This is a genomic window from Mesorhizobium loti (assembly GCF_013170705.1).
Lineage (GTDB): Bacteria > Pseudomonadota > Alphaproteobacteria > Rhizobiales > Rhizobiaceae > Mesorhizobium > Mesorhizobium loti_D.
This window is the reverse complement of sequence record NZ_CP033334.1, coordinates 1584581-1697948: the sequence shown is the minus strand read 5'-3', so window position 1 is coordinate 1697948 and position 113368 is coordinate 1584581. Positions and strand designations below refer to the sequence as shown.

Annotated in this window: 105 protein-coding genes and 2 pseudogenes (1 of these 107 only partly in view); 42 read left to right on the top strand and 65 right to left on the bottom strand. The window is 63.3% G+C overall.

Going from position 1 to position 113368, the window contains the following annotated elements:
• The first annotated feature begins 96 nt into the window (after positions 1–96).
• Complete coding sequence (locus EB815_RS08280) at positions 97–891, top strand: hypothetical protein (RefSeq protein WP_056575957.1); 795 nt, start codon at positions 97–99, stop codon at positions 889–891.
• 23 nt (positions 892–914) lie between these two features.
• On the opposite strand, the gene ptsP is transcribed toward EB815_RS08280, so the two are convergent.
• The 5 genes from ptsP to EB815_RS08255 all read right to left on the bottom strand — a co-directional run bounded on the left by ptsP (position 915) and on the right by EB815_RS08255 (position 5858).
• On the bottom strand, positions 915–2900 hold the full coding sequence (gene ptsP / locus EB815_RS08275) for a phosphoenolpyruvate--protein phosphotransferase (protein ID WP_056575955.1): 1986 nt from the start codon (positions 2898–2900) through the stop codon (positions 915–917).
• A 162-nt stretch (positions 2901–3062) separates the two neighbouring features.
• On the bottom strand, positions 3063–3443 hold the full coding sequence (locus EB815_RS08270; protein WP_056575953.1) for a PTS glucitol/sorbitol transporter subunit IIA: 381 nt from the start codon (positions 3441–3443) through the stop codon (positions 3063–3065).
• A 27-nt stretch (positions 3444–3470) separates the two neighbouring features.
• Positions 3471–4475, bottom strand: coding sequence for a PTS glucitol/sorbitol transporter subunit IIB (gene srlE, locus EB815_RS08265; protein WP_056575951.1), 1005 nt, complete (start codon positions 4473–4475; stop codon positions 3471–3473).
• Positions 4476–4492: 17 nt separating this feature from the next.
• Positions 4493–5254, bottom strand: coding sequence for a PTS glucitol/sorbitol transporter subunit IIC (gene srlA / locus EB815_RS08260; protein ID WP_027054143.1), 762 nt, complete (start codon positions 5252–5254; stop codon positions 4493–4495).
• 166 nt (positions 5255–5420) lie between these two features.
• Complete coding sequence (locus EB815_RS08255; protein ID WP_056575950.1) at positions 5421–5858, bottom strand: transcriptional regulator GutM; 438 nt, start codon at positions 5856–5858, stop codon at positions 5421–5423.
• A 192-nt stretch (positions 5859–6050) separates the two neighbouring features.
• On the opposite strand from EB815_RS08255, the gene EB815_RS08250 reads away from it, so the two are divergent.
• On the top strand, positions 6051–6692 hold the full coding sequence (locus EB815_RS08250) for a hypothetical protein (protein ID WP_056575948.1): 642 nt from the start codon (positions 6051–6053) through the stop codon (positions 6690–6692).
• Between the two features lie 105 nt (positions 6693–6797).
• Positions 6798–7472 (top strand): HAD family hydrolase, encoded by a 675-nt coding sequence (locus EB815_RS08245; RefSeq protein WP_056575946.1) that lies wholly within the window; start codon positions 6798–6800, stop codon positions 7470–7472.
• Between the two features lie 99 nt (positions 7473–7571).
• Here EB815_RS08245 and EB815_RS08240 read toward each other — a convergent pair whose 3' ends face one another.
• The 7 genes from EB815_RS08240 to EB815_RS08210 form a co-directional block, all read right to left on the bottom strand.
• The gene (locus tag EB815_RS08240) at positions 7572–8594 is read right to left on the bottom strand and encodes a DUF930 domain-containing protein (protein WP_056575944.1); all 1023 of its coding nucleotides are present in this window, start codon (positions 8592–8594) and stop codon (positions 7572–7574) included.
• A 256-nt stretch (positions 8595–8850) separates the two neighbouring features.
• Complete coding sequence (locus tag EB815_RS08235) at positions 8851–10017, bottom strand: DUF930 domain-containing protein (protein WP_056576556.1); 1167 nt, start codon at positions 10015–10017, stop codon at positions 8851–8853.
• 105 nt (positions 10018–10122) lie between these two features.
• Positions 10123–10866 carry a 5'/3'-nucleotidase SurE gene (locus tag EB815_RS08230; protein WP_056575942.1) on the bottom strand — a complete coding sequence of 248 codons (744 nt, stop codon included), beginning with the start codon at positions 10864–10866 and terminating at the stop codon, positions 10123–10125.
• Positions 10866–12029: an MBL fold metallo-hydrolase gene (locus tag EB815_RS08225; RefSeq protein WP_056576553.1), complete on the bottom strand. Its 1164-nt coding sequence runs from the start codon at positions 12027–12029 to the stop codon at positions 10866–10868. Before EB815_RS08225 ends, EB815_RS08230 begins: the two co-directional genes overlap by 1 nt.
• Positions 12029–13105: an ABC transporter ATP-binding protein gene (locus EB815_RS08220; protein ID WP_056575940.1), complete on the bottom strand. Its 1077-nt coding sequence runs from the start codon at positions 13103–13105 to the stop codon at positions 12029–12031. Before EB815_RS08220 ends, EB815_RS08225 begins: the two co-directional genes overlap by 1 nt.
• Entirely contained in the window at positions 13093–14796 is a 1704-nt protein-coding gene (locus tag EB815_RS08215) for an ABC transporter permease (protein WP_056575939.1), read from the bottom strand. Before EB815_RS08215 ends, EB815_RS08220 begins: the two co-directional genes overlap by 13 nt.
• A gap of 72 nt (positions 14797–14868) precedes the next feature.
• Entirely contained in the window at positions 14869–15855 is a 987-nt protein-coding gene (locus EB815_RS08210; protein WP_056575937.1) for an ABC transporter substrate-binding protein, read from the bottom strand.
• Between the two features lie 263 nt (positions 15856–16118).
• On the opposite strand from EB815_RS08210, the gene EB815_RS08205 reads away from it, so the two are divergent.
• Positions 16119–17090, top strand: a complete 972-nt coding sequence (locus tag EB815_RS08205; protein ID WP_056575935.1) for a sugar-binding transcriptional regulator — start codon at positions 16119–16121, stop codon at positions 17088–17090.
• A gap of 30 nt (positions 17091–17120) precedes the next feature.
• On the opposite strand, the gene EB815_RS08200 is transcribed toward EB815_RS08205, so the two are convergent.
• From EB815_RS08200 to EB815_RS08160, 9 genes and pseudogenes are all read right to left on the bottom strand, one after another.
• Positions 17121–17489 carry a hypothetical protein gene (locus EB815_RS08200; RefSeq protein WP_056575933.1) on the bottom strand — a complete coding sequence of 123 codons (369 nt, stop codon included), beginning with the start codon at positions 17487–17489 and terminating at the stop codon, positions 17121–17123.
• Positions 17490–17607: 118 nt separating this feature from the next.
• Positions 17608–18972 carry a pyruvate dehydrogenase complex dihydrolipoamide acetyltransferase gene (locus EB815_RS08195; protein WP_065005522.1) on the bottom strand — a complete coding sequence of 455 codons (1365 nt, stop codon included), beginning with the start codon at positions 18970–18972 and terminating at the stop codon, positions 17608–17610.
• Between the two features lie 3 nt (positions 18973–18975).
• Positions 18976–19974, bottom strand: a complete 999-nt coding sequence (locus EB815_RS08190) for an alpha-ketoacid dehydrogenase subunit beta (protein ID WP_056575931.1) — start codon at positions 19972–19974, stop codon at positions 18976–18978.
• Positions 19974–21002 carry a thiamine pyrophosphate-dependent dehydrogenase E1 component subunit alpha gene (locus EB815_RS08185; RefSeq protein WP_081295028.1) on the bottom strand — a complete coding sequence of 343 codons (1029 nt, stop codon included), beginning with the start codon at positions 21000–21002 and terminating at the stop codon, positions 19974–19976. The genes EB815_RS08190 and EB815_RS08185 overlap by 1 nt, the downstream gene beginning before the upstream one ends.
• 2 nt (positions 21003–21004) lie before the next feature.
• Positions 21005–22333, bottom strand: a complete 1329-nt coding sequence (locus EB815_RS08180; protein ID WP_065005521.1) for an NAD(P)H-dependent oxidoreductase — start codon at positions 22331–22333, stop codon at positions 21005–21007.
• Between the two features lie 255 nt (positions 22334–22588).
• A pseudogene (locus EB815_RS08175) lies at positions 22589–23436 on the bottom strand (carbohydrate ABC transporter permease).
• Positions 23433–24308 carry a carbohydrate ABC transporter permease gene (locus tag EB815_RS08170; protein WP_056575925.1) on the bottom strand — a complete coding sequence of 292 codons (876 nt, stop codon included), beginning with the start codon at positions 24306–24308 and terminating at the stop codon, positions 23433–23435. Before EB815_RS08170 ends, EB815_RS08175 begins: the two are co-directional and overlap by 4 nt.
• Before the next feature lie 51 nt (positions 24309–24359).
• A complete protein-coding gene (locus tag EB815_RS08165; protein ID WP_056575923.1) occupies positions 24360–25649 on the bottom strand; it encodes an ABC transporter substrate-binding protein in 1290 nt (429 codons plus the stop codon).
• 79 nt (positions 25650–25728) lie between these two features.
• Positions 25729–26829 carry an ABC transporter ATP-binding protein gene (locus tag EB815_RS08160; protein WP_056575921.1) on the bottom strand — a complete coding sequence of 367 codons (1101 nt, stop codon included), beginning with the start codon at positions 26827–26829 and terminating at the stop codon, positions 25729–25731.
• 184 nt (positions 26830–27013) lie between these two features.
• On the opposite strand from EB815_RS08160, the gene EB815_RS08155 reads away from it, so the two are divergent.
• On the top strand, positions 27014–27859 hold the full coding sequence (locus EB815_RS08155) for a metallophosphoesterase family protein (protein ID WP_056576543.1): 846 nt from the start codon (positions 27014–27016) through the stop codon (positions 27857–27859).
• Between the two features lie 211 nt (positions 27860–28070).
• Here EB815_RS08155 and EB815_RS08150 read toward each other — a convergent pair whose 3' ends face one another.
• Positions 28071–28838 (bottom strand): 5'/3'-nucleotidase SurE, encoded by a 768-nt coding sequence (locus tag EB815_RS08150; RefSeq protein ID WP_056575920.1) that lies wholly within the window; start codon positions 28836–28838, stop codon positions 28071–28073.
• Positions 28839–29041: 203 nt separating this feature from the next.
• Between EB815_RS08150 and EB815_RS08145 the strand changes: the two genes are divergently transcribed.
• Complete coding sequence (locus tag EB815_RS08145) at positions 29042–30037, top strand: sugar-binding transcriptional regulator (protein WP_056575918.1); 996 nt, start codon at positions 29042–29044, stop codon at positions 30035–30037.
• Positions 30038–30188: 151 nt separating this feature from the next.
• On the opposite strand, the gene EB815_RS08140 is transcribed toward EB815_RS08145, so the two are convergent.
• Entirely contained in the window at positions 30189–30977 is a 789-nt protein-coding gene (locus EB815_RS08140) for a 3-hydroxybutyrate dehydrogenase (RefSeq protein ID WP_056575916.1), read from the bottom strand.
• A gap of 242 nt (positions 30978–31219) precedes the next feature.
• Between EB815_RS08140 and EB815_RS08135 the strand changes: the two genes are divergently transcribed.
• Both EB815_RS08135 and EB815_RS08130 read left to right on the top strand, forming a co-directional pair.
• Positions 31220–32008, top strand: a complete 789-nt coding sequence (locus EB815_RS08135; RefSeq protein WP_065005520.1) for an acetoacetate decarboxylase — start codon at positions 31220–31222, stop codon at positions 32006–32008.
• Positions 32001–33161 (top strand): patatin-like phospholipase family protein, encoded by a 1161-nt coding sequence (locus EB815_RS08130; RefSeq protein WP_056575911.1) that lies wholly within the window; start codon positions 32001–32003, stop codon positions 33159–33161. Before EB815_RS08135 ends, EB815_RS08130 begins: the two co-directional genes overlap by 8 nt.
• 421 nt (positions 33162–33582) lie before the next feature.
• Here the strand turns inward: EB815_RS08130 and EB815_RS08125 are convergent, their stop codons facing one another.
• Complete coding sequence (locus EB815_RS08125) at positions 33583–35184, bottom strand: inorganic phosphate transporter (protein WP_056575909.1); 1602 nt, start codon at positions 35182–35184, stop codon at positions 33583–33585.
• A 105-nt stretch (positions 35185–35289) separates the two neighbouring features.
• Complete coding sequence (locus EB815_RS08120; protein ID WP_056575907.1) at positions 35290–36504, bottom strand: ROK family transcriptional regulator; 1215 nt, start codon at positions 36502–36504, stop codon at positions 35290–35292.
• A 219-nt stretch (positions 36505–36723) separates the two neighbouring features.
• Here EB815_RS08120 and EB815_RS08115 point away from each other — a divergent pair, with 219 nt between their 5' ends.
• From EB815_RS08115 to EB815_RS08090, 6 genes are all read left to right on the top strand, one after another.
• Positions 36724–37962, top strand: coding sequence for an extracellular solute-binding protein (locus EB815_RS08115; protein WP_056575905.1), 1239 nt, complete (start codon positions 36724–36726; stop codon positions 37960–37962).
• Positions 37963–38144: 182 nt separating this feature from the next.
• Positions 38145–39029, top strand: a complete 885-nt coding sequence (locus EB815_RS08110) for a carbohydrate ABC transporter permease (protein ID WP_056575903.1) — start codon at positions 38145–38147, stop codon at positions 39027–39029.
• A complete protein-coding gene (locus EB815_RS08105; RefSeq protein WP_056575901.1) occupies positions 39029–39874 on the top strand; it encodes a carbohydrate ABC transporter permease in 846 nt (281 codons plus the stop codon). The genes EB815_RS08110 and EB815_RS08105 overlap by 1 nt, the downstream gene beginning before the upstream one ends.
• Complete coding sequence (locus tag EB815_RS08100) at positions 39871–40893, top strand: SIS domain-containing protein (protein WP_056575899.1); 1023 nt, start codon at positions 39871–39873, stop codon at positions 40891–40893. The genes EB815_RS08105 and EB815_RS08100 overlap by 4 nt, the downstream gene beginning before the upstream one ends.
• Positions 40893–41831 carry a PfkB family carbohydrate kinase gene (locus tag EB815_RS08095; protein WP_056576539.1) on the top strand — a complete coding sequence of 313 codons (939 nt, stop codon included), beginning with the start codon at positions 40893–40895 and terminating at the stop codon, positions 41829–41831. The genes EB815_RS08100 and EB815_RS08095 overlap by 1 nt, the downstream gene beginning before the upstream one ends.
• On the top strand, positions 41818–42900 hold the full coding sequence (locus EB815_RS08090; RefSeq protein WP_056575896.1) for an ABC transporter ATP-binding protein: 1083 nt from the start codon (positions 41818–41820) through the stop codon (positions 42898–42900). The genes EB815_RS08095 and EB815_RS08090 overlap by 14 nt, the downstream gene beginning before the upstream one ends.
• A 101-nt stretch (positions 42901–43001) precedes the next feature.
• On the opposite strand, the gene EB815_RS08085 is transcribed toward EB815_RS08090, so the two are convergent.
• Positions 43002–44006 carry an amino acid ABC transporter substrate-binding protein gene (locus EB815_RS08085; RefSeq protein ID WP_056575894.1) on the bottom strand — a complete coding sequence of 335 codons (1005 nt, stop codon included), beginning with the start codon at positions 44004–44006 and terminating at the stop codon, positions 43002–43004.
• A gap of 122 nt (positions 44007–44128) precedes the next feature.
• Positions 44129–47185: an aminotransferase class III-fold pyridoxal phosphate-dependent enzyme gene (locus tag EB815_RS08080; protein ID WP_065005519.1), complete on the bottom strand. Its 3057-nt coding sequence runs from the start codon at positions 47183–47185 to the stop codon at positions 44129–44131.
• Between the two features lie 132 nt (positions 47186–47317).
• Between EB815_RS08080 and EB815_RS08075 the strand changes: the two genes are divergently transcribed.
• A complete protein-coding gene (locus tag EB815_RS08075; RefSeq protein WP_056575891.1) occupies positions 47318–47758 on the top strand; it encodes an Lrp/AsnC family transcriptional regulator in 441 nt (146 codons plus the stop codon).
• 53 nt (positions 47759–47811) lie between these two features.
• Here EB815_RS08075 and EB815_RS08070 read toward each other — a convergent pair whose 3' ends face one another.
• On the bottom strand, positions 47812–48345 hold the full coding sequence (locus EB815_RS08070) for a TetR/AcrR family transcriptional regulator (protein ID WP_056576537.1): 534 nt from the start codon (positions 48343–48345) through the stop codon (positions 47812–47814).
• A gap of 145 nt (positions 48346–48490) precedes the next feature.
• Here EB815_RS08070 and EB815_RS08065 point away from each other — a divergent pair, with 145 nt between their 5' ends.
• Positions 48491–49840, top strand: coding sequence for an efflux RND transporter periplasmic adaptor subunit (locus EB815_RS08065; RefSeq protein WP_056575889.1), 1350 nt, complete (start codon positions 48491–48493; stop codon positions 49838–49840).
• Positions 49837–52920, top strand: a complete 3084-nt coding sequence (locus EB815_RS08060) for an efflux RND transporter permease subunit (RefSeq protein ID WP_056575886.1) — start codon at positions 49837–49839, stop codon at positions 52918–52920. Before EB815_RS08065 ends, EB815_RS08060 begins: the two co-directional genes overlap by 4 nt.
• 131 nt (positions 52921–53051) lie before the next feature.
• On the opposite strand, the gene EB815_RS08055 is transcribed toward EB815_RS08060, so the two are convergent.
• Positions 53052–53507 (bottom strand): L,D-transpeptidase, encoded by a 456-nt coding sequence (locus EB815_RS08055; RefSeq protein ID WP_056575884.1) that lies wholly within the window; start codon positions 53505–53507, stop codon positions 53052–53054.
• A gap of 222 nt (positions 53508–53729) precedes the next feature.
• On the bottom strand, positions 53730–54038 hold the full coding sequence (locus tag EB815_RS08050; protein ID WP_056575882.1) for a hypothetical protein: 309 nt from the start codon (positions 54036–54038) through the stop codon (positions 53730–53732).
• Positions 54039–54239: 201 nt separating this feature from the next.
• On the opposite strand from EB815_RS08050, the gene EB815_RS08045 reads away from it, so the two are divergent.
• On the top strand, positions 54240–54407 hold the full coding sequence (locus EB815_RS08045) for a hypothetical protein (protein ID WP_081295026.1): 168 nt from the start codon (positions 54240–54242) through the stop codon (positions 54405–54407).
• A 70-nt stretch (positions 54408–54477) separates the two neighbouring features.
• Here EB815_RS08045 and EB815_RS08040 read toward each other — a convergent pair whose 3' ends face one another.
• Complete coding sequence (locus tag EB815_RS08040; RefSeq protein WP_056575880.1) at positions 54478–55179, bottom strand: response regulator transcription factor; 702 nt, start codon at positions 55177–55179, stop codon at positions 54478–54480.
• Positions 55180–55224: 45 nt separating this feature from the next.
• Between EB815_RS08040 and EB815_RS08035 the strand changes: the two genes are divergently transcribed.
• Positions 55225–55998, top strand: a complete 774-nt coding sequence (locus EB815_RS08035) for a response regulator (protein WP_171883347.1) — start codon at positions 55225–55227, stop codon at positions 55996–55998.
• A gap of 93 nt (positions 55999–56091) precedes the next feature.
• Positions 56092–58176 (top strand): ATP-binding protein, encoded by a 2085-nt coding sequence (locus EB815_RS08030; protein WP_056575876.1) that lies wholly within the window; start codon positions 56092–56094, stop codon positions 58174–58176.
• A 119-nt stretch (positions 58177–58295) separates the two neighbouring features.
• Here EB815_RS08030 and EB815_RS08025 read toward each other — a convergent pair whose 3' ends face one another.
• Positions 58296–58706: a hypothetical protein gene (locus EB815_RS08025; RefSeq protein WP_056575874.1), complete on the bottom strand. Its 411-nt coding sequence runs from the start codon at positions 58704–58706 to the stop codon at positions 58296–58298.
• Positions 58707–59203: 497 nt separating this feature from the next.
• On the opposite strand from EB815_RS08025, the gene EB815_RS08020 reads away from it, so the two are divergent.
• Positions 59204–60406: an aromatic ring-hydroxylating oxygenase subunit alpha gene (locus EB815_RS08020; RefSeq protein WP_056575872.1), complete on the top strand. Its 1203-nt coding sequence runs from the start codon at positions 59204–59206 to the stop codon at positions 60404–60406.
• A 150-nt stretch (positions 60407–60556) separates the two neighbouring features.
• On the opposite strand, the gene EB815_RS08015 is transcribed toward EB815_RS08020, so the two are convergent.
• Positions 60557–61174, bottom strand: coding sequence for a TetR/AcrR family transcriptional regulator (locus EB815_RS08015; RefSeq protein WP_244494126.1), 618 nt, complete (start codon positions 61172–61174; stop codon positions 60557–60559).
• Positions 61175–61290: 116 nt separating this feature from the next.
• Between EB815_RS08015 and EB815_RS08010 the strand changes: the two are divergent.
• A pseudogene (locus EB815_RS08010) lies at positions 61291–62320 on the top strand (aldo/keto reductase).
• A gap of 74 nt (positions 62321–62394) precedes the next feature.
• Here EB815_RS08010 and EB815_RS08005 read toward each other — a convergent pair.
• Entirely contained in the window at positions 62395–63813 is a 1419-nt protein-coding gene (locus tag EB815_RS08005) for an aminotransferase (protein ID WP_056576534.1), read from the bottom strand.
• A 268-nt stretch (positions 63814–64081) separates the two neighbouring features.
• Here EB815_RS08005 and EB815_RS08000 point away from each other — a divergent pair, with 268 nt between their 5' ends.
• From EB815_RS08000 to EB815_RS07990, 3 genes are read left to right on the top strand one after another with little or no spacing between them, the layout of a single operon-like run.
• The gene (locus EB815_RS08000; RefSeq protein ID WP_056575868.1) at positions 64082–64999 is read left to right on the top strand and encodes an ABC transporter permease; all 918 of its coding nucleotides are present in this window, start codon (positions 64082–64084) and stop codon (positions 64997–64999) included.
• A complete protein-coding gene (locus tag EB815_RS07995) occupies positions 64996–65817 on the top strand; it encodes an ABC transporter permease (RefSeq protein ID WP_056575866.1) in 822 nt (273 codons plus the stop codon). Before EB815_RS08000 ends, EB815_RS07995 begins: the two co-directional genes overlap by 4 nt.
• A 52-nt stretch (positions 65818–65869) precedes the next feature.
• Positions 65870–66943, top strand: a complete 1074-nt coding sequence (locus tag EB815_RS07990) for an ABC transporter ATP-binding protein (RefSeq protein ID WP_056575864.1) — start codon at positions 65870–65872, stop codon at positions 66941–66943.
• On the opposite strand, the gene EB815_RS07985 is transcribed toward EB815_RS07990, so the two are convergent.
• From EB815_RS07985 to EB815_RS07965, 5 genes are all read right to left on the bottom strand, one after another.
• On the bottom strand, positions 66907–68217 hold the full coding sequence (locus EB815_RS07985; RefSeq protein ID WP_056575862.1) for a flavin monoamine oxidase family protein: 1311 nt from the start codon (positions 68215–68217) through the stop codon (positions 66907–66909). The two genes, EB815_RS07990 and EB815_RS07985, sit on opposite strands and share 37 nt — an antisense overlap.
• The gene (locus EB815_RS07980) at positions 68214–69290 is read right to left on the bottom strand and encodes an extracellular solute-binding protein (protein WP_056575860.1); all 1077 of its coding nucleotides are present in this window, start codon (positions 69288–69290) and stop codon (positions 68214–68216) included. The genes EB815_RS07985 and EB815_RS07980 overlap by 4 nt, the downstream gene beginning before the upstream one ends.
• 111 nt (positions 69291–69401) lie before the next feature.
• Entirely contained in the window at positions 69402–70484 is a 1083-nt protein-coding gene (locus EB815_RS07975; protein WP_027041849.1) for an ABC transporter substrate-binding protein, read from the bottom strand.
• Positions 70485–70532: 48 nt separating this feature from the next.
• Positions 70533–71219 carry a transcriptional regulator BetI gene (betI, locus tag EB815_RS07970; RefSeq protein WP_056575858.1) on the bottom strand — a complete coding sequence of 229 codons (687 nt, stop codon included), beginning with the start codon at positions 71217–71219 and terminating at the stop codon, positions 70533–70535.
• 6 nt (positions 71220–71225) lie between these two features.
• Complete coding sequence (locus EB815_RS07965; protein ID WP_056575856.1) at positions 71226–72020, bottom strand: class I SAM-dependent methyltransferase; 795 nt, start codon at positions 72018–72020, stop codon at positions 71226–71228.
• A 278-nt stretch (positions 72021–72298) separates the two neighbouring features.
• Between EB815_RS07965 and EB815_RS07960 the strand changes: the two genes are divergently transcribed.
• Genes EB815_RS07960 through EB815_RS07945 form a run of 4 tightly spaced genes read left to right on the top strand, consistent with a single transcriptional unit; the run spans position 72299 to position 77014 of the window.
• Complete coding sequence (locus EB815_RS07960; protein ID WP_056575854.1) at positions 72299–73918, top strand: phytoene desaturase family protein; 1620 nt, start codon at positions 72299–72301, stop codon at positions 73916–73918.
• Positions 73905–75485, top strand: coding sequence for a phytoene desaturase family protein (locus EB815_RS07955; protein ID WP_056575852.1), 1581 nt, complete (start codon positions 73905–73907; stop codon positions 75483–75485). Before EB815_RS07960 ends, EB815_RS07955 begins: the two co-directional genes overlap by 14 nt.
• Before the next feature lie 3 nt (positions 75486–75488).
• A complete protein-coding gene (locus EB815_RS07950) occupies positions 75489–76748 on the top strand; it encodes an aminomethyltransferase family protein (protein ID WP_056575849.1) in 1260 nt (419 codons plus the stop codon).
• Positions 76749–76750: 2 nt separating this feature from the next.
• The gene (locus tag EB815_RS07945) at positions 76751–77014 is read left to right on the top strand and encodes a hypothetical protein (protein ID WP_056575846.1); all 264 of its coding nucleotides are present in this window, start codon (positions 76751–76753) and stop codon (positions 77012–77014) included.
• 3 nt (positions 77015–77017) lie between these two features.
• Here the strand turns inward: EB815_RS07945 and EB815_RS07940 are convergent, their stop codons facing one another.
• The 4 genes from EB815_RS07940 to EB815_RS07925 all read right to left on the bottom strand — a co-directional run bounded on the left by EB815_RS07940 (position 77018) and on the right by EB815_RS07925 (position 80081).
• The gene (locus EB815_RS07940) at positions 77018–78076 is read right to left on the bottom strand and encodes a dipeptidase (RefSeq protein ID WP_056576531.1); all 1059 of its coding nucleotides are present in this window, start codon (positions 78074–78076) and stop codon (positions 77018–77020) included.
• Positions 78077–78221: 145 nt separating this feature from the next.
• Complete coding sequence (locus EB815_RS07935) at positions 78222–78521, bottom strand: GNAT family N-acetyltransferase (RefSeq protein WP_056575842.1); 300 nt, start codon at positions 78519–78521, stop codon at positions 78222–78224.
• A 2-nt stretch (positions 78522–78523) separates the two neighbouring features.
• Positions 78524–79144: an alpha/beta hydrolase gene (locus EB815_RS07930; RefSeq protein ID WP_056575839.1), complete on the bottom strand. Its 621-nt coding sequence runs from the start codon at positions 79142–79144 to the stop codon at positions 78524–78526.
• Between the two features lie 4 nt (positions 79145–79148).
• Complete coding sequence (locus EB815_RS07925; RefSeq protein WP_056575837.1) at positions 79149–80081, bottom strand: VOC family protein; 933 nt, start codon at positions 80079–80081, stop codon at positions 79149–79151.
• A gap of 224 nt (positions 80082–80305) precedes the next feature.
• Here EB815_RS07925 and EB815_RS07920 point away from each other — a divergent pair, with 224 nt between their 5' ends.
• The gene (locus tag EB815_RS07920; RefSeq protein WP_056576528.1) at positions 80306–81871 is read left to right on the top strand and encodes an alkaline phosphatase family protein; all 1566 of its coding nucleotides are present in this window, start codon (positions 80306–80308) and stop codon (positions 81869–81871) included.
• Between the two features lie 70 nt (positions 81872–81941).
• On the opposite strand, the gene EB815_RS07915 is transcribed toward EB815_RS07920, so the two are convergent.
• Positions 81942–83255 carry a PRC-barrel domain-containing protein gene (locus EB815_RS07915; RefSeq protein ID WP_065005518.1) on the bottom strand — a complete coding sequence of 438 codons (1314 nt, stop codon included), beginning with the start codon at positions 83253–83255 and terminating at the stop codon, positions 81942–81944.
• Between the two features lie 281 nt (positions 83256–83536).
• On the opposite strand from EB815_RS07915, the gene EB815_RS07910 reads away from it, so the two are divergent.
• The gene (locus EB815_RS07910) at positions 83537–84457 is read left to right on the top strand and encodes a diacylglycerol/lipid kinase family protein (protein WP_056575830.1); all 921 of its coding nucleotides are present in this window, start codon (positions 83537–83539) and stop codon (positions 84455–84457) included.
• Between the two features lie 92 nt (positions 84458–84549).
• Here the strand turns inward: EB815_RS07910 and EB815_RS07905 are convergent, their stop codons facing one another.
• The gene (locus EB815_RS07905; protein WP_081295025.1) at positions 84550–84723 is read right to left on the bottom strand and encodes a hypothetical protein; all 174 of its coding nucleotides are present in this window, start codon (positions 84721–84723) and stop codon (positions 84550–84552) included.
• A gap of 154 nt (positions 84724–84877) precedes the next feature.
• Between EB815_RS07905 and EB815_RS07900 the strand changes: the two genes are divergently transcribed.
• Positions 84878–86410 (top strand): sensor histidine kinase, encoded by a 1533-nt coding sequence (locus EB815_RS07900; protein ID WP_056575825.1) that lies wholly within the window; start codon positions 84878–84880, stop codon positions 86408–86410.
• A gap of 30 nt (positions 86411–86440) precedes the next feature.
• Here the strand turns inward: EB815_RS07900 and EB815_RS07895 are convergent, their stop codons facing one another.
• The 3 genes from EB815_RS07895 to EB815_RS07885 form a co-directional block, all read right to left on the bottom strand.
• Positions 86441–86899: a hypothetical protein gene (locus EB815_RS07895; protein ID WP_056575823.1), complete on the bottom strand. Its 459-nt coding sequence runs from the start codon at positions 86897–86899 to the stop codon at positions 86441–86443.
• A gap of 11 nt (positions 86900–86910) precedes the next feature.
• Positions 86911–87237 (bottom strand): DUF883 family protein, encoded by a 327-nt coding sequence (locus EB815_RS07890; protein WP_056575821.1) that lies wholly within the window; start codon positions 87235–87237, stop codon positions 86911–86913.
• Positions 87238–87465: 228 nt separating this feature from the next.
• On the bottom strand, positions 87466–88227 hold the full coding sequence (locus EB815_RS07885) for a Crp/Fnr family transcriptional regulator (protein WP_056575818.1): 762 nt from the start codon (positions 88225–88227) through the stop codon (positions 87466–87468).
• A 48-nt stretch (positions 88228–88275) separates the two neighbouring features.
• Between EB815_RS07885 and EB815_RS07880 the strand changes: the two genes are divergently transcribed.
• Positions 88276–88758: a response regulator gene (locus EB815_RS07880; protein ID WP_320412015.1), complete on the top strand. Its 483-nt coding sequence runs from the start codon at positions 88276–88278 to the stop codon at positions 88756–88758.
• 41 nt (positions 88759–88799) lie between these two features.
• Here EB815_RS07880 and EB815_RS07875 read toward each other — a convergent pair whose 3' ends face one another.
• Both EB815_RS07875 and EB815_RS07870 read right to left on the bottom strand, forming a co-directional pair.
• Complete coding sequence (locus EB815_RS07875; RefSeq protein ID WP_010911883.1) at positions 88800–89351, bottom strand: RNA polymerase sigma factor; 552 nt, start codon at positions 89349–89351, stop codon at positions 88800–88802.
• 3 nt (positions 89352–89354) lie between these two features.
• The gene (locus EB815_RS07870; RefSeq protein WP_056575812.1) at positions 89355–89558 is read right to left on the bottom strand and encodes a NepR family anti-sigma factor; all 204 of its coding nucleotides are present in this window, start codon (positions 89556–89558) and stop codon (positions 89355–89357) included.
• A gap of 222 nt (positions 89559–89780) precedes the next feature.
• Between EB815_RS07870 and EB815_RS07865 the strand changes: the two genes are divergently transcribed.
• The 6 genes from EB815_RS07865 (at position 89781) to EB815_RS07840 (ending at position 93340) form a co-directional block, all read left to right on the top strand.
• On the top strand, positions 89781–90575 hold the full coding sequence (locus EB815_RS07865) for a response regulator (protein WP_056575809.1): 795 nt from the start codon (positions 89781–89783) through the stop codon (positions 90573–90575).
• Positions 90576–90779: 204 nt separating this feature from the next.
• Positions 90780–90944 carry a DUF1328 domain-containing protein gene (locus EB815_RS07860; protein WP_010911886.1) on the top strand — a complete coding sequence of 55 codons (165 nt, stop codon included), beginning with the start codon at positions 90780–90782 and terminating at the stop codon, positions 90942–90944.
• A 184-nt stretch (positions 90945–91128) separates the two neighbouring features.
• Positions 91129–92163 (top strand): sensor histidine kinase, encoded by a 1035-nt coding sequence (locus EB815_RS07855; RefSeq protein ID WP_056575806.1) that lies wholly within the window; start codon positions 91129–91131, stop codon positions 92161–92163.
• A 126-nt stretch (positions 92164–92289) separates the two neighbouring features.
• Positions 92290–92466 (top strand): hypothetical protein, encoded by a 177-nt coding sequence (locus EB815_RS07850; protein ID WP_081295075.1) that lies wholly within the window; start codon positions 92290–92292, stop codon positions 92464–92466.
• 192 nt (positions 92467–92658) lie between these two features.
• The gene (locus tag EB815_RS07845; RefSeq protein WP_056575801.1) at positions 92659–92985 is read left to right on the top strand and encodes a hypothetical protein; all 327 of its coding nucleotides are present in this window, start codon (positions 92659–92661) and stop codon (positions 92983–92985) included.
• 109 nt (positions 92986–93094) lie between these two features.
• Positions 93095–93340 (top strand): YMGG-like glycine zipper-containing protein, encoded by a 246-nt coding sequence (locus EB815_RS07840; RefSeq protein WP_056575798.1) that lies wholly within the window; start codon positions 93095–93097, stop codon positions 93338–93340.
• 98 nt (positions 93341–93438) lie between these two features.
• Here EB815_RS07840 and EB815_RS07835 read toward each other — a convergent pair whose 3' ends face one another.
• The 4 genes from EB815_RS07835 to xylF form a co-directional block, all read right to left on the bottom strand.
• On the bottom strand, positions 93439–95079 hold the full coding sequence (locus tag EB815_RS07835; protein ID WP_056575796.1) for a CHASE domain-containing protein: 1641 nt from the start codon (positions 95077–95079) through the stop codon (positions 93439–93441).
• Positions 95080–95228: 149 nt separating this feature from the next.
• Positions 95229–96032: an ATP-binding cassette domain-containing protein gene (locus EB815_RS07830; RefSeq protein ID WP_056575793.1), complete on the bottom strand. Its 804-nt coding sequence runs from the start codon at positions 96030–96032 to the stop codon at positions 95229–95231.
• A gap of 13 nt (positions 96033–96045) precedes the next feature.
• Positions 96046–97398, bottom strand: coding sequence for a sugar ABC transporter permease (locus EB815_RS07825; RefSeq protein ID WP_056576524.1), 1353 nt, complete (start codon positions 97396–97398; stop codon positions 96046–96048).
• A gap of 145 nt (positions 97399–97543) precedes the next feature.
• Entirely contained in the window at positions 97544–98584 is a 1041-nt protein-coding gene (gene xylF, locus EB815_RS07820) for a D-xylose ABC transporter substrate-binding protein (RefSeq protein WP_056575790.1), read from the bottom strand.
• Positions 98585–98855: 271 nt separating this feature from the next.
• Between xylF and EB815_RS07815 the strand changes: the two genes are divergently transcribed.
• Positions 98856–100100 carry an ROK family protein gene (locus EB815_RS07815; RefSeq protein ID WP_056575788.1) on the top strand — a complete coding sequence of 415 codons (1245 nt, stop codon included), beginning with the start codon at positions 98856–98858 and terminating at the stop codon, positions 100098–100100.
• A 196-nt stretch (positions 100101–100296) separates the two neighbouring features.
• Here EB815_RS07815 and phoB read toward each other — a convergent pair whose 3' ends face one another.
• The 7 genes from phoB to EB815_RS07780 form a co-directional block, all read right to left on the bottom strand.
• Entirely contained in the window at positions 100297–100986 is a 690-nt protein-coding gene (gene phoB / locus EB815_RS07810) for a phosphate regulon transcriptional regulator PhoB (protein WP_032917568.1), read from the bottom strand.
• Between the two features lie 19 nt (positions 100987–101005).
• Positions 101006–101713 carry a phosphate signaling complex protein PhoU gene (gene phoU, locus EB815_RS07805; protein ID WP_056575785.1) on the bottom strand — a complete coding sequence of 236 codons (708 nt, stop codon included), beginning with the start codon at positions 101711–101713 and terminating at the stop codon, positions 101006–101008.
• Positions 101714–101739: 26 nt separating this feature from the next.
• The gene (gene pstB, locus EB815_RS07800; protein WP_065005517.1) at positions 101740–102543 is read right to left on the bottom strand and encodes a phosphate ABC transporter ATP-binding protein PstB; all 804 of its coding nucleotides are present in this window, start codon (positions 102541–102543) and stop codon (positions 101740–101742) included.
• Positions 102540–103391, bottom strand: coding sequence for a phosphate ABC transporter permease PstA (gene pstA, locus EB815_RS07795; RefSeq protein ID WP_056575779.1), 852 nt, complete (start codon positions 103389–103391; stop codon positions 102540–102542). Before pstA ends, pstB begins: the two co-directional genes overlap by 4 nt.
• A gap of 3 nt (positions 103392–103394) precedes the next feature.
• On the bottom strand, positions 103395–104378 hold the full coding sequence (gene pstC / locus EB815_RS07790) for a phosphate ABC transporter permease subunit PstC (protein ID WP_056575776.1): 984 nt from the start codon (positions 104376–104378) through the stop codon (positions 103395–103397).
• Positions 104379–104445: 67 nt separating this feature from the next.
• Positions 104446–105501: a phosphate ABC transporter substrate-binding protein PstS gene (gene pstS, locus EB815_RS07785; RefSeq protein ID WP_081295023.1), complete on the bottom strand. Its 1056-nt coding sequence runs from the start codon at positions 105499–105501 to the stop codon at positions 104446–104448.
• 532 nt (positions 105502–106033) lie between these two features.
• Positions 106034–110197, bottom strand: a complete 4164-nt coding sequence (locus EB815_RS07780) for a PAS domain-containing protein (protein ID WP_056575773.1) — start codon at positions 110195–110197, stop codon at positions 106034–106036.
• Between the two features lie 216 nt (positions 110198–110413).
• Here EB815_RS07780 and EB815_RS07775 point away from each other — a divergent pair, with 216 nt between their 5' ends.
• Positions 110414–110734, top strand: a complete 321-nt coding sequence (locus tag EB815_RS07775) for a hypothetical protein (protein WP_245303374.1) — start codon at positions 110414–110416, stop codon at positions 110732–110734.
• A 35-nt stretch (positions 110735–110769) separates the two neighbouring features.
• On the opposite strand, the gene EB815_RS07770 is transcribed toward EB815_RS07775, so the two are convergent.
• Together EB815_RS07770 and EB815_RS07765 are read right to left on the bottom strand one after the other, a co-directional pair.
• A complete protein-coding gene (locus EB815_RS07770) occupies positions 110770–111006 on the bottom strand; it encodes a hypothetical protein (RefSeq protein ID WP_056575770.1) in 237 nt (78 codons plus the stop codon).
• Between the two features lie 119 nt (positions 111007–111125).
• Positions 111126–112040, bottom strand: a complete 915-nt coding sequence (locus tag EB815_RS07765) for a DUF2865 domain-containing protein (RefSeq protein ID WP_056575767.1) — start codon at positions 112038–112040, stop codon at positions 111126–111128.
• Between the two features lie 309 nt (positions 112041–112349).
• Here EB815_RS07765 and EB815_RS07760 point away from each other — a divergent pair, with 309 nt between their 5' ends.
• Positions 112350–112565, top strand: coding sequence for a hypothetical protein (locus EB815_RS07760; protein ID WP_056575764.1), 216 nt, complete (start codon positions 112350–112352; stop codon positions 112563–112565).
• Positions 112566–112718: 153 nt separating this feature from the next.
• On the opposite strand, the gene EB815_RS07755 is transcribed toward EB815_RS07760, so the two are convergent.
• Positions 112719–113087 (bottom strand): hypothetical protein, encoded by a 369-nt coding sequence (locus EB815_RS07755; RefSeq protein WP_056575761.1) that lies wholly within the window; start codon positions 113085–113087, stop codon positions 112719–112721.
• Positions 113088–113362: 275 nt separating this feature from the next.
• On the bottom strand, positions 113363–113368 hold the 3' portion of the coding sequence (locus tag EB815_RS07750) for a glutathione S-transferase family protein (RefSeq protein ID WP_056575759.1). It continues 888 nt past the right edge of the window; the window shows 6 of its 894 coding nt (coding positions 889–894); the start codon falls outside the window, past its right edge — the gene reads right to left on this strand; the stop codon is at positions 113363–113365.

Here is a 113368-nt window from a genome sequence, read left to right as displayed (position 1 = left end):
GTATCGCCTATTGATCTACCAATCGATAGGAACAATGTAGAGTTGGTGGCCGCCCCTTGCAGGCGGCATTCCACGGCACTTTCGAGGCAAACCGCGATGCTCCGACAAATCTCCGAAGACGTCCGCGTCAACCTGAAGGACCGGTTGCGGGAAGTCCGGGACATCATCAGGCAGAGCCGCCATGACGGCAGCGGCGACGCCAGCGTCCTGCGCGAGGCGACCAGTCATCTGCCGCCGTTTCCGGGCAAGGGCATCGAAGGCCTGCTCAGCCATGCCGCCAGCGCCGTCGACGAAGCGCTGTCGATCGCCGAATCCTTTGTCCCGCATGAGCGTCCGATCAAGGTGGACGGCACGACCGTAAAGGGCCTTGGCACCTATTTCCCGGCCGGAAACGAAGAGCGGCAGTTGAGCGCCGAGCGCCTCTTCCGGCGCGATATGTACTATCTGGCCAAGGCGGTGCTTGCCGGGCTCAAGGTCGAAAACGCCCGCATCCATGAAGCCGATTTCGCAGCCGCTCACGCCGCCATGCGAAAGCGCCATGCCGATCTGCTGGCGGCCCTGGCCGCGCCGGGTGCCGGGCTGCCGGCAATCGCGGCCACCTGCGCTGCGTTGCTGGTCGAGTTGCTCGGCCAGCGTCCGGTCCGCTTTGGCGAAGCCGCGCCGGAAATGGCGGGGGAGCGGGCCCTCGACATAAGCTGCCTGGCGCCAGTCGTTCTGGCCTGCGGCCTGGCGACCACCGGACGTGACGGCGCGCCGGAGCCGGACATGCTGGAGATCGCGATCCTGGCGGTCGATATCCGTCATGACCGCATCCTGCAGGCCTGCGCCAAGGCAAGCCCGGTCGATGAGCTGACGCCTGTCTTCGCCACCTTGCTTGCGCATTTGCCGTAAGCCCCAGCAGCGCTTTCGGAAATCTATTCCCCGGCTATCATGGCCGTGATTGTTTTCTTGGCGCGCTGGATCGAGGCCGGGCTCATCGAAAGTTCGGTCAGCCCCATTTTCACGAAGGCCGGGATCAGGTCCGGTCGCCCGGCCGCCTCGCCGCACATGCCGACCATGATGCCGGCGGCGACGCCGGCTTTTGCCGTCAGCTCGATCGCCGACATGACCGCTGGATTGGTGACGTCGTTGAGCTTGGCCACGGTCGGGTTCAGCCGGTCGGCGGCCATGATGTACTGGGTCAGGTCGTTGGTGCCGATCGAGAAGAAGGCCACTTCCTTGGCCAGCGCCGGGGCGATCAGCACTGCGGCCGGGGTCTCGATCATCACGCCGAGATCGAACGTCGCATGCGGCACGCCTTCGGCCTTGAGTTCGGAGGCGCATTCATCGACCAGCACGCGGGTGCGCGTGACTTCCGAAATATCGGACACCATCGGCAGCATCACCTTGATGTTGCCGTGCACGGCCGCCCTGAGCAGCGCCCTGAGCTGACGCTTGAAGATATCGGGCCGGTCGAGGCACATACGGATGCCGCGCCAGCCGAGGAAGGGGTTTTCCTCGTCGGGAAACTCGATGCCGGCGATCGGCTTGTCGCCGCCTATGTCGAGCGTGCGCACGATGACCGGATAGGGATCGAAGGCCTTGGCCAGCGCCGCATAGGTCTCGGCCTGCATGTCTTCGGAGGGCAGATGCATGTGGCGCATGAACAGAAGCTCGGTGCGGAACAGGCCGACGCCCATGGCTCCGGCCTCCTGCGCCGCTTCGATTTCCTCGAGCGAACCGATATTGGCCGCGACCTCGATCACCCTGCCGTCGGCGCGCTTCGGCGTCACCGTCTTGAAGGCGGTCAGGCCGGCACGCTCGCTCGCCGCCGCTTCGACACGGCCGGCGAATTCGGCACGCGTCGCCTCGTCGGGGTCGATGATGACATGGCCGGTGTTGCCGTCGAGCGCCACGTCGCGAGCCGTGCGCAAGGCATTGATCTGGTCGCCGAGGCCCAGCACCGCCGGAATGCCATGCGAGCGGGCAATGATGGCGATATGCGAGGTGGCGCCGCCATGGCCGCAAATCACCCCGCCGATGCGTTTCAGCGGCGCGCGCGCCAGGTCCCAGGCGCCGATATCGTCGGCGATCAGGATGGCTCCCTGCGGAATGTTCTCGAGGCTGACGTCGTCCTGCCCAAGCAGGACGAGACAGATCTGCCGCCCCACGGCGTGAACGTCATCAGCGCGCGCATTGAGGTAGTGATCGTCGACGGCGCTGAAATCGGCGGCGATGGCGGACGCGGCGGTGATGACGGCCGAGATCGCGTCGTTGCCACCCTTGATCGCCTTCTCGGCCTCGCCGGTCAGGCTGTCATCGGCGGCGATATCCCTGAGTGCCGCGACGATGCCACGGTCTCCGGCCGACAGGCTGTCCTGCGCCAAGGCGCGATCCATGCGCGCCTGGACGGCGGCGACGGCGGCGCGGAACCTGTCGATCTCGCCGGGGATCTCTTCAGCCTGCAGCGTGCGGCCCTGCCCGGTGATATCAGGCGGGAAATGCGCGAAAGCCGGCCCGATCGCGACACCCTCGCTTGCCGCGACACCGCGTAGGCCATTCGCTTCGCCGGATGCCGCGAGCGCGGATTCGGCCGCTGGTGCGGCTGCCACTTCCGGCCCGGCATCGTTGGCCGGGCTCTGCGGCCCCGCTTCGTCGTCGAGACCAGCCTTGGGGTTTTCGAGATAGCCGATCAGCGCTTCGATCGCCTCGATGGCATCCGCGCCGTTCGCCCGAACGGTGACTTCCTGGTTTTCCTTGACCGCCAGCAGCATCAGTTTGACCGAGCTCTTGGCGCTGACAGCCTTGCCGTCCTTGACCAGTTCGACATCGGATTCGAAACCCTTGGCGAGTTTGACGAACCGCGTGGCGGGACGGGCATGCAAACCTTCATGCACCCTGACGATGGTCGAGCGTTCCATGGCAAATACTCTGCTTTTCCCAGAGCTATTTCTGCCAGTTCACAGAAACGGCGAGATAGCTCTAACTCTTTGTTTTGACGCAATTCCGAACGGAAAACCGTTTCACACTTTTCCTGGAATTGCTCTTGGCGCCAAGACCGGACAGTCCCAGCGCGAGTGTGTTCAGGCGGCGATGGTGATGATCGCGCCTGTCTCCAGGGCGGCCACGAGGGCCTGGGTATCGACCCGCGATGCGCAGATCTCGCCCGGCCTCTCGGCCTCGGTGGCGCCGTTGAACGAGATGACGACATGGCCCATCTCGAGCACCTTGCTCCATGCGCTTGAGCCAACCGCCGTTATGACGGCTGAAACCGAACCGACGGTGATCGAAGCGCCCTTGGCGGGCGCTCCGTCACTTGGTCCCTGCTCCGTCTTGTGCAGGACGGAGACTTCCGCAAGCTCCGGCGGCGAGCCATCCGCGAACAGGATGAGCACGCCCCCTTCGGCAAGATCCGCCACTTCGGGTCCGATGGAAGTGACCCGTGTTCTCAACAGAACCGTCATATGGCGAACCTCATTTCCTTACTCTCTTTAAAACACGATCAGTGAGACGACCCAGGCGATCAACACCGAGACCGGGCCCATGATCTGGCGGCTGATGAGCACCGCCGGCACGCCGATTTCGATGGTTTTCGGCTTGGCTTCACCGAGCGCCAGGCCGACAGGCACGAAATCGCAGCCGACCTGGGTGTTGTAGGCAAACAACGCTGGCAGGGCCATCGCCGGCGAAATCGTGCCGTTGGCGATCTGCGGGCCGATGATGGCCACGCCGATGACCTGCGCGATGACAGCGCCTGGCCCCAGGATGGGCGACAGGAACGGCAGGCCGCAAATGGCCGAGATGATCAGCAGGCCGACGATGTTGTTGGCCAGCGGCCCCATCGGCTGGGCGAGCACATCGCCAATGCCGGTGTAGAGGATCAGGCCGATAAGCATGGTCACGAAGGCCATGAACGGCAGCACGTTGCGCACCACCTGGTCGATGGTACGGCGGCCGGAATTGAAGAAAATGCCGACCACCCGGCCCATGACGCGGCCGATCGAGCTGATCAGGCCGATCAGCCCGCCTTCGCTCGGCAGCGGCTGTGGCGCCGCGGCTGCAGTGTTGTTGCCTGAACTCATCGATGCTGCTCCCCCCGCGGTGGTGACCGCCTCGGACCCGTCCGCCATTGTGACGTTGGCCGGCTTCACGCCCGAAACGTAGATGTCCTCCGTGATGAACTGGGCGAGCGGCCCAGCCTGGCCGACCGGCGTCAGATTGACGGTCGGAATGCGCTTGCGCGGATAGACGCCGCATCGTGCGGTGCCGCCGCAATCGACGACGACAACCGCCATCTCGCCTTCGACCGGCGGCGCCTTGAAGCCGTCGACGGCCGTGGCACCGGTCATGTCGGCGATAAGCTGGGCCACGGGATGGATGCCGCCGCCGGTGACGGAGACGACCTTGTCGCGCTGCGCGGTCGGCTCGATGACGAGCGGGCCGCCCCAGCCGGTGGAACCCCGGGAGATCTTTACGGCTTTGTATGTCTTGGCCATGATTGTCCTCCCCGCCCTTACAGCTCGACGCCCTGGCGGCGTGCCATGATGGTGGTGATCCGCTCGGTCAGCATGCCCTTGAGCAGGATGACGACGAGGCCGACAATGGCGTACCAGATCGCCACCTTGACGTGGTAACCGGCGACGACGACGCCCTTCTTCTCAAGCTCGAGCAGAGCCACGAGGATACCGCCCCAGACGAAATATTCGCCGGGATTGATGTGCGGGAACAGGCCAAGCGGCGGATGCACGTAGGACACGGCCGCGTCATAGAAAGCCGGCTTGTGCTTTTCTTCCAGGAACGATCCGAACGTATAGGCCATCGGATTGGTGAGGAAGAACACCGCCAGCAGCGGCAGCAGCGTATAGCGGGTCAAGGCAATCCTGCCGGCGCCGCGCGCAAGGCCATGCACGCGCTCCTCGCCGACCAGTTCGGTGACGGCGTAGAAAGCGGTCATCAGCACCACCAGCGTAGGAATAATGCCGGTGACGAAGCCGGCGAACACTTCGCCGCCCTTCTGGAAGATGCCGATGAAGTACTTGCCGATGGCGGTCAGCCAGCCGAGCTGCTCTTCCTGCTGGACGTCCTTCAGCTTTTCCTTGAACTGGTCGACGGTGATGGGCCCGCTGTCTGCTTGCGCAAGGACAACGAGATGATCGGAAGCATGCTCGACGGCGAGCTTGCCATGCAATGCAGCATCCGAGACCATCGCACCTGCGACATGCAGATTGTGCACGGCCATGTCGGCATGCTGCGCCAACAACGAAAATACAGACATTTCTCCTCCTTATGCCGGTCGGCCGGTTGATCCCAGTCGGCGCACGGCGTCCTCAGAACATGATGCCGAAAAGTGTGAAACCGCTTTCGGACGACATCATGCTCTATCCCTTTGATTTAGAGGCGGATTCAGATTTCAGGTCGAACAGACCTGAAATCATCCGACTCTAGGCCCTTGCTACATTCAAGCCGGTTAGGCCCGGCTTCTTCCCCGGCTCCGACCGTGCTTTGTCGATCTGTTCGATCGCCCGCTTCACGGCCTCGGCCACACCGGGTTCCCCCTCCCCCATGATCGCAGGGTTGGACCGGAGTCGATCGAGGGGAACACCCTCGAATTCTTCATGTCTTTTGAACTTGGTGAAAACGGAACGGCCGCTCATCACCATCATGCGGCGCACGATCAGGTCGGGCGTCACCACGACAAGCGCGATGGTGCCCTTGGCCAGCCGGCCGCGAAAATTGCCGGCTCCGACGAAGCCATCCTTGTACTGGTCGGTGACGCCCCGGAAGACATCCGAATAGTGCCGCATCTGCAGCCAGACGCCGAGCGACTGCAGCGCCCACACAATAACCAGCAGAAGCAGTCCCCACTGCCAAATCGCCATTCGGTTCTCCTCCCGAAGCCTCGATTGCACCGCACCTTGGACCGGCGCGCGACAACAGCAAAGTGAGAACATTTGTTTCCGAGAATGTCAATATGTATGATATTAGCCTTGATCGCGGTCATCCACAGGACCGGCGGCCGATTTCGGCGGCGACGCGGCTGTGCTAACCTGCCACCAAACGGGATGCATGCAATGGAACTGCCCTTCAGGGATGAACTGGCCCTCATGCCCGACCTGCGCCACCGGTTGCGGCAGTTGCGCTGGTTCCGCGCCACCTTCCGCGGCAGCGCCAAGGTGGTTTCGGACACGTTCGGCGTGCGTTACGAAATCGACGAGGCGAAGCTCACCCGAGCTTTTCTCGACTGGGTCGAGATCATGGAGGCGCAGAAGCGCTTTGCCGCGATAGACCGCGCCGACTTCATCGTCTTTGCCGCCGGCCTCGTGCTGCGCGAACTGATCAAACAGGCGCCGGCCAGGGAGATCTCCGGTCTCGCGCGGCTCATCGAGACGGATCAGAATGCCGGCACGCTGGAAATCATCCGCTTCTGGCCGGAAGGCTTCCTCTACACCAACTACTGCGTCTCGGTGATCTCAGCCATCTACGAACAGGAGTTCGGCACGGCGCCCAGCATCGACAAATGCGCCGACGACCTGCGCACCTGGTGGTCCTATCGCGAGAATGTCACTGAGATGCCGGCCTATGCGGTGGCTTTCCTCGACCGCTTCCTCGGTGCCGAGCCGAACTGGATCACGCCCGACCGCGCACAGTCGCGGCAAGCCATGCAGCGAGCGCTCGGGTCCTCCCGCGCAAGCGATGCCCTGCGCCAGCTTTGACTGCTCTTCGGTTTCGAGCCCCAGGCGCCTTCAGCCATCGCGCTATTGAACATTTGACTTTTTGCCGATAGCGATGTGCGGAAATTGACTTGAGGAGACAAGTGCGTGGCGCGACCAAGGCCTATCATTTTCGATTGCGACGGCGTGCTCGTCGACAGCGAGCCGCTGGCAGCCAGGGCCTATGAGCGCGTCTATGAAAAGCACGGCATGCCCGGCGTCCATGGCGGCATCATCGCCCAGTGCGTCGGCATGAAGCAGTCCGACATCATCGTGCGGATCAGGGAATTGACCGGCCACCAGTTTCCCGCCGCCGCCGACGGCGACATCTGGGCCGAGACCAAGGTCCTGTTCACCGAGGAATTGAAGCCGACCCCCGGCATAACAGCGTTTCTGGAAACGCTCGAGGGCGACCGCTGCGTTGCCTCGTCATCCTCCGTCGAGCGGATAAACCACAGCCTTGCCGTCACCGGGCTGGCGCATTTCTTCGGCGATGCGATCTACAGTTCCTCGATGGTCAAGAACGGCAAGCCGGCGCCCGACATCTTCCTGTTCGCCGCCGCCAGGCTGGGCGCCGACCCGGCCGACTGCATCGTCATCGAGGATTCCCCCTTCGGCATCCAGGGCGCGGTCGCCGCCGGCATGACGGCGATCGGCTACACCGGGGGCGGCCACACCTATGCCGAACATGGCGCGCGGCTGACGGCGGCTGGTGCCGATTTCGTCTGTGCCGACTGGCAAGAAGTTAGCCGGCAATTGTCGGGGCTTGGCGTGCCGGCCTGATCCAGGGCAATTCGAGGAAAAGTGTAGCGGTTTCCGTCCGGAATTGCGTCCGAACAAAGAGCAGAACAGTTCGGCGTTTCCGTGAAACGGTGAACTGTTCTAGTAGGGACTGGGTAATTTAAGACCGGCCCATTCGCTGGGCGGAATTGCTGCCCCCACACGGAAGTTGAAGGACAGCACCTTGGTCGCATCCGTGTCGACCTCGCAGCGAAAGCTCAGGTAGTACCATGCGGTTGTCGTGCTGAAGGCGACATCCGGGGCGTTTAGAATATTGCCCACCTTCAGTGGAACGGATGGCACCCATTTGGGAAAATAAGAGGCATCCAGCAGTTGCTGCTGCAACGCGCTGGCGCAAAGTCTGGCGGCACGCTGACCGCGAGCCACCCCACCCATCGAGGTCGTGGCCAGCGCATCGCCGGTAGCGCCTTGCGAATAGAGCTTGCGAACGCCTGGCAGACTCGAAGAGCGCTGCGATGCAGACTTCGAGGCCTTTGAGGGGCTGGGCTTCGGCACATTCGCGGGTTTGGGCTTCGGCGCTTCGGCTGATGTGGGAAGCTCGATCTCGCCGTCGGCAGCCAAAGGCGCTGGTGCCGCGCCCTCTTGCTTGGCGGCGTCGAGCGCCGCCTGCTTGTCTGCCTCTTGTTTAGCTGCCTCGGAGTCTGTCGGCGGGACAGGTTGGCTGTCCGCGGGCTTCGGCTCGGCCTGCGGCTTTGAAGCGTCATCCTTGGCCGGCGCCGGCGAACTGTCCTGAGCACTGGCCCCATCCAGGGATTTCCTCGGACCGGCATCCTTGTCGCCGAACTGAAAAACGGGCTTCAGGACCTCGACTGGCGGTGGCTTATTAGGCTGCTTTTCCGGCGAAGGTGGTTTTTCGACCTTCTGCTCAGGCGGTTTTTCAACCTTCGGCTCGGGTGGCTTGGGCGGCGGCACGGGAGCAGGTTTCGGTTTCGGCTGATCGGGCGGAGGCACGAGCGCGACATTGACCGGCTGCTCCTCCTGCGGCTTTTGGGGAGGAATTGGCAGGCCATAAATCAGGATCGCCGCGACAAGCACGTGCAGGATCAGCGATGCGGGGATGCCCCACAGCAGATTCCGACGCCGTTCTCGTGCCTCGTCCTTCATGCTGACCGATGTGGAATGAAATAGCGGCGGCTTCAAGCGTAAGCACTGGATTGACGCAAATTGGCTGCTGACAGCTTGTCGATTTTGGATCACCCCATCAGGGCAGCCCGAGCGCGATTGCCGCCGGCATGACGGCAATTGGCTACACCGGCGGTGGCCATGCCATGGCGCGCGGCTGACGGCGGCTGGTACTGATTTCGCCTTTGCTGACCGGCATGACGTTAGCCGATAACTGTCCGTGCTCGGCGTGCCGGCCTTAGTTCAGCGGATACTTGGTTAATCCAAGTCGCGTCCATTCGCCGGGCGGGATCAACGGTCCCACACGGAAGTTGAAGGACAGGACCCTCGTCGCATCCGCGTCGACCTCGCACCGGAAATTCAGGCTGTACCACGTTGTTCTCGTGCTGAAGGCGGACTGCGGAGGATTGAGGACATTGCCTGTCTTCAGCGGAATGGTCGGCACCCATTTGGGCGAATAATCGGCGCTCTGCAATTCCTGGTTCAGAACGTTGCCGCAAAGGTTGGCAACGCGCTGATCGCGCGGGACGTTGTCCATGGAGCTTGTGGCCAACGCGTCGCCGGTCGCGCCCTGCGAATAAAGCTTTCGGACGCCCGGAAGGCCGGAATACATCGGCGATCCGGCCGCGGTGTTCGCGGGATTTGACTTGCCTGTCTTCCCGCTTGGCGCCTTGAAGGCTTTTGCGGATTTGAAATTCATCGTCTTTGCGGGTTTGGGCTTTGCCTTTTCGGCTGAGGGTGGCGGCGCTGGCTTGTCGCCGGCCTGGGCAGCCAATGGCTTCGGCGCCACGACCGCCTGCTTTTCGGCGGTTTGCGGTGCCGCCTCCTGTTTGTCTGGTTGCTGTTTGTCGGCTTCCTCGGTCGTCTGCTTCTCCTCGCTTTGCGCGGGCTTGGCATCCGGCGGGGCGGTTACCGGCTTCTCGTCGGGCTTGCTGGACTCTGCCTTTTGCTCGGGATTTGCAGGAGGAGCGGATTGGGAGAGCGCGGGCTTCGGTTCGACTGGCGGCTTCGCGGCCTCATCCTTGGCCGGCGACGGCGCATTGGCTTGAGCGCTGCCTCCGTCGACAGACTTCTCCGGTCCGGTATCCTTCTTGCCATATTGGAAAACTGGCTTCAGGGCTGGAGTGTTCGCCGGCTTGGGCGGCTGCTCGGGCGGCTTTTCGACCTTGGGTTCCGGTGGCTTTTCGGTTTTGGTTTCCTTGGGCGGCGGCGGGGGAACAGGTTTTGGCTTTGGCTGAACGGGCGGAGGCACGATCGCGACATTGACCGGCTGCTCCTCCTGCGGTTGTTGGGGAGGCGGGGGCAGGCCGTACACCAGGAGCGCCGCGATCAAGGCATGCAGGATCAGCGATGCGGGGATGCCCCACAACAGATTCCGACGCCGTTCTCTTGCCTCATCCTTCACGCTGTTCGATTTGGAATGAAATGGCGGCGGCTTCAAGCATAAGCACCAGATTAGCGCAATTTGGCCGCTGACAGCTTGGTGATCTCGACGATCGAACGCAGAAGATCAGCCCGGAATCCCATCCAGAAACCGCTCATCCAGCCGCGTTTCGCCAAACCAGTTCAACCGGTTGATGCTGACGAAGCCGGCATCGATCGCCTCGTTCTCGTCGCCCGGCTCACTGGCATGGGCGCGCCCGCGCGGAACCGTGATGACCGTGCGATCGCCGTCGCTTTCCACGATTTCGGCGGTGCGGCCGATCTTGTCGCGGCCAATGCGCGGCTGGCGGATTTCAGCCGGCAAGGCGGTCGGCAGGTTGATGCTGAGCCAATGGCCCTCTGTCGCCCAATCGGCACGCGACTGCCACAATGAAGCGATCAGCGCGCCAAGCCACCGGTCGTCGCCGTCAGTGAAATCGGGGTTTTTCACCCGCGAGAAGCCGATCGCCGACACCCCCCAGAAGGTTGCCTCCCGGGCAATGCCAAGCGTGCCGGAATAGGCGAGGTCCTCGGCCACGTTGCGGCCGTCATTGACGCCCGACAGCACCAGATCCGGCTTCCTGGCGTCGGCGAACAGCCACGTCATCGCGCTCACCACGCAATCGGCCGGCGTGCCGGAGCAGGAATACCAGTTCGGCTTGACGCGCCGCATCGTCAACGGCCTGGCGATGGTCAGCGACGAACCGGCGGCGGTGCGCTTGCCGTCGGGCGCGACCACCCACACATCGTCGCTCAACCCGCCGGCGGCGTTGGCGAGGCGGGCAAGGCCCGGCGCCTCGATGCCGTCGTCATTGCAGATCAGGATTCTCATTATTTGCTTCCTTGCGGCACCATGATGCGCTGGCCTGTGCGGCATTGCGCGCGCAGTGACGGGATGTGGCTCTTGAGGTCGGCGAGAAGATCGGTGGTACAGGAATGACCGAGCGCTTCAGGCTCTCCCGCCCTCTCCCAGATCGCGACATTTCCCGACAGCGTCGGATGGGTCGGCATGCGCACCCAGTCCGCCCTGCCGGCTCTGTACAGGAGATCACCCGGAGAACCAGCCGGCAGATGCCCGGTGAGCAGCACAGGGAACCCAGCCTGATCTGCGCGCGGCAACAGGCGCGACGACGGCCCGGCCTCGCCCATGCCGTCATCGGCCAGCAACGGCAGCGAAGGCAAGGGATCGGCATCAGTCCAGTCGGCGGCACTTGCTAGCCGGGCACGCAGGCGTTCGGAAACCCCAGGCAACAAGGCCGCCGTGGCGCCAATCTGCCCTTCCAGGGAGGAACGCATGCCGGCATGGATGGCAAACGGGCCCGGCAGCGCGGCGATCAATTCCAGCGACCGCCCCGACAAAGGCGTCGGCAGGAGGCACCCCTGCGGATGCCTTGCCACCCATTCGGAAATTTCCCGCGCCCGCGCCGCCCCAGATACGGGATCGGCGCCGTAGGAGGCATCGAAGACCAGAAGATCGCAATGCGGGATCGTGTCCATAACGAATACATGGCTATCCGGCACCACATCGCCCGAATAGGCGACGCGGCTTTTCCCGTTGTCGACAGCGAACCAGACGCCGCCCACGACATGTCCCGACCGCCCGGTCCGGATCGTGAGTTTGCCACTTTTCAACGTGTCGCCGGGTTCGAAGATTTCGACACGATCGAGCGGGAACGGAAACCGCCCGAGATCCTCCGGCTCGGCATAGGCGGCGAGCGTGGCCGGCGCCTCGTCGCGCGTTTCGGCCGTCATGAAGACCGGGCCGGCATAGCCGCGCGACAACAGCCAGCTCAGCGCGCCGACATGATCCTCATGGGCGTGCGAGACAAAAAGCGCATCGATGTCGCCGACCGATCCGTTGAGCGCCGGATAATACTCCGCCCCGGAAGCGCCAACCTTGATGCCGACATCGAGCAGGATGCGGTCGTCGCCACTGCTGACAGCGAGGCTGGTGCGGCCCTTTTCCCCAAAGCCGCCAAGCAGGTCCAGCATCATCACGATGCCGCCTCCGCCGGGATGAGCCATCCGGACCTTATCCGCAGCCGCGCCTGGGCCCCGCTCTCGAGCGTGACCGGGTCGAGCTGCTCGAAATGCAAGGTAAGCCCGGGGCCGGCGGCAGGCGTGAATTCGACGCGCGCCGCGCCGCCCTGATAGATCACCCGCTTGACGAGGCCATCGAAGCCCGGACCATCCTGCGAGACATCGAGATCCGCGGACCGGCAGCAGATCCTGGCGCCCGCACGCGGTCGCTCGCCGGGGCGGCAGCGGACCACCAGCTCGGCTCCGAGAACCTTGACCTTGCAATGGCCGCCTTCTTCGCCCGTCAGGACATCCGCCGGCAGCAATATGCCTTGCGAGATGAAGGATGCCACCATTTCATTTGCCGGCTCATGATAGAGCTCGCGTGGCGTCGCCAGCTGCGCCAGCCTGCCGTGATCCATCACCGCGATGCGATCGGCCAGCGCCATTGCCTCGGCCTGATCATGGGTGATGTAGACGATGGTTGTGCCGGTGCGCTTGTGGAAGGCTGCGAACTCGTCCTCCATCGAGGCTCTGAGATGCACGTCGAGATTGGCGAGCGGCTCGTCGAACAGCACCAGCGAGGGCGCGGCGACAAGGCATCGCGCCAATGCCACGCGCTGGCGCTGGCCGCCGGAGAGATTGGCCGGCCGGCGCTCGCCCAGCCCCTGCAGATTGACCAAGGCGAGCGCGTCCTCGACCTTCTGGCGCGCAACCGCCTTGTCGAGCTTCGCCACCTTCAGCGAATAGCCGATGTTTTCGGCAACCGTCATGTGCGGCCACAGCGCATAATTCTGGAAGACAATGCCGACGCGCCGCTTCTCCGGCGCGACGCTGCCATCCTTGGCCGACACGACCTCGCTGCCGATGCGGATTTCGCCCGATGTCACCTTCTCGAAGCCGGCGACGAGCCGCAGCAAAGTAGTCTTGCCGCAGCCGGAGGGCCCGAGCACAGCGAGGAACTCGCCGTCGGCAACGTCGATCGAGACATCCTTCACCGCGTCGAAATCTGCGAAGCTCTTGGTCACATTGTCTAGGGTCAATCGCGCCATGGCAGAACTCCGCTCGGAAGATGAGGGGCAAGCAGATTGGTCACCAGCATGAGCACGAAGGTGACCGCGACCGTGATGACTGACATCGCCGCCGCATAGTTGGAATCGCCGCCCTGCTCGAAGGAAAACATCACCACGCCGATCGTCTCGGAGCCTGAGGACCACAGCAGTGCCGAGACGGTAAGTTCGCTGAGCGCCGTCATGAAGATCAACAGGCCGCCTGCGATCGCCGCCGGGGCGACCAGCGGAAAGACAATGGTACGCATGCGCGTGAACAGGCCGGCGCCGGCCACTTGCGCGGCCTCTTCCAGCGCCCTGTCGATCTGGTGATAGCCGCTGATGGTCGGCCGCAGCGCCAGCACCAGGAAGCGGGCGAGATAAGCATAGAGGATGATCCAGACCGTGTTGTAGAGCTGGATGCCGGTGAACGGGATCGGCCGCAGGAACAGCAGCAGCGAGGCGATCGCCAGCACCACGCCGGGCAAGGCATAGGGCAGTTCGACCGACAGGTTGAGCAGCCGCACCCAGCGTTGCTTGCCCCAGGCGATGAGATAGCCGACAGGCACGGCCACGATGACCGCGAAGAAAGCCGCCGCGATAGACAGCCAGAAACTGTTGAAGAAGGCGCGCTTTGCGGCATCGTGCTCGAACAGCACGAAACGGTAATTGTCGAGCGTCGCCGTCTTGGCGGTCAATGCGATGCCATAGCCCGGCACCAGCGAGGTCAGCACCAGCCCGAACAGCGGCAGCAACAGTACCAGCACGATCAGCAGCCACATGCCGGCCTGGACGGCGGGCCGCCAGCGGCCGAGTTCGTAGGGCTCAGCCGGCAGCGACGTCGAGGAAATGCGGTAGTCGCGGCGGCGGCTCATCACCTCCTGAGCAAGGATGCCGGCCATGGCGATGACCCCGATCAGCACCGAGAGGAACGCGGTTTCGCCGAGCACCGCCGGACCGCCGCCTGCCAGCTTCTGATAGATGAGCGTCGGCAGCACAAGATAGTTGGCGGGAATGCCGAGAAAGGCCGGAATCCCGAAATTGCCGACGCAGGAGACGAAGGCCAGCGCCGCGGCCGCCATGATCGACGGCGTCATCAAAGGCAGCACGATGGTGACAAGCACGGTGAACCAGCCGGCGCCACCGGCGCGTGCGGCCTCGACCAGTTCGCGCGGCAGCTTGCGCAGGCCGGCCCGCACCAGCAGGAAGACCAGCGGGCCGTATTGCACGCCAAGCAGCAGGATGATGCCCGAGGTCGAATAGAGCGGATTCTTCGTGCCCAGTGGCGGTGCGGCGCCGAACAGCTTGAGGAACGGGCTTGCCGGGCCGAACAGTTGCAGCCAGGCCAGCGCCGTCACCTGCGGCGCAATCATCAGCGGCATGACGTAGCAAAGCACCAAAGCGCCGCGGCCGCGTATGTCGGTCAGCGAGACCAGGACCGCAACCAGCGTTCCCGACAGCACGGCAAGCAATGTCCCGCCGATGCCGACGACCAGTGTGTGCCATGTCGCGATCCAGGTCGCCGGGCTTCTCAGCCCAGCCTGCACGGCCACGGTCGACAGGGTTCCGCCGGGTGCCACGATCTCCTTGACGAGGCGCAGCATGGGCAGCAGCGAAAGCAGCACGATGACGACCGCCACCGCCGCCGTCAGGGCCATTTCCTGCCCCCGGCTTTCCCTGATGCGTGTTGACATGATTGTGCTTCCTGGGATCGATCCGCCGACGCGGGGAATGCCGTCTGACCGGCATCCCCCGTGATTGCCGACTCAGCCGCCGAACAGTTCTTGGAACTTCGCCTTGTCGGCGTCGGTCTTGGCGACGATTGCCTTGGTGTCGAACGGCATCACCTTGACATTGACGCCTTCCGGCAGCCAGTCGGGGCGGCCGACCGAGGCGCGTGCCGGCAGATAGCCCATGGACAGCGCCAGCTTCTGGCCTTCGTCCGACAGAATGAAGTCGACGAACTTCTTGGCGCCGTCGACGTTCTTGGCTGTCTTCATGATGGCCACCGGCTCGGTCACCGCCGGAACGCCTTCCGAGGGGAACACGAACTCGACCGGCGACCCCTTCTTCTTGGCGTTCATCGCCATGAAGTCGACGAGGATGCCATAGGGCTTCTCGCCCGATGCCACAGACTTCAGCACCGCGCCATTGCCGCGCACGCTGACGGTGTTGTTGGTCTTGAGCTTCTGGAAGAAATCCCAGCCATAGTTCGTATCCCCGGCGAAACCCGAGAGCAGATAGGCGGCCGCTCCCGAATAGAGCGGGCTCGGCATGACCAACCCATCGGCATAGGCCGGCTTGGCAAGGTCGGCCCAATGCTCCGGCTTTTCCGCGGCAGCGGTGTTGTAGACAATCCCGGTGGTGATCAGCTTGCTGCCGAAATAGGTCTTGTCGGCGTCATAGGCGTCGGCCTCGATGCCGTCGAGCTTGGCCTCGGGATAGGCCATCAGCCTGTCGTCTTTCTTCAGCAGCTCCATTGAGACCGCGTCGGCGATCAACAGCACGTCGGCCTGCGGGCTTCCGGCGGCGAACTCGGCCGCCATCTTGGTCAGGATGTCGCTGGTTCCGGAACGATAGATGGTCACGTCGATGCCGGGTTGCGCCTTCTTGAAGGCATCCACGGTCTTGGCCGCGTCGGCTTCCGGCTGCGATGTATAGAGCGTCAGTGTTTCGGCACTTGCCACGCCGGCAAACAAAGTTGCGGCGAGCGCCAGCTGGCTCGCCAGCAGCTTGATGAATAGCGTCTTCATGAGACCTCCTGTCTTGTCTGTGCATGACCGGTCCGGCCCTTGGCCGGCTCCCCGTCTCTTCCTCCCTGCACGGCGCATATGACTGGTGGATGACACAGCGCGTGGAACCCACAAAATATGTTCATATGTACAATGTCAATTACAAATGAACAGAGATGTGCGACAATCGGAATGCCGCAAGCCGGCATCCAGTTGACATCCGGCCGGCGTTCCTCCGATGAGGGCAACGCCGCCAGATCATGGCTCATGAGGGACCTGAACCGATGCCCGCCGAAAAACCCAGACCGGCTCGCCTGCCGATGGTCTCGTCGGACCTCAACGTCAAGACGGCCTGGCTCTATTATGTCGAGGGCTTCACGCAGGAGCAGATCGCCGAGAAGCTCGATGTCTCCCGGGTGAAGGTCATGCGCACGTTGGCCGCCTGCACCGCGGAAGGCATCGTCGTCACCATGATAAACGCGCCCACCGCCGAGCAGGTGGCGCTCGAGCGGCAGCTGGAAAAACGCTGGGGCCTCAACGCCGCTGTCGTCATCCCGACACCCTCGGCGCACGAACATCTGGAGAAGGCGATCGGCCATGCGGTGGCGGCCTATCTCGGCGAGCAGATGCGGGACGGCATGACGCTGGCGATCGGCGGCGGCGCGACGCTGCATGCAAGCCTGGGTTTCCTCGCCCGCCGGCAGCTGAAGCGCGCTTCGGTGGTGGCACTTGTCGGCAGCCTGCCGCATTCGCAATGGATCAACCCGTCGATCGTCGCGGCCAAGGTCGCAGATGTCTTCGAGGTCGACAGCTACCAGATCACCGCGCCGGTGATGGTGGACAATCCTTCGCTTCGCGATCTCCTGTGGGCACAGCCGACCCTGCAGGACGTGCGCCGCCGCGCCGCGGCCGCCGACATTGCTCTGCTCACCGTCGGCGACATGTCGCCGGACGCCACCATCTTCCGCCATGGCATCGTGCCGTCATCGCTGATCGCGCCATTGAAGGCGAAAGGCGCGGTCGCCAATATGCTGTGCTACTTCGTCGATGCCGCCGGCAGGCTGGTCGATCACGAAGTCAACGGGCGCGTCATGGCCATCGATCTCGAAATGGTCGGCCAGGTGCCGAATGTCGTGCTGGCCGCTGGCGGAAAACGCAAGGTGGCCGCGATCCTGGCCGCGCTGAAAGCCGTCAGCACCAACGTGCTGATCACCGACAGCGAAACGGCCACGGCGCTGCTGGCCAAGGGCGGCTAAGACAGCTTTCGCTCTGACCGTCGGTTCGAGCTAGATAAGTCCGCGCTCGCGCAAGAAATCCTCGACGCCGACATGCGTCATGGATTCGAATTCGGCGATCGCCTCGGCAACCCGCCTGCGCTGGGCCGCCAGCAGCGTGAACACCTGCTTCATCTCGCCGGAAACGCCGAAACGGCTCCAGCGCTCTGCAATATGGACGGGCAGGCCGATATCGGCGCAGAACGCGTCCAGGCTGTCATAACCAAGGCTGGCGACAAGCTGCCTCGTCTCGTCCGCCGACATGCGCGGCTCGAAAGCGTGATCGTGCAGGCGCTGCGCCACAAGCTTGATATCGGACGGCGAGGCACCCATGACCTTGCCGAACAGGGTTTTGACGTCAGACGGGTCGAATGCAGGCATGCTTGCCTCCCTTGAACGCGATCCGCTGGGGAAGATGGGTCAAGGGTCGACGCCTGACAAGTCGTTTCTGAATGTGAGCCGGCTTTGCAGGCCGGCCTCACTCGATTGTCAACACGCCCTATACCAACAGCCCCATCGGATTCTCGATCAGCCGCTTGAAGGCGACGAGCAGTTCGGCGCCAAGTGCCCCGTCGACGGCACGATGGTCCGTCGACAGCGTCACCGACATCACGGTGGCTATTTTGATCTCGCCGTTCCTGACCACGGCCCGCTCCTCGCCGGCCCCGACCGCCAGGATCGTCGCATGCGGCGGGTTGATGACGGCGGCGAAGTCCTTGATGCCGAACATGCCGAGGTTCGACACGGCCGTGGTGCCGCCCTGATACTCTTCCGGCTTCAGCTTGCGGCTGCGTGCACGGCTCGCCAGATCCTTCATCTCGTTGGAGATGGTGGACAGCGACTTCTCGTCGGCATGCCGGATGATCGGCGTGATCAGCCCACCGGGGATCGAGACGGCGACGCCGACATCGGCATGCTTGTGCTTGACCATGGCGCTTTCGGTCCATGAGGCATTGGCATCCGGCACCGCCTTCAGCGCCATGGCCATCGCCTTGATGACCATGTCGTTGACCGACAGCTTGTAGGCGGGAGCCTCGCCCTTGTCGGTCTTCTTTATCGGTGCGGCGGCATTGATCTGCGTGCGCAGCGCCAGCAGCGCGTCGAGTTCGCAGTCGAGCGTCAGGTAGAAATGCGGAATGGTGGTCTTGGCCTCGACCAGGCGGCGCGCGATGGTCTTGCGCATATTGTCGTGCGGGACCAGCTCGTAGGAGCCTTCCTCGAACAGCTTCAGCACCTGGTCGTCCGACATCGCCTTCACGGCAGGAGCGGAAGCAGCAGCGGCGGCGGGAGCTTCAGGAGCCAATGCTGGGGCCTCTTTGGCACCGCCCTTGGCAATCGCCGCGTCAATATCCGCCTTGACCACGCGGCCGTAAGGACCGGTGCCGGTGACGCTGGCAAGGGCAAGGCCCGCCTCACGCGCCAGACGTCGGGCAAGCGGTGTCGCGCGTGCGCCCGACGGCGATTGGCCGATCTCCCCCCCAGAGGGGGAGATGCCCGGCAAGGCAGAGGGGGGCGTGACAGAATGCGACGTTGGCGGGACAGCGCCCCCCTCTGTCGACTTGGTCGACATCTCCCCCACAAGGGGGGAGATTGGCGCCGTGTCTTGCTTGGCCCCATAAGCCTCGCCATCGGCATAGATCCAGGCGACCGGCGCGCCGACCGGAATGTCGACGCCTTCCTTGCCGGTCACGTCGCGCAGCACGCCGCTGGCTGGTGCGTCGATCTCCATCGCCGCCTTGTCGGTCTCAATCTCGAACAGCACGTCGCCCTTCTTGACCTGCTGGCCTTCGGTGGCGAACCAGCGCGAGATCTGTCCGGTCGCCATGTCCATGTCGACCTTGGGAAGAATGACTTCTGTCGGCATGTCTCAGCGAACCCCTTTCACGAGGTCGCGCGCGGCGGTGATGATGTCGGGAACCTGCGGCACGGTGGCCTTTTCGAGCTCCGGATTGTAGGGGATCGGCGTCTCGGCGCCGCCCAGCCGCACGATCGGTGCGTCGAGATAGTCGAACGCCTCGCTCTCGGCGATCATGGCGCTTACTTCGGCGCCGATGCCCAATGTCTTGACCGCTTCGTAGACGCACATCAGCCGCGACGTCTTCTTGACGCTGTCGATGACGGTCTGCTTGTCCATAGGCCGGATGGTCCGGAGATCGACGACTTCGACGTCGATGCCCTCGGCTTCCAGCGTGGCGGCGGCGTCGAGTGCCTTCTGCACCATGATCGAGGTGGCGACGATGGTGAGATCCCGGCCTTCGCGGCGGATGTCGGCCTTGCCGATCGGCACCGTGTAGTAACCTTCCGGCACCGGGCCCTTCACCTTGTAGAGCAGCTTGTGCTCGAAGATCATCACCGGATCGGGGTCGGCGACGGCGGCCAAAAGCATGCCCTTGGCATCATAAGGCGTCGCCGGCTGAATGACCTTCAGGCCCGGCACATGGCCGAGCCAGGCCTCCAGGCTCTGGCTGTGCTGCGCGGCGGCACCCGTGCCGGAGCCGGCCGGAAAGCGCATCACCACGGGAACGGAAACCTCGCCGCCCAGCATGAAGCGCATCTTGGCCGCCTGGTTGACGATCTGCTCCATGGCCAGCGTGGCGAAATCGGAGAACTGGAATTCGAAGATCGGCCGCATGCCGGTGACGGCGGCGCCAACGGCGACGCCCGCGCCGCCCAGCTCCGAGATCGGCGTGTCCATCACCCGGTCGGCGCCGTAACGGTCGACCAGGTCGCCGGTCACCTGGAAGGCGCCGCCATAGACGCCGATATCCTCACCCATCAGGAAGACGCGCTCGTCCATGTCCATGGCGATCGCCATGGCTTCCTGGATCGCCTGGGCGTAGCTCAGTTCACGCACCATCGCGTCCATCACGCCTGCTCCGTATACACGTAATTTCCAGTCTCGCTCACATCCGGCGAAGGGCTCGCCTTGGCGAACTCGATGCCGTCGGCAATCTCCTGCGCCACTGCGTCGCGAATGGCCTCGATGCCCTTGTCGTCGATGAAGCCGAATTCCCGCAGTTCGTTCTCGAACAGCGTGATCGGGTCGCGGTTCGACATCCAGTCCTCGATCTCTTCCTTGGTGCGATAGCGATTGCGGTCGCTCTTGGAATGGCCGCGATGGCGGTAGGTCTTGGATTCGATGAGCGTCGGCCCCTCACCCGCGCGCGCCCGCTCGATGGCCTTGTACGAAGCCTCGGCGACTTCGGAGAAGATGTTGCCGTTGACGATGACGCCGGGCATCGAATAGGCGGCGGCACGATCGGCGATGTTCTTCACCGCGGTCGAACGGGCCGTCGATGTCGACATGCCGTAGCCGTTGTTCTCGCAGACGAAGATGACAGGCAGCTTCCAGACGGCCGCCATGTTCAGCGCTTCGTGGAAGGCGCCCTCATTGTTGGCGCCGTCGCCGAAGAAGGAGACGACGACCTTGCCGGTCTTCATCATCTTGGAGGAGAGCGCGGCACCGACCGCGATCGGAATGCCGCCGCCGACGATGCCGTTGGCACCGAGATTGCCCTTGGCGACATCGGCGATGTGCATCGAACCGCCACGGCCCTTGCAGTAGCCGGTGGTTTTGCCGAAGAACTCGGCGAACATGCGCTTCACCTCCGCACCCTTGGCGATGCAGTGGCCATGGCCGCGATGCGTCGAGGTGATCTGGTCATCCTCGCCAAGCGGCATGCAGATGCCCATGGCACTGGCTTCCTGGCCGATCGACAGATGCATGGTGCCGTGGATCAGGCCGCGCATGTAGCTTTCCTCCGCGCCCTCTTCGAAGCGGCGGATGAGGTACATCTTGTAGAGCACCTGCTTGAGCTGCTCGGCGCTGTACTGGCGATAGACGAAAGGCAGGTTGGCGCGGCTGTCCGCGACGGCTTTGCTGGCTGTGGCCATGATCAGGCTCCCACGGTTCCGTAGACGAGTTTGTCCTGGCGAGCGCGCAGCTCCGCGATCTTGGAGCCCGGCGCGGGAGCCGCGTTGGCATAGGTGATGAGCTCGCCCTTCTTGATCGGCGCCGTCACCGAGCCGCCCTGCAGCAAGCCGCAGGGAATGGCTCGCGCCGCATGCGCTTCCGGCGCCGTCATGATCCAGGCGCGGTAGCAATATTCGCCGATCGCATCGAGCTTCTCGCCCGGCTGCATGTCCTTCTTGGCGACCGCGGCAACTTCAGCCACCGGCTTTGCCAGCGGCACCATGTCGGCCTTGCCGTAGAGGACGACGCGGGCGCAGGTCAGCGGCACTTCGAGCGAGGTCAGGTGATAGGGGCGATGGAAGGTGAAATACGGGCCCTTGCCCATCTTCAGGTCTTCCATGCGCTCCGAAATGCGCGGATGCGACATGTCGGCGACGACGAAGACGCCGGGCGCCACGCCCTTGCCGATCGAGTAGTCGACGACGCCGACCTTGGACAGCACGCCACCGTCCTTTTCAGGCACCAGGACTTTCGAGAGCTCGCCGAGTGTCGCCGCGGGGCCATGCATGCCGGCCTTGTCCGGCACCAGGCCGGTTGCATTGGCGATCGCCGCCATCTCGACCATGGTCTTGGAACCATCGACGAACTCGACCAGCATACGCACACTCATGTGCCGGCGCTTGGCCTCTTCCTCGTAGGCGGGCGGTGTGGCGTCGATGTTGAGCGGGTTGTTCTTGCCCTTGCCGGCGGCGACGATCGGATGGCCCATGGCCGAAACGAACTCGATCAGTTCCATGCATGAGGACGGCTCGTCACCGGCGCCCAGCGAATAGGTGACACCGAGCCGATCGGCCTCGCTCTTCAGATAGGCGCCGATGGTGACGTCGGCCTCGACATTCATCATCACCAGATGCTTGCCATGCTCCATGGCGCGCAAGCCGATCTCGGCACCGACGGCGGGAACGCCGGTCGCGTCGATGACCACGTCGATGAGATCGTTGTTGATGACCAGGTTGGCGTCGTTGGTGACCGCCACCTTGCCGGCTTCCATGGCAGCCGTCATCGCCGAAGCGTTCGACACTTCGCGCGCATGGCCGGTTTCCTGGAAGGCGATATCCACCGCCCTGCTGGCGGCCGGCAGGTTCAGCTCCGAGATCGCGCCGATCTCGATGCCGGACATATGGGCGACGCGGGTGACGATGTCGGTTCCCATCTCGCCGGAGCCGATCAGGCCGATGCGGATGGGCTTGCCCGACTTGCCACGCTCATCGAGATCGCGGGCAAGGCCCGTCAACGAAATATTGGAAGCCATACCGCTTATTCCTCCCACATTGCAGGCTTGTTCAAGTGCTTGACGGGTATTGAACATCTGTATTTCTGTCAAGACTAATGTCCAAAATTACCGCACTTTCGTGCCCTTCCGGAGGCGTCCGGCAGGCACGGAATGGCCGGTGGCAAAAGCCGGATGCCGCGCGTTACGGCAGGCTGTCCGGGATGCCGAACAGCCATCGAACCGCAAACCTGCAAAGCTGCGCGGCGGACGCCGCGATGTTCCGGCAAGAGGCGGCTACTTGATGCCGGCCCGCATGAAACTCGCACGAACTGGCGCTGGAACAGCAGGAAGCCGATCAGCAGCGGCGCCGAGGTCATCAAGGCGGCTGACGAGATGATGCTCCACTGTACGCCCTGGTCAGGCGAGGCGAAGACCTGCAGGCCGACCGTCAGCGGCCGGGTCGAGACCGAATTGGTGATCACCAGCGGCCACAGGAGATTGTTCCAGTGGTAGCTGACCGAGACCAGCCCATAGGCGACATAGATCGGGCGCGACAGCGGAACGTAGACCTTGAGCAGTATGCCAAGCGGCCCGGCCCCTTCGACGCGTGCGGCGTCGTCGAGTTCCTTGGGCACGGTCAGGAAGGCTTGACGCAGAAGAAAGATGCCGAAGGCCGAGGCCATGTAGGGCAGGCCCATCGCCAGCACCGTATCGACGAGGCCTAGCTTGACCATGGTGCGGTAATTCTCGACCAGCAGCACCTCGGGCATGATCATCAGCTGGATCAGCACCAGCATGAACACCAGCGTCTTGCCGCGGAAATCGTAGCGGGCGAAGGCATAGGCGGCGAGCGTGCAGATGACGAATTGCGAGGCCAGGATGACCGTGATCAGCACGAAGGTGTTGAGGAAATAGCGCGCGAACGGAGCGGCGTTCCAGGCCTGGATGAAATTGCCTAATGTCAGGGGCGCCGTGACGTCGAAGCGCACTTCGTATCCGGCGGGATGGAACGCCATCCACACCGCATAGAGCAGCGGCAGGATCCACAGCGCGCCGAGCAGATAGCAGCCGATCACCTCGATGGCGTGCCAGAAACCCTGCTCGCGCGACTGGACCGGCTGGGGGAGAGCGGTGACGGTCATTTGTAGTGGACCCTCCGGTCGAGAATGCCGAACTGCACGAAGGCGAGCGCTGCGAGCAGTGCCAAAAGCACCATGGTCAGCGCGGCGGCATAGCCGGTATCCCAGAAGCGGAACGCCGTCTGGTAGATGTAGTAGAGGAGCAGCGTGCTGGCATTGTCGGGGCCGCCACGGGTCATGACGATGACGTGGTCGATCAGCCGGAACGAATTGATGATGGCGTTGATCAGCACGAACAAAGTCGTCGGCATCAGCAGCGGGAAAGTGACGCGGCGAAAGAAGTACCAGCGCCCGGCGCCCTCGAGAGCCGCGGCCTCCGACAGCGACGGGCTGATCTGCTGCAGCGCCGCCAGGTAGAAAATCATGAAGAAGCCAGCCTCCTTCCAGACCGCCAGCACCATGAGGCTGCCCAGCGCCGTCGAGCCATCACCCAGCCAGTTTCGCTCGGCAAAGCCGAACAGGCCGAGGAAGCGGTCGATGAGGCCGTAGCCAGGCGTGTAGAAGAACAGCCAGATGTTGGCCACCGCGATCATCGGCAGGATGGTGGGCAGGAAGAACGACATGCGCAGCAGGGCCTTGCCGCGGATGGACGAGTTGACGATCAGCGCCATCAGCATGGCGAGGCCGATCGCCACCGGCACCGTGCCGATGGCATAGATGGCGTTGTTCTTCAGCGCGGCCAGGAACACCGGGTCGCTCAGCATGTCGCTGTAGTGGCCGAGCCCGACGAACTTTGCCGGGCGTACGCCGCGCGGCGTGTTGTAGAAGCTGTTGACCAGCGTCATCACCGCCGGGACATGGGTGAACGCCGCCAGCAGCACGACGGCCGGCAACAGCAGCAGCCACGCGGTGATCTGATTTCGCCCCTGTGTCACGAGACACCCTTTCCTGTCACTGTGGCTTCGACCCACCGCCCTTCGTATCGGTCAGCGATACTGCTTCAGGATGCGGTCGGCTTCCTGCTGCGCATCGCTCATCGCCTGTGCCGGCGTCTTGGTACCGGTCAGCGCGGCCTCGATGCCGTCATCGATGACGCGGGCGACACGCTGGTTCTCGTGCGTCGAAAGCTCCGGCACCATGTAGGGGATCTGGTCGTGCGGGACGGCGGCACCCGGGAATTCCTTGACATAGGCCTGCATCGCCGGCGTGTTCCAGGCATCGTCGCGCGGCGCGATGTAGCCGGTCTTGATGCTCCATTCGGCGGCCTGGTCGGCCGAGGTCAGCCATTTCGCGAACTGGAAGGCCGCCTGCTGCTTCTCGGGCGCCGTGCCGTTGAAGATGAATATGTTGCCGCCGCTGGTCGGCGCGCCGCGCTTCTTGTGCTCCGGCAGCATCTGCACGCCGAACGGGAACGGCGCGTTGGTCTTGACATTGGTCAGGTTGCCGCTGGTCGTGGTGATCATGGCGGCACGGCCCTCGAAGAAGTCCTTCGGATTGGTCGCCCACTCGATCACGCCGGGCTTCATTACCTTGTGCTTGAGCGCCAGGTCCGTCCAGTATTGCAGTCCTTCGACGACCTCGGGAGAATCGAAATAGGTCTTGTCGCCCGAAACATCGGCGATCGTGCCGCCATTCTGGGCCACATAGCCCTGCAGCAACCAGTAGGAGGTCAGCGACGACGGCACCTGCATGCCCCATTGCGTGACGTTGCCGCTGGCGTCGCGCTTGGTCAGCTTGGTGGCGAAATCGACGACTTCTTCCCAGTTTTGCGGGCCGACATCCGGGTTGAGACCGGCCGCCTTGAAGGCATCCTTGTTCCAGAAGAACACGGTCGTACCGCGCTGGAACGGGATGCCCCAAGTCTTGTCCCCGCTCTTGCTGTTGGTCATGAACACCGGCGAAAATCCGGCGAGCCAGGCCTTGTCGTCGTCGGTCTTGACCAGGTCGTCGATCGGCGCGATCGCGCCCTCGTCGATCAGCGTGAAGAGATCGGCCGACAGCATGACCGCCAGTTCCGGCGGCTGGCCGGCCTTGAACGCGGTCAGCGACTTGCTGATCGTCTCGGAATAGGTGCCGGAGTAGATCGCCTTGACCTTGATGTCGGGATTGGCCGCCTCGAACCGAGTGATCAGGTCGTCGACGATCTTGGTCACCGGACCGCCGATGGCCACGGGATAATAGAAACTGATTTCCACCGGCTCGGCCTGCGCCACGCCGAGGCTCAGGCCTGCTCCCAACAGCGCGGCGCCAAGCCACTTGCCACTTCTTGCAAACATCGTTTCCTCCGGTTTGTGATGTTTTCTCGTTGTCGTCGCCAATCGGCCTGCTTCGAGGCCGTGGGCCGTTCCCCGCAGGTCAGGGCACCGCGCGCAGCACGCGCTCGCCGGCCGCCTGACCGACCAACACCTTGCGCTCGGCCCTGTAGCCGTCCGCCTCGTCGAAGACGTGCATGGCGTCGGGCAGCCAGCCCAGCCGCACCTGGTCGCCAACGGACTGCCGGCGGATGCCGTCCACGCGCACCTGCAGAATCTGGTCGCCGACGGCGCACTCCAGAATGCTGTCGGCGCCGTGATATTCGATGCCGCGGATGATGGCGGGAACGACGCCATCCGGCTCGATCCGGATCTCCTCCGGCCGCAGCCCGAGCGACAGCCCATCGCCCTTGCCTTCGACCAGTGCCGGCCCCGCCGATCCCTTGATGATGGCGCCAGCCGGCCCATCGGCCAGCGAGACGAGGTTCATCGGCGGCGTGCCGATGAACCTTGCCGCGAACGATGTCGCGGGCCGCACATAAAGCCCTGCCGGCTCCGCCTTCTGCTCGATACGGCCGCCGCGCATGAGGATGACCTGATCGGCAAGGCTCATCGCCTCGATCTGGTCATGCGTGACATAGACCATGGTCATGCCCAACGCCTGCTGGATGGTGCGTATTTCCTTGCGCATCTCGTGGCGAAGCTGCGCGTCAAGGTTGGACAGCGGCTCGTCCATCAGGCACACCGACGCCTCAGCCACGATCGCCCGGCCGAGGGCGACGCGCTGCTGCTGACCGCCCGAAAGCTGGGAAGGCTTGCGGTCAAGAAGCGCCCCCAGCCCGAGAATGTCGGCTGCCTTCTTGAGGCGACGCGTCCGCTCCCCGGCCGGCACCCGCCGCACCTTGAGACCGAATATGATGTTTTCCGCAACGCTGAGGTGGGGGAAGAGCGCATAGGACTGGAACACCATGGCCAAGCCGCGTTTGGCCGGCGGCTGCACGGTGACGTCCTTGCCGCCGATGAAGATGTGGCCCGAAGTGACCGCATCGAGGCCGGCAATCAGCCGCAGCGTCGTCGACTTGCCGCAGCCGGACGGCCCAAGCAGCACCGTCAGCGTGCCGGGCTTCACCTCGAAGCTGACATCCTTCACGGCGTCAAAGGTCGCCCACCTCTTGTTGAGGTTCCTGATCTCGATGCCGGACATGGTGCCTCCCCGTTCCGGTAACCTCCCGCCCGATCCCTCCGGAATCCGCGCGGCGAAGACGCGCTCGGGCTGGCGATCCGTTGATCGCTAAAATCGAATATTGAACTATCTTTCTCAAGTCAATACAATTGTACAATTCTGAGGCGACGACGCATCAGACCACGCCCACCGGCAAGAGAGATCCATGGCCTCGATTCGAATTATGCAGATATCCGACACCCACCTCTCGCCGCGAACCCATCGGTTTCACGAGAACAACGAGCTCATGATCGATGTGCTGAAGGCCGCCGATCACGACCTGATCATCCATACCGGCGACATCACGCTCGACGGCATACGCTTCGAGGAAGACTATCCCTTCTGCCGCTCCTTCCTGGAGCGCGCCGGCAAGGACATCCGCTATATCCCCGGCAATCACGATGTCGGCGACAATCCGCGCCTGTCGCAACCCGAAACCGCCATGGGCAGTGCCATCAGCCCAACCAGGCTTCACCGTTACGAGCGCTATTATGGCGCCGACAGATGGTCGATCGACCGCGACAACTGGCGGCTGCTCGGCATCAACTCGCTGCGTGTCGGTTCGGGACTGGAGGGCGAGCAGCAGCAATATGACTGGATCGGCGAACAGCTGGCGACGCTTGGTGAGCGGCACCTGGCGCTGTTCTCGCATCAGCCGCTCTATGTCGACACCCCGGAAAGCACCGAGCTGACCTACTGGACAGTCGACCCGATCGGCCGACAGAACCTGCACGAATTGATGGAGCACAAGCAGCTCAAGATGATCGCCAGCGGGCACCTGCACCAGCAGCGCTCGCGCGGCCACGATGGTGTGAGGCTCGAATGGTGCTCGTCCATCGCCTTCACCACCCGCGAGGAGCTGGTGCCCGAAATGGGTGGCAACCGCGAGGTCGGCTATCTCGAGCACGTGCTGCATGACGACGGCGGCATCGAAACCCGCGCGGTGACCATCCCCGGCTTCGTCAACAGCTATCTCGACGACTGCCTGCTCGAGGTCTACCCGAAATACTGATCGCGCCACGATCGAGAACAAAAAAGGGCGCCGGCGATCCGGGCGCCCTTTTCAGTTCGAATCCGGTTAGAGCAATTCCAGGAAAAGTGTGAGCGGTTTTCCCGGGCAAGGCGCATAGCGCTTTCCCTTCGAAATTGCCTCAAAAACAAAGAGATAGAGCGTTTCGCCGTTTCCGTGAAACGCTCTAGTCCGATCTTTTCGGGATCAAGTCCTAGGCGACCGCCTGTTCAAGGGTCCCGTCGAGTTCCGACAAGGCGCCCGCCGGCACGACGGCATGGCCCATCCAGTTCAGGCAGGTGACCGAGGCAATGCCGGAATCGATCAGGCTGTTTTCGTCACCCGGCGTCGTGGCGTAGTTGCGGTCGGCCAGCGGCTCGATGCGGGCGCTGCGCCCATCCTCGGCATGGATGATCACCCGCGTCGCGCATTTGTCGCGGCCGATGCGCGCCGAACGCATCGGCGCCGGCACATTGCGCGGCAGGTTGACACTCAGCCAATGTCCCTCCTGGGCCCATTCCTGGCGGGTGTTCCAAAAACCTTCGATGCGCGCCGCCAGCCATGCGACCTCGTCATCGCCATAGGCCTGGCTGTCGCGTGGCATGGAGAAGGCCACGCCGGCAATGCCGCACAGCGCCGCCTCGCGCGCCACCGCCATGGTGCCGGAATAGGAGACATCCTCGGCGACGTTGCGCCCCTCATTGATGCCCGACAGCACCAGATCGGGTTTCGCGCCGTCGCGGAACACCCAGTGCATCGCCCCGATGACGCAGTCGGCCGGGGTGCCGGTGCACGAATAGCGTCGGGGCGCGACCTGCTCAACGGCAAAGGCCTGCCGCAGCGTGATCGAATGGCCAAAGCCGCTACGGTTGCCGCTCGGCGCCACGGTCCAGATGTCGTCACTCAGCAGCGCAGCCGTCCTTTCCAGGATCGCCAGACCGGGCGCGTCGATTCCGTCATCATTGGAGAGCAGTATTCGCATATCATATCCTTCTGGCTGCGCCCGAGCGACGTCATAATTCGTACATTTATGCCATATTGAGAATTATTGTACAATTCCGTAAGATGAACTTGGGCAGGCTTTTCGCTTGCTGGATTTCGACGGGCGGCCGGCGCGCGAGCGGCCGCGTGATTTCCCTCCGCCGGCAAATCGTCTAATGGGGTTACGTCTTGAGGGAAGTGGGCATGGCAGGTTCGGAAAAGCGACCGAGGCGGACGAAATTCCAGTCCGACCAGGACGAACTCAAGCTGAGAGCCGCCTATCTCTATTATGTCGAGGGCCTGACCCAGGAACAGGTTGCCCAGCATCTCGACATCAGCCGCATCAAGGCCCTGCGCCTGCTTGCGGCCACGCGTGAAGACGGTACGGTCCAGATCACCATCAATTCGCAGGCCGAATCGCTGATCCGCCTGCAGCGGAACCTGGAAAAGCACCTCGGCCTGACCGAGGCGATCGTCGTGCCCGCGTCGAGCCAGGACGAGGAGAGCGTCGCGGCCGTCGTCGGCCACGCGACCGGACGCTACATTTCCGAACAGGTCACCAACGGACTGTCGATCGGGGTTGGCTGGGGCGCCACGCTGCAGGTCTGCATGCGGTCGCTGATCTGGCGCGAGGTCGACGACATGACCGTCATTTCACTGCTCGGCGGCCTGACCCATGCGACCGCGCATAATCCTTCGGCCGTCGCCTGGCGCTTCGCCGAATTCTACCGCACGGAACTCTACCAGATCACCGCGCCTGTCTTTGTGCCCGACCGCGAACTGGCCGACGCACTGTGGAAACAGGACGATCTCAAACAGCTCTATGAGCGGGCCCGTGCCGTCGACATCGCGCTGCTCAGCGTCGGCGATGTAGGCACCCAGGCTTCGATCTTCCGCCGCGGCATCCTCAACTGGTCGGACGCCAAGAGCCTCAAGGATGCCGGCGCCGTCGGCGATGTGCTCTGCCATTTCGTCGATGCCGACGGCAATGTGCTTGACCATCCCGTCAACCATCGCGCCATGGCCATCAATCCCGCCGACATCAGCAGGGTGCCGAAGGTGATCATCTCGTCGGGCGGCCTGCGCAAGATCCACGCCATCCGCGCCGGGATCGCGGCGACCAACGCCAAGCTTCTCATCACCGACGTCGCGGCCGCCCAGGCGCTGCTTGAGCTTCCTCCGCTCGAACAGGCCTCCTGACCCTCGCGATACGCCAGTGGCGGCGCGCCCACGGCCCATGGCTGCGCAAAACCTCCCAATCCTCCGCGGCCGCGATCAGGATATCCCGCGGCGGTAGGAAGCCGCCTTTTGGGTACCGGTCGATAAAAACGGAAATGTTGCGACCGATGCGTTACTGCGCCGTCCAGCCGCCATCCATCGGCAAGGTCGTGCCGGTGATCTGCCTGGCGGAATCCGAGCACAGGAACAGTGCCAACGCGGCAAGCTCCTCGACGGTGACGAATTCCTTCGTCGGCTGCGCGGCGAGCAGCACATCATGCTTGACCTGTTCCTCGGTCATGCCGCGCGCCTTCATCGTGTCGGGAATCTGTTTCTCGACCAGCGGCGTCCAGACATAGCCCGGCGCGATGGCGTTGACGGTGATACCGTCCTGCGCGACTTCCAGGGCAACCGTCTTGGTCAGGCCTGCAATGCCGTGCTTGGCCGAGACATAGGCCGACTTGAACGGCGAGGCGACGAGTGCATGCGCGGAAGCCGTGTTGATGATGCGGCCCCATTTGCGTGCCTTCATGCCCGGCACCACCGCCTTGATGGCGTAGAAGGCCGCCAGGAGATTGATGCGAATGATCGCTTCCCACTTGTCGTCGGGGAATTCCTCGATCGGCGCGACATGCTGGATGCCGGCATTGTTGACCAGGATGTCGAGGCCGCCGAACGCCGCCTCGGCGTCGCGAACCATCGCCGTGACGGCGGCGCCGTCCATCATGTTGGCATCGGAATAGCGGCACTTGACGCCGAAATCCTTCTCGATGCCGGCGCGCTCCTGCTCTATTGCCGCGGCATCGCCGAGGCCGTTGATGGTGACGTTGGCGCCCTCGGCGGCAAAGGCGCGGGCGATGGCCAGGCCTATGCCGCTGGTCGAGCCGGTGACGAGGGCATTCTTCGAAGACAGGGAACCCATGGTGATCTCGCGAGAAGTGGGAGGGGAACAGGAGGATATAATTGTGCGCCGCAGCATGACAATGACAGAGCCATGTGTCGATGCGATTACAGCCGGTCGACAGCCTCGGCGCGGCTCTCGACCGGCTCGAGACATGCTCGTCCGGCTGACACGGCACTGTCATGGTGCCGTGCAACATAATCGGCAGCGCATTCGCGCGGTCATCCTGAACGAAATTCGCCGACAGGACCTTGGGGGGCAGCTTGGAAATCGCCGATGTCGTGAAGCGCGCCTATGCGATGCCGCTGACCAATCCGTCTTTTCCGCCCGGGCCCTACCGTTTCTTCGACCGCGAATACATCATCATAACCTATCGCACGACGCGCGAGGCGCTTGAGGCCGTCGTGCCGGCGCCGCTGGAAATCGACGAGCCGCTGGTCAAGTACGAATTCATCCGCATGCCTGACTCCACGGGCTTCGGCGACTACACCGAGACCGGCCAGGTCATTCCGGTGAAATACAAGGGCCAGCATGGCGGCTATGTCCATTCGATGTATCTCGACGACGACGCGCCGATCGCCGGCGGCCGTGAGCTCTGGGGTTTTCCGAAGAAACTGGCCAACCCGAAGATCGCCCATGAGGGCGAGGTGATCGTCGGCACGCTGCACTATGGCAGCGTTCTGTGCGCCACGGGCACGATGGGCTACAAGCACCGCGAAGCCGATCACGATTCCGTGCTCGCGGCACTCGCCGCGCCAAACTTCCTTATAAAGATCATCCCGCATGTCGACGGCACGCCCCGCATTTGCGAGCTGGTGCGCTACTACCTCACGGACATCACCCTGAAGGAGGCCTGGACGGCGCCCGCGGCACTCGATCTGCGGCCCCATGTCATGGCCGACGTGGCGAAGCTGCCGGTGCTCGACATCGTCTCCGCCGTCCACTTCAAGGCCGATCTGACACTTGGGCTGGGCGAGGTCGTCCACGACTATCTTGCCGATCACGACCGGGTCGCAACCAGCAAAGCCCAGCCGGAGAAAATTCGTGCTTGAACGCAATCGAAACAAGGAAGCCGCCGCCACCATCGAGGAGATCTCGGCGCAGTATGACCGCATCGCCCTGGTGTTCCAGGGTGGCGGCGCGCTTGGCGCCTATCAGGCCGGCGTCTACCAGGCGCTGGCCGATGCCGGCTGCGAGCCGAGCTGGCTGTCCGGCGTCTCGATCGGCGCCATCAATGCCTCGATCATTGCCGGCAACGAACAGAGCCGACGCCTGCAGCGGCTCGAACAGTTCTGGCAGACGATCTCCGGCCGCAAGATCTGGGCCTATACGCCGGAAGGCGACATCTACCGCGACATCCGCAACCGCACTTCGTCATGGATGACCATGACCATGGGCCAGCCCGGCTTCTTCAAGCCGCGTAATCCCAATCCCTGGTTCGAGCACCCGGGCGCCGAGGGCGCCACCAGCTTCTACGACACCGCCGAATTGAAGGACACGCTGGAGAGCCTGATCGACTTCGATATCCTCAATGACGGCAAGAAGCGGCTGAGCGTCGGCGCGGTCAATGTCCGCACCGGCAATTTCGTGTATTTCGATACCGAGAAGGTGCGCATCGGTCCCGAGCACATCATGGCCAGCGGCGCGCTGCCGCCCGCCTTTCCCTCGGTCCGCATCGAGGGCGAGTACTATTGGGACGGCGGCATCGTCTCCAACACGCCGCTGCAATATCTGCTCGATCAGGAAGAGGACCGGTCTTCCCTGGTGTTCCAGGTCGACCTGTTCAGCGCCCGCGGCGTGCTGCCGCGCGGCATGGCCGATGTGTTGTCGCGCCACAAGGACATCATGTATTCCAGCCGCACGCGCCAGAACACCGACAATTTCCAGCGCATCCATGCCTTGAAGATGAAACTGCTCGACGCGCTGAAGCGCGTTCCGCCGGACCAGCTCAAGGAAGGCGAGAAGGCATTGATGGCAGACTATTCCGATGCCGGCGTCGTCAACATCGTCCACCTCATCTACCAGCACAAAGGTTACGAAGGCCACGCCAAGGATTATGAGTTTTCTGGCACCTCGATGCGCGAGCACTGGGAGATGGGACTCGAGGACACCGAGCGCACGCTGCGCCACAAGAAGTGGCTGATGCTGCCGACCAACGCCGACGGCGTCACCATCCACGACCTGCATCGCGAAGACCCGACCTGAGGTCTGGCGAGACAGTTGCTTCTTGACGGTTCAGCGGTGTTAGCCAGGATTCGTTTGAGCGGTCATCCCCAACGTTTGAGATTGGCCGAGGCCTCCAAACTTCGTCATCCCTGGGTGAAGCAGGAGCGAGGCTCCGTTGCGGAGCCCCTGGGATCCATTCCGTGACCTTCGCCGTGGAGTGCACCGGTGCAAAATTCAGCACCGCAGTGGCGCTCAGTAGTCCCGGCATGATCCTCGGGTCTGCGCCGCGTCGCTGCGCTCCTTGCTCCGCCCGTGATGACGAAGCGTTGGGCGTTTCGCACCAGTCTCGCAGACATATTCCACGTCAATACAAACGCGAATGCCTCTTCGAAATCCGCTCAACGAAAAAGGCAGCGCAGGCGACCGGCACTGCCTCTTTTTGAAGTCTCTTGCGCTCCGCTCAGAACACCTGGCGGAAGATGATGAACAGCACGAAGGCCAGCGCGATCGAGCACGGCAAGGTCAGCACCCAGGCCAGCAGCAGGTTGCGCACCGTCGACCATTGCAGGCCCGAACCGTTGGCGGCCATCGTTCCGGCGACACCCGACGACAGGACATGGGTTGTCGACACCGGCAAGCCGAGCCGATCGGCCATGCCGATGGTCACCATGGCCACGAGTTCGGCCGCCGCACCTTGGCCATAGGTCAGATGGCTCTTGCCGATCTTCTCGCCGACCGTGACGACAATGCGCTTCCAGCCGACCATGGTGCCGAGGCCCAGCGCCAGCGCCACCGCGACCTTCACCCAGAGCGGGATGAACTTCGTCGCGTTGTCGACGGCCTTGTGGTAGTCGGTGACCGCCTTGAGATCGGCGGTCTGCATCGGCAGCAATTGCTTCTTGTCGATCAGCTTGAGCGCCTCGCCGATCAGGTAGATGTCGTTGCGGGCGTTGCTGACCAGATCGGTCGGCACATTGTCGACCGAGGCATAGGGCTGCAGCGAAGCAGTCGTGTTATGGATATATGTCTGCAGCGCGACCGTGGTCTGGTCGCTCCATGTCCGAGTGCGCACGGCATCCTGCACGGCGGCCTTGGCGTCGGCGACTGTGATGCCGGGCTTCACATATTTGCCCAGCGCCTGCTCGACGCCGGCCGAAGCCGACTTGTAGGCCTCGAGATAGTTGATGTCGGGCGTGCGGTTCAGCGCAAAGGCCGTCGGCACGACGCCGATCAGGATGAGCATGATCAGGCCCATGCCCTTCTGCCCATCATTGGAGCCATGCGCGAAGCTGACGCCGGTGCAGGTGAAGATCAGCAGGCCGCGGATCCACCATGGCGGCGGCGTGTTGCCTTTCGGCGCCTCGTAGAGTGCCGGATTGCGCACCAGCAGCTTCATTGCATAGAGCAGGATCGCGGCAGCGAAGAAGCCGATGATCGGCGACACCAGCAAGGTCAGGCCAACATTGGTCGCCTGCGACCAGTCGACGCCGCTTGTGGCGCTGCCTGCCGGTGCCATGAACTGGTTGGCAAGGCCGACGCCGATGATCGAGCCGACCATCGTGTGCGAACTCGAGGCAGGCAGGCCGAGGAACCAGGTGCCGAGATTCCACATGATCGCCGCGACCAGCAGGGCGAACACCATGGCAAAGCCGGAGGAAGAGCCAACCTGCAGGATGAGCTCGACCGGCAGCAGCGACAGGATGCCGAAAGCGACCGCGCCGCTGGAGGTGAGAACGCCGAGGAAATTGAAGACGCCCGACCACATGACGGCGAACTCGGCCGGCAGGGAGCGTGTGTAGATGACCGTCGCCACCGCATTGGCGGTGTCGTGGAAGCCATTGACGAACTCGAAGCCCAACGCGATCAGCAAGGCGATGCCCAGCAGGATCCACGGCACGGTCTTGGCTTCGGCCAGGTCCTGGCTCAGCGCGTAGCCGACATAGACGATGCCGACCAGCACCAGCACGCCGAAAGCCGGCAGGAACCACTTCGCGCTGCCCGAACTATCCAGCGGATGATCCGGTCTCGGAATGCCCGCCTCGCTGGAAACGATGTCCACCATGTCCCACTCCTATTGCATCGCAGCAAAGAACCGGGATGAACGCTATGTCCGGACGATGAACCCTGTGTGACGCCAGAGAGGCGTTTGCCCCCGGTGTCCGCTCCTTCACGCAAGTCCGGGGCTTGTCTTCAGGATCGCCGAGAACAAGGGATCGAAGGCGCGGCTGATGGGCGCCGCGGCCGCGCCGAGCGCGATCGACCAGGGGTCCGTGGTGCCGAGCTGCAGGCGCGGCAAGGTCCTGCCTGGCCGGTCGGCGATCGACGGCAGCAGAGGATGCATCGCCTCGACGAGGCGGCGCGCCAGCGCTTCCGGCGCGCCGCTGGTCAGGATGACGGTCTGCGGATCGAAGATCGTTTCGATGAGATGCACACTCCAGCGCAGATCGTGCGCCGCGCCATCGATCCAGGCCATCATCTTCGCATCCTCGGCCAGCACCAGGGCGTTCATCTGTTCGTAGATATCACTGTCGGCCGGATTGAGGTCGAGGTGCTGATAGAGCGAGGCCAGCGAGGCGCGGTGCTCCAGCGGCGTCGAGCTCGGGCCGGCGGGCGCCAGCAGCGCCATGCCGATTTCACCGGCGTTGCCATGGCCGCCGCTGTAGAGTTCGCCATTGAGGATCAGTCCGGTGCCGATGCCATAGCCGATATAGAGGCAGACCGCGTGATCGACCCCATGCGCCGCGCCGACGATGCGCTCCGCCGTGGCGCAGGCGGCGGAATCGTTCTGCAGGCCGACATTCAGTCCCGTCCTGGCAGCCAGCGTCTCCAGCAGCGGAAACTTCTGCCAGGCCGGCATCATCCATTTGTCGTCCGAGTTCTTCAGGCCGAAAGGGCCAGGCATGGCAACGCCGAGACCGACAAGCCGCTTCTCCGATTGCGAGGAGATGCCGGCAAGGTCGCGGCGCACGCCGTCGATCAGGCCGAGAATGACCTCGACCCCCTTCGACGGTTCATCGAAGGGCAGGTTGGCCTCCGCCCGCGCCAGCACGCTGCCCATCAGGTCGACCGCGACCGCCCGCGTCAGGTGGCGGTCGATCTGCAGGCCGATGGCGAAGGCGCCTTCGGGCACCAGCCTGTAAGGAGTCGAGGGTTGCCCCCTGCCCTTGCGCACCGCGTCGAGCGCGGCGACCAGACCGTCGCTTTCGAGATCCTCGATGATGTTGGACACCGCCTGTTTGGTGAGCTGCGTCGCCCGCGCCAGGTCGGCCCGCGACAAGGCGCCATTGAGGCGCAGCGCCTCGATCATGACGCGGCGGTTGTGTGCGCTGGTGCCTTCCTGGTTGGTGCCGCTTTTGGCGCGGATCGGGCTGATGTCGTCCATCGGCGTTTCCCCTCTTGACTCCATTAGAATATTGATCGACTAATTAAGTCAAGCGAGTTGACTTAATGCGAACCGAACGCCCCAAAACAAGATGGCCAGGGCCTCCGCCTGTCGCCACTGGTCAGCCGGGTAACCATCAGGTCACGCGACATGGATCCGGGAAGACGATGCGAAATGCCCGCATTGCCGGCCCGTCAACGCCGGAAATGGGAGAAGAAAATGCTTAGGACAATCACCAAGACACTGGTCGGCGCGGTCTTCGCCGGAGGACTGCTTGTCCCCCACGCTTTCGCCGAAACGACGCTCAATGCGCTTTTCATGGCTCAGGCAGCCTACAGCGAGGCCGACGTGCGCGCCATGACGGACGCCTTCACCAAGGCCAACCCGGACGTCAAGGTCAATCTCGAATTCGTCCCCTATGAAGGCCTGCACGACAAGACCGTGCTCGCGCAGGGCTCGGGTGGCGGCTACGACGTCGTTCTGTTCGACGTCATCTGGCCCGCCGAATACGCCACCAACAAGGTGCTGGTCGATGTGACGCCGAAGATCACCGACGACATGAAGAAGGGTGTGCTGCCCGGCGCCTGGACCACTGTCCAGTATGACGGCAAATATTACGGCATGCCGTGGATCCTCGACACCAAATACCTGTTCTACAACAAGGACATCCTGGAAAAGGCCGGCATCAAGACACCCCCGAAGACCTGGGAAGAGCTCGGCGCACAGGCCAAGATCATCCAGGACAAGGGCCTGCTGAAGACGCCGATCGCCTGGAGCTGGTCGCAGGCTGAAGCCGCGATCTGCGACTACACCACGCTGGTCAGTGCCTATGGTGGCGACTTCCTGAAGGACGGCAAGCCCGACTTCCAGAACGGCGGCGGCCTCTCGGCGCTGAAATACATGGTCGACAGCTACAAATCCGGCCTCACCAACCCGAATTCCAAGGAATTCCTGGAAGAGGACGTGCGCAAGGTCTTCGAAAACGGCGATGCGGCCTTCGCGCTGAACTGGACCTACATGTACAACATGGCCAACGACCCGAAGGACTCGAAGGTGGCGGGCAAGGTCGGCGTCGTGCCGGCGCCCGGCGTCACCGGCATCAGCGAGGTGTCGGCCGTCAACGGCTCGATGGGCCTTGGCGTCACCGCGGTCTCCAAGCATCCGGACGAGGCTTGGAAGTACATCACCTTCATGACCTCGCAGGCGACGCAGAACCAGTATGCCAAGCTCTCGCTGCCGATCTGGGCCTCGTCCTATGACGATCCGGCCGTCACCAAGGGCCAGGAAGAACTGATCGCCGCCGCCAAGCTCGGCCTGGCCGCCATGTATCCGCGCCCGACCACGCCTAAGTATCAGGAGCTGTCGACCGCTCTGCAGCAGGCTATCCAGGAATCGCTGCTCGGCCAGTCCCCGCCCGAGGATGCGCTTAAGACCGCCGCGCAGAACAGCGGCCTCTGAGCATCATTGTCCTTCATGGGCGGCCGGGGCATGACCCAAAAATCGGAATCGATTTTTCGGAAGGGATCATGCCCCAAAGCCAAAACGCTACAGCGTCCTTGGCGCGTCCAATAGGACGCGCGGCGCTGTAGTGCCGCCCATGCTATGTCTGAAATCCTGTTGAATGAAGAGAGGCTGCTCTGATGTCGGGCACCTGGATGACGACCCGTGCATGGCTCTTGATGCTGCCGCTGCTCGTGGTCATGGTCGCGGTCATCGGCTGGCCGCTGGTCGATACGGTCAGCCTCTCCCTTACCGACGCCAAGCTGGTCGGCACGGGCGGTAGTTACGTCGGCTTCGAGAATTACACCAACATGCTGTCGAGCTCGAATTTTTCGCGCACGCTGGCCACCACGACGTTGTTCGCGGTCATCTCCGTTGCCGCCGAAATGGTGATCGGCGTTCTTGCCGCGCTCCTGCTCAATCAGCAGTTCCACGGCCGCGCCGTCCTGCGCGCCCTGATGATCCTGCCCTGGGCGCTGCCGACAGTGGTCAACGCCACCCTGTGGCGGCTGATCTACAATCCTGAATATGGCGCGCTGAACGCCGCCTTGACGCAGCTGCATCTCATCGACGCCTACCGCTCCTGGCTCGGTGAACCCGGCACCGCGCTGGCGGCCCTGATCGTCGCCGACTGCTGGAAGAACTTTCCGCTGGTGGCACTGATCGCGCTCGCCGCCCTGCAGGCGGTGCCGCGCGACATCACCGCAGCCTCGCTCGTCGATGGCGCGGGACCTTTCAACCGCTTCCGCTTCGTCATCCTGCCCTATCTCGCCGGCCCGCTGATGGTGGCGCTGGTGCTGCGCACCATCGAGGCCTTCAAGGTCTTCGACATCATCTGGGTGATGACCCGCGGCGGCCCAGCCAACAGCACGCGCACACTGTCGATCCTTGTCTACCAGGAAGCCTTCTCCTTCCAGCGCGCCGGCTCCGGTGCGTCGCTGGCGCTGATCGTCACCTTGCTCGTTACCGTGCTTGCCGTCGCCTATGCGGCATTGGTCAGGAAAACCGCCGGGAGTGCCGCCTGATGGAACGCAGGAGCCCCGCCTTCACCGTCTTCATCCACGCCTGCGCGCTGCTGCTTGCCGCCATCATCTTGGCGCCCATCGCCTGGCTGTTCATCATGAGCATTTCGCCGGCCGCCGATCTCGCCGCCAAGCCGTTGCGCTGGTGGCCGCAGGCCGCTGATTTCTCGCGCTACCAGCAATTGCTGTCGACAGCCGAGAACAGTGCTGGCGCGGCCTTCACCTCGTCCTTGCGCAACAGCCTGGAGATATCAGGCATGGCAACCCTGGCGGCACTCGCCTTGGCCATTCCCGCCGGCTGGGCGGTCTCGCGCACGCCAACGATCGGCTGGTCGCTGTCGATGGTCATCGCCACCTACATGCTGCCGCCCGTCGCGCTGGCCGTGCCGCTCTATATGGGCCTGTCGCATCTCGGCCTGCTCAACAATGTGTTCGGCCTGGCGCTTGTCTATCTGACCATCCTGGCGCCTTTCACCACCTGGCTGATGAAGTCGGGCTTCGATTCCATCCCGCGCGAAATCGAGGCGGCGGCGATGATCGACGGCGCCGGCCTGTTCCAGACCTTGCGCATCATCACGCTGCCGCTCGCGGCGCCGGTGATGGCGACCTCGGCATTGTTCGCCCTGCTGCTGGCGTGGGATGAATTCTTCTATGCGCTGCTGTTCACCTCCGACCAGCGGGCCAAGACCTTGACCGTCGCCATCGCCGATCTGGCCGGCGGCCGTGTCTCCGACTACGGATTGATCGCGACGGCCGGCGTGCTGGCCGCGCTGCCGCCGGTGCTGATCGGCCTGATCATGCAGCGCGCGCTGATCTCCGGCCTGACAAGTGGTGGTGTGAAAGGATGATGATGAACGCAACCAGAATTCGGCCGGCCGGACTGGCCGCCATCGACCGCGAAATGGCACGCCAGAACGCGGACGCGCGCGCTTCATTCGAGCACAACACAGCGATGGCGCTGGAAGTCGCGGCCTCGATCAGGAAGACCGGTCGTCTCCTCCTGCTTGGCATGGGCGGTTCGCATTCCGTCGGACGTGCCGTTGAACCGCTCTATCGCGCGCTCGGCATCGATGCGCTGGCCCTGCCGCTGTCCGAACAGCTCGGCCAGCCGCTGCCGCTGGCGGGCCGGACGGTGCTCGTCACCTCGCAATCCGGCGAGAGCGCCGAGGTCGTCAGGTGGTTCGCCGAGGCCGGCAGCCCTGCCGATGTTTTCGGCCTGACGCTCGAAGGCGGCTCTTTCCTCGCCCGCACCGCGCCTTGCCTGGTCGGCGCCGGCGGGACGGAACTCGCCTTCGCCGCGACGCGCAGCCTGACCGTGACTTTCGCCTTGCATCTGGCCATTCTTGCCGCACTTGGGGAGGATCCGACCGCCGCGCTTGGCGCACTGGATCAGCCGCGGGACACGGACATTGCACGGGCGCTGGCAGTCCTTGGCAAGGTGACCACCATCGTCACCTCGGGGCGCCGGCTGCAAGGCGTTGCCGAGGCGCTGGCGCTCGGCCTCACCGAGCTGTCGCGCCTGCCCTGCTTTTCGCTCGAAGGCGGCCAATTGCGGCATGGACCGATGGAGATGCTTGGCCCGCAAGTCGGCGTCGTCCTGTTTCGCGGCAACGACCCAACAGCGGAACTGGTGACTGCCATGGCCACCTCCGTGGTCGAAGCCGGCGCACCGCTGATCATCTTCGACGCATCAGGACAATCGCCGGTGGCGGGTGCCGTCACGTTTTCGTTCAAGCCGGCTTCGGGTCTCGCCGCGGTCTTCGCCATGCTGCCGGTGGCACAGCGCCTGATGATCGCCTTCGCCGATAGCCGTGTCGACAATGCCGGCACGCCCGTGCGCTCCACCAAGATCACCAGGAGCGAATGATGCGTCCGCTCGCGGTGATCGGCAATGTCAATGTCGACCTGATCGTCGGCCCGGTCGCGCCGTGGCCGAAGGCGGGAACGGAAACCGTCGTCGACCATGACGAATTGCGTGTCGGCGGCCAGGCCGGCAACAGCGCGCTCGCCTGGCAAGCGCTGGGCGTCGACTTCACCATTGCCGCCAATGTCGGCGACGACCAGTTCGGCCGCTGGCTTCGCGAGGCTTTTGGCCATCGCGCCGACACCTGGCCGGTCCGTCCCGAGGGCACGACGCTGTCGGTGGGCATGACCCACCCGGATGGCGAACGGACCTTCTTCACCACGCGCGGACACCTGCCGCGTTTCAGCCTTGCCGACGTCTTGTCTGTCCTCGACGGCAATGCGCTCTCCGGCGGTTACGCGCTGTTGTGCGGCTCTTTCCTGACCGACGACCTCACCCGCGAATACGCTGCGTTCTTCGACTGGGCGGACAGCCACGGCATTGCCGTCGCCCTCGACACCGGCTGGCCGATGGATGGCTGGACCGAGGCCAATTGCGCTGCCACGCGCGCATGGCTCTCGCGCTGCGCGCTGGCGCTGTTCAACGAGGTCGAGACGGTGACCCTGGCGGGAATGTCGAGCCCAACGGACGCCGCGCGCCAAATCCGCTCCAGCATGCGGCACGGCGCAACCTTCGTCGTCAAGCGCGGACCGCGAGGCGCCGTCGCCATCGGTCCCGACGGCACGCTTGTCGAAGCAACGGCGCCCGATGTCCGCGTCGTCGACACGATCGGCGCCGGCGATGTCTTCAACGCCGCTTTCCTCGCCGCCCTCGCCCAGGAGCAGCCACTGTCCGCATGCCTTTCCGCCGCGACGCATGTCGCCTCGCGCGCCATTTCCACCTTGCCCCGCAACTATGGCGGGCCGATGCATCTCGAGGACGCCACGCATGAGCGCGCTTGAAATCCGTAACGTTCGCAAGAACTACGGCAATGTCGAAACGCTCAAGGGCATCGACATTGCGCTGCAGAGCGGGGAATTCCTGGTGCTGCTCGGCTCCTCGGGCTGCGGAAAATCGACGCTCCTCAACATCATCGCTGGCCTCGCCGAAGCGACAAGCGGCGATGTGTTGATCGGCGGCCGCTCGATCCTTGGCGTTCACCCCAAGAACCGCGACATCGCCATGGTCTTCCAGTCCTACGCGCTCTATCCGAACCTGACTGTCCGCCGCAACATCGGCTTTGGCCTGGAGATGCGCGGGGTCGCCGCCGATGAGCGCGAAAAGGCGGTGAACGAGGCGGCAAGGCTGCTGCAGATCGAGGCCCTGCTCGACCGCAAGCCGAGCCAGCTTTCCGGGGGCCAGCGCCAGCGCGTCGCCATCGGCAGGGCGCTGGTGCGCAAACCCCAGGTCTTCCTCTTCGACGAACCATTGTCCAACCTCGACGCCAAGCTGCGGCTGGAAATGCGCACCGAGTTGAAGCGCCTGCATCAGATGCTGCAGACCACCGTCGTCTACGTCACTCACGACCAGATCGAGGCGATGACGCTGGCGAGCCTCATCGCTGTCATGCGCGACGGCAGGATCGAGCAGCTCGGCACACCCGAGGAGATCTACAACGAGCCGGCCACGCTTTACGTCGCCGGCTTCGTCGGCGCGCCGTCGATGAACATGCTGCAGGCGACCGTCACCGCCGGCAAGCTGGCCGTTGCCGGATCCGATGTGCGGATCCCCTTGCCGGCACGCTATGCCAGCGCGGCTGGGGAAGGCGTGCAGGTGGTCGTCGGTATCAGGCCCGAAGCGCTTCGCCTGGCGACCGTTCCGACGGATTTTTCATTGCCCGTGGAGATCGAAGTCGTCGAGCTGACCGGCCCCGAACTGGTCACCACGGCCCGGATCGGCACGCAGCGGCTGACGGCCTGTCTACCGCCAAGGACCAGGGTCGCCAAGGGCGAGAAGTGCAGCCTCACCTTCGATGAGACAGCGCTTCGCTTGTTCGATCCCTCGACGGGCAAGGCGCTCGCAACGGTTTGAGAGAAGCCGCGCAGGCCTGAACGACTTGCGCGGCACCGGGCAATTCCAGGACAAGCGGTAACCGGTTTTCCGCCCGGAATCGCGTCAAACAAATCTGGACGTCAGCGCGCCGGCGGCGCGTACATCAGCCCGCCGGCATTCCAGAGCGCATTGATGCCGCGCGCGATCTTCAGCTGACTGGACTGGCCGAGATTGCGTTCGAACATCTCGCCATAATTGCCGACCTTGGCGACGATGTTGTAGGCGAATGCCGGATCGAGCCCGATCTGCTTGCCATTGTCACCCTCGACACCGAGGAACCGCCGGATCGTCGGGTTCTGCGACTTCAGCGAAGCGTCCGCATTGGCCTGTGTGATGCCGTCTTCCTCCGCCTCGATCAGCGAGAATAGCGTCCAGCGCACGACATCGAACCATTTGTCGTCACCCTTGCGAACGGCCGGGCCGAGCGGTTCCTTCGAGATGATCTCGGGCAGTACGGTGAAGGCGGCGGGATCGGTCAGCTTCAGGCGTTGCGCATAGAGCGCCGAGGCATCCGTGGTGTAGACATCGCAGCGGCCGCTGTCGAACGCCTTGATGATGCTGTCGGCGGAATCGATGACGACCGCCTCGTATTTCATCTGATGGGCGGTGAAATAGTCGGCGACGTTTTGCTCGGTGGTCGTGCCCTGCTCCGCACAGATAGTGGCGCCAGAGAGCTTGAGCGCGCTGTCGACGCCGAGGTCCTTGCGCACCATGAAGCCCTGGCCGTCATAATAGGCGGCGCCGACGAAGTGGATGCCCATGCCGGTGTCGCGAGACAAGGTCCAGGTCGACTGGCGTGACAGCATATCGACGGTGCCGGCCTGCAGTGCCGTGAAGCGTTCCTTCGTCGACAGCGGCACATAACTCACCTTGTCGGGGTCGCCGAAAACGGCGGCAGAAACCGCGCGGCAGAAATCGATGTCGAAGCCGCTCCATTTGCCCTGGTCGTCGGGCGCCGAAAAACCCGCCACGCCCTGGCTGACGCCGCAGATGATCGAGCCTCTCTGCTTGACGATGTCGAATGTGTCCGCGTTGGCCAGCGTAGCCGATGCCAGCAAAAGCGCTGTGATCAATGCATGTCTCATGGTTTCCTCCCTTTATGAGGCAAAGCCCCGCCTATCGCCGGCGTTTGAAGCGCCGGACGTTCGTGAAAAATTGCTGTTGTCATGTCTGGTTACGCGCCGCCTGGGCGGTGCGTTGATCTGTCCTAAGCCCCTTCCGCCAGAACCGCCGCCATCGCCTCGTCCAGAACACCGGCCAGATGATCGGCATTGGCCCGGCTGAAGATCATCGGCGGGCGCATCTTCAGGACATTGTCATATGGCCCCTCGGTGCCGATCAGCACGCCACGTGCCCTCACCCCATCATTGATGCGGCGGGCAAGGCGTGTGGCCGGCGCCTTGCTCTTGCGATCCTCGACCAGTTCAATGCCGAGGAACAGGCCCTGGCCGCGCACATCGCCGATGATGTCGTAGCGATCCTGCAAGGCCTTGAAGCGGGCCATGAGATAATCACCGATCTCCAGGGCGTTGCGCCTGAGGCCATCGCGCTCGATGACGTCGAGCACCGCGAGCCCGGCAGCGCAGGACACCGGGTTGCCGCCAAAGGTGTTGAAATACTCCATGCCGTTGTCGAACGAGGCGGCGATCTCTGACGTCGTCACCAGCGCCGCCATCGGATGGCCGTTGCCGATCGGCTTACCCATCGTGACGATGTCGGGCGTCACGCCTTGCGTCTCGAAAGCCCACCAATGGCTGCCGACGCGGCCGAAGCCGACCTGCACCTCGTCGGCCGCGCAAATACCGCCGGCGGCGCGCACCATCGCATAGACCTCCCCGAGATAGCCGTCCGGCAAGAACACCTGGCCGGCGACGCTGGGGATCGATTCCGCCAGGAACAGGCCAGGTGCACGGCCTTGTCTCGCCATATCGGCGATCTGCTCAGCGACGCTCTCGGCGAAACGCTTCGCATGTTCGTCCACCGGCCATTCGGCCGGGGCACGATAGCTGTCGGGTATGGTTGCCTCGAACACATGCGCCGGGCGCCCCTTGCCGCCCTTGCGCTTGTATTTGTAAGGGCTGAGCTCGATCAGCTCCTGCGTCGTGCCGTGATAGGCCCAGTCGAGCACGATCGCCTCGCCTCGGCCGGTATGGGTGCGCGCCATGCGCAGCATCAGGCTGTTGGCCTCGCTGCCCGAGCAGGCGAAGGACGCCACCGACAGGCCGGCGGGCAGCGTCGCCGTCAGCCGTTCCGCATAGGTGACGATGGCATCGTGCAGGTAGCGCGTGTTGGTGTTGAGCTTCGCGGCCTGTCTGGCGATCGCCTCGACCACGTCGGGATGGGCATGGCCGAGATGGCAGACATTGTTGAAACAGTCGAGATAGGCGCGGCCGCGATCGTCGATCAGCCATGCGCCCTCGCCGCGCACGAATTTGATCGGCTCGGAGTAGGAAATGGAGAGGTTGGGCAGCAGCGACGCCTTGCGCGCGGCAACGATCTGTGGGCGTGACCGGCCGCTCTGCCGGAAGGTCTCGGGCGGAATGCCGGCAAGTTCGGCGGCATCGGGGAAAAGTTCCTTCCAGACGTCGAGATAACGCTCCTCGCCGACACCGAGGATGTCGCTCGCGGCGAGGCTTGTATCCGTCGATATCTGGAAATGCAGATGCGGCGCCCAGCCGCCGTTTTCGGTTGGCGTGCCCATCTCGCCGACAAGCGCACCCGCTTCCAGACGGTCACCCGCCTTCAGCCGCCGTCCCGCCTCATGCGCCATATGCCCCCACAGGGTGACGAAGGACGGGCAGCCCGGCGGTGTGTGCTCCAGCGCCACCAGGCAGCCATAGCCAAGCGGATCCTCCTCGACCTCGACGCTTCTGACGATGGCGGCGAGCGGCGTGTAAAGCCGCGTCCCCGCCGCCATGAAAAGGTCGAGGCCGAGATGGTTGGCACGGCGAGCGCCTTCCACGAAACGCGACTGGAAGATGTCGCTGGTGTAGACGGTGCGTGCTTCGCCCCATGGGCCGATGCCGAGCGCAACGCCGTGCTCGGCGCAATAGGCATTCCACCACGCCGTGGCCTTGTCGGGCTGCTGCGCGGCCGATGTCACCGTCATCGGATTTTGCGGATCTCCATAAGGCACCAGCGCCTTTGCAAGGGTCGCCGGATGGCGGTCGAGGATTGGCGCGAGCCGCGCTCGGTTTGCCGTGATCCAGCCTGTCACGGCGCGGGCTCCGGCGGCGGCTTCGAAGCCGCAGGCTTTGCGCAGGATCGCCGTCGCGAAGTGCCGGTTCATCCTGTCCAGGCGATGCAGCAATCGCCAGGCCGGCGCTTCCGAGATCGACAGATAGGGATTGCCGCCGGTGCGGTCCCTGCGCGCGGCCGACAGTGTCACCGAGGTGACGAGACGCATGGCGATGAGGTCGAACAGCAGGTCGAGTTCCTCTTCGCGCAGCGGATACTCGGCATGGAAGCCGGCGGCGAGGCGGGCAGCGGCGCCGATCGGATCCTCGGCATCAAGGATCGCATAGGCGCAAGCGACCGCGACCTCGGCGATCAGCACGCTGTGCAAGGCATCGCCGAAATCGATCAACCCGGCTACAAGCTCGGGCCTTTCGGGATCGACGAGCACATTCCAGTCATTGGCGTCGTTGTGGATGACCTGTGCCCGCAATGCCGGCAGGTTGGGTGCCACCTCGGCATCGAAATGATCGAGGAACCGTTCCAGCAAGGCGCGGTCCTGATTGTCGTCGATGTGATGCAGGCGTTGCCGTGCCGCACCTGCCCGGCGAATGTCCCAATCGAATGAGCGCAGCGCGCCGGGGTGAATGAAGCCTTGCAGGGCGTGGTCCAGCCTGCCGAGCGCACCTCCGAGGCTTTCCAGCAGCGCCGGCGTGGCCTGGCTCTCGGCCAGTGGCCGGCCGGGACGCCACGACACCAGGCGCACGGCATGATCCTCGCCGCCCGGCCCCTTTGCATGGGCGAGCGAAGCACCCTGTAGCGTCTTCTTTATACGTGGCACGGCCAGATACGGGCTGTTGCGCTCAAGGTGATCCAACAATGCCGTCTGGAATTCACTCTCGACGAGCGGCTCGCTGGCGTTGACGATCTTCAGTATCCACAGCGAATGGTCTGAAGCCGTCAGCTTGAAATTTCGGTCGCGCTCGCTGTCGAGGGGCGCGATGCTGCCGGAAATACCGAAGTGCCGCGCCGCGATATCGACGGCCTCGTTCTGCGAGACTTGAGGGGCTGGGTGTGAAACGTTGGTCATCGGTATTCCGGATCTGCCTTGTCAAAGCTTGGCATGGGCCTGGAAATCGGGCATCCGGCAAAGCGTCGGTTGCGCCGGCACAATGACTGCATCGGCCGGCACATTAACGGAACCGCAGGGGAGCGTGACGTCATGAAGGAACTGGACGCCAAGGACCGGGACATTCTTGCCATTCTGTCCAAGGAAGCCCGCATCCCCCTGAAGACGCTCGCGGGGCGCATCGGCCTGTCGCGCAGCGCTACGAGCGAGCGGGTGGCCTCGCTGGAAAAGAGTGGTGTCATCAGAGGCTACCGGGCCGATATCGGCCAGATGGACAAAGGACTGGTCTGCGCGTTCCTGCTGGTCACGCTGGTCCGCACGCCGTCAATCGGCATTCTCGACCAGCTGGCGCGCTATCCGGAGGTCCGGCGCGTGTCGTCGGTAAGTGGCCAGCTGGATCTCGTGGTCGAGGTCGAAGTGCCGTCGATCGACAGGCTGAACACAGTGCGCGACCTCGTTGCCACTCTCGGCGGCGTCGAGGACCTGACGACCGCGATCGTCTTGCGCCGGGACATTGAACGGGCCGTCGATTGAACGCTCCGCGGCAACGGCGTCCTTCGCGCACGGCCGCGGCCGCACAGCCATACCTATTTGGCGATCTCCAGCAACGACGCCACCAGGAGCTCGCGCTCATCCTTCGACAGCACGTCGAACTCGAAGAGGTCCATGCTGCGCAGCCCCTCGATGGCGAGATAACAGATCAGCAGCGATTTGAGGTCTGATGTCTCGCCCTTCAGCCGCTCGAAAAGCTGCCGCTTGAATGTCTTTATCGGCGTCATGAAATCGGGATCCTCGGCGATCGCCGAAAAGATCCAGGAGGCCGAGGGCTGCTTTTCCTCGCAGTCACTGGCCGACAGCCTGATATAGGCGGCGAGCGGGTTTTCGCCATCGTCGCCGGTGCTGGCGGCTTCCAGCGCTTGCTCGAAATCGCGCAGATAACCCTCGACCAGCCCCTGCATCAATTTGGCCTTGGTCGGGAAATTGTAGAGCAGCCCGCCTTTCGATACGCCGGCACGGCTGGCGACGGCATCCAGCGATAGGCTGCCGGGCCCGGATTCCCGGGCAACATCAGCCGCCGCTGCGAGAATCTTCTCGCGCGAGTTCGGTCGTCGGTCTCTCATGGCGCCTCCCATCGCAAGCTTAGGCCCAATTGACAAGACCGTCCAGACGGTACAGTAAGGCCGCCACTATTTGAAATCGGGACCCGCAGTCGATATGTGTCCCGATGTCCGAGCTTCGCGCCGGATTTCGACTGAGGGGACTTCCTTGTTCAAGCGCATACTACGTATCTTTCTCATCATTCTCGTCCTGGCCGTGCTCGTCATTGTGGTCGGCGGTATCGTCGGCTTCAACTTCCTGCGCGACAACGGCATCAAGCAGTATTTCGCCACGATGAAGCCACCGGCGGCGACCGTTTCCACGACCATCGCCAAACCGTCGAACTGGACGCCGGGCGTCGAGGCGATCGGTACGGTGCGCGCCGTGCGCGGTGTCGACCTGACCGTCGAGACCGCCGGCATCGTCAAGGAGATTCCCTTCCATGCCAACGAGAAGGTGGCGGCCAACGCGGTGCTGCTGCAACTCGACGACGCCGTCGAACGCGCCGATCTCGACGCACAGAAGGCGCAGGCCGCGCTCGATCAGGTATCGCTGACCCGTGCCATCGAACTGACCAGGCGTGGCGTCGGCTCCGACTCGACGCTGGACAGCGCGCGAGCGGCGGCGTCCGCTTCGGCATCCCAGGTCACCAGGTTGCAGGCCGTGCTCGATCAGAAGCAACTGACGGCGCCCTTCGGCGGCACGGTCGGCATTCCGAGGATCGACCTGGGCCAGTACATCGCACCCGGCACCTCGGTGGTGACGCTGCAGGATCTCGACACGATGCGGGTCGACTTCTCGGTTCCTGAACAGCAATTGCCGCTGCTCAAGATCGGTCAGACGGTTCGGCTGGGCCTGAGTGGCGCGGACATGCCGTTCGCAGGCGCCATTCGCGGCATCGACCCCAAGATCGACTCGTCCAGCCGGCTGGTGAACATCAGGGCGGAGGTCGCCAATCCGGAAGGCAAGCTTACGCCCGGCCAGTTCGTGCAGGTGCGTGTCGAATTGCCCGAGGAGCAGAACGTGCTGGCGCTGCCGCAAACGGCGCTGACCACCAGCCTTTATGGCGACTACGTCTTCGTGGTGCAGCAGGCGAAGCCCGCCGGCGCGGCCCCGGCCCAGACCGCCAAGCCGGAGGAAAAGCCCGTGGCGGCCGCCACCGACAAGCCTGCGGACGCCAAGCCGGCCAACGCGATGAAACCGGCGGCCGATGCCATGAAGCCTGCCGCCGATGCCGCCAAGCCAGCGGACAAGGCCGCTTCCGATGCCACCAAACCGGCAGCCGCAGATCCCGCCAAACCGGCGGCGGAAGGCGATAAGCCCGCGCTTGTCCTGTCGCAGGTCTTCGTCAAGCCCGGCCGCCGCAATCAAGGCATGGTCGAGATCGTCGAAGGGCTGAAGGCTGGCGACGAGGTCGTCACCGCGGGTCAGAACCGCCTCTTCAACGGCATGTCCGTCAACGTCGACAACACGATTGACCCGACCAAATCGGCGAACAAGCAGGCCGACGACCAATGAGCTTTTCCGATCTCTTCATTCGCCGGCCCGTCCTGTCGACGGTTCTAGCCTGCATGATCCTGCTGCTCGGTTTCCAGGGCATCTTCAACCTGTCGATCCGGCAGTATCCGAAGGTTGACGAAACCGCGATCACGATCACGACGGCCTATCCGGGCGCCAGCGCCGACCTGATCCAGGGCTTCATTTCAGCCCCGATCGCGCGCGCCGTCGCCTCGACCGAGAACATCGACTACGTCACCTCGTCCAGCCGTCCGTCCTCCAGCACCGTGACGGTGCAGATGAAGCTCGGCTCCAACCCGGACGTCGCGCTCACCGAAGTGCTGTCCAAGGTCCAGGGCGTGCGCGGCACCTTGCCGGACGCCTCCAAGGATCCGGTCATCGTCAAGGGCACCGGCCAGCAGTTCGCGATGATGTACATCTCGATGCAGAATCCGAACATGACGAAGGAGCAGCTGACGGAATATATCGAGCGCGTCATCAGGCCCCGCATGTCGACGGTCGAAGGCGTCGCCGACGTGCAGATCTTCGGCGCCCAGGAATACTCGATGCGCGTCTGGATCGATCCGGTCAGGCTCGCGGCGCGTGGCGTGACTGCGGCGGAAGTGCTGGCGGCGATCAACAACTCGAACTTCCTGTCGGCGCCCGGCAACACCCAGAACGAGTACGTCGTTTCGTCGATCACCGTGCGCTCGACGCTGCAGACGCCGGAGGCCTTCGCCGCGCTGCCGTTGCGCTCGACCGACGGCAATGTGGTGCGGCTGCGCGACGTGGCGCGCGTCGAACTCGCTGCCGCGAACACCGATACAAGGGTAAGCTTCAACGGCAAGCCCGGCACCTTCCTCGCCATCTTCCCGACCCCGGCGGCCAATCCGCTGACCACCGCGGCCGCGTTGACCAAGCTCGTACCGCAGATCCAGGAGACGTTGCCGAAAGGCATGACGATCGAAGTCGTCTACGACGCGACCGGACAGATCAGCGCCTCGATCGATGAAGTGTTCAAGACCATCGCCGAGGCGGTCGCCATCGTCGTCGTCGTCATCCTCTTGTTCCTTGGCTCCTTCCGTTCGGTGATGATGCCGATCATCACCATCCCGCTGTCGCTGATCGGCGTCTGTTTCCTTTTGTTCGCGGTCGGCTACTCGATCAATCTTCTGTCGCTGCTGGCCATGGTGCTGGCGATCGGCCTTGTCGTCGACGACGCCATCGTGGTGGTGGAGAACATCCACCGCCACATGGAAGAGGACCACATGTCGCCGATGCAGGCCGCCTTCAACGGCATGCGCGAAATCGCCAGTGCCATCGTCGCCATGACCATGACGCTCGCGGCCGTGTTCGCACCGCTGGCCTTCACGGGCGGCCTGACCGGCGCGCTGTTCCGTGAGTTCGCGGTGACGCTCGCGGGCTCGGTGGTGCTGTCGGGCATCATCGCCATCACCATCACCCCGATGATGTCGGCACGCCTTCTGAAGCCCGGCAACGCAGGCCGTTTCCAGCGCATTGTCGACGGCACGTTCGCGCGGGTGGAGCACGTCTATGAGCGAGCCGTCACTGGTTCGTTGAACTACCGCCCGCTGACGCTGCTTATCGTGCTGGCGCTTGTCGGTGTGACCGGCTTCATGTTCACCAAGACTTCGAGCGAGCTGGCGCCGGAAGAGGATCAGGGCTTCCTGCTCTCCCTGGTGACCGCGCCGCGTTATGCGACATCCGATTACACCGAGACCTACGTCAACCAGATTCTCGGCCTGGTGAAGGATATTCCGGAAACACGCGCGCAGTTCTCGGCCGTCGCCTTCGGCGGTACGACGAACAGCGCCTTCGTCGGTTTTGCTTTCAAGGATTGGGCCGAGCGCAAGCGCAATTCGAAGGAGCTGCAGGCCGACATTACCGCTCGTATCGCCAAGGTGGCGGGCGTCCAGGCCTTCGTCTTCGCCCCGCCGACGCTGCCGGGGTCCGGCGGCGGCCTGCCCATCTCCCTGGTGGTACGCTCGACCGGCGATTCAGCCGAAGTGTACGAGGCGGCCGAGCAGATCAAGAACAAGGCGCAGGCCTCCGGCCGCTTCATCGTCGTGCAGAATTCGATGGCCTATGACGCGCCGCAGGTGACGGTGACCATCGACCGCGACCGCGCGGCGGCTCTCAACCTGCCGATCGCCGACATCGGTCGCACGCTCACCTTGCTGGTCGGCGGCGCCGAGGTGGCGCAGTTCGACCGCGACTCCAACAGTTACGACATCATCCCTCAGGTGCCGCAGGAATTCCGCGACAACCCCGAAAGGCTCGGCGAGTATTTCGTGCGCAGCGTGACGGGCGAGATGGTGCCGCTGTCGGCCGTGGTAAAGATTTCGAACAATGCCTCACCGGCGGCAATCGAGCAGTTCAACCAGCTGAATTCGTCGACGATCTCCGCGCTGCCGCTGCCCGGCGTCACCACCGGCGACGGTTTGAAGGTCCTCGAGGACATTGCCAAGGAGAGCCTGCCCGATACCTTCTTCATCGACTATTCCGGCCAATCCCGGCAGGAGAAGGAACAGGGCAACACGATCCTGATCGCCTTCGGAGCGGCAGTCATCGTCATCTACCTGGTGCTGGCGGCGCAGTTTGAGAGCTTCCGCGACCCGCTGATCATCATGATGGCGGTGCCGTTGTCGATTTTCGGCGCGATCGTGCCGCTCAATCTGGGCCTTGGCACGCTCAACATCTACACGCAGGTCGGCCTGATCACTCTGATCGGCCTGATCACCAAGCACGGCATCCTGCTGGTCGAGTTTGCCAACCAGCAGCGCGAGGCCCATGGCATGCGGCGGCGCGACGCCATCATCGCCTCGGCCAAGGTGCGCCTGCGGCCGATCCTGATGACGACAGCGGCAATGGCGCTTGGCGTTGTGCCGCTGATCACGTCGAGCGGCGCTGGTGCCGCGGCCCGCTACTCGATGGGCCTGGTCATCTTCACCGGCATCCTGGTCGGCACCATGTTCACGCTCTTCGTCGTGCCCATGTTCTACACCTTCATCGCCAGCAAGGACTTGCCGCATCACGCGGAAAAGCCGGATCCGAAATTGATGCCGGCGCTGCCGGATTGATGGAAAGCCGAAGAACAAAAAAAGAGGCCGGGAACTTCCCGGCCTCTTTTTTTAGCTGCGCTCAACCGCGGGAAATGGTCCTACGGGAGTCCTGAACGGGCACGGCGGTCCGCCGGCCCGCTCACAGCCTGCTACTTGACGATGACGATGCTGGTGTTGGCCGGCCCGAAGGTCTCGACAAGCTGGTAGAAATCGGCGGCATTGTCGGGATGCAGCCGCACGCAGCCATGCGAGGCCGGCTGGCCGAGGCGCTTGATCGCATAGGTGGCATGCACCGCGTAACCGCCGCTGAAGAACACCGAGTGCGGCATCGGCGCGTTGTCGTACTTCTTCGAATACCACATCTCATGCATGCGCGTCGGCTTGAACGATCCCGTCGGCGTCACATGCGCCCGGTCGCCGGTGGAAACCTTCCAGGCGAAGGTCGGCCGGCCATCGACCGAGACTTCCATGATCTGCTGTGAAAGCGAGACCCGCGCGACAATCTTGTTGGCGGCGTGCGCTGCGTCGGCGCCAAACAGAAGCACGGCCCCCGTGAACGCGGCGACGGTGATGTTGATGAGCTTGGCGGAAATGGTGGTGTGCATGATATCCCCTCTCTGTCTGCCGGTCCGGCCGGCTCCAATTCGATGAGCGGCTTATCGCTGCGCCATGTTTCGGACAGATTTCGTGAAATGCTCGTTTGTGTTTCGAATCTGTTTCTTCCGGTTAACAAATCAAGAGGTCGGGGGGCGACTGCATTTGCTCGCACAGATCGGAGCGGGATGCGGCACATGGGTATTCCCCACGAAACGAAAGTTCGTATTGACTTATATGAAAGGCACGAAGTCAATCTCGAAACCAATCTGCAACAAAACGTCGGGTCTGGCGGCATGATCCGGATACGGGCCGGAAGCAAAGTTGACGTAACGAAAGCAGACGGCAACGACCATGGGAACGAAAACGAACATACGGTCCTGGCTTTTCAGGATCGGCATCGCGGCGGCGGTCATCGGCGGTGTCGGCACAGTTGCCGGCGGTTCCGTGGCGAGATTGGCGGCGATGAGTTCGAACGAGATCTCTACCCTGCACGCCGCCCTGTTTTCAGCCACGGTCTGGATTGTTTCCAGCCTGCGCATCGCCCGGCTCAAGGCCCTCTGGCGGGTTGGCCTTCGGTTGCTGGCATTGCGCGGCCCCTCCGGCAACTTGCTGCCGAGAGGACCGAAGGCCCGCGCCGCGACGGGGGGCTCCGTGGGCGGCGCGGGCACTTCGGGAGTTTCCTGAAGCGACCCGCGACACATTGATTTTTGACGAATTGGCATTTCTGGGGAGTTGGAACGATGAAAACGAAATTCGCGGCCTCGGTGCTTTCGGCATTGCTTTACGCGCAGGGCCTGCTCGGCTTTGCCGCCCTCGCCTCCGTGCTCCTGAGGGATCGCGCCCAGGCCAATGAACTCGTCATGACCAACGACATGCCATCGGGGCCGTCGCTGCTGGTGGTACGCTGAGCTTCGGAAGCATCGGTGCGAGGGGGAAAATCCGATGCTCAGCCAGAAATATCTTCCGGGCACCCTGCCATCAGTCCGCGAATTGCTGCGGCGGATCGAACCGGTAGCCGGCGCCGCGTATGGTGGTGATGGTCTCGGTGTCGAGCTTGCGACGCAGCCGCACGATGCGCGAATCGATGGAGCGATCGAAGGCGTCGGCGTTCTCGGCCGGTGCCGCGGCGATGATGTCGTCACGCGTCAGCACCTTGCGGGGGCTCGCCAGGAACAGCCTGAGCAGCGCCACCTGACCGGGCGAAAGCTGTTCCTCCGTGCCGGAGCGGTGCATGACGATGGCCGACCTCAAATCGACTGTCGCATTCTCCAGCACGATCAGTTCCTGGGTGCCCCTGCCGCGCCGCGAAAGCAGGCCGCCGACACGGGCGGCGAGTTCCCTGACATTGAGCGGGCTTTCGACAACGTCGGCCGCACCGAGTTCGAGCGCCAGCACCTTGTCGACCAGATCGGTAGGCCGGCAGATCAGGATGAAATCGGGTCCATCCTCGCCGCCCTCGCCTTGGCCGCCATGACGCCTGAGCAGATCCCGGCCTTCCGCCTGACTGAGACTGTCACCGACGACAACGACATCGATGCCCCTGCCTGCCAGCAGCGACTCCGCCTCCCAGGGCTGTCGCGCCTGGCGCACGTCATGGCCACGCCGCTCGAGATGGTCTGCAAGTTCGGTCGCGACCACCTCGGCGACGGAAACAAGCGCGATGACGGCTCGTGCGGCCATGTTTTCCAACCATCCCCTTGCAACCGGATATGAGTGCTGGACATGATGTTTATACCCAATCTACTTTCCACTGAAAGTGGGAGCGAGTGCATCGTGCGGGCAAGAATTGTTATCGTCGAGGACGAGCCCGACCTGAGGGATGCGGTTGCCGAATATCTCGGCGCCGCCGGCTATGACGTGGCGACCGCGGAAACCGCGGCCGCCGCGCGCAGCCTGATCGAGACGCAACCCTTCCATCTGGCCATCCTCGACATCGCCATGCCGGGCGAGGACGGGCTGTCGCTTGGCCGTTGGCTGCGCTCGAAAATGCCGATCGGCATCATCTACGCGACCGCCGCCGGCACCGCGCTCGACCGCATCGTGGGGCTGGAACTCGGGGCCGACGACTACATCGTCAAGCCATACGAATTGCGCGAAGTGCTGGCCAGGGTCCGCAGTGTGCTGCGCCGCGTTCCGCAGCCGACGGAGCTGCTCGACAGGAAAGCGAAGACGGACCGCCGCTCGGTAGCCTTCGGCCCGTTCCAGGCCGATCTCGACGGCAGGCTGGTCACCGGCGCCAATGGTGCCGTGATCGACATGGCCAAGAGCGAATTCGACGTGCTGGAGGTCTTCCTGACCCGCGCCAACCGGCTGCTGACGCGCGCCGCGATCTCGGAGGCCATCGGCTTCACCGAGGATCCGGAATCGTCGCGCGCCGTCGACATCCGCATCATGCGCCTGAGGAAGAAGATCGAGATGGACCCAGCCAACCCGAAATTCCTGCGCACGGTGCGCGGCGAAGGCTATATCTTCTCGCTGCCGACCGGCGACGGCAACTGAGCGCCGGCCCACAGGGTTCAGGCTCGCAGCCGTTGCTCGCCGATCGAATTTGGGTCGATCGAATTGGCAATGACCTTGGAATAACGGCTGACAATGACGGGCGAAGCAACAAGCACGGATACGGGTTTCAGGCAGGGCGCGGCGATGGCGGCCGTGCGCGTGGTTCGTCGGCTGCGCGAGGCCGGCGACTGGCAGCGCGAAATGGACGGGATATTGGAAACGCTGTGCCGGGCCATCGAATGCCAGCGCGGCATCCTGTTCCGCTTGCGTGAGCTGCCTGGCCAGGGTTTTGCCCAGTCGGTGTCCGCCTACTGGATCGACCCCGACTTCGGTGGAGAACTGGCCTCGCCGACCGTCATCATGCAGTCGATCGTCAACTCCGATCCGCTGTTGGAGCGCGTGGCCGAGGACGAACGGCAAGGCAAGATCTTCGCCGGGCACACGCGCAACCTCGAAGGCTTCCTGAGAACCGATTTCGAAAAGCAGAGCATCAAGTCGTTCCTGTCGGTGTCGGTCTTCGCGCATGGCCATCTGTGGGGCACGCTGGCCGTCAATGACTGCGTCGGCGAGCGCGAGTGGACCGACGAGGAAGAGGCGACGCTGCATATCATCGCGCTCGCCATCGGCGATGCCATCGAACATTCGCCTTCCGACGCCCATGCCAGCGAAGTCATCCGGCGAACCATGCTGCAGGCCTCGCTCGACGCCATCATCGTCATCGACGAGGCCGGATCGATCATCGAATTCAATCCTGCCGCCGAAAAGATGTTCGGCTTCCGGCGCAGCGACATCCTCGGCAAGGACCTGCTCGACACCGTCGTGCCCGTATACTACCGCAAGGGCTATTCCTCGGGCGCCGACTACATGTCGGGCCGCGGCGCGCCCATGGTTGGCCAGCGGCTCGAGACCGTGACGCAGAATGCCGCGGGCGAGGTGTTTCCAATCGAACTGACGGCGACCGAGATGCGCGTCGCCGACCGCCGCCTGATCTTCGGCTCGATCCGCGATTTGCGCGACAGGCTACGGGCCGAGGAAGAGATCAACCGGCAGCGCGAGAAACTGCACCAGAACGAGAAGATGGCAGCGATGGGCTCGCTGCTCGCGGGCGTTTCGCACGAGCTCAACAACCCGCTGGCGGTGGTGGTCGCGCAATCGACACTGCTGCATGAATTCGCCACCGACCCGCAGACCAAGGTTCGTGCCGAGAAGGTCCGCGCCGCCGCCGAGCGCTGCGGCCGCATCGTCAAGAGCTTCCTCTCCATGGTGCGCCTGCATCCCGCGGCGCAGGCCGAGACCGATCTCAACGAGGTGATCCGCGCCGCGCTCGAGGTGACAGCCTATGGCGCCCGCTCGAGCGGCATCATCATCGACACCGATTTCGCGCCCGGCCCGCTGCTGGCCATGGCGGACGCCGACCATGTGACGCAGGTGGCCGCCAACTTTTTGATCAACAGCCAGCATGCGCTTGCCGGCATTGCCGGGGACCGACTGATCAAGGTGCGGACATTCCGCACCGATCGCGGCAATCCCGGCTTTTCGGTCGAGGACAACGGGCCCGGCATTCCCGAAGCGATCCGCAACCGCATCTTCGAGTCCTATTTCACCACCAAGCCCGTTGGTGTGGGCACCGGCATTGGCCTGTCGATCTCGAAATCGATCATCGAACGGCACAATGGCAATGTCTGGTTCGAGGAGGTTCTCCCCAGAGGCGCGCGTTTCGTCGTCCATCTGCCGGCCATCTCGGCGGGCATCGCCGCCGCCGGCGAAACGCAGCCACGCTCGAGCGGACTGCGCCATGCCTTGATCATCGACGACGAACCTGATGTCGCCGGCTCGCTGTCGGACATTCTCGAACTGATGGGCATCAAGTCGCGGATCGCGCCTGTCTGGGTATCGGGCACCGCCACCTTGAGCGGCCACATGCCACCGGACATCGTCTTTTCGGACCTGCGCATGCCCGGCACATCGGGCATTGCGATCTACCGCGAACTGCTCGCCGAGAGGCCTGACCTCGCACGACGTTTCGTGCTGGTCACCGGCGATCTGATCGGCGCCAAGGCGGAAATCGAGGCCTTGCCGGCGCAGCAGCGGCCGCAGATCCTGGAAAAGCCGTTCAGCACGCTGGACGTGCGCAGCGTGCTTTCAATGATTGCCGAGCAGGCGGCGTTGAAAGGGTAAAAAAGAGGCTCCCGGCCGACTGAGCGGCGGGAGCCGAAGAGAGCGCTGGAGGAGCGCTCGGGGAGGTCAGAGCATGATCCCGAATGGGAACGGGTTTCGGGGTCACGCTTCGACGGAAATCAGAAAATGTTTGGCGTGTTGGTCAGCGGTGCGGCATTGGCGATCATGCGGATCGCGCGGGCCTTGTGCGTGCCGGACTGCTCGGCGATAGCGCGCAGGCAATCCACGCTCTCGGCGCCCCAAGCCTGCCCCTTGCAGGCGAAATCGAGCGTCGGCATTGGCAGGCGCGCGGTCTTGATTGTCGTCGGCGCGCCGTCGACGATGTTGGCTGGCGGGTTCAACGAAGCGAAGGCCGGCCCGACTGTCGGCGCAAGCGCCATGCCGACGAAGGCGCAAGCAGCCAGTCCCATGAACATAGCCATCGGGTGGTCGCTGGCGCGTTGGCGCAGCGCCAGTTTCGGGCGTCGGTCAGCGCGCTCTGGAGCCTGGAAGCGGTGCTCGCCGCTGATGATCTTGACTTTCGCATGCATTGCCTTCCCCTTCGCTGCGTTTCTTTTTGGCGATGAAACGAACTTACTCGCGCTTTGTAACAGCACGAACGTGGTGTCGATCTAGCAATGTAACCAGGTTGAAACAGAAGTTTCGGGCAAAATCGGGCAAAATCGGTCAGCTCGGCTCACATTTGGCCGAGGCAAGCGAACCTCAGCCCAAGTCCCACACGCGATCCCGGCCCCAAGCGCCTGCCGAACAGCAGATCGGCCGGGGTGCGGAGAGCGCTTTCTGCTTCCGGCCATGCGTCTTGCCTTTCGGTTTCCGCGCCTCGGGAAATCGTGCCGGGACGGCGTCTCGGAACCGAGGCTAACACCCGGATTCTCCGCGATTTTCCTGGGCAGCAGCCGTATCGAATTCGGCCGAAGGCGATGCTCCTATCCCGCCTCAGAACCAGCCGTATTTTCACAAGCCATTGCATTTCAATGGGAAATATGCTTTTATTGAATGATTATTCAACAAAAAGAAGAGACGTTTTATGAACCCGCACCTCCGTGACGTGGCGATCCCCAACGATTGGGACCGGCGGGGACTACCGGGCTGGAGTTACCATTCCGATGCCCTTCTCGAGCTCGAGAAGGAGCATGTTTTCCGCAACCACTGGCAGATCGTCGGCCATGTTTCCGACATCCCGAACGCCGGCGATTACCTGACCATGGACGTGGTCGGCGAACGCGCCCTCATCGTGCGCGGCAAGGATGGCGTCGTGCGCGGCTTCAACAACATGTGCCGCCATCGCGGCAGCCGCGTCGTCGCCGACAGCCAGGGCAATTGCAAGAACGCGCTGGTGTGCCCGTTCCATGGCTGGGTTTACAATCTCGACGGAACGCTGCGCGGCGCCGCGCGCCCGCGCTCGTTCCCCGATCTCGACAAGACCGAGTTCGGCCTGATGCAGCTCGATCTCGAAATCTGGATGGGCTTCATTTTCATCCGCTTCCGCAATGGCGGCCCACAGCCTTCGGTCGCTGAGCTGATGAAGCCGATCGAGCCCGAATTCGCGCATTACAATGCCGCCGACATGGTGCCGTCCTGGGGCATCTGGACCCAAAAGACGCCGGTCAACTGGAAGTCCGTGCGCGATGTCGACAATGAGGGCTATCACGTCGCCATGGCGCATCCCGCCTTGCAGGATCTCTATGGTGCGACCTATTTCGACGAGCCCTTCATCAATGGCGTGTCGCGGTCCTTCGCCACCTACAACCCGCATGCCGGCCGCCGCTGGAGCGTCAGGAACTACGTCAAGATCGCGCCCGAGCCGACGCATCTGCCGGACTATCTGAAGAAGGCCTGGGTCTATTACGGCATTTTCCCCAATGCGGTCATTTCGGTGATGCCGGAATCCGTGCAGTTCTACCAGGAGTTTCCGTTGTCGACGGGGCAGACCCTGCTGCGCGGCGCGATCTACCGTTACCGCGACGAAAGCCGCGAGCAGGCCGCCGCAAGATACCTGTCCTTCCGCATCGACCGCGACACCATGTCGGAAGATGTGCAGCTGTCCGTGTGGTCGAACGAATCCATGCTGTCCGAGGCCTTCGAAGGCTTCTATCTCTCAGACTTGGAATACGGTGTGCGCACCCACCACGACCATCTGCGCAAGATGCTGCCGGTGCTGGGCCTCGAGACCGCGCCCGAGGAGAAGGACATGTGGAATCTGAACGACGCGCTCAGGTCGCGATCCTAGATCAGTTCACTATTTCACGGAAACGGCGAACCGCTCTGGCTATTTGTTGTCAAGCAATTGCGGACCCGTTTCATACTTTCCCGGAACTGCGCCAGGTGGGGCGTAACCGGAGCCCGCGCGGGCCTGGCGCGCTTCAGACCGTTTGGCCCGCTACGACGACTTCGCGCCGTGGCGCAGCCCGTCGATGAGGAGAGCGACCATGCGCTCCGCGCGGCCGCTTCCGGCATTGTGGGCCGACATGCACAGGCTCGCCACCGCGCCCAGAAGCTCGTCGGCATCGACATCGGCGCGAATCTCACCAGCGTCGGTCGCGGTCTTCAGAAGCGTGCGCAGGGCAGGCCGCAGCCTCTGGTCGAAGTAACCCGGCAGACTGTCGAACGCCGGATCTCCCGAGTGCAAGGCCTTGGCGAGCCCACGCTTGGCCGCGACGAAGGCCGCGTATCGCTGCATCCAGTTCGCCAGCGCGTCGAAGGGTTTATGCCCGGCCGACAGGACGGAAGCTGCGTCCGCGCAGGCATCGATCTCGCGGCGGAAGACGGCGGCGATCAGGTCGGAACGCTGCGGAAAGTGCCGATAGACGGTGCCGATGCCGACACCCGCTCTTTCCGCGATCTCGCGCACCGGCGCATCCACGCCGGAGCTCGCAAACACCGACAGGGCCGTCTGGAGCAGCGTGTCGAGATTGCGCCGAGCATCGGCGCGCACGCGCCGGTCGGCGCGGGCTGGAGGCTCCAGGCCACCATCTGAATCGTCTGTCCGGTCGTTCACGACACACCCGCTTGCAAAACGGAACATTGTTCCGTATAAAGCGGAATACTGTTCCGCTTAGGCTGAATAGCACAGCAAGGCAGTGCTGGCCACAACCCTGCACCAAGGAGAACGTCATGCACTACCGCACACTGGGACGAACCGGCATCAAGGTCAGCCCTTACTGCCTGGGCGCGATGATGTTCGGCGGACTGGGCAATCCCGACCACGACGATTGCATCCGCATAATCCACAAAGCCCTGGATCACGGCATCAACTTCATCGACACCGCCGACCGGTATAGCCGTGGCGAGTCGGAGGAGATCGTCGGCAAGGCGCTGAAGGGCCGGCGCGACAACATCGTGCTGACCACCAAGGTGAATGGGCTCATGGGGGAAGACGCGAACAGCCAGGGCAATTCACGACGCTGGATCATGCAGGCTGTGGAGGCGTCGCTGCGCCGCCTGCAGACCGACCATATCGATCTCTACCTTATCCATCGGCCGGCGCCGGACACAGATATCGAGGAAACGCTTTCCGCGCTCACCGATCTGATGCGCAGGCAAGGTGCGGGCGATCGGATCCTCGACCTTCCCGGCCTCCGAGATCGTCGAGGCCCAATGGGTCGCCGAGCGGCACGGGCTAGCCCGTTTCCGCACGGAACAGCCGCCATATTCGATCCTCGATCGCGGCATCGAGCGCGACGTGCTTCCCACCTGCGAGCGACATGGAATGGGAGCGATGGTCTGGAGCCCATTGTCGAAAGGCATGCTCACCGGGCGTTACCGCAAGGGGCAGAAGATGCCCGACAGCCTGCGGGTGAAATACATGCCCAGGCAAATGTCGGATGAGCGCAGCCTGGATGCGGTCGAGCAACTCATCCCGTTGGCGAACGAAGCAGGACTGTCACTCACCCACATGGCGATGGCTTTCGTCATGGCTCATCGCGGCGTGACATCGGCCATTCTTGGACCGCGCACGATGCAGCATCTCGACGATCTGCTCGCCGGCGCCGAGGTTCGCCTCGGCGACGACATCCTGGATCGCATCGATCAGATCGTCCCGCCGGGAACCGATGTCGGACTGAATGAGGCCAACTACAACCCGCCGGCGATCCTGCAAGCCGATCTGCGTCGCCGGCCTGCCGGCGAACGCGCCGCTGCATAGATCCGCAAGGTCGGAGGAGATCACCTGCCCAACAGGCACCTTCTCCCCGTGAGACGGGGAGAAGAAGGACAGCTTTACCCCTGCCACACGCCTTCCCGACGCAGGTCATCCATCGTGCGTGAAATGCCTTCGCGCAGGATTCCGACCATGTCGTCGATCTGCTCGCGCGTGATGATCAGCGGCGGCGACATCACGCACATGTTGATCAGCGGACGCACCAGCAGGCCAAGCTCATGGCAATGGCCGTCGATGCGTTTGCCGACATCCTTGTCGAGTTGCAGCGGGTCCTTGCTTTCGCGGTCGGCGACGCATTCCACGCAGCCCATCAGTCCCACGCCGCGCACCTCGCCAACCAACGGCAGGTCTTCCAGCGTCTTCAGCTGCGCCTGGAAATAGGGGGCGACCGCCTGCGTGTGCGCAAGCACGCTTTCTTCCAGCAGGTCGAGGTTCTTCAGCGCCACGGCGCAACCGACCGGGTGGCTGGTGTAGGTCAGGCCATGGCCGAACATCGCATCGGGATGGTTCGAGCGGCGCAGTTCTTCAAGCAGCCGTTCCGAGATGATGACGCCACCGAGCGGAAAATAACCCGAGGTGACGCCCTTGGCGAAGGTGATCATGTCGGGGTCGATGCCGAACACGTCGCCCGAGGCGAAGACATGGCCAAGCCGGCCAAAGCCCGTCACCACCTCGTCGGAGACATAGAGGATGTCGTTGTCGCGGCAGATCTCGCGGATGCGCCCGAGATAGCCATCGGGCGGCACGACGACGCCGCCGGAGGCCTGCACCGGCTCGCCGACGAAAGCGCCTATTCTGTCGGCGCCGAGACGGGCGACCGTGTCGCGGAACTGGTCGACGAGGAAATCGGTGAAGGCGGCAAGGCTCATGCCTTGCGGACGGCGGAACGGGTCGGGCGAGGACAGCTTGATCACAAGCTCGTCGGCCCCATCCATCCAGTCGCGGTCGCGCGGGCGGCCGTTGAGCGAGGCCGACAGGTAGGTCGAGCCATGATAGGCGCCGCCGCGCGACAGGATCAGCTTCTTTTCCGGGCGGCCGCGCACATTGTTGTAGAACTGCATGAAGCGCAGTGCCGTCTCCACGGCCGAAGAGCCGCCGGTCGTGTAGAAGACATGGCTGAGATCGCCCGGCGCATGGCCGGCGATGCGCATGGCAAGCTCCGCCGACGGCGCGTTCATCGTGTACCAGGGCGTGTTGTAGGAAAGCGCCATCGCCTGGTCATACATCACCTTGGCCAGCTCCTCGCGGCGGTGGCCGACATTGACGCACCACATGCCGGCCGGCCCGTCGATCAGCCGCTTGCCGGTGCTGTCGGTGATGTAGATGCCGTCGCCCTCGCCGATCAGCGCACGTGCTTCCGCGCCGACGGAACCGGCATAAGGCCAGGGCTGGATGAGATGGCGCCTGGCCAGTTCGATGGCATCGCCGCCGCCGGCCTCGGCCGTCTCGGTCGCCCTTAGATCTCTCGCAGCCGCCATGATCGCCTCCACATCATCTCGTCGATTTCTTCTCGGCCATGCAATCCAGCGTCAAATGCCGAAAATCCGGGCTTTCTTCACTTCATTTTGAATGTCCGTTCAATCAATATTGCAGAAATAGCGCTTGATTTCAATCCGCGGATACGGGCATGATGAAAGAAAGCCGGCAAGGGGAACAACAAGTCGGCGCCAGCACAATGGGATGCCGCATGGCGGAACAGTCCAGGCCAGCAACCGAAATCACGCCCGGAGCCCCCGGAGCCTGGCAATGACGGCGGCGGCGGAAGGGTCGCCCCCGCTGCGCATGACGCGGGCCAGACGAAATGCCCTTCTGCAGTCCGAGCCCGTACAGGGCTTCGCCCTGATCAGCCCGACCTTTCTCTATGCGCTGATCCTGCTGGTGCTGCCGATCCTGGTGGTCATCGCCCATTCGTTCTGGACGCAGCACTACCTGACCATCGACCGCACCTTCACGCTGGAGAATTACCGCGTCGCGCTGACCGAACCGATCTATCGGGATCTGTTGTGGCGCTCGCTCTACATCTCGCTAACGGTGAGCTTGCTCACCGTCATCCTCGCCTACCCGATCGCCTACTTCATTTCCTTCCATGGCGGCCGTCACAAGAGCCTATGGCTGTTTCTCATCACCATCCCGTTCTGGACCAGCTATCTCCTGCGCGTCATGTCCTGGAAGGTCATCCTTGGCTACAATGGCGTCCTGAATTCCGGCCTGATGGGCCTCGGCATCATCGATGAGCCGTCGACGGCCCTGCTCTACAATTCGAGCGCCGTCATCATCACGCTCACCCACGCCTGGGCGGCCTTCGCCATCCTGCCGATCTTCGTCTCGCTGGAGAAGGTCGACCGCACGCTGGTCGAAGCGGCCACCGACCTTGGCGATGGCCCCTTGCGTTCGTTCCTGCGCGTGACCTTGCCGCTGTCCGCGCCGGGCGTCATCTCGGCGGCCCTGATCGTCATGATCCCGACCGTCGGCGATTACGTCACGCCGAAGCTGGTCGGCGGCAAGGACGGCGTCATGATCGCCAATGCCATCCAGGCGCAATTCGGCAAGGCCGCCAACTGGCCGCTGGGTGCCGCCCTTTCCGTCACCACCATGCTGATCGTCACCTTGATGGCAGGGGCCACGGTGCTGATCATCCGCGCCTTGCAGAGGCTGGCACGATGAGGACGCGGCGTTTCCTGTCGGGCGGCTGGCTGTCCGTCTATGCGTTCCTCTATATCGTCTTCCTCTATCTGCCCGTCATCTTCCTGCCGATCTTCTCGATCAACACCGCACCTACGCCGAAATTCCCGCTCACCGGCTTCACCTTGCAATGGTATGCCGATCTGCCGCACACGCCGGCCCTGCTCGACGCCGCCTGGAACAGCCTCAAAGTCGGTGTCTGCGCATCGGTTCTCGCCACCGTGCTCGGCATCCTCGCCGCCCGCTCGATCACCCGCTACCGCTATCCCGGCCGCCGCACCATCAACGGCTTGATCATGGCACCGCTGGTGCTGCCCGAGGTGATCGTCGCCATCTCCATGCTGCTGGTGATGCTTCAGCTGGGCTTGAGCCTGTCGCTGTTCACCGTCGTGCTCGGCCATGTGCTGGTCTGCATCCCCTATTCGATGACGGTGCTGACCTCCGGTTTCGAAGGCTTCGACCGCAGCCTGGAGGAAGCCTCCGCCGACCTTGGTGAAAGCGCCTTCGGCACCTTCCGGCGGGTGACGCTGCCGATGGTGGCGCCGGCCATCATCTCCAGCCTGCTCGTCTGCTTCACCATCTCGCTCGACGAATTCATCATCGCCTTCTTCCTGACCGGCACCGAAGCGACGCTGCCGATCTACATCTGGGGCCAGTTGCGCTTCGCCTCGAAATTGCCAGGCGTTCTGGCGCTGGGCACGCTGCTGCTCGTTGCCTCTTTCCTGCTGATGACAGTTGCCGAAATCCTGCGTCGCCGCGCGGCCAGACGCACCCAGAACGAGGGAGGCCTCTATGCCTGAACAGCCGCAGATCGAGCGCCCCCAATCCGATCGGGCCCAGTCGGATCGGGCCATGATCGAGATCCGCAACGTCACCCGCAGCTATGGATCGTTCAAGGCGCTGGACGATGCGTCCCTGACCATCCGGGAGGGCGAATTCTTCTCGCTGCTCGGGCCGTCCGGCTGTGGCAAGACCACGCTTTTGCGCATGATCGCCGGCTTCGACAACCCGACCAGCGGTTCGATCGCGGTCGGCGGCCAGCCGATGGAAGGCATCCCGGCCAATCGACGGCCGACCAACATGGTGTTCCAGAGCTATGCGATCTTCCCGCACCTCAATGTCGAGCAGAATGTCGCCTACGGTCTGAAGCGGCTGAAATTGCAGGGTGGCGAAGAGAAGCGCCGCGTCGAGGAGGCATTGGCGCAGGTTTCGCTGACCGGCCTTGGCAAGCGGCTGGCCACCGAACTGTCAGGCGGCCAGCGCCAGCGCGTGGCGCTTGCCCGCGCACTGGTGATGCGGCCCAAGGTGCTGCTGCTCGACGAGCCGCTGTCGGCGCTCGACAAGAAGCTGCGCGAGCAGATGCAGGTCGAACTGCGCCGCCTGCAGCAGGCCGTCGGCATCACCTTCGTGCTGGTCACCCACGACCAGTATGAGGCGCTCGCCATGTCCGACCGCATCGCCGTCATGTTCGGCGGCAGGATCGCGCAGGTCGCCTCGCCCAAGGAGATCTACCAGCGGCCGGTCAACCGCCAGGTCGCCGACTTCCTCGGCGGCATGAACTTCGTCAAGGCCGAGATCGTCGAGGAGAGCGGCGCCTCATTGATCGTCGACACGTTGGGCTTCGGCCGCGTCAAGACCGACAAGCCGAAGGCTTTCGTGCGCAATGGTGGCGCCGCCACGCTCGGCATAAGGCCCGAGCGCCTGCGCGTTTTATGGGACAATGCCACGGCAAAATTCGAGGTCGCCGGCAAGGTGGTCGAACGCCACTATTTCGGCGAGATCACCCATCTGATCGTCGAGATACCCGGACTGGAAAAGCCGCTATCGGTGACCGAGACCAACGATTTCGGCGCCGACGACATTCCCGTCGGCACCCCGATCCGCCTTGCCTACGATCCCGAGGCGCTGGTGGCGATGGGCGACTGAAGCAGCGCCAGGATCTTGCGCGACGCGATGCGCCCGGCGACGATCGCCCCTTCGACATAGCCGGGGAATGACGGCGACAGTTCCGAAGCGGCGAAATGAACCGGCGGCGCACCCGCGAGCATCGTCCGCTCGGCATCCCTGGCCGTCACGTCGACGATGAGGTCGCTATAGGCGCCGCCGCTCCAGCGATCCTCAATCCAATCGCGTGAACTGAAATCAAGCATATCGCCGGCATCCGGACCGAGCGCGTCCTGCAATCGTGCCGTCACTTCCGCACGAAGTGCCGTTTTACTCAGCCCCCGCCAGCGCAGCGCGAGCGGTCCGCCGATGAAGACGACGAGCGCGGCATGCTCCGCATCCTTGCTGGCATCGCAGGCGAACAGTCCCGGCAGGTCGCGCCACATCACCATGCCGCTCAAACCCTGCTCGCGCCAGAATGGCCTGGGATAGCGCACCAGGATCTTGATCACCGCGCCGCTTTCCCAGACGCCAAGCGCCGTCGCGAGTCTTGTCGGCAAGGCCGGTGCGAAATCGAGCTTCGCGGCTGTTGCCGGCGGCAGCGCGATCAGCACGTGGCGCGCTTCGATCACGCCATTGCCCGTGACGACACGAACGCCTTGCGGCCCATGCTCGATGCGCGTGACCGGTTCGTTCAACCGCATCCGGTCGCCGAGATCGCCAGCAAGATCCTCGGCCAGCGACTGCATGGTCTCGCGCAGGGAATATTGCAGTTCCGGCACTTCGTTGGTGATGCGGCGGTCATTGTCGATCAGATACCAGAGCGGCACCTTGTCCATCGGCAGGCACCACAGGCCTTCGATCATCGAGCGGAAGGCCGTCTTGGCATCGATGGGATCACGCTGCTGTTCCAGCCAGGCCGCGACACTCATGCCCTCTATGGAGGTGTCGTCCGGCTCGATGCGGTTCATGCGTTCGCGGATCGCCATCGCGCCGTGATAGGTCTGCTTGGCGTCCCTGGCCGGCATTGGCGGATGGGTGATGAAATCGCCCTCGACATAGGTGGCGACGAATGTCTTGCCGCGTGCCTTCGCCAGCGCCATCACTTCCGGCATGTCCTCGCACAGGAACTGGCCGCCGCTGTCGATGCGTTCGCCAAATCCATTGCGGACCGCCTCGACCCGTCCACCGGCACGGTCGCGCGCTTCAAGCAGCAGGAAGCCTATGCCGGCCTGCTTCAACTCAAGTGCAGCCGACAGGCCGGTGAAGCCGGCACCGACGATGACGACGTCGGCTCTTTCCAGTTCGCTCGTCAATATCCGGCCTTGATCTTCTCGAATTCGTCGACCATGCGCTTCTTCAGATCAGGCGCGACCGGCTGCTGGAACAGCGTCTTGTCGAGGAACTTGTCGATGTCGTCGAAACCGCGCTCGGCCAGCACCTTGTGATCGATCGCGGCCATGCCGGCACTGTTGCCATGGCCGTAACCGAATGTCGTGACCATGTATTTCGAAATATCGGGCGCGTTGACCGCGTTCAGGAAATCATAGGCCTGGTCGAGCTTGCCCGGCGCATCCTTCATCAGCACGTAGCCGCACACCCAGGTCGACATGCCTTCCTTGGTATCGCGGTTCATGGCGACGGGAACGCCTTGCCCGCTCATCGCGATCAGTGTCTGGCCCCAGCCCCAGGCAAGGTCGACCTCGTTGCCGGAAAAAGCCTGGTCGATATCGCTCGAGTCGGTCCAGTAGAGACGGATGTTCTTGTGCACCTGGCGCAGGAAATCGGATGCCTCCTTGAATTGCGCGTCGGTCATCTTGGTCCAGTCCTTGAGGCCGATCACCAGGCTCGCCAGCGCATAGGCGTCGTCGACATTGTCGCCGATGGTGACGCGGCCCTTGAATTTCGGATCGGCAAGGATCCGCAGCGACTGCGCCTCATCGGCCGTCACGTTGTCGGTGCGGTAGAGCAATGCCGTATTGCCCCAGTCGAACGGCATGAACCAGGCCTTGCCGTCCTCGGTGGTGGCGAGGTTCTTCATCGCCATGATGCCGGGATTGAGGTCTTTCCAGCCGGCAATCCGGGAGGTGTCGAGCGGCTGCAGCAGCCCCGCGTCGCGCCACTTCGCCACGCTTTGCGAACAGGGATGCGCGATATCGGCCTTGAAGCCCGCCCGCATCTTCTCGAAGGCTTCATCCTCGTCGCCAAAGAAGGCGAAGGTCGGCTCGGCGCCGTGTTTGGCGGTGTAGGCCGGATGCAGCAGCGGGTCCTCGTAACCGGACCAGTCGAACACCACGAGATCGCCGCCGCCTTCCGCCCAGGCATAGACCCCGCCGGCGCCGATCATGCAGGCGGCGGCAAGTGCAAGGCGGCGCAGCATTGGCGTCATGGCGAAACTCCCCCTTCACGAAAAAGCTGCCGCGAGGTTAGGAGAAATCATCTGCTTTGGCGAGGGTCGTCCGCTGCACCGAGGCGGCAGCGGACGGACCGTGGAACCAGCTCAGTACCCGGCTTTGATCTTCTCGAATTCGGCGATCATCTTCAGTTTGAGATCGGACGGCAGCGGCGACTGGAACAGCGTCTTGTCGACGAATTTCTGCACGTCGTCATAGCCCTTTTCCTTCAGGATCGCCTGGTCGACGCCAGCCATGCCCTTGGCATTGGCCTGGCCATAGCCCCAGTCCTTGACCAGCACCTTGGCGGTCTCCGGATCGTTGACGGCGTTGAGATAATCATAGGCCTTGTCGATATTGCCGGGCGCGTCCTTGAACAGCACGTAACCGCAGACCCAGGTCGAGATGCCTTCATTGGTGTCCTTTACGGACTTGATCGGCACGCCTGCCTTGACGGATTGCACCGTCGCATCGTTCCAGGCCCAGGCGAGGTCGACCTCGCCACCACTCAACAGCTGCACGATGTCGGTGGTGTCGGTCCAGTAGGAGCGGACGTTCTTGTGCACCTGGCGCAGGAAGTCGGACGCCTGCTTGAACTGGTCGTCCGTCATCGTGGTCCAGTCCTTCATGCCGATGGCAAGCGCGGCCAGCGCATAGGCATCGTCGACATTGTCGCCGATCGACACCCGGCCCTTGAACTTCGGATCTGCGAATGCCTTCAGCGACTGCACGTCCTTGGCGTCGATCTTGGAGGAGTTGTAGGTGAGCTGCGTGTTGCCCCAGTCCCAGGGCATGAACCACGCCTTGCCATCGTCGGTCGTGGCGAGGTTTTTCATCGCCATGATACCGGGATTGAGGTCCTTCCAGCCCGTGATCTTCGAGGTATCAAGCGGCTGCAGCAGCCCGGCTTCGCGCCACTTCGTCACGCTCTGCGAGCAGGGGTGACCGAGATCGGCCTTGAAGCCGGAACGGACCTTCTCGAACGCCTCGTCCTCGTCGCCGAAGAAGGCGAAGGTCGGCGAATCGCCGTTCTTCTCGACATATTTCGGATGGAAGCTCGGGTCCTCGTAGCCGGACCAGTCGAACACGATCAGGTCCTTGTCCGCGGCGACGGCGAACGCTGCCGCCGAAGCCGCAAGCGCGCCGCCCAGCGCCAATGTCAATGTCAGGCGTCGGCTGAGTTTCTTCATGCTGTTCCATCCTCTTTTGGTCTTGCCGGTCTTGGCGGCCGGCTGTTGCTAACCGTAATGCTTCGGGAAGGCCGCGGCCAAAAAAGCATTGGCCGCCTGCAAGGCTGTTTCGCGCGTTGTGTCCTCGGTGCCCATCATCAGCCGCAGCCACAGACCTTCCAGCATGGCCGACAGCGCCAGCGCCATCACCTGCGGCTCATAGGCATACGCGCCGCTCTGCTTGAGCGCCGTGCAGAGATCGATGAAGACCTGCTGGTAATAATTATCGCGCGAACTGCTCAGCGCCTGATAGGTCGGCCGCGACTTGGCCTCGCCCCAGAAGGCCAGCCAGGCAGCGAGCTTGCGCTTGTTGCAGATCGAGCGGTCGAAGTCGGCCCACACCAGCTGCTGCAGCTGCCGTGCCGGATCGTCGCCTGCTTTCTGCAGTGCGGCGCGCCAATGCGCCGAGTACTCATCATACATATGCTGCAGCGTCGCGATCAGCAGCTTTTCCTTGCTCTCGAAATGGAAGTTGACGATGCCACGCGAGAGGCCGGCGCCATCGGCGACATCGGCCATCGTCGTCTCGGCGTAACCGCGCCTGGCCAGCGAATCGATCGTTGCCTCGATCAGCTGCAATTGACGGACCTCCTTCGAAGCCTTGCGGCCGCGCTTTTCGGCGTCGCTCTTTCGCGTCGTTTCGGCGAGAACGTCCCTGGCCTCGGAAGTCTTCATGGATGTGACGGTCTCCAGCATTGCCGGCTATCCAACCGGCTTCCAACCGCGCAGATGAGTGGGACGGTGCTCGCCACTGTCAAGCACCTTCTGCATTGCCTCCCAGGTCTTGATGTTCTTGTCGACATAGGCCGCGCCGACCGCGGCGGCAGCCTGGCGGTAGAGCGGTCCCTTGAGCCGTGCGAGTTCCCCGCGCGCCACCTCCCGGTACCACGGGTTGCGGTCGCGCACGGTGATGTCGGCAAAGCCCGCGCTTCGCATCGCCTGCGCATAGCGCGCCGGCGATGCCATGGTGAAGGACAGCCCCTCGGCGGCGACATAGGCTTTCATCTCAGGCGAGGGTTCGCCGTCATGCCCGATCATCCAGTTGGACGCGGCAAAGACGCCGCCCGGCTTCAGCACACGAAAAATCTCGGCGAACAACGCGTCCTTGTCAGGCACATGCAGCAGCGCATCCTTGGAGAAGACGACATCGAAGGAACGATCGGTGAAAGGCAGCGATCCGGGAAGCGATTGAACGAAGTTGACGCGATTTGCGAAGCCACGCACTGCTGCTCGCCGTCTGGCCGCTTCGATCACCGGCTGCTCGACATCGAAGCCGGTGGCGTGAGCGGCGCCGTGGCGCTCGACCAGATGCAAGGTGATGCCGCCGGAGCCGCAGCCGATATCGAGGACCGTCTTGCCGTTGAGCGAAATCCCTTCGACCACCCGGTCGACCTCGCCGGGACCGCCTGGCGACAGGTAGCCCTCGCCCCACAGCGCCTCGAGGAAGCGGATCGCGGTGTCGTCATACTCCGGCTCGGCATCTGCCGTTTCGATCATCAGCCCTCGATCCCCAATCGATGATTGCCCAGTTCGAACGCCGGCAAAGCCTAGCGCATGCCGGGGAAAACGCAACATAATTTGTTGAACATTCATTCAGAATGACTGGACAAAACAGCTGATGCCATGCCAAATTCCGCATATTCGGGAACAGATCACGCAAAAATGAACAGCGGGTCGCGGAGCGCAATTCCAGGAAAAGTGTGAGCGGTTTTCCCGGAAAAGCCGCACAGCGCTTTCCCCTGGGAATTGCGTGGAAACAAAGAGACTGGGCCACAATGAAAGCTTGGGACGCGATCGTCATCGGCGGCGGACACAACGGCCTGGTCAACGCCTGCTATCTGCAGCGCGCCGGGCTCGACGTGCTGGTGGTGGAGAAGAACGACTGGCTAGGCGGTGCCGCCACCAGCCGCGAACTGACGCCGGGCTTCCTTTACTCCAACTGCTCCTATGTCTGCTCGCTGTTCCGCCCCGAAATCATGCGCGACCTGGAACTGCCGCGCTTCGGCCTGCAGGTCATCTCCTATGAGGGCGGCGCGGTATTCACCCGCGACGGCGACTACCTCGCCAACTACCGCGACCATGATGCGCACCGGCGCGAATTCGCCCGATTCTCCAAACGCGACGCTGAAGCCTATGACCGCTACGCCCGCGACGTGACGCGGCAGTGCCGTTTCATCCAGCCACTTTTGATGCGCACCGCGCCCGACCCGACCAGCCTCAAGCCGCGCGACCTCGGCGAGTTGCTTTATCTTGGCAGGAAGTTTGCCGGCCTGTCGGCGGAAGAAATGGCGCTGACGCTGCGCTTCTGGACCATGTCGATCTCGGACTTCCTCGACGAGTATTTCGAGACCGACGTCATCAAGGCAAACTTCGCTCTGTCCGGCATCATCGGCACCGCGCTCGGGCCGATGTCGCCCGGCACCGCTTACGTGCTGCTGCACCACTATATGGGCGAGGTCGACGGCTCGGTCGGCGCCTGGGGCTATGCGCGCGGCGGCATGGGCGCGGTCACCAAGGCGCTGGCCGCGTCGTTCAAGGCCTCGGGCGGCACCATCCGCACCGGCGCCGAGGTCGACCATGTGCTGGTCCAACGCGGCAAAGCCAAAGGCGTGGTGCTGGCCGGCGGCGAGGAGATTTACGGCAAGCTCGTCGTCTCCAATGCCGACGTGAAGCGCACCTTCCTGAAGCTTGTCGAGGAAAAGGAATTGCCCGACATTTTCCTGCGCCGGGTCAGGAACTTCAAGATCCGCGGCTCCTCCGGCAAGGTCAACATCGCGCTCGATTCGCTACCGGAATTCCCGGCGCTGCCGAAGGATTCGCCGGTCTATCGCGGCGACATGCATTTCACCGATTCGATGGAACGCATGGAGCGTGCCTATGACGACTGGAAGGCCGGGCGCTGGTCGGCCGATCCTTTCCTCGACATGGTGATCCCGACCACGCTCGACCCCACCATGGCGCCGCCGGGCAAGCACTTCATGAGTTGCTTCGTGCAATACGCGCCACCCAAGGTGAACGGCCGCGAATGGGCCGATGCCGATCGCGACGGCTTCGCCGAGAGCGTGATTGCGCAGATATCAGAGTATTCGCCGGGCTTCCGCGACCGCATCGTCCACATGGAGGTGCGCACGCCGCGCGAGATCGAAGCCGAGGTCGGCCTCACCGAAGGTAACATTTTCCAGGGCGAACTGACCTTCGACCAGCTTCTGTTCAATCGCCCGGTGCCGGGCTACGCGCAATACCGCTCGCCGGTCGGCGGCCTCTATATGTGCGGCTCCTCCACCCATCCGGGAGGCGGCGTCATGGGCGCGCCCGGCCGCAATGCCGCCGCCGAAATCCTGCGCGATCTCGCCAAATCCACCTCGCATATGAGTCCGGCCCATGACGTCATTTGATGCACCAAGATGGGATGTGCTTGTCATCGGCGGCGGCCACAATGGTCTCGTCGCCGCGGGCACGCTGGCGAAAGCAGGTCGCAAGGTGCTCCTGCTGGAAGCGGGCAGCGAAACCGGCGGCGCCGCTCGCACCGAGGAGTTCGCGCCGGGCTTTCGTGTCTCGTCGATCGCCCATGTGCTGAACCGTCTGCATCCCGACGTGGTGAAGACGCTGGAGCTGGAGAAACACGGGCTCAAAGTCGCCCGCGCGGACTTCCTGCCATCGGTGGCACTGTCGAAGGACGGCCCATCGCTGGTCCTGCATGGCGCCTATGGCGAAGTGCTGACCGGCACCAGTTCCTCCGAGCAATCGGCCTGGAAGGAATTGCGTGCGCAGCTGCTGCGTTATGCCGGCATCCTGAAGCCGTTCCTCTCCCGCCGCGCGCCCGATCTTGCCGACATGTCGCTGCTCGAGACCGCCTCACTCGGCCAGACCGCGCTGGCGCTGAAAAAGCTCGGCAAGGAAGACATGCGCGACTTCCTGCGCGTGCTGCTCATGAACGTCGCCGACCTGCTCGACGAACAGCTTGCAGACGACAGGCTGAAAGGCCTGCTCGCCTTCGACGCGACGCTCGGCAGCCATCTCGGCCCGCGCTCGCCGACCTCGCTGCTCGGCCTCTACTATCGCCTCGCCGGCGAGACCGGCGGGGCATCCGGAGCACAGATGCTGCCGCAAGGCGGTATGGGCGCCGTTGTCGCCGCCATCCGCGCGGCGGCGGAAATGGCCGGCGTCACCATCCGGACATCGGCGCCGGTCGGAAAGATCATCGTGGAGAAAGGCCGCTCCGTCGGCGTCGCGCTCGACACTGGCGAGGAGCTGCGCGCCAGGACGGTCATCTCCGCCATCAATCCGGCGACAACTTTCCTCGACCTTGTCGGGCCGCGCGAGCTCGACACCGGCTTCGTGCGCAAGGTGAAGAACATTCGGATGAAAGGCGACGCGGCGAAACTCAATCTGGCGCTCGATCGGCCGCCGCAATTCGCCGGCGTCGATGCCGCCGGCCACAAGGGCAGGCTGGTCATCGCGCCTTCGCCCGATCATGTCGAACGCGCCTTTAATCCGTCCAAATACGGCGAGTTCTCACCTGAGCCGGTGATGGAGATCACCCTGCCCAGCCTTGCCGATCCATCGCTGGCACCTGCTGGGGCCTGTGTGTTGTCGGCTGTGGTGCAATACGCGCCCTATGCACTGAAGGAAGGTTGGGCTGCCGGCAAGCCGAAATTCCTCAAGGCTGTCCTGGCGCAGCTCGAGGCTTACGCGTCGGGCATCGGCAAGAGCGTTGTCCATGCCGAGTTGCTGACGCCGGCCGATATCGAGACGCGTTACCGCATGCCGGGCGGCCACTGGCACCACGGCGAATTGCAGGCCGACCAGATGCTGATCTCGCGTCCCGTCTCGGGCTGGTCCGGCTACGACACGCCGCTTGAAGGATTGTTCCTGGCTGGTGCCGGCTCGCATCCCGGAGGCGGTATCTCCGGCGCACCCGGGCTCAACGCCGCGCGGCGCATCATCGCGATGAAGAGGTAGGTCATGGCCCAGGCAACCAGGAAGAAGCCCGTTGCAAAGACCGCCAGTGCGGCCGTTTCCGCACGCATCGCCGCGCAAGGTCATTTCCGCACGCTGCGCCTCGGCACCCCGTTCCAGCCGCGCCTCGATGCGCTGGCCAGGACTCAGGACTGGTACAATTGGGCGGGCTACCGCGCGCCGCATTCGCTGTGGGACGAGGAGCTGGAATATTTCGCCATCCGCAGCCAGGCGGCGCTGTTCGACATCTCGCCGATGACCAAATACCGGATCGAAGGACCGGATGCCGAGGCCTTTCTCGACCGCGTGACCTTGCGCGACGTGACCAGGCTGAGACCTGGCCGTGTCCACTATACCGCCTGGTGTGACGACCAGGGCTTTGTCCTCGACGACGGCACGCTGTTTCGCCTGTCGCCGACGCGCTTTCGCCTGTGTTCGCAGGAGCGGCATCTGCCCTTGCTACTGGACAGCGCCATTGGATTCGACGTCACCGTCGAGGAAGAAACCGAAGCCGTCGCCGGGCTCGCCCTGCAGGGCCCAACCTCCTTCGCCGTGCTGCGCGATGCCGGCTTAACCGGCGTCGAGCGGCTGAAGATCTTCGACCTCGCCGAGTTCGCCCATGACGGCGGCACAGTCACCATCTCGCGCACCGGCTTCACCGGCGATCTGGGCTACGAATTGTTCGTAGCCGACGACAAGGCGCTGAGCCTGTGGGACCGGCTGATGAAAGCGGGCGAACCGCGCGGCATCCGTGCCATCGGCTACACGGCGCTGAACCGCGCACGGCTCGAGGCCGGGCTGATCGTTGCCAATGCCGACTTCACCGCCGCCGAACATGCCATCCGCGCCGATCGCCTGCGCATGCCAGACGAGATCGGGCTCGGCTTCATGATCGATCCGGAGAAAGGCCACTTCAACGGCCGCCGCGCCATTCTTGAAGCGCGCGCCAAACGCAGGCTGCGCCATGTGCTGGTCGGGCTCGAGATCGAAGGCAACATCCCCGCCGAACACGCCATCGTCTACCACAAGAAAAGCCAGGAGGTTGGCCTGGTCAGCGCCGCCATGTGGTCGCCGATGGCCAAGCGCAACATCGCCATCGCCTCGCTGGCGCGGCCCTATGGTGATACAATGGTGGACGACCTCTGGGTCGAGATCTACGCCATGCGCGAGCTGCAATATCAGAAGCTGATGAAGCGGGCCAAGGTGGTGGCGCGGCCCTTCATAAAACTCGACCGCCGCACCGCCAATCCGCCGGCGGATTTCTGACCATGGCCGACGAAGCGGACAAGCAGCAAGAAGATGGGGAAGCCGCCGAGCAGTGGGATCTGGTCAACACGCCGCTCGGCGAAAAATGGTCAGGCCGCACGCGCTATGCCGCCGCCATGTTCTTCTACAAGCGCGATGAGATGAGCGCGGAAACACTCGAAGTCTACCGCATCTGCGCGCGGCTTGATTCTGAAGATCCGCTGCCGATCATCCGCGATCGCGGCGTCGGCAGGGACTGGCTGAAGCGCATGGGCTTCGATCGATAGCCCTCAACCTATCGTGCGCTCAAGCATGCTCAACCAATTGCGGTAAGCGATCTTCTCGATCAGCGCACGGCCAAAACCACGCGCGGCCAGCGCATCGATCAACTTCGGCAGGCCGGCGACGTCGCCGATGACGGCCGGGATCATCGCACCGTCGAAATCCGAGCCGAGGCCGACGCCATCCTCACCCAGCGCCTGCAGCAGGGAATCGACATGGCGCACCATGACGTCGAGGCTGGTATCGGCGTTCATGCGGCCATCCTCGCGCAGGAATCCGGTGGCGAAGTTCAGCCCGACCATGCCGCCGGACTCGCGGATCGCGCCGAGCTGCCAGTCGGTCAGATTGCGCGAGTGGCCGCATATCGCATGCACGTTGGAATGCGTGGCGACCAACGGCGCATCGCTGAGCCCGGCGACATCGCGGAAGCCTTTTTCGTTGAGATGCGAAAGATCGATCATGATCTTCAGCTCGTTGCAGGCCTTGACCAGCGCCTTGCCGGCATCGGTCAGACCCGGGCCCGTGTCCGGCGAGGACGGAAAGCGGAACGGCACGCCGTGGCCAAAGGCATTTGGACGGCTCCAGACGATGCCGAGCGAACGCAGGCCGGCGGCATGCAGCACATCGAGCATGGTGAGTTCGGGATCGATCGCCTCGACGCCCTCGATGTGGAAGACGGCGGCAACCGTGCCTTGCGCCATGGCGTTGCGCACGTCGCCGGCACTGCGGCAGACGGCAAGCGCCCCGGCCCTTTCCAGCCGGAACAGGATCGAAGCCATCGCAATCGTCGAATTGAGCGCATCGGCGCGCGGCACCTCCGGCGGCAGTGGCTCGCTGTCGCTGGGCGCCAATGGCACGGCGCTTCGCCTGGCCTTCTCGACCGGTGGCGGGAAGATCGCGAACATACCGCCGGCAAAGCCGCCGGCTTTCGCGCGCGGCAGGTCGATGTGACCGCCCGATTTCCCCTCGACGAACAGCTTTTCGACGTCCACGTTCTTGGACTGATAAAGGCGCAGCAACGTATCGTTGTGGCCGTCGAAGACGGGGACGAGGTCTGTTTCGGTCATCAGGGGATCATTCAGTTCGTTTGTCGGCACGGCGAGATATCATATCTAGGCAAGATATCCGGTCGCGGCAAATGACAAAGCCAACTGGCAGCGGGAGCTGCCCCTTATCCCCCCGCTGCCGTCTATCAACGAAGTGCCGCGCTCGCTACCGCTTCAGCACGTCGGCCCATTCCGGATGGCGGCGGAACTGGGCGTTGGCGAACGGGCAAAGCGGAATGATCGTCTTGCCCGCCGCGCGCGCATCCTCGACGGCGCGGGTGACCAGCCGAAGTCCGGCACCCTGGCCGCGAAACGCGTCCGGCACTTCGGTATGGTCGATGATGATCTGGTGCTCGCCGATCTTGGTGAAGGTCATCTCGGCCTCGGCGCCTCCGGGGCCACGCAGGACATAGCGGCCCTTGGAGCCGCGGTCTTCCAGTTCGATCTCAGGCAGTTGGTCGGGCATTTCTAAACTCCTTGAGCGACACCGGCAAAGAGCCGCCGCGCCGCCTCGATTTCATTTGGCCGCACCTCGTGCCCGCCTTCGTGCCACTCCACTGTGACATCGGCGCCGTCGGCACGCAAATAGGCTTCGAGCCGTGTCGTCAGGTTCGGCGGGCAGATCGGATCGCGCTTGCCGGCGGTCAGCAGGATGTGCCGGCCGGCGAGGTTGCCCTCCACCTTCGGTTCGAACGGGATCAGCGGATGCATCAGCACCGTGGCGTCGAACAGACCTGGCTCGGCGAACACCACGGACGCCAATATGTTGGCGCCATTGGAATAGCCGAGGCCCAGCACCGCCGACGGCTTCGCCGCCTCGACATGCGCCTTGACGAATTCAGCCATCTTGCTTGTCCCCCGCGCCAGGTCGTCCATGTCGTAGACGCCCTCACCGGTGCGGCGGAAGAAGCGCGCCGCGCCGTGTTCCGACACATCGCCGCGCGGCGAGATGATGGTGGCCTGGGGCACGAGATCGCGCCCGGGCGACAGAAGCTGGGTCTCGTCGCCGCCGGTGCCGTGGAAGACGAAAAGCATGGGGCCGCCCGGCGAACCGGGCAGCACCTTGTGGATGTAAGCGTCCTTGCTCATGGTCTCAGCCTTCCAGCTTCTGCAGATGCTGTTCGAGATAGGGCCGCAGATGCTGATGCTGCGTCGGCAGCTTCAGCGCTTCGCCCAGATGCGCGGTGTCCTCGTCCTTGTCGAACCCCGGCTCGTTGGTGGCGACTTCGAACAGCACGCCGCCCGGCGTGCGGAAATAGATCGCCCAGAAGTAATCGCGATCGATCACCGGCGTCACCCCATAACCCGTATCCATCAACGCCTTGCGCACTTCGAGCTGCTTGGCGCGGTTCTCGACGGCGAAGGCGACGTGGTGGACGGAGCCGGCGCCGAGATCGGCGAAGGCCGCGGTCGGCAGCGATTCTATATCGACGACATCGGCGCCATTGCCGTTCTTGACGGCCAGCCGCCTGACATTGCCTGATTTCTCGATCTCCTCGTAGCCCATGAATTTCAAGAGCTCCTCGGTGGCGCCGCCATCCTTCAGCCGAAGCGCGACCGAGTGGAAGCCACGGATCGCTTCGTCGGCCGGAACACCGCCCTTCACCCAGGGCGCACGGCTGTCGACCTTGGCTTCGACAAGCGCGAAACCGTCGCCGTCGGGACCCGCAAATCTGAGCCGTTGCTCACCGAAGCTCTCCTCGCGGGAGACATCCGCCACGCCTTCGTTGGCGAAGCGCTTTTCCCAATAGGCGAGCGTGCCTTGCGGCACGGAGTAGACCGTGGTGCCGACTTCGCCGACGCCGCGGCGGCCCTTGCCGATGTTGGGAAACGGAAAATAGGTCATCACCGAACCGGGCGTGCCGACCTCGTCGCCATAATAGAGGTGGTAGACGTCGGGCGCGTCGAAGTTGACTGTCTTCTTGACCCGGCGCAGGCCGAGCTTGTGGGTGAAGAAGTCATTGTTCTGGCGCGCATCCCCAGCCATGGAGGTGACGTGGTGCAGGCCCTTGATCTGGTCGAGCATTGTCTTGCTCCTTCCCTTGTGTTTGTGCGGCCCTCGCCGCTGTCCGAGCCAATATGAGGACACCTCCGCTTGCGGCAAAGGCGGTAAACGCAGAATGGACTGTGCTGTAAAAGTGAACAATAAAAAGAGATTTGTTCACCAATTAGCTAATGGGGGCGGCCTTGCGCCGTTGCGGGAAATCGTTTCCATGAACGGCATCGAACATGCAGCGAAAGGTATCGCGAGTGACAGGAAAAGCCAGACGCCCCAACGTTCTCCTGATCACTTGCGACCAGTGGCGCGGCGATTGCCTGTCGGCCGCCGGCCACTCCGTGGTCAAGACACCGAATGCCGACGCGCTGGCCGCGGAAGGCGTGCTGTTCAAGCGTCACTATGGCGGCGCGGCGCCCTGCTCGCCGGCCCGTGCCTGCCTCTACACCGGCCTCTACCAGATGAACAACCGGGTCTGCCGCAACGGCTCGCCACTTGATGCCCGCCACGGCAACATCGCTCTGCACGCGCGCGGCCTTGGCTACGATCCGACCCTGTTCGGTTACACCGACGTGTCGCTCGATCCGCGCCTCATGAGTTCAGGCGATCCAAGGCTGAAAAGCTACGAAGGCGTACTGCCTGGATTCACCGTGCGGCAACTGCTGCCCGAGCACCAGAAGCAGTGGCTGTCCTGGCTGAAGCTGCACGGCATCGATACCAGCGCCGGATCTCCCGACATCCATCGTCCCGTGGACGAGGAAGGCGACGCCGACGCGGTGACCGAGGCGCCGCCGGTCTATTCGAAGGACCATACGCCGACGGCTTTCCTCGCCGATGAGTTCATCCGCTGGCTCGGCGAGCAGGAGCAGGCGACGCCCTGGTTCGCGCATCTCTCCTTCATCAGCCCGCATCCCCCCTTCATCGTGCCGAAGCCCTACAACACGCTATATGATCCGGCCGATGGCCCGGCGTTTCACCGTGCGGAGAGCTGGCGGGCTGAAGCTCAGAGCCATCCGTACCTCGCCTATGATCTTGGCCGCCAGAAACGCGCGAAGTTCCGTCCCGGCGCGGCAGGCAGGGTGCACGACTGGAGCGAGGATGATTTCCGCCGCATCCGGGCGATTTATTACGGCATGATCTCGGAGGTCGACGCACAGCTTGGCCGCATCTGGCAGGCAGTCAAGGTTTCAGGTGCCTGGGACGACACCATCATCATTCTCACCTCGGATCACGCCGAGATGATGGGCGACCATTTCATGCTGGGCAAGGGCGGCTATTTCGATGGCAGCTACCACATTCCGCTGATCATTCGCGATCCGCGGCATGGCAAGGCTGCCGGCACCAGCATCGATCGCTTCACCGAAGCCGTAGACATCCTGCCCACGCTTATGGACCTGCTTGGCGAGACGCCCAAACCGCATCTCGACGGATGTTCGCTGAAACCATTCCTGAGCGGCGGAACCCCGGCCAGCTGGCGCGATGCCGCGCACTGGGAATTCGATTTCCGGTCGATCGCAGGCGGCGAGGCCGAGGCGCATTTCGGCATTGCCTCACGCCAGTGCAATCTGGCGGTCATCCGGACCAAGAAATTCAAATATGTGCATTTTGGCGGCGGCCTGCCGCCATTGCTTTTCAACATCGAGACAGACCCTGGCGAACTGACCAACCTCGCCACCAGCCCCGCACATCTGTCCACCCGCCTGGAATTCGCCGAGCGGCTTCTCGCCTGGCGGGCCGAACATCTCGACCAGTCACTGGCGCTGGCGGAGTTGACGGAAAATGGCGTGGTTGGCCATGTGAGCAAGGCAATAAGGGAATAGGGCAGTAAGGCAGTCTGTTTGGATATACCGGCACCGACGTGCCGCACCTGCTGCCCACTGCCCTAGTGCCCTACCTCACAATCATCCGCTGCTGGTCGCGCTTCTCGGCATAGCTGCCCTTGTCATAGGCGGTTTGCGCCTGCAGCTGTTCCTTTGTGAAGGTCGTGTAGAGATACTTCTTGCCGTTCTTGTCGGTCATGAATTTAAGATTATCCAGGCCAACCGCGACCTCCTTCCCGCCAATGCCGAGGAAGCCGCCGACGTCGACGATCACGGCATCGGTCTTGTTGTCGGGCGTCAGCACGACATCGCTGATCTCGCCGACCTTGGCATCATTGGCGCCGTAAACCGTGGTGCCCTTGAGGTCGCCGGCCTTGATCTCGCCGACCGGCATTGCGGTCAGCGTGGACTTGTCGATGGCTGCCGTCTGCGTCTGGTCGGGAGCCGTCGCGGCAGGAGCCTCGGCTGTCTTGTCCGCCGGAGCGGTGGCCGGGGCCGAGGTCGTGGCCGGTGCAGTCGCCGCGGGTTCGTTGGATGCGGTCGTCGCCGGTACCGGATCATAGGCCTTGCGGTTGAAATCCGGTTGCGCCTGCAACTCTTCCTTTGTCGTCTGCGCCACCAGCCAGCGGTCACCGTTCTTCTCCGCCCACTGTGCCTTGCCGAAATCATAGGTGACATTCTTGGCGCCTAGCCCAAGAAACCCACCCACCCCGATCACCAGCGATTCGGCCTTGCCCTCGTTGGAGAGCACGATGTCGTTGACACTGCCGATTTTCTGCGCGTCGTCACCGGTACCGTTGTAGACGGTCTCACCAAGGATATTGGTGGCAAGGTTGCCGTCGGCGCGCTTCACCGGCTCCGCCGGGGTGGCATTCATGTCGACAGGTTTCTGCGCGGTATCCGTTGTCGCCGGCGCCGTGGGAGCTGTCGCATCCGTGGACGCGGCTGGCGCTGGCGGGGGTCCATAAGGCTTGCTGTCAAACTCCGGATGCGCCTTCAATTCTTCCTTGGTTGTGTGGGCAACCAGCCAGCGGTCGCCATTCTTCTCGGCCCACTGCAGCTTGTCGTATTCGAAGGCGACATTTTTCGCGCCTACGCCCAGAAAGCCGCCGACGCCGATAACGACGGATTTCGCCATGCCGTCCTTGTCGAAGACGACATCGCTGACCTTGCCGATGTTCTCGGCATCGTCGCCCGTGCCGTTATAGACGGATTCGCCGATGATGTTGGTGACGATGCTGCCTTCGGCGCGCGGCACCGAAGCGGCTGCGGCTGGCTCCTGAACGGCAGGTGCGCCCGCTGGAGCCGGGGTCGCGCTCTGTGCGAAGGCGCCGGTCGCGATCAGCGTTGCGAGTGCGGTTGTGGCTAAAAGGGTGCGGATCATGATAGTCTCTCCTCGTGCGTGATTTCGTGCACGCCGCGCCCGATTGAACCGTCGCTGGGAAGATCGGGCGTGGCATCTCCACGGGTTCACAACGTCGTGACCATGCTGTTGTTCCGACAAAATCGGCCCGGAGTCGGCGGCCAGAAACACGGAGCGGTTGCGCGGCGGCTTGAGAACATGCGCTGAATTGCACCCTTCCAACGGAACCTTTCCCGTATTGCCACGTTTCAGCCTGCGGCTGGGCTCGCCCGGCGCGTTTTGGCTGGCAAACGGAGCGGGGCATGAAATTTGCGGCGGTGCTGAACCGAGACGGCGGCACCTTGCGCACCACCGACCTCGCCGCCCTTTCCGACAAGATGCGCCAGACACTGGAGACGGCAGGCCATGCTCTCAGCATTGATGTCGTTGCCGGCAAGGACGTGGTGGAAACCCTCGACAGCGCTGCCTCGCGCCGTAGCGTCGATGTCGTGCTCGCCGGAGGCGGGGACGGAACCATTTCGGCCGCGGCCGCCAGGCTGATGGGCAAGAGAAAGGCGCTTGCCATATTGCCGGCCGGCACCATGAACCTGTTCGCACGCGGTCTCGGCATTCCGCAATCGCTTGATGCCGCGCTGGAATCCTTCGCCGACGGCGAGATCATCGCGGTCGACATGGCCACGGCCAATGGCCAACCCTTCGTCCATCAGTTCTCGATCGGCATGCATGCCAGGATGGTGCAACTGCGCCAAGGCATGGAATTTGGGTCGCGCCTGGGCAAGATCGGAGCATCGGCCAAGGCGGCGTGGGCGACGATCAAGAACCCGCCCGCGATGAACGTGACGCTCAGCATCGGGGACGCGGAGATGACGGCCCGCATAACAGGCATCGGCGTCACCAACAATCTGTTCGGCGAGGGCCACCTCCCCTATGCGGACAACCCTTCGGGCGGCGTGCTCGGCATCTATGTCACGGTGGCGCAGCAGCGCGCCGAACTGGTGAAATTCCTCTTCAACGTGGCGCGCGGCAAATGGCGCGACAATGAACATGTCGAAATCCATCAGGCCGACCGCACTGTCCTGAAAATCCATTCCGGCAGCAGGAAGTTCCGCGCCGTCATGGACGGTGAACTGGTCCGGCTCGATCGGGAAACGACCATCGAGATCAAGCCTTGTGCGCTGAACGTCCTGGTGCCCGCAAGCCTCGCCGAGGCAAAGGCCGCCTGATGCTATCCCGAACCATGACGGCCGAGAACACAGAGCATTGTCTTGACGCCATTCCGGGCGGAGAGCCGCCTCACGCCTTTCCCGCAATTGCCCTAGCCGCTCGGCGCACTTCCCTGCTCCGTCGCCGGTGTCTTGGCCACCTCACCATAGATTTCGGCGATGCCCCAGGCAGCGATAGCCAGCAGCAGCGCGGCGATCAGGATGCGCAGGCCGTGCCAGCCCCATCGGCCCTGTCGCGCCTTGTCTTCGGGAATGATCTTGGTCATGGCCGATCCTTGTTTCGTTCTGCGCCTGTGGGCGCACTCGGCAAAACACGGTCGGGTAACGGTTCCCTGCTAGGATGGTTCCGGGAAAGCGAGCCCGTGACGGGCCGGTGGGTTGGCAAGACGGCGAAGACCGGCATGGGCATTGGGGATTGAGGTGAATAGCAAGGCGGAAATAGGGGCGAGCCTGCCGGCCGAGGTGGCGCGCTCGATAGAGGATGAAGAGCGGCTGGCCGTGCTGCATGGGCTGGCGATGCTGGATACAGCGGCCGACCCGGATTTCGACCGCATCACCGGCCTTGCCGCGTCCGTGATGCAGGTGCCGATCGCCCTGGTGACGCTCGTCGATGTCGAGCGGCAATGGTTCAAGTCCTGCCTTGGGCTCGACGAGACCGAAACCCCGACCGACATCTCCTTCTGTGCCCACGCCATCGCCGCCGGCGACGATCCCATGGTGGTGACCGACGCGACGACGGACCCGCGTTTCAAGGCCAATCCGCTGGTCACCGGCAAGCACCACGTGCGTTTCTATGCCGGCGCGCCGATGCTCGTGGCAGGCGCCAGGATCGGCACGCTGTGCGTGCTCGACCGCAAGCCACATGCCTTTCCGTCACAGGCCAAGCTCGACCAGTTGAAGACGCTGGCAGGCCTTGCCGCCAGCCTGTTCACCTTGAAGGACGCGACCCGCAGCGGCGCCATCGCCGAGGCAGCGCTTGCGCGCGAGGAGAAGCGGCGTGCCATCGCGCTCGATGCGGCATCGCTGGCCAGCTGGGCATGGGATGTCCGCACCGACATCATCGAATGCGATGTGCGATTGTCGGAATTGTTCAACCTGCCGCGTTCGACCCGGCTGCGGGCGCGCGACATCCTGACCGCCATAGATCCGCGCGACGTCTATCAGACCGAAACCCGCTTTCGCGACGCCTTGACCGGCAGCGACGATTATTTCGGCGAATACCGGGTGAAGGACTTTCACCCGCCGCGCTGGGTGGCCACGCGCGGCAGCGTCATCGAGCGCGACGGCGACGGCAAGCCGACGCTGATCTTTGGCGTCAACTACGACATTTCCGAACGCAAGCTCGGCGAAGAGCGGCAGCGGCTCCTGCTGCGTGAGCTCAACCACCGCGTCAAGAACACACTGGCGACCGTCCAGGCGCTGGCGACGCAGACCGTGCGTCACGCCCGCCAGCCGAGCGAATTCCTCGACGCCTTTGGCGCACGGCTTCAGGCATTGGGCATCGCCCACAATCTGTTGTCCGATCGCGAGTGGCGCGGCATCGGCATCCGCGAACTCGTCCAGATCGAGATCAGGCCCTTTGACACCGACAACCAGCCGCGTATCACCATCTCCGGGGCCGACCTTTTGCTGTCGCCCGACCAGGCCGTTGGCCTCGGGCTCATCCTGCACGAACTGGCCAGCAATGCGTTGCAATATGGATCGCTGTCGGTTGCATCCGGCAAGGTTGATCTCGACTGGAAGACACAAGGCAGGAAGGGCGACCGGCGCCTGGTGCTGACCTGGCGCGAAAGCGGCGGCCCTGAAGTCGCCCCGCCGCAGCGCCACGGCTTCGGCTCGATTCTCATCCGCCGCAGCCTGGCCAAGGTCATTTCAAGCGAAGTCACCCATGAATTCCGGCCCGAGGGTGTCTTCGCCGAGATATCGATGCCGCTGGAAGATCTGTCCAAGTGACGGATCCGATCCAGGACCGGAGCGGCGGCGTCATGTTTCGTGCCCAGCATCCGGATCGTCGGGCTTCGTATTCTCGCGGTATATGGCATAGGCGGCGAGCGCCACGGCCGGGCCCAGAATGACGCCGAGGCCGCCCTTTCCCTTGAGCAAGGCCGGCAGCACCGCAAGTGCGGCCGTGATACCGATCGCCTTCATGTCGGCGTTGCGCCGCCGCGCCTCGCGGCGTGCACGGGCGCCGGACATCAAGCGATGGACGAGAAGAACGAGGCCGGCGATCACCAGGAAGCCGACACCGAAGCCAAGCGCCGCCGCGAACGATCCATAGCGGGCCGCGGTCCAGATATAGGCTGCCCCAACCAGAAAGCCGAGACCGCACAAAGCCGCCAGGGCGGCGATCGCATAGATGATGGCCGCCGTGCGCGCGCGGCGTATGGCGGCCACGGTTTCACCCGAGGCGAAACCCGAAAGCAGGGATGCCAGCAGTCCCATCTGGGGCGGATCTAGCGACGCGCGAGCAGCGCGAACAGGAAGCCGACGCCCGCGGCGATCGCCAGCGACGTCACCGGCTTTTCGCGCACGCTCGCCAGCATCTGCGCCTCGATATCCCTTGCATTGCCGCGCAGGCTGTCGAAGGCTGCTTCCCCTTGGGCGCGCAGCTGCTCGACACCCTCGGCCGCCGCACGGCGCGCCGTGCCGTAGCCGTGTTCGCCGGTCTTGGCCAACTGTTTGGTAAGCTTGTCGATATCGGCCTTCAGCTGCTTGATGTCGGCTTCGAGGTCCGAATTCGTCCGCGCTTCGTTGGCGGTCTTTCCTGCGGCGGTTGCCATTGCTTAACTCCTTGTGATTGCTCGATTTCAAACGCGCCTTGCGTCTCAAGGTTCCGGCATCGGGACAAACTAGAGCAACTCCAGGAAAAGTGTGAAACGGTTTTCCGTCCGGAGTTGCGTCAAAAACAAAGAGATAGAGCAATTCGCTGTTTCCGCGAAACAGTGAACTGCTCTAGTCGAAAACAAGAGCGTACGCACCAATCACCAAACCAGGGCGAGAGGACGTCGTCAGATCAGGGGACGACGGCCCTCGCCCAACCCTTCCCAGCCTGCGAGTTGCTTGAGCCCTTCAGTGTCGACCACCTCGCAACCACCATCCCGCCAAAGGATCAGCTTGCGGTCCATCAGTTTGCGGATCGTCTTGTTGGTGTGAACCAGCGACAGGCCGAGCGTATCGGCGATGTGCTGCTGCGTGATGGGAATCTGGATGGATTGCTTGCCGTTCAGTCCGACGACCTTGGCGCGGCTGGATATGAAGGCAATCAGATAAGCGGCGCGCTCGATCGCGCTGCGGCGGCCGACGCTAAGCAGGTTCTCGTCCAGCATGCGTTCTTCGCGCGACGCGATCCAGGTGATGTCGTAGCCGAGACCCGGATGGTTGCGGTAGAGTTCGTGCAGATTGTCGCGTTCAAAAACGCAAAGCAGCATCGGCGACAAGGCCTCGACGGAATGCTGCATCTCGCCCATGACGCTGCCTTGCAGGCCGATGAGATCGCCGGGCATGAGATAGTTGAGGATTTGTCGGCGCCCGTCCGGCAACAGCTTGTAGCGGAATGCCCAGCCGGACAGCACAGTGTAGAGATGGGCGCTATGGCTCCCCTCCACGAGCACCGTGGCGCCCTTGTCGACCGCGAGCTCCCCCTTCTTGAACTTGCTGATGAAGGCCAGTTCCTGATTTTCGAACTCGCGGAAAACCGGTAATGGCCTTAAAGGACACTTCTCGCAGGGATATTGTCGGCTCGATGAAGCACGCCCGTTCTGCCCTGGCATTTCGACCCCTCTTCGAAGCCTGCCGGTCAGCAGGTACTCTTAAACGTTTTGCCGGGAACCGAGTTCCGGATTGAAGGCATGTCTTTTTTAAATGACAACACACGCAATTGCGATCATGACTCCCGGCGTTTCAAGGAGCCTTCACCTGTGATGCCCACATTGCTTGACGGATTGCGGATTCTTGTCCTGGAGGACGAATTCCTCATCGCCATGGATGTCGAGCAGCTTTGCCGCGACCACGGTGCACGCGAGGTGGTGATAGCCCGAGACTTGGCCGAGGTTGACGGCGGAAAGGTCGCGATCGAGTTTGACGCGGCCATTGTCGATCTGATGCTGGGCGGCACATCGACCCTCGAATTCGCCGCCGGCTTGCGGGAAACAGGCGTCCCTTTCGTGTTTGCCTCCGGCTATTCGGATGCGGACGAGATCAAGGCGTCCTTTCCGGGGGTCAGGCTGGTAACCAAACCCTATTCAGGCGAAGATCTGGTCGAAGCGGTGGCGCGGGCTTACGGACGCGGCTCTGCGGGATGAGATCGATATAGCTGCGTCCGAATTCGTTTTCGGACCTTACGTCAATGCGCCGCGGTTCCCGTGACCTGAGCCGAGATCGCATCGGGACCATATTCGTCCTCGCCGGAAATCTTCAGAATCTCCTGCAGGCGCGTGCGGGCCCTGCTGACGCGGCTCTTGATCGTTCCGACCGCGCAACCGCAGATTTCGGCGGCCTCCTCATAGGAGAAGCCCGATGCGCCGATGAGGATGATGGCCTCGCGCTGGTCTTCCGGCAATTGCTCGAGGGCGCCACGAAAATCCTTGAGGTCGAGTTGGCCGTGCTGGGCGGGATGCACCGCGAGCCTGGCTGTCATGATGCCGTCGCTGTCCTGTACCTCGCGGCCGCGCTTGCGCATCTGCGAATAGAATTCATTGCGCAGGATCGTGAAAAGCCATGCCTTGAGATTGGTGCCGGGCTGGAAGCTCTCATGCTTGTCCCAGGCCTTGACCAACGTTTCCTGGACAAGGTCGTCGGCCTTGTCTGCATTCTGCGTCAGCGACACGGCAAAGGCCCGCAAGCTCGGGATTGCCCCAAGCAGATCGGTCTTGAAGCCTTGGGAGACCGCTGCCATGCCTCAGTCCTTCTTCTGTGCGGGTTCGGTCTGTTCCAGCTGGCTGAGCAACTGGGCAAATCGATCCGGCACATCGTCGGAGACCAGCTCGTCATAATATTGTTTGAGTTTACGTCCGATCTCGGAGTTCGGCCCCAGAGGGTCACCGACACCGTTCCGGCGCCTGCCCTCGGCGCCAGCCAGAATATCTTTCGTCATATCCTTCATTTCGCCCTTATATTCCCAGCGCTAGGCCGCTCATACTCAACTCGACATAAGGCAAGCGGCACCCTCGTCTGGTTGCCCATCCCGACACCAAACGCCGTTCTCGCCTATTCGTTCCATATCGGCCGGAACTTTTTCGGAAAACCCGCGTTGTATTAGCGGGGCTTGCAATCAGCTTGACCTGCAATCCAGGCAATCACGTCATTCTGAGGGAGACGTTCTACCATGAGTTTATCCGCCACCATCGCACCGCATCTGCCGTTCCTGCGCCGCTTCTCGCGCGCTGTCTCGGGATCGCAAGAGAGCGGCGACGCGCTGGTCGCCGCGATGCTTGAGGCCATCATCGCCGACGTCGACATCTTCCCTCAAGCTTCGAGCGACCGCATCGCTCTTTACAAGGTTTTCGCCAAGCTGTTCACCTCGGTCGCCATCCGCGTACCGCAGGAGCATGCGCAATCGGCGTGGGAGCAGCGCGCCGCCGCCAATCTCAATGCGATCGCGCCGCTGCCCCGCCAGGCTTTCCTGCTGGTCGCCGTCGAAGGTTTCAGCGAGGACGAGGCGGCCGAGATTCTCGACGTCGGTGACCAGCAATTCTCCGAACTGCTTGCCCAGGCAAGCAATGAAATTTCCCGCCAGGTGGCGACCGACGTGCTCATCATCGAGGACGAGCCGCTGATTGCCATGGACATAGAGGAGATGGTCGAGAGCCTCGGTCATCGTGTGGTTGGAACGGCGCGCACGCATGCCGAAGCAGTGACGATGTTCGGCAAGACGCGGCCGAAGATGGTGCTGGCCGACATCCAGCTCGCCGACGGCAGTTCGGGCATCGAGGCGGTCAACGAGATCCTGTCGTCAACCTCCGTGCCGGTTATCTTCATCACCGCCTTCCCCGAGCGGCTGTTGACCGGCGAGCGCCCCGAACCGGCCTTCCTGGTGACCAAGCCGTTCAATCCCGACATGGTCAAGGCGCTGATCAGCCAGGCGCTGTTCTTCGACCGCCAGGCAAAGGCCGCCGCATAGATTCGCTGTTTTCCGGCAGGAATGTCCAGGATCAAGGCCGCCCGATGCGACGCATCGGGCGGCCTTGGCGGCCGAAGCCATCATCGCCGAATTTCGCTGTCGGTTCCGTCTCTAACAGTTTGCAAGCATCGCCTTTTTCGGCAAATGGTGGAACAAACCGCATCCACCCACGTTTTCCCTGCACCATTCGGAAGGAGATGAACCATGCTTTACTGGGCGCTCGTATTTCTCGTCGTGGCAATCATTGCCGGCGCGCTTGGTTTCGGCGGTATCGCCGGCACATCCGCTGGTATAGCGCAGATATTGTTCTTCATTTTTCTCGCTTTCCTGGTTATCTCGCTGCTGGCCGGCCTGTTTAGACGGGCGTGAGGAACGCTTCGCGAGCGAACACTGGAAGCCGCACCCCTCAAACGGTTTCCAGCCACCGCCGGGCGGTATCCCTCAAGGGACGCCGTCCGGCGGACCGCTTTAGAGGGGCAGGTTCTCGGGACATTCATTTGGAACCCATTCGACAGTGAGCCGTTCAGCCTGAGTTGGGTGGACAGATAGACCGATGCGCTCCAGGACTGCAGATAAAACGGAAGGCGCACGGAGCGATGAAGTCATCGCCTTGCATCCGGCGGAAAGTGGCATGCAGCTTGGCCGGGCTCTTCTCCACGCACTGCACAATGCAGGGATTTCCGTCCTCTATCAGGATCGCGAAATGAAGACCGTGTGGGCTCGCAACATGCGCGCGCCCTGGGCTTCGGATAATTCCGACGGCAACGGCATCCTGCCGATGGCGCAGGCCGACCGGATCAGCGCGGCCAAGCGCGATGTGGTTGCGACCGGCAATCCGGAGCGCCTCGAGATCAGTGTTCCGGTCGAGAACGGCGTCCGCTGGTTTCAGGTTTGGGTCGATGCCGATCGGGGCGACGCTGGTGACGTGCAAGGTGTCGTCACCACCATGGTCGAGACGACCGAGCAGAAGCGGCGCGAACAGACACTGACAACGCTGCTGCGCGAGGTCAGCCACCGCTCGAAGAACCTCCTGGCGATCATCCAGAGCATCGCGAGCCAGACCGGCCGCTATTCAGATGGCATCGGCGACTTCCTGACGCGCTTTCGCGGCCGGCTGCAGTCCCTGGCCTCCTCCCAGGATCTGGTTACGTCCTCGAACTGGCGCGGTGCGGCCCTTCATGAACTGGTGACGAGCCAGGTTGGGCGCTATGGGACGAATACACCGCACAGCCTTCGCTTCCGGGGCGCCAATCCCTACCTCAACCCCAATGCCGCGCTTCACATCGGCCTGGCTATGCATGAACTCGCCGTCAACTCGGTCAGCTACGGCGCCCTGTCCCGGCCGGATGGATTCGTCGAAGTAACCGCCGATCTCAACACCGCCGAAAGCGGGGAGGTTACACTCTCGCTGACATGGGCCGAAGCCATTGGAGCCAATGGCGGTCGGGGGACAGAGAAGCGCTTCGGCAGCGTCGCGCTGGAGCGGGTGGTGCCGACATCCCTGGGCGGAACCGCGACCCTCGACATCACGGATGGCCGCCTCGAATACCGCCTCGTCGTCCCACATAGCAATTTCGAGGCGCAGTGAACGGCTCGTGCTCTTAACCAGCCGTTCACCATAAAAGCGGATTGTTTTTTACCCAGACACCGCCGGAACCTGTCCAGTCTTCGGACATTGTGGCAGCAGGATTTCAGTACGGTGGGGAGGAATGTTTTGACGATTGCCGATATCAACAGATTGGAACAGGCCGCCCGTATTTCGATGGGCGAATTTCTGGATACCGAAGCCAACGCGGAAACACGCCTTCAGGCACGACACGGCTTGACGATTGGGATCGTCCTCGCGCTGGCCGCGATTGTACTCCTCGCAGCTTTGTTCCAGTTGACCTGATCGAAGTCCTGGCCGCCTCCCCTGCGCTCTCGGCTGGATATCGCTAACTTGCCCCGGGCTGGCTTTTTGGTGGCAGCCTCTGGCCGTGCTTGAAACTCAGTTCTTCGTACCGTCATTATTTGCGTGTGCTCGTGACACGACAGGAACTTTTTGACGATGTGCGCCGTTGTTGCGGCGAGAGGACATCTCGTCATGGAACACATAGCCGCGTTGTTGCTGGTCATCGGCTGTTCGAACTCGATGGCCGACTGCCGCGAATTGCAGGTGCCCGTCAGCGTTTTCGCGACCGCCGACGAATGCACCGCCGAACGGCCGTTCGCGATGGGCGACGTGCAAGGGCAGGCGCAGCATGTTGTCGCCAAATGCCTTGCGGTCGATCCCGCGCTTGAGGATGACTACGATCAAATCGTCTGGAATGTGCGCCCCGATGGCAGCCTCAATGCATCATTGGCGATTTCCAATGTGGTGATGGCATCGGCGGCGGGGCGCCCAGAAAAAGACTATCTTAGCCAACAATAAATTCGAGCAGCAAAGGCCGTAATTTCGTGCTAAATGGCTGCTGGAGCCAACTAAGCTAAATGGCTGCTGGAGCCAACTAAAGTGTGGACACAAAGTGAGGAGTGACTCGATGCGGAAGATGATTATTGCGATGGTTGCGGTTGCCGCTCTCAGCGGCTGCACCTCGACCGAGAAGGACGTGGCTGGCGGCACCTTGATTGGTGCTGGCATTGGCGGCCTGGTCGGCGGCGGCAAGGGTGCCCTGATCGGTGCGGCTGTCGGTGCCGGATCGGGCTTGCTGGTTCGCAACCTGCGCAACGGCTATTGCCAGTATCGCGACCGTCACGGCCGGATTTACACGGCCCGCTGCAACTGATTCGGCGATAGTCGAGCTACGATCCGGAGGCCGGCCCGCCGGCCTCCGGATTTTGCATGTGCGGGCACATTCCATCGCCATCGGCGCGACCATTGGCGTCAACCAGTGAGCGGAATTCTTATTTCCACCTTCAAACCATCGGCCTGAAAATCGCGCTTGATCGTGCCGCGCAACTCGCGCGTGACATTGAGGTCGATCAGCTTGGTACCAAATCCGGTCTCGGCCGGCGCTTCGACCTTTTTCTTCCCGGCCTCTCGCCAGTTCAGCGCCAGCGTCCGCTCGCGCCCCCGCCCTTCCAGCGACCAGTCCACTTTGAGCGCCCAGTCACTTCGGTGCGAACTGGCGGAATTGCCCACTTCACCGTATTTCAGCGCATTGGTCGCCAGTTCATGGAAGGTGAGGCCAAGCGCCTGCGTCGTGGTCTCGTCGAGCAGCACCTCGGGCCCCGTCAGCAACCCCTCCGGCAGGTCCTTGCCGAACACCTGGCCAAGTTCGATGCGCAGGAGATCAGCGAGATCCGCCTTCTGCCAGCGCGAACGCGTCAGCATGTCCTGGGAAGCGGCCATCGCCTGCAGCCTGGCCGAGAAGGACGCCGAAAACTCGTTGACATCGGTCGCTCGCGAAGCTGTCTGCCGCGCGATCGCCAGCACTCTGGTGATCGAATTCTTGATGCGATGCTTCATCTCCTGCAGCATCAGGTCCTTTTCGAGCAGGCTCTTCTCCGTCGTCTCGTGCAAGCGCGATGCCGCCTCATAGGCACGTTCCTGATAGCGCGCCACCAGCGCGATGGCGCCCGCCGCCAGCAGGCCGAACAGCCCCAGCATCACCGGAATGGCGCGCGACGACGGCTGCGAGAAGGCGCTGGTCGGCCTGAACAATACCGTCCACGGCCGGCCGGCCACCGTGATCTTGCGGGTGACCAGCAGCCGATCGCCAAAGGACGAAACCGGCGGCGTCTCCGACTGGAACAGGAGATTGTCGCTGTTCACCGCACCGTCATAGATTTCCGTGTTGACCGGTAATAGCGGCGCACGGCTGAGCGCGATCTGGAACAAGTCGCGGGCGCGGAAGGCCGCGTAGAGAAAGCCCGCGGTCGAGGAACGCGATGCGTTGATGACCTCCGGCGCTGTTTCGACATTAAGCCGGACAAAGACCAGGAAGCCGGTGAAGGTCCGCGTGGCGCCCGTGCCCTGGCCCAGTTGCACCAGCCCGCTCGCGTGCTGCTGGTCATCGGCCATCGCCTTCTCTATCGCCGCGCGCCGCACTGGTTCGCTGAACATATCGTAGCCGATGCCGGCCTGGTTGGACGGGTCCATCGGCTCGAAGAGCATGATGGGCGCCCGCCAGGGCTGCGTCGTCTCCGGATAGACCGGATGGCTGGCGCCAAAATCATGCAGGATGTCGCGTTCGACAGCTGCCTCATCGCCCGTCTTGACCAGCCTGAGGAAGCCGATGCCGCGCAGGCCGGCGAAATTGGTGTCGACATCCAGCGCGTTGAAGAAGGCCTTGAACTCGTTCTGGGAGATGTCGCCATTGCGGGCGTCGAACAGGGCCTGCGTCGACCGCAGCAGCGACAAATGCAGGTCGATACGGCTCTCGATCCGGTTGAGTGCGTCATCGGCCGCCGCCTCGAACTTGATGCGGGCCGCTTCCTGCGTCGCGAAATAGGCGAACCCCGCCATGGTCATGCTGATCAGCGCAACGGCGATGAACGCGACAATCGGAAAAAGTTTCTTCAACGGATGATGCGGTCCATGAGCAATACCGGACCTTTATGGGCAAGTCGCCGGGCCAACACAATGGCAAGGCCAACCCATCGCGATCACTGGCACATCACGTGAGCGGCAACGGGGACGCGCGGGAGAGCAATGCCACCCGCCGAAAGCCCTCAGGCGGCGATCTTCAGCGCTCCCGGTCCGGGAATAGCGCCCGGGGGACACTTGCCCAGGATGATCATGCCGAGCACCTCGTCCTGTGTGACATCGGTGGTGCGCGCGGTGCCGACGACCTGTCCGTTCTTCATCACGCAGACCCGGTCGGCCAGCTCGAACACATCATGGATGTCGTGGCTGATCAGGAAGATGCCGATGCCGTCGGACTTGAGCTGCCTGACCAGTTCGCCGACCTGCGCCGTCTCCTGCGGACCAAGGGCCGCCGTCGGCTCGTCCATGATCAGGATGCGGGCGTTGAACAGGATCGCGCGTGCGATCGCCACCGATTGCCGCTGTCCGCCCGACAGTTTGATCACCGGTTCCTTGAAGCGCTGGAAGCGGGGATTGAGCCGCCCCATCACCTTGCGCGCCTCGGCCTCCATGGCGACATCGTCGAGCGTGCCCCAGGCGGTCATCAGTTCGCGGCCAAGGAAAAGATTGGCGGCGGCGTCGACATTATCGGCCAGGGCGAGCGTCTGGTAGATCGTCTCGATGCCGTATCTCTTGGCGTCGCGCGGGTTGGAGATCGAAGCCTCCTCGCCATTGACGAAGATCTGTCCGGCATCGCGCTTATAGGCGCCGGACAGGATCTTGATCAGCGTCGACTTGCCAGCGCCGTTATGGCCGAGGAGCGCCACGACCTCGCCCGGGAAAAGATCGATCGAGGCGTCGTCGACGGCCCGGATGCCGCCAAAGGCGATCGAGATGTTGCGCATGTCGACCAGCGGCGTGCTGGCGGCGGGAGCGGTTTTGTCAGCCATGGTCTTTCTCCCCCTAAACCCGCTTGCGGTAGACGGTGTCGAGCCAGACGGCGATAACCAGAACGGCGCCGACGACGATGCTCTGCAGGGGCGAGTCGACGCCGAGCAGCACCATGCCGGACTGCAGCGACTGCATCAGCAACGCTCCGAGCATGGCGCCGATGATCGTTCCCGAGCCGCCGGCCAGCGACGTGCCGCCGATGACGGCGGCGGCGATGACAAGCAGCTCGTCCAATGTGCCAAGCACGTTGGTCGACGAGTTCTGCCGGGCAGACGAGATCGCGGCGGCGATCGTGGCCAGCACGCCCATGATCATGAACACCTTCATGGTGATCCAGCGCGTGTTGATGCCGGCCAGGTTGGCGGCCTCCGGGTTGCCGCCGATGGCAAAGACATAGCGGCCGAAACGGGTGCGGTTGGTGATGAAGGTCATGATCAGCCCGACGGCGATCGCCATCAGCACCGGGATGGCAATGCCGTGGGCGATGAACAGGCCACCCTCGGGCACGGTGATGTTGTTGGCGGCGGCGTATCTGTTCACGATGCCGATGGGCCACGGATAGGAATTGGCCAGCCACACCGCGCCCATGATGACGGCGCAGGTGACGGTGCCAAGCAGCGTCTCGGCCCAGACCGGGCGCAACGGGAAGCGGAAGCGCTTGCGCTGCACCCGCCCGTTGAACAGTGCAAACACGACGGCGAGGCAGGCGACGATGCCGACGATCCAGCTCCAGGTGGCGCCGATCGATCCGGCCGGGCCGCCGCCCATCAGCTGGAACGTGGCGTCGAGCGGGGCCACGGTCTGGCCTGACGTGACCCACCAGGCGGCACCGCGCCAGACCAGCAGGCCGCCCAGCGTGACGATGAAGGCCGGCACTTCGAGATAGGCGATGATGAAACCCTGGAAAGCGCCGATCAGCAGCCCGAGCGCCAGCCCGATGACCAGCGCCAGAACCCAGATCCACGGATTGCCGAGTTCAAGCCCGACGAACCGGACCAGGAAATGCACCTGGGCAAAGCCCATGACCATGCCGATCAAGCCCTCGGCGGAGCCGACGGACAGGTCGATATTGCGCATGACTATGACCAGCACCATGCCGCAGGCCATGATGGCGACCGCGGAGGTCTGCACCGACAGGTTCCACAGATTGCGCGGAGTGAGAAAGGTGCGGCTGTCGAAATCGAGCGGATTGACGCCCAGACGCAGACTCGAAATCACGTGCAGCCCGACCCAGATCAGCAACAGGGCACCGATCATGCCGAGCATGCGGGTGTCGATCTCGGTTGCCTTCAGGAACCGGGCAACCGCGCCAAGCTCCGACGCACGCGCGGTGTCGACCTGCGGGTTGGACGTCGTGTCGGTCATGATTTCCTCCCACCGGCCGGCCATCCGGCACGGATGCCGGAACGCAGCCTAGAAGCTATCCGCCTGAGGCGGAAACACAAATTTTTTTGAGAAAACGCCGCGGCTTTTGGGCCGCGGCGTCGATGTCGAACCGTGCTGCGCCGTTCTAGTTGCAGGCCGCGACGCTGCCGGCGGCGACGCCCGCGCAGACTTCGTCCTTCTTGATCCAGCCGGCATCGATGACGAGATTGAGATTGTCCTTGGTGATGGCGACAGGGGTCAGGAACAGCGACTTGACGGTGTTGCCACCAGGTGTCGTGAAATCCTTCACACCGGCAATGTCGGTCATCTTCTTGCCGTCAGCCAGCTGCGAGGCGATCTCGGCGGCATTCTTGCCGAGCTCGCGCGCGTCCTTCCACACCGACACGGTCTGGGTGCCGAGCGCGATGCGGTTCAGCGCGGCATGATCGCCGTCCTGGCCCGACACCGGCACGGTACCGGCAAGGCCTTGCGCCGTCAGCGCCGCGACGACACCGCCTGCGGTGCCGTCATTGGCGGCAACCACGGCATCGACCTTGTTGTCGTTGGCCGTCAGGAACTGTTCCATGTTCTTCTGGGCGTTGGCGGGCAGCCAGCCGTCCGTATAGGCCTCGCCGACATTCTTGATCTTGCCGCTGTCGATGGCCGCCTTGAGCACTTCCATCGAGCCCGAGAACAGGAAATCGGCATTCGGATCGGCTCCCGAGCCCTTGATGAAGACATAGTTGCCTTCCGGCTTGACCTTGAACACCGCGCTGGCCTGCAAGCGACCGACTTCCTTGTTGTCGAAGGTCAGGTAGAAGACGTCCTTGTTCTCGATCAGTCGGTCATAGCCGACGACCGGAATGCCTTCGTCCAGTGCTTTCTGCACCGCCGGGCCGATCGCCGAAGCATCCTGCGCCAGGATGATCAGCGAGTTGGCGCCCTGCGAGATCAGGCTCTCGACATCGGTAAGCTGCTTGCCGGGATTGGACTGCGCATCGGCGGAAATGTACTTGTCGCCGGCGGCCTCGATCGCCTTCTTCATGGCGGCCTCGTCGGTTTTCCAGCGCTCTTCCTGGAAGTTCGACCACGAAACACCGATGACCTTGTCCTTCGCCTGCGCGACCGACGCAAGCGTCAGCGACATGGCGACACCCGCCAGGATGGCGGCCGTGAATCTCTTCATGATATCCTCCCTGCGCCGCGTATGGCGCGACCAAACTGACCCGAAGGCCGGCACAGAGGCTCTATTTTTTCGAGCCTCAAAAAAAATACTGGTCCATCGTCGAAACGCTGTCAACATCGATTCTGATGGATATTGAGGTGTCGCGGACTTTTTTTCGAGCCCCGCAATAAATAAATGACAGCACCATCCGCTTCTGCCAGTATTTGTCCCGGTTGCCGGCAGTGTTCGAGGGGCAGGAAGAACCGCGGCGACCGGGAGGATGTGGGAAAGTATGTCGGTCGGAATCCGCCACGACGATCTGCGCCGGCGCAACCGCGCCATGGTGATTGCGGCCGTGCGCCGGGCCGGCCAACCGTCGCGCACCGAGATCGCCGCGACCACCGGCCTCAGCCATTCGACCATATCGGCGATCTCTTCCGACCTGATCGGCGAAGGCATCCTGGCCGAGGGCAAGCCGAGCGAGGCCGGTGCGCTCAAACGCGGCCGGCCACAGGTCGGCCTCGGCCTCAACCCGGAGGCCGCGGCCATCATGACCGTGGTGCTGTCGCTGAATTTCCTGTCCGTCGCCGTCATCGACTATGCCGGCCAGGTGATATCGGAGGAACAGCGCCGGCTGGACACGCTGACCATGTCGCGTGAGGCGCTGATCGGTGAATGCGTCGCCATTGTACGGCGCCGCCTCGAGGATCCCGATATCGACGTGCGCAGCGTCGCCCGCATCGCACTGGCGATCCAGGGCATCACCGACACCGAGGCCAGGGCCATGCTGTGGTCGCCGATCACGCCGCAGACCGATATCGCCTTCGCCGACATACTGGAAGCCGAGTTCGGCATCCCGGCCACCATGGAGAACGACTGCAACATGATGGCCGTGGCGCTGCGCTGGCGCGACCCCGAACGCTACCGCGACGACTTCATCGCCATCCTTTTGTCGCACGGCATCGGCATGGGCCTGGTGCTGAAGGGCGAGTTGTTCACCGGCACCCATTCGTCGGGCGGCGAGTTCGGCCACATGATCCATCGGCCAGGCGGCGCGCTCTGCCGATGCGGGCGGCGCGGGTGCGTCGAGGCTTATGCCGGCAACTACGCCATCTGGCGCAATGCCAGGCAGCTTGGCGAGGACACCGAGCCGGTCGCCGATGTCAGCGATGCGCAGATGCGGGCGCTCGCCGCCACGGCACGAGAACGGGCCGGGCCCGAGCGCGAAGCCTATCGCAAGGCCGGGGAAGCACTGGGTTACGGCCTCGGCAGCCTGTTCGCGCTGATCGATCCCGCCCCCGTGGCCATGGTCGGCGTCAGCGCCGCCGCCTTCGACCTGATCGAGCCGGCATTGCGCGAGGCGATTGCCCAGACCGCTGGCGGCCAGCACTCGAAATCGATTTCGTTCGACACCGAACCGAACGAGCTGCCCCTGATCCGCGAGGGCTGTGCCATGCGCGCACTGACCTTCGTCGATCAGGAAATCTTCGCGCCGGGCGTGCAGGCGAGAGGGAGTGCTGGGAAGAATGTGGCTTGAGCGAACTCCTGTGCCGATCCCACAGATCAGCGCTGGAGATTGGCCGAGCCCCCTCGAGGTCGTCATCCCTGGGCGGAGCAGGAGCGAAGCTCCGTCGCGGAGACCCTGGGATGACGAAGCCATAAGCTCTGAGCCAACACCAAATGCGTTCTATCCGGGAGCGGATGCAACCCGTCAACGCTTCCGCGCCAAGGACCTAATCCTCACGGATCGCGTAGCCTGCCCCACGGATGGTGCGGATGACGTCGGGCATGCGGCCATTGTTGACCGCCTTGCGCAGGCGGCCGACATGCACATCCACGGTGCGCTCGTCGATATAGATCGTCTCACCCCAGACATTGTCGAGCAGTTGACTGCGCGAGAACACGCGGCCGGGATGGCGCATCATGAATTCCAGAAGGCGGAATTCGGTCGGCCCAAGCCGGATCTCGCTCTTCTTGCGGTAGACCCGGTGCGATTCACGGTCGAGCACGATGTCGCCGACCTTGAGCACGCTGGACAGCACTTCCGGCTTGGCGCGGCGCAGCAGCGCCTTGACGCGGGCCATGAATTCCGGCGTCGAGAACGGCTTGACCAGATAGTCGTCAGCACCGGTCGAAAGGCCGCGCACGCGGTCGCTCTCCTCGCCGCGCGCCGTCAGCATGATGATCGGCAGCCGTTCGGTCTCGGGCCGCATGCGCAGGCGCCGACAGAGTTCGATGCCGGACACCGCCGGCACCATCCAGTCGAGCACCAGAAGGTCGGGCACGTTCTCCTGCAGGCGGATTTCAGCCTCGTCGCCGCGCGGCACCACCTCGACCTGGTAGCCTTCGGATTCAAGATTGTAACGGAGCAGCACTCCCAGCGGCTCCTCATCCTCCACCACCATAATGCGTGGCGCGATCATCGATTGGTCACCTCTTGCGTCAAGCCGCCGGCGCCGACATCGCCGTCTCGTCCTGTTTGGGGCGGTTGGCGGGCAGTTGCGTGCCGGTCAGGACATAGTACGCGTTCTCGGCGATGTTGGTCACATGGTCGCCGATGCGTTCGAGATTCTTGGCGCAGAACAACAGATGCGTGCAAGCGGTGATGTTGCGCGGATCTTCCATCATGTAGGTCAGGAGTTCGCGGAACACCGACGTGTATTTGACGTCGATGCGTTCGTCGTCGGCGCGCAGCTTCGCAAGCGCGGCGGCATCGCGCGCCGCATACTCCTCGATCACGCCCTGCACCTGGATCAGCACCAGTTGCGCCATGGCGTCGATGGAATGCGACAGGTCGCGCGGCGTTGCGGCGAGACCGACGGTGCCGACGCGCTTGGCGATGTTCTTGGCAAGGTCGCCAATGCGTTCGAGGTCGCCGGCCATGCGGATCGACCCGACGACATGGCGCAGATCGTCGGCCATCGGCTGGCGCTTGGCGATCAGCGTGATGGCGCGATCGTCGAGTTCGCGCTGGCGTGCATCCATGATGGCGTCGTCGGAGACCACGCGCTGTGCCAGCGCATTGTCGGAATTCAACAGCGCCTTGGTGGCACCGCCGACCATCGAGCCGGCGAGATCGCCCATGTCGCTGATCAGCCTGCTGATCTGTCCGAGATCCTCGTCGAAGGCTGCGACTGTGTGTTCGGCCATGATCCTGGTCCTCGTAATGCGTGCGATCAGCCGAAGCGGCCGGTGATGTAGTCTTGCGTGCGTTTTTCGCGGGGCGACGTGAAGATCTTCTCGGTACGGTCGAATTCGACCAGTTCGCCCAGATACATGAAGGCGGTCTGCTTCGAGACGCGCGCCGCCTGCTGCATGTTGTGGGTGACGATGACGATCGTGTAGTCGGCTTGCAGCTCGTCGATCAGTTCCTCGATCTTGGCGGTCGACAGCGGATCGAGCGCGGAGGCCGGCTCGTCGAGCAGGATGACCTCCGGCTTCACCGCCACCGTGCGGGCGATGCACAGCCGCTGCTGCTGGCCGCCCGACAGGCTGAGGCCGCTGGCATTGAGCTTGTCCTTGACCTCCGTCCACAGGGCTGCGCGCTTCAGCGCCTGCTCGACACGGCCGTCCATCTCGGCCTGGCTGATCTTCTCATAGAGCCTGACGCCGAAGGCGATGTTCTCATAAATCGACATCGGGAACGGCGTCGGCTTCTGGAACACCATGCCGATCTTGGTGCGCAAAAGGTTGAGGTCCTGCGAGCGGTCGAGAACGTTCTGGCCGTCGAGCAGCACCTGGCCCTCGGCGGTCTGCTTGGGGTAGAGCTCGTAGATGCGGTTGAAGACGCGCAGCAGCGTCGACTTTCCGCAGCCGGAAGGGCCGATGAAGGCGGTGACGCTGCGCTCGGGCAGCGACAGCGTGATATCCTTCAGCGCCTTCGACTGGCCGTAGTAGAAGTTGAGGTTCTTGACCTCGATCTTGGCCTTGGCCGCCGCCTCGGCGGCGATCGTCATGTCTGGAGACAACATCTGGCTCATTTGTCCTCTCTGCGTCCTGTCAGGCTGCGCGCAAAGATGCTGAGCGCGAGAACCGTCAATGTGATTATGAGTGCGCCGGTCCAGGCCAGCTGCTGCCATTCCTCGTAGGGGCTGAGAGCGAACTGGAAGATGGTGACTGGCAGGCTGGCCATCGGCGCGTTGAGATTGCTGGACCAGAACTGGTTGTTCAGCGCCGTGAAAAGAAGGGGTGCGGTCTCGCCGGAGATGCGGGCAATGGCCAGCAATATGCCGGTGACGATGCCCGAAAGTGCCGCGCGATAGGCAACCGAACGGATGACCACCCAGCGCGGCGCGCCGATCGCGGTGCCGGCTTCGCGCAACGCGTTCGGCACCAGATTGAGCATGTCCTCGGTGGTGCGCACGACGACCGGGATGACCAGGATGGCCAGCGCGACGGCACCGGCGATCGCCGAGAAATGCCCCATCGGCCGCACCATCAGCTCGTAGACGAACAGACCGATGATGATCGATGGCGCCGACAGAAGAATGTCGTTGATGAAGCGCACCACGGTGGTGAGCTTCGAGAAGCGGCCGTATTCAGCCATGTAGGTGCCGGCCAGCACGCCGATCGGCGTGCCGACGATGATGCCGATGATGGTCATCACGATGCTGCCGTAGATAGCGTTGAGCAGGCCGCCGGCGTCACCGGGCGGCGGGGTCATTTCGGTGAACACCGACAGCGAGACCCCCGACAGGCCCTTGTAGAGCAGTGCGCCGAGGATCAGCGCCAGCCAGGCAAGGCCGATGCCGGCGGCGATGACGCACAGCGTCATCATCACGCCATTCTTGCGCTTGCGGCTTTGGTGAAGCGACGCGGCTGTCGACATCGGTCAGGCTCCCGTGCGGGCATCGATGCGCATCAGCATGTAGCGTGCGATGGCAAGGATCAGGAAGGTGATAACGAACAGGATCAGGCCGAGCGCGACCAGCGAGGAGGTGTAGAGATCGCCGACGGCTTCGGTGAATTCGTTGGCGATGGTCGCCGAGATGGTCGTTGCCGGTGCGAACAGCGACGTGCTGATGCGATGGGCGTTGCCGATGACGAAGGTCACCGCCATTGTTTCACCAAGCGCGCGGCCGAGAGCGAGCATGACGCCGCCCATGATGCCTATGCGCGTGTAGGGAATGACGACCCGGCGCGTGACCTCCCAGGTCGTGCAGCCGATCCCATAGGCCGATTCCTTCAGCACCGATGGCACCGTATCGAACACGTCCTTGGTGATCGAGGTGATGAAAGGCAGGATCATGATGGCCAGGATCATCGCCGAGGTCAGCAGGCCGATGCCATAAGGAGGGCCGGCGAACAGGCCGTTCAGGCCCGGAATACCGTGGAACACGCTGATAATGAAAGGCTGCACCGTCGTCTGCAGGAACGGTGCCAGCACGAACAGGCCCCAGATACCGTAGATGATCGAAGGGATGCCGGCCAGCAATTCCACCGCCATGCCGATCGGGCGCCGCAGCGGGCGCGGGCAGAGCTCGGTGAGGAAGATGGCGATGCCGATGCCAAGCGGCACGGCGATCAGGATGGCGATTGCCGAGGTGATGATGGTGCCGTAGATCGGGGCCAACGCACCGAACTTCTCCGTCACCGGGTTCCAGCTTTCGCTGGTCAGGAAGGAAAAGCCGAAAGTCGACAGGGCTTGCCAGGAACCGGCAAACAGCGAGATCGCGACGCCCCCAAGCAGCACCAGCACCAATATCGCGGCGGCGCGGGTTGTCGCGTGGAAGATTGAGTCGGTCAGCGCGAACCGTCGAACGGTGGCATCGCGGGAACCTCTGACGGCTGGCAAGGCTTCCTGGACAGCGCTCATGTCAAGCTCGGCTCTTTCGGATTGAAGGGAAAGGAGCGCCACGGTCGCGGCGCTCCTTTGGAAGATGTTACTCGCCGGCGTAGACGGGCTTGCCGCCGGCCTGGATGTCGGCCTTCCACGAAGCCTTGATCAGATCGACGACGCTGTCGGGGATCGAGACATAGTCGAGCGCCTTGGCGGTTTCCTTGCCGTCCTTGTAGGCCCAGGCAAAGAACTTCAGGGCTTCGCCGGTGGCGGCGGCATCGTCCGGGGCCTTGTGGATCAGAACCCAGGTGGAGGCGGCGATCGGCCAGGTGGTGTCGCCGGGCTCGTTGGTGATGATGACGTTGAAGTTCTTGGCAGTCTTGAAGTCGGCATTCGAAGCGGCGGCGCCGAAGGATTCGAGCGACGGCTCGACAACCTTGCCGGCAGCGTTCACCAGCTTGGAGTAGGACAGGTTGTTCTGCTTGGCGTAGGCGTATTCGACGTAACCGATGCCGCCATCCGTCTGCTTGACGGTGTTGGCAACGCCTTCGCTGCCCTTGGCGCCGACACCCGTCGGCCATTCGACGGCGGTGTCCGAACCAACCTTGTCCTTCCAGTCGGGCGAGAGCTTCACCAGATAGTCGGTGAAGTTGAAGGTGGTGCCCGAACCGTCCGAACGATGCACGACGGCGATGGCGGTCGACGGCAAGGTGAGGGTGGGGTTCAGAGCCTTGATCGCGGCGTCGTCCCAGGTGGTGATGGCGCCGAGATAGATCTGGGCCAGCGTCTTGCCGTCGAGGACGAGTTCGCCCGGCTTGACGCCGGTGAGGTTGACGATCGGCACGATGCCGCCCATCACCATCGGGAACTGCACGAGGCCGTTCTTTTCCAGGTCGGCGTCGGACATCGGCTTGTCGGTGGCGCCGAAGGTCACGGTCTTGGCGATGACCTGCTTGATGCCGCCGCCTGAACCGATCGACTGGTAGTTGAGGCCGATGCCGGTGTCCTTCTTGTAGGTGTCGGCCCACTTGGCGAACACCGGGTAGATGAATGTCGAGCCGGCGCCGGAAAGGTCAGCTGCCATTGCCGCGGAAAGGGTGAAGGTAGACGCCGTAGCCATTGCAATCGCAACGGCCGCCGAGCGGATGAAATGTCTCATGTGGCCTGCTCCTGTTCGGAAGATGGTCTCTCGGCGCCATTCCTAACCGGCGCCCGCTGAGGCCAATAGCCTTCGATTATAACAGTCGCATGACAGTTTCGTGTCAGCCCGGTAACGCGTCACAAGCACTGGCAAGGGCGGTGGCATCGGGCGGTCGCGGCCCGATCCGAGTTTGCTCTCGGAATCAGGGGCTTGGGCCGCCCGCGAGCCGGAGCCGCCGCCGGATTCGACGGGGCTTTATCAAGGGAAGAAAATCCGGGCGGGAGTGCGTTGCTCAAGGCCAGAGCGTGTCGTGGCCGGGCCATCGCCAAAAACAGGTCCGTTGGGGTAGGTTGACGCTGCTTCTTTGCCGGCGGTCGCTGCTCCCGCCCGTAACTGCAAGGGCGGAATTCGATTTTGCTATTGTCTCGGCTGGGTGCCGACTTTGATATGGTGCGATCGCACCATAGTCATTGCACGCGGGCATGGCAGCAAATCCACGATTGATTCCCTTGGCTTGCCTCTCACATCCCTGGCACCAGGCAACGCGATGCTATCCCGCGCTGCGCTGGACCTGGCGGCCGGCGCCGATCCAGCGCTCGACCTTCTCCAGCAGGGCCCTGGGGCTGATCGGCTTGGGCAGATAGTCGTCCATTCCGGCCTCCAGGCACCGCTCGCGATCGCCCTTGAGCGCATGCGCGGTGACACCGACGATCGGGACATGCGTGCCGGTTTCGTGCTCCAGCCGGCGGATCGCGGCGGTCGCCTCGAGCCCGCTCATCTCCGGCATCGAGACGTCCATCAGGATCATGCACGGATTGAGCTTGCCGAAGGCGTCGAGCGCCTTGCGGCCATTGCCGACGATCTCGAAACCATAGCCGGTTTCGCCAAGGATCTGGGTGAAGACCATCTGGTTCACCTCGTTGTCCTCGGCCACGAGGATGTCCAGCCTGTGTCCGCCACCACCTGTGGCAGGCGGCCTGGGGCGAATCGGTGGCGGCTGCAATTGCGCACGTTGTTCGGACAATGCCAGCGGCGGAGAAGCGTCAGGCCCCTCGCCCGCGAGCGGCTGGGCGGCGTGGCCATCCGTGGCGTGGCGATGGCGCTGTATGGTCGCGACCAGTGTCTCCAGGAGCACCGAGGAACGCGCCGGCTTGATCAGCTGGGCGTCGATGCCGAGATCGCGGTAGCTGGTGTTGGCGAGCGACTGGTCGACCGAGGTCAGCATGATGATCGGCGTGTCGGCGAGACCTTCGGTGTTGCGCACGATGCGCGCCATTTCGGCGCCGCTCATCCCAGGCATCTGGTAGTCGAGCACGACGCAGTCCACGGGCACGCCGTAGGCGGCGGCCGCGATCAGCACCTTGAGGCCCTCGGCGCCGCTTTCGGCCGCGCAGGAATCGAATGTCCACGAGACCATCTGCTCGGTCAGGATGGCCCGGTTGACGGCATTGTCGTCAACGATCAGCACCCGTGCGCCCGTCACGTCCACCGGCATTATGCGCTGCCCGTTCTGCTGTCCGGCCCTGGGCAGCGTCACGGTGAACCAGAAGGTCGAGCCCTTGCCCTCGGCGCTCTCGACGCCGATCTCGCCGCCCATCAGTTCGACCAGCCGTGAGGTGATGGCAAGGCCAAGCCCGGTGCCCTCGTGCCGCCTCGTCGAGGAGGTGTCGACCTGGCTGAATTTTTCGAAGACCAGCTTCAGTTTTTCCTCGGGGATGCCGATCCCGGTGTCGGTGACCGAGATCGTCAGCCTGGTTCCGGTCGGGACCCTCTCGCCGGTCACGTCGACCAGCACATGGCCTTCATCGGTGAATTTCACCGCGTTGCCGAGCAGGTTGGTGACGATCTGCCTGATGCGGCCAACGTCGCCGATAAACAGGTTTTCGAGCCCTGGCTCGACGCGCACGATGAGCTCGAGGTCCTTTTCCTTGGCACGCGTCGACACCAGCGTCGCCACATCCTCTATCGCCTCGGCGAGGTTGAAGGGCGCCGGATCGAGCACCATCTGGCCGGCATCGATCTTGGAGAAATCCAGGATGTCGTTGATGATGGTCAAGAGCGCGTTGCCCGACTTGACGATGATGTCGGTGAACGTCTTCTGCTTCGGATCGAGATTGGACTTGGCCAGCAGTTCCGCCATGCCCAGCACACCGTTCATCGGTGTGCGGATTTCATGGCTCATATTGGCGAGGAATTCCGACTTGGCGCGGTCGGCGAGCACGGCGCGCTGGCGCGCCTCGCTGAGCTCCGCCTCGCGCATCTTCAGCTCCGTGATGTCGGTGGTCGATCCGATCAAGTAGAGCGAACCGTCCGACGCGATCATCGCGCCCTTGCGCGCGAACTGGTGGCGCACGCTGCCGTCGGGGAGCGTCACGCTCTCCTCGATCTCCTGGGTTTCGCCGGTGCGCAGCACGGCCAGATCGCCGGCCACGAAGGCCTCGCCATCAGGGCCGAAGATCTCGACATCGGTCTTGCCGATCGCCTCTTGCTTGCTGAAGCCGGTGAGGTCGCACCAGCCCTTGTTGACATAGAACTGCCTGAGGTCGGAGCGCTTGGCGTAGATCGACACCGGCACATTGTCGATCAGGCTGCGGAACACCTCGTTTTCGCGCATGCTCTCTTCCAGAGCCCGCTCGCGCGCCTTGACGTCGGTGATGTCGGTGCTGGAGCCGACCAGATGCACCGATCCGTCCGTCGCCACCAGGCGGCTCTTGCGCGTCATCAATTGCCGCACCGTGCCGTCGCGATGGGTGACGGGTTCCTCGACCTCGCGCACGGCGCCGGTCGCCACGACATCGGTGTCGTCATGGCTGTAGCCTTCCGCTTCCGCGGCGCCAAACAGCTGGCGGTCGGTCCGGCCGATGACATCTTCCTTGGCGAGGCCCGTGATCGCGCACCAGGCCTTGTTGACGAATTCGATGCTCAGGTCCTGCGCCTTGATGAAGGCGGCCACCGGCAACTCATCCATGACGTGCCGGAACAGGTCGATCTGGCGCATTGAGTCGCGCAAGGCCGCTTCGCGGCTCTTGATATCGGTGATGTCGACGCGCACGCCGATGAACGTGCCGTCATCGGTGCGCATGTCGTAGACCTGATACCAGCGTCCATCGGCATTGAGGCGCTCGTAGGAAGAATTTGGCAGCCGATAGCGCGCCAATATGCTGTCGAGCCAGCGTTCGGGATCGGGTTCGTAAAGCCTGTCGATCCCGCTATCGCCGCTCGAGCGGAAATAGCCGACTGAGTGGCCGAATTCCAACGCCTCGCGAAAATTCCGGCCGGGCTGCCAGAAAGGTTTCAGCGCCGGCAGCGTATCCTGCAGCTTGTGGTTGGCGAAGACGAACTTGTCGTCGCGATCGTAGATGATCACGCCCGCCGGCAGCGATTCCAGCACGCTGGCGAGATGCTTGCGCGCATCTTGCGCCTCGATCTCGCGCCGCTTCATGTCGGAAATGTCGAAGAGGAAGCCGGCGACATAGTCACGGCCGCTTGCCATGCGGACGCGGTTTTTCCTGACAATGCGCGAACGAGCGGCGCCTTCGTCGTCGAAATTCTCTTCGACTTCGTAGATTTGTCCCGTCGACAGGACTTCCCGTTCGCTGCGTTCGAAGAGCGCGGCCTGGGTCGGCCCGAGGAAATCGCCACCCGGTCTGCCAAGCATGGCTTGCGGCGTCTGGCCGAACAGGTTCGCGAACGCCTCGTTGACGAAGACGAACCGGAGATGATCGTCCTTGACGAAAATCGGATCCTCGACGGCGTTGATCACCGCCTCCGCGAGCCGCGCCTTTTCCAGAGCATCGGCGAGCTCGGCGTCGCGCAGCTTCAGCTCGGTGACGTCGTAATAGGTCAGCAGTCGCTTGCCACCCGACAAGGCGGTGATGGAAAACAGCATCGTCTTGCCGTCGGCATGGCGGAACTGGCGTGCCGAAACGCTGCCGGCACGGATCTCATCCAGCCGGCTGGCGAGATAGCGCTCCCAATCCGGCTGGGCGATGTCGCCATAAATACCATTGCGCCGATTGATCTCCATCAACAGGCTGAAGGGTGCGCCGACGGCCACATCGCCTTCCGACATTTTGGAGATGTCACGATAGGCCTTGTTGATGATCAGCGTGTCGAGCTTCGCGTCGAGAAGCACGATCCCCATGCGCATGGCGTCCATCGTCCGCTCGAGATCGGCAAGGTGCCCGGCGGTGTCGCCGCCGACCGGCGGTTCCTGCCTCGGCTCCATGTCTTCGAACGCGATGTCTTCGAAAGCGCTGGCCAGTGCGGTCACATTGCGGCCTATGCCGCGATAGCCGGCAAATTTTCCTTCGCTGTCGAACCGTGGGAAGCCTGAAGTCAGCACCCAGCGACAGCCGGCGCGGCCGCCCTTCAGTTCATAGACGAAGTCGCGGAAAGGCCGGTGTGCCTCCAGATCCTCCAGATGCGCCGCCGCGCTGCGCTTGCCTTTCAGGACCTGGTTCAGGAAATCGAAGCGGAACCGGCCGAGCACATCAGCCGGATCGATGCCGGTGGCCGCCTGATAGGTGGGTGAAAGCCAGGAGAATCGCAGCTCGGCGTCGGTTTCCCAGATCCAGTCCGAGCCTGCCTCGACCAGTTGGCGAAGCGCGTCGGCCGAATCCATGTCCGCGCACGCTGGCGCGTCATCGCGATGCACCGCCTTGCCGGACCCACGCTTGCCGCGCGCACCGATTGCTTCGTCCGCTTCCGCCATGCTGTCCCCACCCCGAAAATCAAGGTCGAACCCTCCCTCCGCGGTTCGTCGGCGGAATGTGCCCGAGAAGCATTAACGATCCGCTAACCTTAACGGCACGACCGGCACGCTCCGCCTGCGTTATTCCGCCCGGTTGTCGTGCGGACCAAGGCCGCGTTATAAGCTCATACAGGGGTGTTGCTAATGTACGCACGGATAGGGCCTTTCTTGCTGGGCGTGACACTGCTTCTCGGCAGTGGCTGTTCGCGCAGCTATGACGGCACGGTCATCATCCCGCGGCCGCTCGACGCCAGGCGCTTCTGGGAACGGCCGCCCCCCAATGTCGATTACGCGCCGCAGGTCGACAATGGCGCCTTTCCGGTGCCGCCGCAGCCCCCCGGTCAATTTTCCGAACGCAGGATTTCGAAACCTGCCGTACGGAGACGACACCAGACGAGGCTTTCACCGCCGTCGCCCGCGTCGTCGGAGCCGGAAAAACAACTGGCGTGCAGGAACGTAAGCGCACCTGGTCAGCGAGTCCGCATGGTCTGCGACTGATCCCTGGAAGTACAAACCGAAGTCGCGGACAGGCCCTACAGCGATGCCGCGCCCTTCTTCGGCTCCTTTGCGCCGAGCTTGTCGAGCGCGAACCGAACCTGGCGCAAATCGTCCTGCCAACCGTCATCATCACCCATCGAGCTCTCCGAAGCTGCCCGTTGCAGCCCACGGGCCTCGGATTCGATCTCACGCAACTCGGCGATCTTCTGTTCGGTGGACAGGGATTCGTCCTCGACGATTTCCTGCACCCGCATTTCCCGGAACGTGGCCATGGCGTCTCTCCTGGCTGATGTCGATCAAAACGCCGTGAGCGCCCCTTCCGTTCCAGCTTTGCTGCCGCACCGACAACCCGCTGCAATCTGTATCCGCGAAACGGGATGAAGGACGCGGTTTATTCCGCCGGGAAAAAGGCCGGGCCGACCACGCGCACCGTCCGCTTGCCGGCCTCGATCGACTGCAATTGGACAACACCCGGGGCTTCGGCGCCGGATTGCGGGATTGCCGCGACGCTGCCTAGGTCCGGCTTCGGCTGAGGCAGGGGAATGATGGCATTGGACATGTCTGTCGGCGTCACCGTCCTTGCCCTGAGTTCGGCAACCCGCTGATAATAACGTTTGACGTCACAGGCCTTGAAATTTGCATCGTCCCGATAGCGGAAAGCCGATGGCAGTTCGGTGTAGGGCTTGCGCGTATCGAGCGCGACCATCTTTTCGGTTTCCAGACTGGCATCGCTCAACGTGTAGAGATCGACGGCCGGGTCATCGCAGATATAACGGCACTGATCGGCCATTCCCTTGAGATCGCCGCTGCCGGCGAATTGTGACTTTGGCGCCGGGAAGAAATATCCGTCCGACAGCCGCACGCAAAACAGCATCGCATTGCCGGCATAGGTTGCTCCACCCGTTGCGGATTGGGTCTTCGGTGCCGAGCGCTGCTCCTTCGCCCCGGACGTGCAGCCGAGCGCCGCGAACCGAGCCTGCAGGCCCGATATGTCGCGGCCGGAATTGGACGCGGCAGCCATCTGGCGCTGCACCTCTGTCCGGTTTCTGGCAAGGTCGGCGCAAGCGTTGAAGAAGCCGCCCGTGGCACTTTGCGCCGTGCACCTGCGCTGCCTCTCCAGGCCCTGGATCGCCGCAAGCTGGCGGCGCAGTTGCGCCAGTTCGGGGCTCACGCCCCCGCCGCGGCCCCCGGAAAGCAACTGGCTTCTGATCGCGCTGCAACTATCCGCATGGGAAGACGTCGTGCCGAGTGCAAAGGCGGCCACCGTCACCAGCGCGACCATCATGAGAAGCCAGAAACGGATCATCGCGACGACACTGTCCCTGTTGCTGACGACGTGGGAAGGCACTATTTCTACTTGAGTAATCTTCAACTAAATGAGCTACACCTAATATGAATGACTTTCCGTTCCAAATAGACTTTTATCTATTGTGGTAGAAGGGCTCCTGTAAATTCGGTATTACTTTTTTATTTCAAGATTGAGACGAACCGGAAGACAATGCGACCAGACCGGCGGCTGTCGTGACCTGCCGGCGAACGATCAATCCGGCGTTACCGGTGCATGGGGCTGAAACCTTTGCCTGACTGCGGCGTTGATGGCCAAAGGAGAACGCGGATGTCGATCCACTTCACGGTATCGGAACTGACAAGGAACCTTTTCCATTCGCTCGGGCTGGATCACGAGCGCGCGCCGCGACCGCTCAATCCCGAGCAAAATCTGTTGCTGGAATGCTATCTGGCTGGACAAATTCCGGAATCGGCCTGGAGCGACTACGTCTTCGAAACACCAGATTTGGCCCGGCATGCCAAGGTACGGCGCCTGAGCCACTGAGCCGTTGGTTTGGAAGAACCTGAGTGGCGGGGTGAAGCCCTGATAGTCGATCTGATTTTTGAAGCATTTCCTCGGCACTGACGAGGGTTACGAATCCAGGTGCGCCATTTCCCGCTACCTCTCACTTCCCGCTGAGGTCGGCGGGAACTGCTATTACTTCGGAGAAGTCAGCTGCAACGTGAAGACGTTGCCGCCAATGCCCTGCGCCAAAGCCGGTGAAAAAGTCAGAGGCGTGCAATTCTTGACGGCGGCAATAGCCGCTTCGATAAACGCCTTCCGCGCCCTGTCATCGCCGGCGACCTTCGCGGCGGTCGGCCGTGGCGGACCGATCAGCGAGCCGTCGCGCTTGAAGCTGAAGCTCAGGGTGACGATGGAATTCCCCGCGTCCGCCGGCGGCGTCCAGCACGCTTGGATCGCGGCCCCGACATCATCCATTGTGTTGAGCGTCGTGGCCCGCGATGGGAGAAGCGTCCCGGCGAGCATCCCACCGGCGATCATCAGCATTGCCGCGATGCATTTCATCGCAAACCCTCATCTCACTCCAGGCCGGCATTCCAGGCCGGATTCGCTAAGGGGGATGTTAGAGCCAACGTCGACGATGACAATATCCCGACGCGAAAAGTTTATGCTCCCGGCTTGTCTGATTACCGTCGCGCGATGTCCAGGCATGGGCTCGGAAAAGCAAAAAGGCCGGCACGGAGCCGACCTTTCCTTTCACCGATATTGCGCCAGTACATCCGTGGTCGCGCGGCGAATTCCTGACAGTAGATAGGGCTTTGGTTAACGAATCGTTAACGTCAGGC

What these genes read in the sequence shown, in the direction of transcription:
- EB815_RS08055 (WP_056575884.1), bottom strand. Translation starts at nt 53,507, where the DNA reads ATGCACACCACCATTTCCGCCAAGCTCATCAACATCACCGTCGCCGCG.
- EB815_RS08090 (WP_056575896.1), top strand. Translation starts at nt 41,818, where the DNA reads ATGAGCGCGCTTGAAATCCGTAACGTTCGCAAGAACTACGGCAATGTC.
- EB815_RS07905 (WP_081295025.1), bottom strand. Translation starts at nt 84,723, where the DNA reads ATGACCAAGATCATTCCCGAAGACAAGGCGCGACAGGGCCGATGGGGC.
- EB815_RS07975 (WP_027041849.1), bottom strand. Translation starts at nt 70,484, where the DNA reads ATGAAGAAACTCAGCCGACGCCTGACATTGACATTGGCGCTGGGCGGC.
- EB815_RS08255 (WP_056575950.1), bottom strand. Translation starts at nt 5,858, where the DNA reads ATGGCGATTTGGCAGTGGGGACTGCTTCTGCTGGTTATTGTGTGGGCG.
- phoU (WP_056575785.1), bottom strand. Translation starts at nt 101,713, where the DNA reads ATGGCCGAACACACAGTCGCAGCCTTCGACGAGGATCTCGGACAGATC.
- EB815_RS08105 (WP_056575901.1), top strand. Translation starts at nt 39,029, where the DNA reads ATGGAACGCAGGAGCCCCGCCTTCACCGTCTTCATCCACGCCTGCGCG.
- EB815_RS07770 (WP_056575770.1), bottom strand. Translation starts at nt 111,006, where the DNA reads ATGGCCACGTTCCGGGAAATGCGGGTGCAGGAAATCGTCGAGGACGAA.
- EB815_RS07865 (WP_056575809.1), top strand. Translation starts at nt 89,781, where the DNA reads ATGAGTTTATCCGCCACCATCGCACCGCATCTGCCGTTCCTGCGCCGC.
- EB815_RS08140 (WP_056575916.1), bottom strand. Translation starts at nt 30,977, where the DNA reads ATGGGTTCCCTGTCTTCGAAGAATGCCCTCGTCACCGGCTCGACCAGC.
- EB815_RS08110 (WP_056575903.1), top strand. Translation starts at nt 38,145, where the DNA reads ATGTCGGGCACCTGGATGACGACCCGTGCATGGCTCTTGATGCTGCCG.
- EB815_RS07945 (WP_056575846.1), top strand. Translation starts at nt 76,751, where the DNA reads ATGGCCGACGAAGCGGACAAGCAGCAAGAAGATGGGGAAGCCGCCGAG.
- EB815_RS07980 (WP_056575860.1), bottom strand. Translation starts at nt 69,290, where the DNA reads ATGACGCCAATGCTGCGCCGCCTTGCACTTGCCGCCGCCTGCATGATC.
- EB815_RS07855 (WP_056575806.1), top strand. Translation starts at nt 91,129, where the DNA reads ATGCGCTCCAGGACTGCAGATAAAACGGAAGGCGCACGGAGCGATGAA.
- pstC (WP_056575776.1), bottom strand. Translation starts at nt 104,378, where the DNA reads ATGAGCGCTGTCCAGGAAGCCTTGCCAGCCGTCAGAGGTTCCCGCGAT.
- EB815_RS08195 (WP_065005522.1), bottom strand. Translation starts at nt 18,972, where the DNA reads ATGCCGACAGAAGTCATTCTTCCCAAGGTCGACATGGACATGGCGACC.
- EB815_RS08240 (WP_056575944.1), bottom strand. Translation starts at nt 8,594, where the DNA reads ATGAAGGACGAGGCACGAGAACGGCGTCGGAATCTGCTGTGGGGCATC.
- EB815_RS08200 (WP_056575933.1), bottom strand. Translation starts at nt 17,489, where the DNA reads ATGCCTGCATTCGACCCGTCTGACGTCAAAACCCTGTTCGGCAAGGTC.
- EB815_RS08080 (WP_065005519.1), bottom strand. Translation starts at nt 47,185, where the DNA reads ATGACCAACGTTTCACACCCAGCCCCTCAAGTCTCGCAGAACGAGGCC.
- EB815_RS07845 (WP_056575801.1), top strand. Translation starts at nt 92,659, where the DNA reads ATGGAACACATAGCCGCGTTGTTGCTGGTCATCGGCTGTTCGAACTCG.
- phoB (WP_032917568.1), bottom strand. Translation starts at nt 100,986, where the DNA reads ATGATCGCGCCACGCATTATGGTGGTGGAGGATGAGGAGCCGCTGGGA.
- EB815_RS08270 (WP_056575953.1), bottom strand. Translation starts at nt 3,443, where the DNA reads ATGACGGTTCTGTTGAGAACACGGGTCACTTCCATCGGACCCGAAGTG.
- xylF (WP_056575790.1), bottom strand. Translation starts at nt 98,584, where the DNA reads ATGAAGAGATTCACGGCCGCCATCCTGGCGGGTGTCGCCATGTCGCTG.
- EB815_RS07885 (WP_056575818.1), bottom strand. Translation starts at nt 88,227, where the DNA reads ATGCCAGGGCAGAACGGGCGTGCTTCATCGAGCCGACAATATCCCTGC.
- EB815_RS08040 (WP_056575880.1), bottom strand. Translation starts at nt 55,179, where the DNA reads ATGGCCGCACGAGCCGTCATCGCGCTTGTTTCCGTCGCCGAGGTGGTC.
- EB815_RS08145 (WP_056575918.1), top strand. Translation starts at nt 29,042, where the DNA reads ATGGCAGGTTCGGAAAAGCGACCGAGGCGGACGAAATTCCAGTCCGAC.
- EB815_RS07895 (WP_056575823.1), bottom strand. Translation starts at nt 86,899, where the DNA reads ATGGGACTGCTGGCATCCCTGCTTTCGGGTTTCGCCTCGGGTGAAACC.
- EB815_RS08085 (WP_056575894.1), bottom strand. Translation starts at nt 44,006, where the DNA reads ATGAGACATGCATTGATCACAGCGCTTTTGCTGGCATCGGCTACGCTG.
- EB815_RS07940 (WP_056576531.1), bottom strand. Translation starts at nt 78,076, where the DNA reads ATGACCGAAACAGACCTCGTCCCCGTCTTCGACGGCCACAACGATACG.
- EB815_RS07870 (WP_056575812.1), bottom strand. Translation starts at nt 89,558, where the DNA reads ATGAAGGATATGACGAAAGATATTCTGGCTGGCGCCGAGGGCAGGCGC.
- EB815_RS08120 (WP_056575907.1), bottom strand. Translation starts at nt 36,504, where the DNA reads ATGGACGACATCAGCCCGATCCGCGCCAAAAGCGGCACCAACCAGGAA.
- EB815_RS08180 (WP_065005521.1), bottom strand. Translation starts at nt 22,333, where the DNA reads ATGGCTTCCAATATTTCGTTGACGGGCCTTGCCCGCGATCTCGATGAG.
- EB815_RS07950 (WP_056575849.1), top strand. Translation starts at nt 75,489, where the DNA reads ATGGCCCAGGCAACCAGGAAGAAGCCCGTTGCAAAGACCGCCAGTGCG.
- EB815_RS07930 (WP_056575839.1), bottom strand. Translation starts at nt 79,144, where the DNA reads ATGAGCAAGGACGCTTACATCCACAAGGTGCTGCCCGGTTCGCCGGGC.
- EB815_RS08095 (WP_056576539.1), top strand. Translation starts at nt 40,893, where the DNA reads ATGCGTCCGCTCGCGGTGATCGGCAATGTCAATGTCGACCTGATCGTC.
- EB815_RS07860 (WP_010911886.1), top strand. Translation starts at nt 90,780, where the DNA reads ATGCTTTACTGGGCGCTCGTATTTCTCGTCGTGGCAATCATTGCCGGC.
- EB815_RS07825 (WP_056576524.1), bottom strand. Translation starts at nt 97,398, where the DNA reads ATGACCGACACGACGTCCAACCCGCAGGTCGACACCGCGCGTGCGTCG.
- EB815_RS08115 (WP_056575905.1), top strand. Translation starts at nt 36,724, where the DNA reads ATGCTTAGGACAATCACCAAGACACTGGTCGGCGCGGTCTTCGCCGGA.
- EB815_RS08070 (WP_056576537.1), bottom strand. Translation starts at nt 48,345, where the DNA reads ATGAGAGACCGACGACCGAACTCGCGCGAGAAGATTCTCGCAGCGGCG.
- EB815_RS08160 (WP_056575921.1), bottom strand. Translation starts at nt 26,829, where the DNA reads ATGTCCGGCATCGAGATCAGGAACCTCAACAAGAGGTGGGCGACCTTT.
- EB815_RS08220 (WP_056575940.1), bottom strand. Translation starts at nt 13,105, where the DNA reads ATGGCGCGATTGACCCTAGACAATGTGACCAAGAGCTTCGCAGATTTC.
- EB815_RS07995 (WP_056575866.1), top strand. Translation starts at nt 64,996, where the DNA reads ATGAGGACGCGGCGTTTCCTGTCGGGCGGCTGGCTGTCCGTCTATGCG.
- pstS (WP_081295023.1), bottom strand. Translation starts at nt 105,501, where the DNA reads ATGAGACATTTCATCCGCTCGGCGGCCGTTGCGATTGCAATGGCTACG.
- EB815_RS07890 (WP_056575821.1), bottom strand. Translation starts at nt 87,237, where the DNA reads ATGGCAACCGCCGCAGGAAAGACCGCCAACGAAGCGCGGACGAATTCG.
- EB815_RS07915 (WP_065005518.1), bottom strand. Translation starts at nt 83,255, where the DNA reads ATGATCCGCACCCTTTTAGCCACAACCGCACTCGCAACGCTGATCGCG.
- EB815_RS07815 (WP_056575788.1), top strand. Translation starts at nt 98,856, where the DNA reads ATGTCGGTCGGAATCCGCCACGACGATCTGCGCCGGCGCAACCGCGCC.
- EB815_RS08000 (WP_056575868.1), top strand. Translation starts at nt 64,082, where the DNA reads ATGACGGCGGCGGCGGAAGGGTCGCCCCCGCTGCGCATGACGCGGGCC.
- EB815_RS08035 (WP_171883347.1), top strand. Translation starts at nt 55,225, where the DNA reads ATGTTTATACCCAATCTACTTTCCACTGAAAGTGGGAGCGAGTGCATC.
- EB815_RS07960 (WP_056575854.1), top strand. Translation starts at nt 72,299, where the DNA reads ATGAAAGCTTGGGACGCGATCGTCATCGGCGGCGGACACAACGGCCTG.
- EB815_RS08075 (WP_056575891.1), top strand. Translation starts at nt 47,318, where the DNA reads ATGAAGGAACTGGACGCCAAGGACCGGGACATTCTTGCCATTCTGTCC.
- EB815_RS08210 (WP_056575937.1), bottom strand. Translation starts at nt 15,855, where the DNA reads ATGAAGACGCTATTCATCAAGCTGCTGGCGAGCCAGCTGGCGCTCGCC.
- EB815_RS08215 (WP_056575939.1), bottom strand. Translation starts at nt 14,796, where the DNA reads ATGTCAACACGCATCAGGGAAAGCCGGGGGCAGGAAATGGCCCTGACG.
- EB815_RS08020 (WP_056575872.1), top strand. Translation starts at nt 59,204, where the DNA reads ATGAACCCGCACCTCCGTGACGTGGCGATCCCCAACGATTGGGACCGG.
- EB815_RS07965 (WP_056575856.1), bottom strand. Translation starts at nt 72,020, where the DNA reads ATGATCGAAACGGCAGATGCCGAGCCGGAGTATGACGACACCGCGATC.
- EB815_RS08185 (WP_081295028.1), bottom strand. Translation starts at nt 21,002, where the DNA reads ATGGCCACAGCCAGCAAAGCCGTCGCGGACAGCCGCGCCAACCTGCCT.
- EB815_RS08005 (WP_056576534.1), bottom strand. Translation starts at nt 63,813, where the DNA reads ATGGCGGCTGCGAGAGATCTAAGGGCGACCGAGACGGCCGAGGCCGGC.
- betI (WP_056575858.1), bottom strand. Translation starts at nt 71,219, where the DNA reads ATGCTGGAGACCGTCACATCCATGAAGACTTCCGAGGCCAGGGACGTT.
- EB815_RS07780 (WP_056575773.1), bottom strand. Translation starts at nt 110,197, where the DNA reads ATGGCGGAAGCGGACGAAGCAATCGGTGCGCGCGGCAAGCGTGGGTCC.
- srlA (WP_027054143.1), bottom strand. Translation starts at nt 5,254, where the DNA reads ATGTCTGTATTTTCGTTGTTGGCGCAGCATGCCGACATGGCCGTGCAC.
- EB815_RS07760 (WP_056575764.1), top strand. Translation starts at nt 112,350, where the DNA reads ATGTCGATCCACTTCACGGTATCGGAACTGACAAGGAACCTTTTCCAT.
- EB815_RS07765 (WP_056575767.1), bottom strand. Translation starts at nt 112,040, where the DNA reads ATGATCCGTTTCTGGCTTCTCATGATGGTCGCGCTGGTGACGGTGGCC.
- pstA (WP_056575779.1), bottom strand. Translation starts at nt 103,391, where the DNA reads ATGTCGACAGCCGCGTCGCTTCACCAAAGCCGCAAGCGCAAGAATGGC.
- EB815_RS08050 (WP_056575882.1), bottom strand. Translation starts at nt 54,038, where the DNA reads ATGCGCAGGCTGGAAACAATCCAGACCGTGGCTGAAAACAGGGCGGCG.
- srlE (WP_056575951.1), bottom strand. Translation starts at nt 4,475, where the DNA reads ATGGCCAAGACATACAAAGCCGTAAAGATCTCCCGGGGTTCCACCGGC.
- EB815_RS08155 (WP_056576543.1), top strand. Translation starts at nt 27,014, where the DNA reads ATGGCCTCGATTCGAATTATGCAGATATCCGACACCCACCTCTCGCCG.
- EB815_RS08280 (WP_056575957.1), top strand. Translation starts at nt 97, where the DNA reads ATGCTCCGACAAATCTCCGAAGACGTCCGCGTCAACCTGAAGGACCGG.
- EB815_RS07830 (WP_056575793.1), bottom strand. Translation starts at nt 96,032, where the DNA reads ATGGCTGACAAAACCGCTCCCGCCGCCAGCACGCCGCTGGTCGACATG.
- EB815_RS08190 (WP_056575931.1), bottom strand. Translation starts at nt 19,974, where the DNA reads ATGGACGCGATGGTGCGTGAACTGAGCTACGCCCAGGCGATCCAGGAA.
- pstB (WP_065005517.1), bottom strand. Translation starts at nt 102,543, where the DNA reads ATGAGCCAGATGTTGTCTCCAGACATGACGATCGCCGCCGAGGCGGCG.
- EB815_RS08250 (WP_056575948.1), top strand. Translation starts at nt 6,051, where the DNA reads ATGGAACTGCCCTTCAGGGATGAACTGGCCCTCATGCCCGACCTGCGC.
- EB815_RS07935 (WP_056575842.1), bottom strand. Translation starts at nt 78,521, where the DNA reads ATGCCCGACCAACTGCCTGAGATCGAACTGGAAGACCGCGGCTCCAAG.
- EB815_RS08030 (WP_056575876.1), top strand. Translation starts at nt 56,092, where the DNA reads ATGACGGGCGAAGCAACAAGCACGGATACGGGTTTCAGGCAGGGCGCG.
- EB815_RS07755 (WP_056575761.1), bottom strand. Translation starts at nt 113,087, where the DNA reads ATGAAATGCATCGCGGCAATGCTGATGATCGCCGGTGGGATGCTCGCC.
- EB815_RS08060 (WP_056575886.1), top strand. Translation starts at nt 49,837, where the DNA reads ATGAGCTTTTCCGATCTCTTCATTCGCCGGCCCGTCCTGTCGACGGTT.
- EB815_RS08025 (WP_056575874.1), bottom strand. Translation starts at nt 58,706, where the DNA reads ATGCATGCGAAAGTCAAGATCATCAGCGGCGAGCACCGCTTCCAGGCT.
- EB815_RS08100 (WP_056575899.1), top strand. Translation starts at nt 39,871, where the DNA reads ATGATGATGAACGCAACCAGAATTCGGCCGGCCGGACTGGCCGCCATC.
- EB815_RS07910 (WP_056575830.1), top strand. Translation starts at nt 83,537, where the DNA reads ATGAAATTTGCGGCGGTGCTGAACCGAGACGGCGGCACCTTGCGCACC.
- EB815_RS08150 (WP_056575920.1), bottom strand. Translation starts at nt 28,838, where the DNA reads ATGCGAATACTGCTCTCCAATGATGACGGAATCGACGCGCCCGGTCTG.
- ptsP (WP_056575955.1), bottom strand. Translation starts at nt 2,900, where the DNA reads ATGGAACGCTCGACCATCGTCAGGGTGCATGAAGGTTTGCATGCCCGT.
- EB815_RS08045 (WP_081295026.1), top strand. Translation starts at nt 54,240, where the DNA reads ATGAAAACGAAATTCGCGGCCTCGGTGCTTTCGGCATTGCTTTACGCG.
- EB815_RS08225 (WP_056576553.1), bottom strand. Translation starts at nt 12,029, where the DNA reads ATGATGCTGGACCTGCTTGGCGGCTTTGGGGAAAAGGGCCGCACCAGC.
- EB815_RS08165 (WP_056575923.1), bottom strand. Translation starts at nt 25,649, where the DNA reads ATGTTTGCAAGAAGTGGCAAGTGGCTTGGCGCCGCGCTGTTGGGAGCA.
- EB815_RS07955 (WP_056575852.1), top strand. Translation starts at nt 73,905, where the DNA reads ATGACGTCATTTGATGCACCAAGATGGGATGTGCTTGTCATCGGCGGC.
- EB815_RS08205 (WP_056575935.1), top strand. Translation starts at nt 16,119, where the DNA reads ATGCCCGCCGAAAAACCCAGACCGGCTCGCCTGCCGATGGTCTCGTCG.
- EB815_RS07875 (WP_010911883.1), bottom strand. Translation starts at nt 89,351, where the DNA reads ATGGCAGCGGTCTCCCAAGGCTTCAAGACCGATCTGCTTGGGGCAATC.
- EB815_RS08125 (WP_056575909.1), bottom strand. Translation starts at nt 35,184, where the DNA reads ATGGTGGACATCGTTTCCAGCGAGGCGGGCATTCCGAGACCGGATCAT.
- EB815_RS07840 (WP_056575798.1), top strand. Translation starts at nt 93,095, where the DNA reads ATGCGGAAGATGATTATTGCGATGGTTGCGGTTGCCGCTCTCAGCGGC.
- EB815_RS07990 (WP_056575864.1), top strand. Translation starts at nt 65,870, where the DNA reads ATGATCGAGATCCGCAACGTCACCCGCAGCTATGGATCGTTCAAGGCG.
- EB815_RS07925 (WP_056575837.1), bottom strand. Translation starts at nt 80,081, where the DNA reads ATGCTCGACCAGATCAAGGGCCTGCACCACGTCACCTCCATGGCTGGG.
- EB815_RS08230 (WP_056575942.1), bottom strand. Translation starts at nt 10,866, where the DNA reads ATGAGAATCCTGATCTGCAATGACGACGGCATCGAGGCGCCGGGCCTT.